This window comes from Streptomyces sp. NPDC051555, assembly GCF_044454405.1.
In the GTDB taxonomy this organism is placed as follows: Bacteria; Actinomycetota; Actinomycetes; order Streptomycetales; family Streptomycetaceae; genus Streptomyces.
In genome coordinates, this window is record NZ_JBITDP010000011.1 from 1 (window position 1) to 113,763 (window position 113,763).

The following is a 113,763-nucleotide window of genomic DNA, read 5'->3' on the forward strand; positions in this document are numbered from 1 at the left end:
ACAAACGCGACTACATCTTCAACGGAACCCTGGCCACAGCAGCCATCGTGATCTGGCTCCGCGACCTCATCAAAGAGCCATCAGACACGGCCTAGGTCGGCAGGCCCACCGCGCGTTCGCGGGCGCGGCGTTTCTGGATGACCACGGCGGCTACCAGGAGGGCGCCCTGGGCGACGTTCTGCCAGAAGGGGTTGACGCCCTCGACGGTCAGGCCGTTGTCCAGGGCGCCCAGCAGGGTGATCGCCAGCAGGGTGCCGCCGACATCGCCGCGGCCTCCGGTCAGCAGGCAGCCGCCCAGGGCGGCCGCCGTGATCGCCTTGAGCTCCAGGCCCTCGCTGCCCGAGACCGGGTGGCCGAAGCCGGTGCGGGCGGTCAGCAGCACGCCGGCGACCGCGGCCACCACGCCCGCCAGGCCGTAGACCGCGATCAGGTACTTGTTGATGTGGATCCCGGCCAGCCGGGCCGCGGTGTCGTTGCCGCCGATGGCGTAGACGTTGCGGCCGATGTCCGTGTATCCGAGCAGCAGGTGGATGCAGACGGTCACCAGGGCCAGCACCCACAGCAGCACGGGTACGCCGAGGACCGACCCGTTCGCGAGGAAGACGAAGACGTCGTCGTTGCTGACGTAGCCCTGCGCCGCGCCCTTCGACAGCAGTTGGGCGACCCCCTTGTACACGGCCAGGGTGGCCAGGGTGGCGATCACCGGGTTGATCCGCCCGTAGACGATCACGGCGCCGTTGACCAGACCGGCGAGCAGGCCGACGCCGAGCGCCGCGGCGATGCCGAGCAGGGCGTTGGAACCGGTCGAGGTGAACACCATGGCGGAGACGACGGAGGCGACGCCGACCTGGGACCCGACGGAGATGTCGAGGGCGCCGCAGATGATGACCACCGTCTGCACCAGGGCCAGCAGCCCCGAGATGGTGACCGCGTCGCCGATCACCTTGATGTTGGCCCAGGTGAGGTAGGCCGGGTTGAGGGACCCGAAGAGGGCCGTGACCAGCACCAGGCCGCCGATGAGGCCGACGTTCTGGCCGCCGACCGCGCGGAGCCAGGCCGCCGCGCGGGTCGGCGGCCTGGCAGCGGGCAGGTCCCGGTCCTCGTCGGTCCCGGAGCCGCCGGGTTCCTTCGGGGGCGCCGTCCTCGTCGTCATGTCCGTCCCTCGCTGTCGTCCGTACGGTCGTGCGCGGCGCCGTGCGCGCCGTGCCCCGCGGCCGCGGTCACGGCCGGGGTCAGGTCATCGGCCATGGCGAGCGCGAGGACCCGCTCCTCGGTGGCCTCGGCCCGGCTCAACTCACCCGTGATCCGGCCGTCCTGCATGACCACCACCCGGTCCGCCAGGCCCAGGACCTCCGGCAGTTCCGAGGAGATGACCAGGAGGGCGACACCCGCCCGCGCGAGGTCCGCGATGATCCGGTAGATCTCGGCCTTGGCACCGACGTCGATCCCGCGCGTCGGTTCGTCGAGGACCAGCACCTTCGGCCGGCGCGCCAGCCAGCGGGCGAGCACCACCTTCTGCTGGTTGCCGCCGGAAAGCTCGCGCACCGGGTGCTCGATGGAGGGCGCGCGCACCCGCAGCCGATCGGTGAACTCGCGGGCGAGCCGCCGCTCCGCACGCCGACGGACGAACCGCAGGCGGCTGAGCGGGCCCAACACCACCAGCGTGGTGTTGTCCCGCACCGACCGGTCCATGAACAGCGCTTGCGCCTTGCGTTCCTCGGGCGCGAGCCCGATCCCGGCACGCACCGCGTCGGAGGGGCGTCGTAGTCGCAGGGCGCGGCCGTCGACGCTGACCGAGCCGCCGCGCAGGGGGAGGTCGCCGACGAGGGCCCGGGCCAGTTCGGAGCGTCCGGCGCCGACGAGCCCCGCGAGCGCCACCACCTCCCCGGCCCGGACCTGTAGGTCGATCCCGTGCACGTCGTCGGTGTGCACGCCCCGGACGTCGAGGACGACCCGGTCGGTGGCCGCGTGCGTGCGGGCGAAGAGGGCGGACAGCTTCCGGCCGACCATCATCCGTACGATCTCGCCCTCGTCGGTGTCCGCCGCATCCCTTACGCCGACCAGCGCACCGTCGCGCAACACGGCGACCCGATCCGCGAGTTGGAAGATCTCCCGCATCCGGTGGGATACGTACACCACCGCCAGGCCGTCCGCGCGCAGCCGTCGGATGAGCGTGAACAGGGCGGCCACCTCGTGCTCCGACAGGGAGGAGGTCGGTTCGTCGAAGGCGATGACCTTCGCCTCGCCGGTCAGGGCCCGCAGGATCTCCACCAACTGGCGTTGGGCCGCCGTGAGATCGGTGCCCAGGGCGTCGGCGTCGAGCACCTCGGCGAAGCCGATCCGCAGCAGGTCGGCTTCGAGCCGTCGGCGCAAGCCGGGTCGGTCGAAGCGGCGCCCGGCGCGGGTCGGCAGGGCGCCGAGGTAGACGTTCTCCGCGACGCTGAGGTGCGGGACGATCTCCGGCTCCTGCGGGATGAACCGGATCCCGGCCGCCCGGGCGTCGGCGGGGGAGTGCAGGCGCAAGGGGACGCCGTCGAGCCGCACCGCGCCCGAGTCGGCGCCCTGGTCGCCGCAGATGATCTTGAGCAGGGTCGACTTGCCCGCTCCGTTCTCGCCCATGAGCGCGGTCACGGTGCCCGCCGGGAAGTCCAGGCTCACCCCGACCAGGGCCCGGACCCCGCCGTAGCTCTTGACGATGTCGCGCACGCCCGGTCCGCCCGCCGGGTCGGGCCCGTTCGCGTCCTCATCCATCCGCGTCACCCGCACCCACCACCGCTCTCCCCGTGCCCGTGCCCCGTGCCCCGTGCCCCGTGGCCCGTGTCGCGTGCCCCGTGCCCCGTGCCCCGTGCCCCGTGCGCTGCGTCCCGCGACCGATCCGCTCACTTGCATCCGAAGCCGGCGTCCTTCCAATTGGTCGCGTCCACCATCCGGGTCGGGGCGAAGGACTCCGGGGCGAACTCCTTGCCGTTCTTGAGCTTGTCGTACATCGCCTGGACGGCCAGCTTCCCGACCTCGTCGCCGGGGATGTAGAGCGCGGCCTTCATGCCGTTGTCGGCGCCCGCCTGCCAGTCCTTGCAGGCCAGGTAGGCGCCGAGGCCGATGCCGATGACGTCCGCGCCCTTGACCCCGGCGTTGGCCAGGCCCTTGACCCCGCCCGCGACGTTCTCGTCGTTGCACCCCATGACCACCCAGTGCCGGACGCTCTGGTTGGCGGTCACCGTGGCCTCGACCTTCGCCTGCGCACCGGCCGGGGTGTTGTCCGTACCGACCTCGACGGCCTGGACCTCGGGGCCGCCGGCCTCCTTCCACGCGGCCTTGGCGCCCTTCACCCGGTCGGTGCAGACGGTGGTGTCCTGCTTCCAGGCGTAGATGATCCGGGAGTCGGCGGGGCTCCAGCCCGCTTTGCGGAACTCGGCGGCGGCGCGCTTGCCGACCTCGTTGCCCATCTGCAGGCCGGAGAAGCCCACCCGGGGCACCAGGTCCGCCGCGGCGCAGTCGGCGGGCTTCGGACCGTTCGCGCAGACCTGGTCGTCCGAAGTGAGCAGTGCGATACCGGCGTTCTTCGCCTCCGCGACGACCTGCGGTCCGACGGCCGACTCCGGGACCACGATGATGATGCCCCGGTTCTTCTGCGCGGCCGCCGACTTCACCTCCGTGATGGTCTTGGACGCGTCGTTGCCGAGATTGACCACCCTGAGTGCGATGCCCAGTTCGTCGGCCTTGCGCCGCGCGCCCGCGGCCTCGGAGACGAAGTACTCCTGGTCGCCCTGCTTCTGGAGGTAGGCGATGGATAGGGGGCCGTCGGCCGGGGCCTTGCCGCCCGCCCCGCCGGAGGGTTTCCCGGAGGAACAGGCCCCCAGGGCGAGGACGAGCGCGAGGACGCCGGTGAGGGCCGCGGAGCGGTGGACCGTACGGAGCGGGCGGGACGGCTGCATGGTCGGTGACTCCCGTGTCGAGTGGGTCAGTTGCAGGTGAGCCGGGGCGCGGCCCAGTCCGCGTGGTCCGAGTTGATGCCGTTGCCGCCGTCGGTCACGACGAGCTTCAACGTCCGGCCGCCGGTGAGATCGGCGGTCAGCTTGCGGGCGCTGTCCGCGGTGGTGAGCAGACCGCTGTCGGCCACCTCGACGGCGTCCCGGTAGATCTGGAAGACCACCGAGCCGTTGCTGCCCTTCTCGTCGTCGACGCCCACGTCCACCGTGAGCGCGCTGCACCGGCCGCCCAGGTGGTAGGTCACCGTGCTGGCCGCGTGGACGCCCAGGCCCTTGGGGTACGTCACTCCGCCCACGGTGAGCGTGCGACCGTCACCGGCGGCCTGCTCCCCGTTGCTGCGGTCCGCTTCCACCGGGCCCCAACCGTTGGAAGCGCCGGTCCAGTGCAGGTCGGAGAGCGAGGAGGTGCCCGCGGGCGGGAGCGGGAGCGCGCCGGGGGAGATCCGGTGGACCGTGGTGGCGTGCGGGGGGACCGAGGCGCTCAGGCCGGGACCGTCGGTGGTCGAAGTGGCCTTGGTCCACAGGTCCTTGAGGGAGTACGGCGCGCGGCCCCCGATGCCCAGGGCGTCCATGGTGGTGGACACCGTGGCGGTGGACCCGGTCTCGTTGGTCAAGGACACGGCCCGGTCGCCGTTCTGCAGCTCCTTGACCATGACCACCAGACCTCCGGTGGCCGAGACCACGGTGCCCTGACGGCCGAGCGGGTCCTGGTCCAGCGCGATGACGTCGGCGTTGGACAGCGTCGCGAAGGTCTCGGCGCTCGCCTTGCGCAGGTCGCTGCCGATCAGGAGCGGTGCGGCCATCATCGACCAGAGGCTGAAGTGGGTCCGGTACTCGACGGCGGTCATCCCGCCGTTGCCGACCTCCAGCATGTCGGGGTCGTTCCAATGGCCGGGCCCGGCGTATTGCGCGAGCCCCTGGTCGGCGTGCGCGATGTTGATCATCGAGGACCAGCTGTCGCCGATGTCACCCGTGGTGCGCCACAGGTGGCCGACGTCGGCCGCCCAGTTCCACGGTTGGTTCTCGCCCCATTCGCAGAGGGAGAACACGATGGGCCGCCCGGTGTTGCGGAGCGCGTCGCGCATGGCGGTGTACCGCTTCTTGGCGTCCACGCCCTGGTTGTTGCAGTTGTCGTACTTGAGGTAGTCGACCCCGAAGGAGGCGAAGAGGTTCGCGTCCTGCTGTTCGTGCCCCAGACCGCCCGGGAAGCCCGCCGTGTTGCAGGTCTTGGTCCCGGCGCTGGTGTAGACGCCGAACTTGAGCCCTTTGCCGTGGACGTAGTCGGCGACGGCCTTGATGCCGTTCGGGAAGCGGACCGGATCGGCGACCAGGTCGCCCTGGGCGTTGCGGGTCGCCAGTGCCCAGCAGTCGTCGAGGTTGACGTACTGGTAGCCGGCGGCCTTCAACCCCTTGGCGACGAACAGGTCGGCGATGCCCTTGACCATGCTCTCGTTGAATTCGGCCCGGCAGTGGGTGGAGTTCCAGTTGTTGAACCCCATGGGCGGCGTGAGCGCCTGGCCGTCGGGGAGGGCGGCGGCCGGCGGGGCGGTGGTGACCACCACGGCCCCGGCCAGTGCGACGGTGCCCGCCGCGGGGACCAGGAGCGGCAGCGCCGACAGGGCGGCGGCGGCGCGGCGCAATCGGGCGAGCGGGCGGCGTAATCGGGGTGGCGGGGGCGACGAGTGCACGGACGGCTCCTGGGGGGCGAGAGGTCGTGTGCGCGGACGCGTCCCGGCGGCCTACGGGCGATCGAGGTGGTCCCTGTGCCTTCGGTGGGGAGAAATCACCAGGATCGAACGGAACCCAACGGGACGGCCCACATCACACTGCCGTTTCGTGAGCATGTCAATACGGCGTGCACCGGAGACCAACGCCCGGCCCGCGTGGTTCTGTTGGAATGTGTTGACGTCCGGGCGGGTCGTCAGGATGCTCTCCGTGACCGGGGCGCACGTCCCGAGGAAGGGAGTCGCAGCATGGCCGATCCCGGCAGTCTGCTGGCCCATCAGCGTCGCGCGCACATCCTGGAGGAGGTGCGCCGCCGGGGCGGGGTCCGGGTGAACGAGCTGACCCGCTCCCTGAACGTCTCCGACATGACCGTACGTCGCGACCTGGACGCCCTCGCCCGCGACGGCCTGCTCCAGAAGGTGCACGGCGGGGCCGTTCTCGGTGGTGAACCCAGCAGCCACGAACCCGGCTTCGACGCGAAGTCCGGGTGGGAACGGGCCGCGAAGGGCTCGATCGCACGGGCCGCGGCCGCCCTGGTGGCACCGGGGTCGGCCGTCGCCCTGTCCGCGGGGACCACCACCCACGCGCTGGCCCGGGAGCTCACCGAGATCCCGGGCCTGACCGTGGTCACCAATTCGATCCGGACCGCGGAGGTCTTCGAGGCGGCGCGGCTCGGCGGCGGTGCGAGCGGCGCCACGGTGCTGCTGACCGGTGGCATCCGCACGCCCTCCGACGCGCTCGTCGGGCCGGTGGCCGACCGGGCCATCCGTTCCTTGCACGTGGACGTGCTCTTCCTCGGCTGCCACGGGCTGGGCACCTCGACCGGTCTGACCACCCCCAACCTCGCCGAGGCCGAGACCAACCGGACCTTCCTGCGCGCGGCCCGCCGGACCGTGGTGCTCGCCGACCGCACCAAGTGGACGACGGTCGGGCTCACCACCTTCGCCACCCTCGACCAGATCGACGTGCTGGTCACCGACGTCCTGCCGCCCGACGAGGCGGCCGCCGTCGCCGAGCGGGTCGGCGAGGTCCTCGTGGTCGGGGGGCCGGCCGGAGCCGCCCCGCGGTGACCTCCCGCCCGCCGGCGCGGCGCCCGGTCAGGACCGCCGGACCCGGCGCAGACCGTGGCGACGCGCCGGCCGCACGGTGGTCCGTTCCTCCTCCTGCTCCTGCTCACGCTCTTGCGCTTCGACCTCCGCCGCCGCGTTCGCCTTCGCCTCCGCCCTCGCACCGGCCCCGGTCCCGGCCGCCCCGTCCGTCGCCCGCTCCGGTCGCGGGTACCACCGGTGCCACCAGTGCCGCCGCCGCGGATGGACCGCCCGACCGAGCCGCCGCCCGAGCAGCAGGTAGCCGAGCAGCGCGCCGGACGTGTTGAGGATCACGTCGTCGATGTCGAAGGTCCGCCCGGTGACGAGGGCGCCCTGGACCAGCTCCACCAGGGTCATCACGGTCGCGGTGGCCACCACCACGCGCACCGCCCCCCTGGCCCGGGGCAGCAGCACCGGCAGCAGCACGCCGAAGGGGACGCCGAGGAGGAGGTTCCCGCCGAGCTGGCGGGCCGCCTCGCGCACGGTGCCCCGGTCGACGTACGCGCGGATCGAGCTGCCGGGCCGCAGATTGCTGTGGATGAGGCCCTCCGACGCGGCCGAGGGCTCCAAGGTGAGGCGGGCCAGCAGCACGCTGAACGCGACCATCGCGCCGAAGGCCAGGAGCATCAGGGCTGTCCGCATGATGAGATGCGGGAACGATCGTACTTTCGGCCCCCCGAGGGGACCGCCCGAGGGCTGCGCGCCCCAACTCCACTTCCTGGTCCGTGTCATGGCGCGCGTGTACCCGGCGCCCGGCTCCTGACGCGGGACGGGCCCCGTGCGCCGCAAACGTGAACTGGATCACCTTTGCGTTTGTTCATTCATCGATGGGGCATTTGCGCCTCTTGAGCGAACCCCGGTCCGGTGCCGTCTGCCGACCGGGACGACGCGGGCGGATCCCGCATCGCTCCACGGCCGCCGGCCTTAGGACCGGCACGCCGTGCCCACTACGACCCGCGAGGTACATGTGTCCAGGCTCCAGACCGAGCACGTCTACAAAGTGTTCGGAAGACGACCCGAGGAAGCGGTGCGCTCCCTGGAGGGCGGCGCCGACCGCGACGACCTGCGCGCCGACGGTACGACGGCAGCGGTGATCGACGCCTCCTTCAGTGTCGAGCCGGGCCAGATCTTCGTCGTCATGGGCCTCTCCGGTTCCGGAAAGTCCACGCTGCTGCGCATGCTGAACGGGCTGCTCGAACCGACCGCCGGGCGCGTCCTCTACGACGGCCAGGACCTCACGGCGCTCAGCCCGGGTGAGCTGCGCCACGTACGCTCCACGAAGATCAGCATGGTCTTCCAGCACTTCGCGCTGTTCCCGCACCGCGACGTGCTGGAGAACGCCGCTTACGGCCTCGAAGTCCAGGGCGTGCCCCGGGCCGAGCGCGAGCGCCGGGCCACCGAGGCCCTGGAGCTGTGCGGCCTGGCCGGCTGGGAGCGCTCCTGGCCCGACGAACTCTCCGGCGGCATGCAGCAGCGCGTCGGCCTCGCCCGCGCCCTGGCCACCGACGCGGACCTGCTGCTGATGGACGAGTCCTTCAGCGCGCTCGACCCGCTGATCCGGCGCGACATGCAGGACCAGCTCCTGGAGATCCAGCACCGGCTGAAGAAGACCATCGTCTTCATCACCCACGACCTGAACGAAGCGATGCGCCTCGGCGACTCCATCGCCGTGATGCGCAACGGGCGGATCGTCCAGCTCGGCACCGCGGAGGACATCCTGATGCGGCCCGCCGACGACTACGTCGCCTCCTTCATCCAGGACGTGGACCGCTCCCGCGTGCTCACGGCCGACGCCGTGATGATCGACCCAGGCCGCTCGGACGGTGCCGAGGGCGGCGCCGAGGACCGCGCCTGCGACTGCCCCACCGTCAGCGCCGACACCCCGCTCGCCGAGCTGTGCGCGGTCAGTGCCCGGGTGCCGCACCCCGTCGCCGTCACGGACGCCGACGGCGTCGTGCTGGGCCGCGTACCGCAGTCCCGGCTGGTCGCCTTCATCGGCGACGAGCAGCGCGCGCCGCTGCGCTGCGACCGCGCCGCCGTGCCCCGCCAGCACCCGGAGCGCAAGAAGGAGGTGTCCGTCTGATGCCCCGCCTCCACCTCGGCGTGTGGGTCGACCACGCGGTCGACTTCCTCCAGAGCCACCTGTCCTGGCTGTTCGACGCGATCAGCGCCGTCGTCACGGGCCTGTACGACGGCTTCGACGCCGTGCTGTCCTTCCCGCACCCGCTGCTCTTCGCGGGCATCCTCGCCGTCGCCGCCTGGTGGCTGCGCGGCCTGCTCGCCGCACTGCTCGCCTTCGCGGGCCTCGCCCTCATCGACTCCGTGCAGCTGTGGGACGAAGCGATGTCCACACTGTCCCTGGTGCTCGTAGCGACCCTGGTGACCCTCGTCATCGCGGTCCCGCTGGGCATCTGGGCCTCCCGCTCCACGCGCGTGAGCGGCGTCCTGCGCCCGGTGCTGGACTTCATGCAGACCATGCCCGCCATGGTCTACCTGATCCCCGGCATCATCTTCTTCGGCGTGGGCGTGGTCCCCGGCATCATCGCCACCATCGTCTTCTCGCTGCCGCCCGGCGTACGGATGACCGAACTCGGCATCCGCCAGGTCGACGGGGAGCTCGTGGAGGCCGCCGACGCCTTCGGCACCACCCCCCGCAACACGCTGGTCAAGGTCCAGCTCCCGCTCGCCCTGCCCACGATCATGGCGGGCATCAACCAGGTGATCATGCTGAGCCTGTCGATGGTCGTGATCGCGGGCATGGTCGGTGGCGGCGGCCTGGGCGGCGCGGTCTACCGCGCCATCGGCAACATCGACATCGGCCTCGGCTTCGAGGCGGGCATCTCCATCGTCATCCTCGCCATGTACCTGGACCGGATGACCGGCGCGCTCGGTCGGCAGGTCTCGCCCCTCGGCCGCCGCACCCTCGCGAAGGCCCTCGCCCTGGCGAGCGGCCCGAAGAAGGTGTGGAACCACCGTCCGCAGCCCGTCCACGCCCTGACCGGCGCGGTGGTGCTGGCCCTGGTCGCGGGCGGCCTGAACGCTTTCGGCGGAACGGGCCACACGACCGTCGACGCGGCCGACGACATCGGCAAGGGCCGCAAGATCAGCATCGGGTACATCCCGTGGGACGAGGGCATCGCCTCCACCTTCCTGTGGAAGGAGCTCCTGGAGCGCCGCGGCTTCCAGGTGGAGGCCCGCCAGCTCGAACTGGGCGCGCTCTTCACCGGCCTCGCGGGCGGCCAGGTCGACTTCCAGACCGACGGCTGGCTGCCGGTCACCCAGGCCGAGTACTGGGCGAAGTACGGGAACAAGCTCGACGACCTGGGCTCCTGGTACGGGCCGACCTCCCTGGAGCTGTCGGTCCCCTCCTACGTGAAGGACGTCAAGTCCCTCGCCGACCTCAAGGGCAAGTCGGCCGAGTTCAAGGGCCGCATCATCGGCATCGAGCCGAGCGCGGGCGCGATGGGACTGCTCAAGAGCAAGGTGCTCAAGGAGTACGGCCTCGACGGCGAGTACAAGGTCGTCGACGGTTCCACCCCGGGCATGCTCGCGGAACTCAAGCGGGCCTACGACAAGAAGGAACCCGTCGCGGTCATGCTCTGGTCGCCGCACTGGGCCTACGCCTCCTACGACCTGACCAAGCTCGCCGACCCCAAGGGCATCTGGGGCAAGGGCGACGGCATCCACAGCCTCGCCCGCAAGGGCTTCGCCACGGACGAGCCCGAGGTGACCTCCTGGCTGCGCGACTTCAAGCTGACGGAGAAGCAGCTCACCGGCCTGGAGGCGAAGATCCAGGAGACGGGCAAGGGCAAGGAGCAGGAAGCCGTGCGCGCCTGGCTCAAGGAGAACCCGCAGGTCGGCGGCAAGGCTGCGGTCGCCGCGCACTAGCGGCGGCGCCCAGCTGTACCGCCCCGAGCACCCCACGGCCCGAACGGCCCCGTTCGACCGGCACGCGTCCCACGACGTGGCGCGCCGGTCGGCCGGGGCCGTTCGGGCGTTCCCGGGCGAACCCAGGGGAGGCTCGCGTCAGTCGTCGATGCGGTGGAGCACCGCTTCCCGGGCGGTGCGTGCCAGGTCGCTCACCCGGTCCCGGTCCAGGGCGGGACCACGGAGGAGCACGTAGCCGAAGCTGCCCTTGTCGGCCCACGCGCAGTTGTGCATGACCGCGCCCCCGGCCTCGGCGGAGAGGCACTGCACCCAGCCGCCGAGGGCGCCGGGGTCGGGGCGCCAGACCTCCGTGACGCGGACGTCCGGCGATCCGGCGACGGCGATCCGGGGGAGGTCGACCATCTCGGCCCGCGCGTCGTGCAGATCGCCGACGCTCCCGACGACGGCAATCCCCTCGACACCGTCGCCCACCGGGTCGTACGCGAGGTGGAACGATTCCTCGGGCATGGTGGTCGCGCCGGTGCGGGCGAGCTCGGCGAGCGGTCCGTCGGAGGTCAACGGCATGCCGGCCAGCGTGGCCGGCGCCGACACCTCGTAGCGCGGATACTGCCGGGCGAGGGCCCACGACCACGCCGTCGTCGCCACCACGGTGACCAGGACCAACGCAAGAGGGGCCAGCAGGCCCCTGAGTTCGCGCGCCGTGTAGGCGGGCACGGGCGGCAACCCGCTCTCGGAAACCCCGTCCGTCGCCAGGCCCGGGGCGAAGTCGCCCCCGGGCCACGGGCCCGCCGCGCATCGTGCCTTGCGCAGCACCCGCTGCACTGCGAGCCGGGGGAGGCTGACGGCGAGGATGCCCACCAGCACCAGGCCCAGGGCCCCTGCGGAGTTGCCCCACCGGACCCGGCCGACGAGCAGCGCGATCAGGCAGGCCGCGTGCACGAGGCCGTACGCGCGGGGGTGCACCACGATCGGCAGGAGCCGCGCCACCACGGGACGCTCGAAGGCCGCGAGCGTGTGCGCCAGTACCTGTCGGCGCACGTCGGCCGGGTGCGCCGCGGCGGCGGCCCGGTACGCCTCGATCGCCACGGCCCGGTCGGGCACGCGCTTCAGCGCCCACCTCAGGTCGTGGGTCTGCACGCGGTACGACGACGGTCCCTTCGGCGGCCGGTTCCGTCCCGGCCCGCGCTGCACCGAGGTCAGTGACCGTACGTGGGCCGAATCCGGCGCCAGTTCCCGCACGCGCGCGGCGAGCGCTGGTCCTCGGTCGAAGCGCCGGGGCCGCTCGTTGACATCGCTGGTCAGACAGAGCCGCGCGTAGGCGGTCAGGAGCCCGACGTCGTCCGGGAAGGCCGCCAGGCCCCGTTGGTACGCCCGCTCCGCGAGGTCGTCGTGTTCGTCGTCGTCCTCGGCGGCGTGCGCCTCGCCCAGGGCCAGGAACACCCCCGCGTCCGCCCCCTCCGCCTCGATGAACGCACTCGCAACCCCGCGGGCTTCCTCCAGCCGTCCGAGCCGTATGAACTCCCGGGCACGGCCGCGCACGTCCTCGGCCGATTCCTCATTGACCTGCATGTCCCCACCCCTGATGTACTCAGCCGATCATGTCGGCCGAGTCATTATTTCCTCCTTACACGGAGCGTCAAGGGTTGCGCGGGCAAAGGTTCAGACCACGGTCACGGGGTGTCGGACGACCGCGTCGAAGAGGTACCCCTGCGTGTTGTGCGCGGTGGTCTCCGGCTGCGTGCGACCGGTCGCGTCGGTGGCCCGGGCGAGCAGCGCGGTCGTACCCGTGGCCCGCGGGGTCCACGGCAGCGACCAGCGGACCCAGTTGCCCCGGCGCGGCGCATCGTGCAGCCGGGCCCGCTGCCAGTGCCGACCGCCGTCGGTGCTGACCTCCACCCGTCGCACGGGCGCCGCGCCCGACCACGAGCGGCCGGTCAGCAACCGCGTCCGGTGCACGGGCACCGTGGCGCCCAGCTCCAGCTCGAAGGCGCTCTTGAGGGTCTGCCGGGTGAGCGGGGCGCTGCCCTGCGGCGGCTGGTCGGGGCCGAAGAGGCGGTACAGGTCGGTGTTCCAGGGCGTGTAGAGGGGAGTGGAACTGACCTCGATGTCCCCGACCCACTTGATCGAGGAGATGCCGATCCAGTCCGGCACCACGACCCGCACGGGGTGGCCGTGATCGGGCGGGAGCGGGCGCCCGTTCATCTCGTACGCGAGGATGACGTCGTCCAGCGCCTTCGAGACGGGCAGCGGCCGCCGCACCCGTCCCAGGTTCACCCCGTTCGTGACGACCTCGTCGTCCAGCCCGCGCGGCAGGACGTCGACGGCGTCCGCGCGCACGCCCGCGTGGCGCAGTACGTCCGACAGGCGCGCCCCGCGCCAGTGCGCCACGCCGACCGCGCCGAGCGTCCACGCGGTGCCGGTGACCTGCTGGCCCTGCTGGGTGGTGTAGAAGCTGCGGCCGTTGCCCGCGCACTCGATGAACAGGGTCCGCTCGACGGCGGGCAGGGCACGCAGCCGGTCGTAGGAGAATTCCACGGCCGCGCCGCGCAGCCCGCTGCCCCAGACCTTCAACCTCCACGAGTCGGCGTCGACGCGCGGGGTCGCGGTGTGGTTGCGGACGAAGAAGCGGTCGACCGGGGTCAGCTGCCCGGTGCCGCGCAGGGCGGCGAACCTCGTCTCGGCATTGGTGCCGCGCAGCGTGAACAGCTCGGGCGGCAGCGGCTTGACCACGCCCGGGAGCCCCGCGACCGGCGCGGGTGTGGTGGGTACGGTGGGCGCGCCGGTGGCGCCCGTGGTCGCGGCGGCGGCGGGGCCGCCCGACAGGGCCGGCAGGCCGGCAGCGCCGACCCCGGCGGCGAAGAGCTTCAGCAGGTCGCGGCGGTCCACTCCGGCGGACCGGGCCCGCCCGCGGGCCCACTGGCGCAGCCGGGTGCGGTCGTAGCGGCTCTCGGCCGAGAGGTCGTGGGGCATGCGCGGAACTCTCCTTCGTCAGGGCGTTCCGACGGACGGTAGGGCCACGGACCCGGGCCCGGGAACGCCCAGGCCGGCTTGGCCACGAACCTGCAATACGGCCGCAACGAGGGGAAACGAGGGGAGCCGAGCGGGCGCCGATTACCCCTGGCCGGCGAGGTTCGGCAGGATGAGGGGCATGACCGAGATCCGCACCCCCCGACTCCTCCTCCGCCGCTGGAACGACGACGACCTCGTTCCGCTGTCGGAGATCAACGCCGACCCGGAGGTGATGCGCTGGATCGGCGAGGGATCCGCCCGCGACCTGGACGAGACCGCCGGGGACATCGAGCGCTGGGAGGAGGAGTGGGACGACGAGGGCTTCGGCCTCTTCGCCGTCGAGCTGCTCGCCTCGGGAGAGCTGATCGGGGCCGTGGGGCTGACCGTGCCGGACGCCCTGCCGGACTTCGCGCACGAGGTGGAGATCACCTGGCGGCTCGGCCGCCCCTTCTGGGGCCAGGGCTACGCCTCCGAAGCCGCGCACGCGACGTTGGAGTTCGCGCTCCAGGACCGGGGCCTCGACCGGGTCATCGCCATCAACCGGGTGGGCAACGACGAGTCGGAGAACGTGATCCGCAAGCTGGGCATGGAGACGCACCGCGACGTGGCCCAACCCGACCACGGCCACCTGCTGCGTGTGTACACCATCGACCTGACCGAGTACGAGGCCTGACGGGCCGACGCGCGCGGCCGTGCGCCCGGTGCCGGCCCGGCGACACGGCCTCATCGACCGGTGCGGCCGTGACCTGCAACTAAGGTGGGCCCATGAGTGTCGACGGCGTCAGCCCCGCAACCCAGTGGCCGCCGACCCCGGCCTGGATGTCCGACTGCGCGGAATGCGTCCGGCTGTACGCGCTGGTGCAGAACGTCCACGCGGGGGCCGACGGGCCGAAGGACGCGGCCGGGGCCGCGCGCACCCGGCTGGCCCGGCACCTGGCGAACATGCACCTGGAGCACATCCCGCACTGGACCCCCGGCTGCGAGCCGTGCTCGGAACACCGTCAGGCCCTCGCCCGTGCCACGGCGTCGGGCCTGTTGGGAGCGGGTGCGTCCTGGCTGGCGGCGGAACACAGGGCCGCGCACCTCTTCGTACCGCGGCTCGGTACGGGCCTGTTGTAGGGCGTACGCGCGCCGCTGGACGCAATGCGGATATTTATGGCCGTTTTCCCGGAACCAATGGGTGCCTCCGGGGTCTCTACATGATCGAGTGGCACCCCCGCGGGGGCGTCACCGACACCACGAGACAGAGGGCGGGCTGGTGTCCCGGCCGGTAGAAGCTAGGTGGCACGAGGGATGAAGGCGGTACCAGTGGCGGGCGAATCGTCCGACACGTCGAAGAGCGCGCAGGGTTCGACCGCGGACGCGGTGGAGACGTCCACTCCCGAACCGGCGCCCCCCGAAGCCGCCCCGGCCCCCGCCGATCAGGCCGCGGTCCCCGCCCCAGCGAGCGAAGGGGAGCCGGATTCCGCTCCCCGGGCCGAGGCGGAGCCGGATTCCGACTCCCGCATCGAGGCGGAGCCCGCCGCATCCGTTCGCGAGCCCGCGGACGAGCCGGCACGACCCGAAGCCGGGGCGGCCGTTGATACCGCGACCAAGGCACAGCCCGAGGCACCCGCCAAGGCGCCCGCCGAGGCATCGGCCGACGCGTCGAGCGAGGCACCTGCCGAGGTGTCGGCCGAGCGGTCGACCAAGCCGTCGAGCGAGGCATCCGCCAAGGCCCCGACCAAGGCATCAGCCGCGGCACAGCCTCAGGCACCCGCCAAGGCCCCGACCAAGCCGCAGCCTCAGGCACCCGCCAAGGCCCCGACCGAGGCATCGGCCGGAGCCCGGGGCGAGGCTTCGTCGAAGGCCGGGACCGAGGACTCGTCCCGGACCGGTGGCGGGGAGTCGACCGGAGCCGGGGCCGGCCGTTCGGCGGTGCCGGAGTCCGACAACGAGCGGACCAGCACCTTCGTCGCACTCAAGCCGCTGGAGTCGACGGGCGCACCGGCCAAGGCGCCGGCCGCCCCCGCCCCGACCACCCCCTCCTGGGCCAAGGGCGCGGCCCCGGCCAAGGCCCCCGCCCCGGACGAGCGCGCCGCACCCCCGGCCCGCACCCAGGCCCCCGCCGCAGCGGCATCCGCACCCCCGGCCCGCACCCAGGCCCCGGCCCCCGTCGCAGCGGCATCCGCACCCCCGGCGGCAGCACCCGCCCCCACCGCCAGGCCCACCGCCCCGGAACCCCCGCAGCCCGTACCGGCCCTCGACCTGCTGGCGCAGCTCACCAACACGCCCCCGCCGCCGGAGACCACGGCCCGCACCCTCGGGCGCCGGGTCAAGATCTGGACGCCCGTGCTGCTCGGGCTGGTCGGCGCGGCCGTGGTGGCCCAGATGGTGCGGCCGCTGCCCGAGCCGACCGTGACCACCGGGGCCGCCCCGGCGTCCTTCACCTTCGACGGGACCTACACCGCGCCGTGGCCGAGCGCGGGCCAGGGCGCGATGCGCGTCGTCGGCAGCGGGGACGCCGGCAGTTTCGGCGAGCAGAAGCCCGTACCGATCGCGAGCGTCGCCAAGGTGATGACGGCGTACGTCATCCTCACGGATCACCCGCTGAAGAAGGGCGAGGCCGGCCCCCAGATCGAGATCGACGCCCAGACGGTCGCGGACGGCAAGTCCGAGGACGAGTCGCGGGTCGAAGGGCTGACCGCCGGCACCAAGTTCAGTCAGCAGGACGTGCTGAAGATGCTGATGGTCCCGTCGGGCAACAACGCCGCCCGGCTGCTGGCCCGCTGGGACAGCGGCAGTGACGCGGAGGCCGGGTTCGTCGCGAAGATGAACGCCGCCGCCAAGGAGCTCGGCATGACGAACACCACCTACACCGACCCCAGCGGACTCGACGCGGGGACGAAGAGCACGGCCGAGGACCAGCTCAAACTGGCCGAGGCGGTCATGCGGTTCGACGCCTTCCGGGCGATCGTGAACCTGCCGAGTGCCCCGATCCAGGGCCTCCAGAAGCCGCTGATCAACAACAACGGCAACCTGCTGCTGGCCAACCTCAGCGTCGCGGGCATCAAGACCGGCTCCAGCTCGGCGGCGGGCGGGGCCCTGATGTGGGCGGCGTACAGGTCGGTCGGCGGCAAGGACCAGCTGATCGTCGGAGCCACCTTGGAGCAGCGCGCTCCCGCACCCGACAAGGACGCGCTGGACAGCCTGGAGCTCGTCAAGACGAACAGCAGGAAGATCATCGAGTCGGTACGGGGCGCCCTGACGGCTGCCGGCGCCGTGAAGAAGGGCCAGGTCGTCGGGTACGTGGACGACAAGCTCGGCAAGCGCACCCCGCTCGTGGCCACCCGCGACGGCCAGTTGGTCGGCGTACCGGGCCAGAAGGTGAAGCTGCGGCTCGCCGACGGCGGCAAGGGGCTGCCGCACGCGGCGAAGGCGGGCACCCAGGTCGGTGAGCTGGTGCTGGGCGACGGGCCCGGGGCGGCCACGATCCCGCTGGCGCTGAAGGAGGACCTGGTCGAGCCGTCGTTCGGGGCCAAGGTGCTGCGCCTCGGGTAGGGGATCCGGGCGCGGGGGTGCGTACACCCGCCGTTCGCCGTACGACAACCCGCTCGTCATGGAGCGCCACGAGTGCTACCTCGTCTACGCACCCGGGCGGACGACCGCGCCGCCCATCGGACAACTCCTGACGGACCCCGGTCCGTCGGGCTGTTCGGTGGGCGGCGCGACTGTATCCGGCGCCGTCGCCGCGCTCCGCCGTGCCCGCGCCGCGGTGGTGACCTGCGCCACGGACCCCGGTCGCCGGGGGCGCGCGGCGAGGGCGTCCCGAGCCCGCGGTGACGGCGGGGCGGGAGGCGCGTGCGGGGCCCCTGGGAGCAAGAGGAACGACTAAATCCGGACAGCGCAGGGGCCGACGGTTCCCGGTGTCGTCCGGTGGCCGGTAACGGGTGACGGTGTGCCAGGTCCGCCGTGGTCCCGCTGCCCGCGGGTGATCCACGTCCGTTTGCAACCGTTCCGGTCCGGGGCGGGCGCGGTGCGCACCGTTCGTCACTCCCTTCACCGCCCCCGCAGGTCGGCGGGAGAAGGGCGGCCCGGGCCGTGGAAGAGCGCCGTCGATGCGCGGTATCTGACATTCCGATCGCCGTTATCCGGACAGTCCCGTATACCGTCCCGACTGTCCGAAGTGGACCAACCGCAGGCTGCGGGGCTGGTGGTGGCCGTCCCGGTTGCAGGGGGCGGCGGTGACCCATCTCACTTTTCGAAACATTGCCAGGTCTGCCGCGCTGCTCGAATATCAAGCCGGGATGCAGTCCGGCGCGATCGTGATCCGATCGCCAGGCACCTCAAAGCCACAGATTCTCGGGGGAGTTCGTCATGACCACAGCCCTTGATCTTCACGCATGGGAACTTGCGGAACAGGGTTGTACTCTGCTCACAGACATCGAAACGGACGAGCAGGCCGCCGAGGTGCTCAGCGCCTTCGGCGAACTCGTCCCGCAGTACGACGGATCGCTGCGCTACCAGGTCAAGGCGGCTCCGGGCTTCGAGGAGCGCCGCTACTCGAAGAGCGTCAACACCATCCTGGTGCACACCGAGGCGCCGGGCTGGAACCCGACGCCCAGCTACCTCGCCCTGCACTGCCGGGTCCAGGCGACCTGCGGCAGCGGCCACACCGAACTGGCCGATATGCGCCGGTTCGTGGAGTCCCTTCCGGCCCAGGACCGCGCGGCCCTCTACGAGCGCGACATCGACTGGCTCGGCCACAACACCGGTGGTGTCGGGGCCGAAGGCGTACGCCGTCCCGTGGTCGAACGCACCGCGGGCGGTCGGGAGATCGTCCGCTTCAGCTACAACCTGCTGACCACCGGCCAGTACGACCCGCCGGTCGACGCTTCCGTCGATCCGGCGGATCTGCCCCTCGGCAGCTTCGGCATCCACCTCGCCGAGCAGGCCGAGGCGTTCTTCCGGGAGCAGAAGCGGTCCGTGCTGATCCCGGAGGGCGCGGTCCTCGTCTGGGACAACCAGCGCATGGTGCACGCCCGTTCCGCCTACCGTGACGCCAAGCGGCACCTGACCCGTTACTGGATCGCCGCCCAGCACTGACCTGCCCGCACCGGCCGCCCGGCTCCGACCCTTCGGCGCCGGTCCACCGGCGCCGACCGACCACCGCGACGCCGCGCCCGCGCCGGTACACGGAGCCGGTGCAGAACCGCTGACGCCGTACCACTGACGCCGTACCGCAAAGGCCGCACCGCGTCGGCCCTCGCGGTCGGCCCGCCGCCGCTCCACCGGGACCGCTCGCCCCGGTGGCGCGGCCGGGCCTCGCCGGCCGCGCCCGGGCGCCGTACTCCGGCGCGCCGCAAGGGGCCGTCGCCGCACCGGCCGGTCACCGCACCGGACGGCCGCCGCGCGGCGCCCCGCACCGCGCACCCAGGAACACCGATCCCCAGAGGCTGGACCATGACCACCATCGCCCAGAACGTCGTGCACTCGGAGAAGGAAGAGGAGTTCCCCACCGGCCTGCCGGAGGAGCTGCGGGGGCTGCCCGAGGGCGTGCCCCGCTACGACCCGAACGACCAGGTCGAGACCGCGGTGATCCGGCGCCTCGTCGGCAACTGGCACCGCAGGGCCACCGTCAAGCGCGACGAGCCGGACCTCGACGAGCTGTTCGAGGTGGACCGGCCCGACTACCCCGAGGGCATCCTGCCCTTCCACGACCACCCCACCTACCAGGCGCTGGACCCGGCGAAGAAGTCGGAACTGATGAGCTGGGCGTGGATCGCGTACAACCGGCACACGATCATGGCCGAACAGAAGGTGGCCAACCCGGCGTTCGCCCTCGTCATGGAGGGGGAGTACCCCATGCTCCAGGACGAGGCGCTCAACATCTCGCTGGCGCAGGCCATGGTCGACGAGCAGTACCACACGCTCATGCACCTCAACGCGAGCGCGCTCACCCGCCGTCGGCGCGGTCGCGCCATGCCCGACAACGACCTGCCCATCTCGCACACGGCCCGGGAACACCTGCGGCTGCGCGAGGGCGCTTCGCACCGCTGGCAGAAGTCGCTGACCACGCTCGCCTTCGCGACCGTGTCCGAGATCTCCATCAACGCCTACCTCGACCTGCTGGCCGACGACCCGCACATCCAGCCGGTCAACAGCAGCACCGCCAAGCTGCACAACCGCGACGAGTACTGCCACGCCTCGATCTCCGCCGTCCTGGCCGAGATGGTCCACGACAAGCTCGACGCCGAACAGGGGCAGTTCTTCCGCGACATGCTCTTCGAGGGGCTGGAGGCGTTCGTCGCCACCGACTACACCACCTGGCACCGGATCATGGACCTCGCCGAGGTCGAGGGCGGCCACGCGATGTTGGCCGACTGTCAGGCGGAGACGAGCCGAAAGCGCCTCGTCCGCGACTACACGGGACTGCACACCCTCATCGAGCGCATGGGCGTGCAGGAACTCGTCGAGTTCGACTGGTCGAAGTCCCACGTCGCGCGCTGACGCGCCGCCGATGTCGTCGCAGCAGAAGAGGAATTGAGACTTCCGGTGAAACACTACGCCAACGAGCGGCTCGCTCAGCTCGCACTGGACCGCGGCATGCCCGCGGAGTACGTGCGTGACCTGCGCGTGGTCGGCAGCGTCCTCCCGTTCAAGGTCAACGAGTACGTGGCCGACGAGCTGATCGACTGGTCGGCCGCGCCGGACGACCCGATCTTCCGACTGACCTTCCCGCACCGCGACATGCTCCCCGCGCACGTCTTCGAGCGGATGGCCGCGCTGCTCGACAGCGGCGCCCCGCGCGGGGAGCTGCGCCTGGCCGCCGCGGCCGCGCAGCTCGAACTCAACCCGCACCCCGGCGGCCAGTTGGAGGCCAACGTCCCCGAGCTGGACGGCCGTCGGCTGGACGGGCTCCAACACAAGTACGCCGAAACGGTGTTGGTCTTCCCCTCCCAGGGGCAGACCTGTCACTCGTACTGCGGGTACTGCTTCCGCTGGGCCCAGTTCGTCAGCCAGGCGGAGCTGCGCCAGGCGCTGCGCGACCCGGCCGACCTGACCGGCTACCTCGCCGGGCACCCCGAGGTCACCGACGTGCTCTTCACCGGCGGCGACCCGATGATCATGCGCACCGACGTGATCCGCCGCTGGGTGGAGCCGCTGCTGGAACCGGACGCCGACTCCATCCGTACCTTGCGGTTCGGCACCAAGGCCCTGTCGTACTGGCCGGCCCGCTTCACCACCGGCGAGGACGCCGACGACCTGCTGCGCCTCTTCGAGCAGGCCGTCGCCGCGGGCCGCCACGTGGCCGTCATGGCGCACTTCTCCCACCCCCGGGAGCTGGAGACCGAGGCGGTACGGGACGCCATCGCCCGGATCCGGTCCACGGGCGCGGTGATCCGCGCCCAGGCGCCCCTGGTGGCGCACGTCAACGACGACGCGGCCGCCTGGGCCCGCATGTGGCAGATGCAGGTCGACCTCGGCATCGTCCCCTACTACATGTTCGTGGAGCGGGACACCGGGGCGCGCAACTACTTCGGGCTGCCCCTGGTGCGCGCCCTGGACATCTACACCGAGGCGCTGCGCGGGGTCTCCGGCCTCGCCCGCACCGCGCGCGGCCCGGTCATGTCGGCCGGACCGGGCAAGGTGATGATCCACGGCACCGCAGAGGTCGGCGGCGAACGCGCCTTCGTCCTCAGCTTCCTGCAGGCCCGCCGCCCCGAGTGGGTCGGCCGCCCCTTCTTCGCCGCCTACGACGAGCACGCCCAGTGGTACGACGACCTCAAGCCGCTGTCCGCCTCCGGGGCCGCCTTCCCGCCCTTCCCGGAGCTGACCGCATGAGGCTCGCCGTCCACGAGATCCGGCTCACCGACCACGACGTCTGGCGCAGCGCCCGCGAGGCCATCCCGGTGCAACCGGGACTCCTCGTCGAGCTCTCCGCCGGCGGCCGCTCCGGCTTCGGCGAGGCCTCGGCCTTCATGACCGACCGCTACAACTCCTCCCTCGCGGCCCTGCACGACGACCTGCGCCGGGTCGCGGCCACCCTGCGCGCACTGCCCGCCGACGACCCCGAGGGCAGCTGGGCCGTGCTGGCCCCGCTGCTCGCGGGCTCGCCCTTCCTGCTGGCCGCGCTCGACGTCGCCGCGCACGACCTCGCCGCCCGGCTGGCGGGCGTACCGCTCTGGCGCCACCTGGGCGGGGAGGAGCCCGGCGCCCTGCACTCCAGCTACAGCATCGGGCTCGACGAGCCCGACGTGATGGTGCGCAAGCTCCGCGAACAGCCGGGCTGGCCCGCCTACAAGGTCAAGCTCGCGGCCCCCGGCGACCTGCACATCCTGCGGGCGCTGCGCGAGCACACCGACGCCCCGTTCTTCGTGGACGGCAACTGCGGCTGGGAGCCGGCCGCGACGCTCGACGCGCTGGAGGACATGCGCGCCCTCGGCGTGGAACTCCTGGAGCAGCCGTTCCCGCGCGAGCGCTGGGAGGACGCCGCCGCGCTCAAGGCGGTCTCACCGATCCCGGTGTACGCCGACGAGAGCATCACCGGGCCCGACGACCTCGACGCCTGCGTCGGGGCGTTCCACGGGGTCAACCTCAAGCTGATGAAGGCCGGGGGCATCACCCCCGCGCTGCGGATGCTGCGCCGCGCACGCGCCGCGGGCCTGGGCACGATGCTCGGCTGCATGCCGGAGTCCAGCGCGGGCGTCTCCGCCACCGCCCACCTCGGACCGTACGTCGATCACCTCGACGCGGACTCCATCGCCCTGCTCGCCGTGGACACCGGCGTCGGAGTGCTGCTCGACGACCGGGGCCGGATCACCCTGCCGCAGGCTTCCGGCACCGGCTTCGTCCCCGACTTCGCGGGACCCGCCTTCACCGTGCGGCCCACCCTGGGCGGGCGCCCCGGCTGGGACGGCGGCGCTCTGGCCGTCTACCGCGAGGCGGTGCCCGTCGCCGCACTCGTCGAACGCCGTCGGCCGCTGCCCGGGAACGGGCCGAGCGACTCGGTGCGTCGGCTGATGGACTTCTCCGTGGAGGACGGGACGGGCACGGAGGAGATCGCGGCCCTGCTCCGCACGGCCGTCACCCGCGCCGTCGCCGACGGCGCCGACACGGTGTGGATGCGCCCCGAGCGCGCCGCCGGCTTCGCCGAAGCGGCCCGCACCACCGGCTTCGCCGCGGCGACGCCGGCCGCCGAATCCCTCTTGGTCTGGAAGGCACCCGCATGACCAGCGCCCCCGCATCCCCGACCACCACCACCGTGCCCGCCGCCGGGGCGGGCCCGGTGACGGCGGCCGTCGCCACCGCCACCGCGGTCGCCGCGCTGCGCGCCGCGGGCGTCCCGGAGGACGACGCCCGTGACGTGGCCGCAGCCCTCACCGAGACCTCGCTGCGCGGCATCGACACGCACGGCCTGCGACTGCTCCCGCAGTACCTCGGCGAACTCGAACAGGGCATCGCCACCGCGCGCCCCGACATCAGCGTCGTGCGGGACTCCGGCGCCGCCGTGATGCTCGACGCCGACGGCGCCCTCGGCGTGGTCGCGGGCCTGGCGGCCGCCCGGATCGCCGCCGAGCGCGCCCGTACCCACGGCGTCGCCGCCGTGGGCGTCCGCAACTCCAACCACTTCGGCGCCGCCTCCGTCTACAGCCGCCACCTCGCGGCCCAGGGCCTCGTCGGCATCGTCACCACGTCCGCGGCGTCCCGCGTCGCACCCTTCTCCGGCACCACCCCGCTGTACGGGACCAACCCGCTCAGCTTCGCCGCCGCCGACGACGGCGACGAGTTCGCCCTCGACATGGCCACCAGCCAGGTCTGCTTCGGCGAGATCAAGGAGCGGCGCAAGCACGGCCGCGCCCTCGACGCGGGCTGGGCCACCGACGCCGACGGCCGCCCCGCCACCGACCCCGAGGAGGCGTACGCGCTCTCCCCGCTCGGCGGCTACAAGGGCCAGGGCCTCGCCATGGTCGCGACCCTCCTCGGCGCCGTCCTCACCGGCTCGCCGGCGGACTGGCACCTGGAGCACATCGGCGAATCCGCCCCCGGCCGCAGCCGCCAGGTCGGCCACTTCCTGATCTGCCTGGACCCGGCCGCGTTCGGCGGCGCCGAGAGCTTCGCCGCCGGTTTCGCCGACCTGGTGGGCACCACGCGCGCCACCCGGCCCGCAGTCGTGGCCACCCAGCCCGTACAGGTCCCCGGTGACCCGCAGCGCCGCTGTGCCGAGCAGCGCGCCGCCGACGGCATCCCGCTCGACCCGCACACCGCGGGCGCCTTCGCAGAGCTCGCCGCACTCCACGGAACGGGAGCGGGCGCATGATCCTGGTCCTGCTCAGCCCGCGCAACGCCGGACTGCCCTTCGCCGAATGGCTCGGCGAGGAGGCGGGCCGGCTGCTCGCCGTGACCGCGCGGGGCGTCGACCCCGGTCCCGGCTTCCAGGCCGTGGAGACCGTCGCCGACTACTTCGACGACACGGCGGTACGGGAGGCCGCGCGCCGCCTGTGCGAGCGGTACGGGGTCACCCGCGTCCTGGCCCTCGCCGAGGTCGACGTGGAGCGCGCCGCCGCCCTGCGCGAGGAGTTCGCGCTGCCCGGCCAGCGTCCCGAGAGCGCCCGCGCCTACCGGGACAAGGTCCGGATGAAGGAGCTCGCCGCCGCGGGCGGGATCCGCGTCCCCGCCTTCGCCCCGGCCGACTCCCCGGCCGACGTCCTCGCCTTCATGGCCGCCCACCCCGGCCCGGTCGTCGTCAAGCCGCGCGGCGGCTCCGGCTCCACCGGCGTGGCCGTCTTGGCCACCCCCGACGACCTGCCCGCCGTCGCCGACCGGATCCGTTCCGGCGACCACGAGGTCGAGGAGTTCGTCGCCGGCCGGTTCTTCCACGTCGACGCCCTGCACGCGGGCGGCGGACCGGTCGTCTCCGTCCCCTCCCTCTACACGGACGGCGGCTGCCTCTCCCACTGGACCGATTCCGGCAACGGCAGTTGGACCCTGGAGCGCGAAGACCCGCTGCACCGACGGTTGGTGGACGAGACGTGGCGGCTCGTGGCCGCCCTGCCCGCCGCGCCGGCACTCTTCGTGCACGCCGAGTTCTTCGTGACCGACGCCGACGAGATCGTGCTGTGCGAGATCGCCGGCCGGGTCGGCGGCACCCCGATCCCCGCCATGCTGGAGGCCGTACTCGGCCAGGACCCACGGCACGTGTGGTCCAGGATCGAATGCGGGCTGCCGGTGGACCTCGACGCCGTGCGCGCGCACGCCCACGGCGCCCCGCTCGTCGCCAACTTCGGCCTCCCGCCGCGCAACGGCCGCATCACCCGGGTGCCCACCGAAGCCCCGCACGGCACCCGCGACTTCGCGGTCCTCGCCGAGCCGGGGGAGGACTGGGGCGGCGCCCGCTACGCGGGCCGCAAGTCCGGCGACTTCATCGCCACCTGGCTGGTCACCGCCGCCCATGAAGGGGAGCTGCTCGCCCTCCTGGCCAAGACCGAGGCCGACACCGAAGCCGCCTTCGGCTGGGACCTGCTTCCCCCAGCGGTCGAGGAGGAGCGGTGACATACTCCGCCAAGGTCCTCGACGCCGCGAACCGCCCCACCGCCCGGGAGTTCCCGGCGCTGGAACGGCCCCCGGTCATCTGGGACGACGACCGCTGGTGGCGGTTCACCGAACGCACCGACCTGCACGAGACCCACTACCTCGCCGTCCACGCCGCGGACGGCGCCCTGGTGGCCCTCGCCCCGCTGCTGCTCACCCGGGACGGCGGCGGCCTGCTCTTCTACGACGTGCCCAAGATGACCGGGAACCTCGGTGCCTTCGGCGACCCCGCACACCTCACCGAGGCCGGACGCACCCGCTGGGAGGAGCTGACCGCCGCCCTGGCGCAGGCCCGCCCCGCCCAGTACCCCTCCGTCGCGCTGTCCGTCTTCGGCTCCCACCACGGCATCGTGCACGCCACCGGACGCACCGCGGACGAGCGCCGCGAGGTCCTCGCCGAACTGCCGCGGCTACTGGAGGACGCGGCCCGGTTCCTGGGGTGCGCCAGCCACGCCCTGCTGTACGCCACCGAGGAACAGGCCGAGACCCTCGGCCCGGCGGCCGCGGACCTCGGCCACGTCCCGGCCGTCCTCGGCGCCGAATCCGTCCTCCACCTCGACGCCCCGGACTGGGACACCTACCTGGCCACCCTCGTCAGCCGCAAGCGCAAGCGCGCCAACCGCGAACTGCGCGAGTACGCCGAGGCCGGGTTCACCACGGTGATCCGCGAAGGCGCGGACGCCCTCACCGGCCCCGTCGTCGACCTCCAGGTCGCCCTGCGCGCCAAGTACGGTCTGCCCGGCGGGCGTCCGCGCGTCGAGCGGGACTTCGCGGCGATCCGCGAGACCGTCGGCGACAGCGCCCTGGTCCTCAGCGCCGAACGCGACGGGGAGACCCTCGGCTTCGTCCTCTACCTCCGCTCCGGCGACGCCCTCTTCGGGCGCACGGCCGGCTTCGACGACGACCGGGCCAAAGGCGTCTACTTCGCCCTCACCTACCACGAGACCATCCGCTGGTCCCTGGCCAACGGAGTCCGGGACATCTGGTACGGCCTCGCCGCCTACGACGCCAAGAAGCTGCGCGGCTGCGACCTCGAACCGCGCCACGGCTGGTTCCACTTCACCGGCGAGGGCCACCAGGTCCTCACCGAGACCGTCCGCCTCCAAGGAGACGGCGAAAACGGCCGACTGCGCGGCCTCGGCCCGAACAGCACCACCCCACAAGGAGACTGAGCCGACATGCCACTGACCCCGACCCCCTTCATCTGGATGGACGGCGAACTGGTCCCCTGGGACGAGGCCCAGGTGCACGTGCTCACGCCGAGCCTGCACTACGGCTGGGGCGTCTACGAAGGCATCCGCGCCTACGAGACCGAGACCGGCCCGGCCGTCTTCCGGCTGCGCGAGCACATCGCCCGGCTGCGCGACTCCGCCCGCGTCTACCTGATGGAACTGCCCTGGACCGACGAGGAGTTGGTCCGGGCCGTCCTCGACCTGGTCCGCGTCAACGGCCAGCCCTCCTGCTACATCCGGCCCATCGCCTACCTCGGCTACGGCGAGATGGGCGTGGCGCCCAACCTCGACGCCGTCCGCATGTCCATCGCGGTCTGGCCCTGGGGCTCGTACCTCGGCGACAAGGCGGAGAGCGAGGGCTGCCGCCTCATCGTCAGCAACTGGCAGCGCAACTCCAACCAGACCGTCCCGCCGCTGGCCAAGGCCACCGGCGCGTACGTCAACAGCGCCCTCGCCAAGGTCGGCGCGCAGCGCGCCGGTTACGACGACGCGCTGATGCTGACCGCGAACGGGCACATCGCCGAGGCCTCGGCCGCCAACCTGTTCATGCTGCGGGGCGGCGAGCTGGTCACCCCGCCCGTCAGCGACGGCATCCTGCCCGGCATCACCCGCCACACGGCCATCACCTTCGCCCGAGACCTCGGACTGACCGTCGTCGAGCGCAGTATTCCGCGCAGCGAGGTGTACATCGCGGACGAGGCGTTCTTGACCGGGACCGCCGCCGAGATCGTCCCGGTGGCCTCCGTCGACGAGCGCCCGGTCGGCGACGGCCGCGTCGGCGCCGTCACCAAGGAGCTCCGCGGTCTCTTCCAGGACGTCGTGCGCGGCCGCAACCAGGCGTACGAGCACTGGCTGGAGCGCGTGTGAGCGGCGAGCGCCACCAGGACCGCCAGGGATACGGCCGCGCCCGCGCCGGGGTCGGCGAGGCGGTGGCCCGTCTGGAGGTCGCCGCCGGCGCCCTGCCCGACACGGCGCCGGACGCCGCCCCGCGCACCGGGCACACCTCGTGGGGCGAGGAGGTGTGCGACCGGCTGATCGACCTGGGAGCCGCCCGCGCGTGGCTGCGCGTCGCCGCGTCCGCCCCGGTGCTCGACGACGTCGACGAGATGATGCACGCCTGCGTGCGCTGGGTGGTGGGCGAGGACGTCGTGCGCACCCGCTCGCGCATCGACACCTACGTCGCCGACACGGTGCCCGTGCGCGAGGGGCAGAGCGCCGACGCCGCGCACGGCCTGGTCACCTCGGTGGTCACCTTCGCCGCCCGGCCCGAGTACTACGACGGCGCGGTCGAACGGCTGCGCGCGGCCCTCGGTCCGCGCCCCGCCGGCCGGGCCGCCGCCGCGTGGGACATCGCCGAGGAGGCCCTGGGCGGCCTCGGCGTCACCCGCGACGAATGGGTGGGCGCGGACCCCGCGGTCACCGCCGCGGGCGGCTGGGTCCTGGTCGAGCGGATCGGCCGGATCCAACTGGCCGCCGCCCTCCTGGCCGAAGCTGACGCACACCCGGAGGCGGCGCGGGGGTCGGGGCCGCAGTACGTGAACGCGGCCCGCCGCTACACCTGGAACTGGCTGCGCCAGCCCCCGCCCGAGGCGGCCACCGAGGTCCACGTCCGGCGCACCGGCGAACTCACCGCGTGGCTGCGGGGCGCGGGCACCGCGGGCGACACCGCGGCGGGGCGTGGCGCATGACGGACCGGCACACCCCGCCGACGGCGCGGACCTCGTCGAACGGGCGCCTGGCCCGCTTCCTGGTCGCGATCCTGCCCAGGACCCCCGCCGGGCGCAAGCTCGCCGCGGGCGCCGCCGTGGACTCGGTCGGCTCCGGCATGTTCCTCGCCGCGTCGACCCTGTACTTCGTCACGGTGGTCGGCTTCCCGGCCGAGCGGGTCGGCCTGGTGCTCGCCGTCGCGAGCGTCGTCGGCCTGCTCAGCCCGGTCCCGCTGGGCCGGCTCGCCGACCGGATCGGCCCCGCCACGGTGTACGTCGGCCTGCTCGCGGCCCGCGGCGTCGGTTACGCGGGCTTCGCACTGGTCCACGATTTTTGGCCGTACGCGCTGCTGACCTGCGTGTTGACCGCCCTTGACCGGGGCTGCTCGCCGCTCCAGCAGGTCGTGGTCGGGCTGATCGAGGGCGGCGAGAACCAGACCCGCACCATGGCCTCGATCCGCTCGGTGCGCAACATCGGGCTGACGGCCGGCTTCCTGCTGGCCGGCGCGGTCCTCGCGGTCGAGAGCCGGGCCGCGTTCGTCGCGCTCTTCCTCGGCAACGCGCTGACCTTCTTCGTGATCGCCACGGTCGTGGAGCGACTGCGGCGCCGGGCTCCCGGCACGGCCCCGGCCACGGCGTCCACCCGGGCGTCCACCACCGAGCCCGTCGCGGCGGCCGGTGCCAAGGACGTCCCGCGGCAGGACGCCGCACCCGAGGAGCCCGTCCGCAGTCCCTTCCGGGACCTGCGGTTCATGCTCTTCACCCTCTCCAACGGCGTGCTGTCCCTGCACGACTCGGTGCTCTTCGTGCTGCTGCCGCTGTGGCTCACCACCGCCACCAGCGCACCCACCTCGGCCGTCTCGGTGCTCCTGGCCGTGAACACCGTCCTCACCGTGCTCCTCCAGGTCTACGTGTCCAGGTTCGCGGAGACCACGGCCCGCGCCCTGAAGCTCGTCTGGGTCGCGCTGCTGCCGCTGCTGCTGTCCTGCGGATTCTTCGCGGGCGCCGAGCACGTGTCCGTCTGGCCCGCCGCGGCCTGCGCCGTGCTCGCCGTGGTGCTCCTCACGGTCGGCGAGAACCTGCACTCCGTGGCCGTCTGGAACCTGTCGTACGAGATGTCCCCGGCCCCGGCCCGCTCCCGCTACCTGGCCACCTTCAGCCTCGGCGTGACCGGCCAGCAGATCATCGGGCCGGTTCTGATGACCTCGGTCATGCTGCCGCTCGGCAGCATAGGCTGGGCGCTGCTCGCCGGGATCTTCGCGGTGGCCGCGCTCGTCGTACGGGCCACCGGCGGCCCCCGGGCGACGCTGCCCGCCGCCCCGTCCACCCCCGTAACCACCGAGGTGACCACATGACCGAGCACGTACTCATCGTCGGCGGCGGCCGCGAGGTCCCCGGACTGATCCGTGACGTCGGCGGTCCGGAGGTGGCCACCACCATCCTGTGCCGGATGGACTTCGTCCCCAAGATCCGCGAGGCCAGGCAGCACGACCGGGTGCTCGCGCTGCGCAGCGAGGCCCCCGACGAGGAGTGGATCGCCCTGGCCGCCGCCGTCCACGCCCGGCACCCCTTCACCCGGGTCGGCACCTTCGGTGAACGCGACCAGGACCGCGCCGCCGCCGTGGCCGAGGCCCTGGGCCTGCCCTGCCACAGCCCGCGGACCATCGCCTACGTGCACGACAAGCACGCGATGCGCCGCCGGCTCGCCGAGACCGGGGTCGACGAGACCCCGGTCGCCCGGGTCGCCGACGCGGCCGAGCTGCGCGCCTTCCTCGTCGAACACGGCACCCCCTGCGTGGTCAAACCCACCCAGGGAGCGGGCAGTTTCGGGGTGTCCGTCGTCCGTGACATCGACGAGGCCGAGCAGGCCTTCGCCCGCGCCGCACGCGACTTCGAGGTGATCCCCGACGCGGGCGTCCTGGTCGAACGCTTCCACGTGGGACCGCAGTTCAGCGTCGAGGCCTTCTCGGAGGACGGCGAGCACGAGATCCTCGCGATCACCCGCAAATACTCCGACCCGGTCGGCTTCGTCGAGGTCGGCCACGTCGTCCCCGCCGAACTCGACCCCGAACAGAGCGAGTCGGTGCACGCCTACGTACGCCGCCTGCTCGACGCCCTCGACATCGGCTACGGGGTCACCCACACCGAGGTCGTGCTCACCGATGCCGGTCCGCGGGTCATCGAGACCCACGTGCGGCTCGCCGGGGACGAGATCCCCTACCTCGTCCAGGACGTCACCGGGGTCGACCTCGTCGACTGCGTGGTCCGCCAGACCCTCGGCCAGTCGGTGCTCGCCGACATCCGCAAGACCCTCGCGGACCCGTCCGTGGACCGGCGGCCCGAGGCCATCTGGTTCGCGGTGCCCCGGGCGCGCGGCACCCTCACCGCGATCAACGGCCTGGCCGAGGCCGCCCGATTGCCCGACGTCGTCGTCGCCGAGGCGCTCCTCGACGCGGGGGACACGGTCGGCGACCTGGACAGCTCCGAGTCCCGCGCCGCCTTCGTGCGGGTCCGTGGCGCGGACGCCGCCGAGGCGATCGCCCGCGCCCAACAGGCCGTGGCCGGCCTGGAGTTCGCCGTCCGGGTCGTCGGCGGCGACCGGGCCGGCGCCGGCGAGTGGGTCTGAGGGGGCAGCGGTGAAGGACGACATCACGGCCGGTCCCGAACTGGCCGAGCGCGCCCGGGCGCTGCTCCCCGCCGCGGCCTACGACTTCTACGCCGCCGGCTCCGACGAGCAGATCAGCACCGGCGAGGCCGCGGCGGCCTGGCGGGCCCGGCGGCTCGCCCCGCGCGTCCTGCGGGACGTCTCCGCGGTGGACACCTCCCTGGAGCTGCTCGGCAGCACGCTCGCCTCGCCCGTCCTGGCCGCACCGACCGCCTTCCACCGGATGGCGCACGACGAGGGCGAGGTGGCCACCGCCGCGGGCGTGCGCGCCGCGGGCTCCCTGATGGTGCTCTCCTCCCGGGCCACCCGGTACCCGGAGGACGTCGCGGCGGCCGCCGGGCCCTGGTGGTTCCAGGTCTACTGCCTGCGGGACCGCGACATCACCCGCCGCCAGGTCGAACGGGCCACCGCGGCCGGAGCCCGGGCGCTGGTCCTCACGGTCGACGCGCCCTACGTCCCCCCGAAGGCCACCGCGGGCCTGCCGCTCCCGCTGCCCCAGGACGACGAGCTGTGCCGCTCGGTCGGACTGGCCACCCGCACGCCCGGCTGGGAGCAGGACCCCTCCATCGGCCCCGAGGTGATCGGCGAGCTGAAGCGGATCTCCGGGCTGCCCGTGCTGGTCAAGGGAGTGCTGCGGGCCGATGACGCCGAGGCGTGCGTGTCCGCCGGAGCGGCCGGCGTGATCGTCTCCAACCACGGGGGCCGCCAGCTCGACCGCGCCGCGGCGACCGCCGAGGCGCTGCCCCCGGTGGTCCGGGCCGTGGGGGACACCGTGCCGGTGCTGGTCGACGGGGGCGTCCTGACGGGCACGGACGTCCTGGTCGCCCTCGCCCTGGGCGCCCGCGCGGTCCTCGTGGGGCGCCCGGTCCTGTGGGCCCTGGCCCTGGGCGGCGCCGACGGCGTGGCCGCCCTGCTCGATTCGTACCGGGAGCAGCTCTCGCTGCGGATGGCGCTGGCGGGCGCCGCCACCCTCGGCGAGATCGGACCGGACCTGCTGCACGGATGACGTAGCCGGGTAGCCGGGTAGCCGGATAGCGGGATCGGATGACGGCGTCGGATGCCGCACGGCGGCCCGGATACCGGTTCCGCTTCCGTTTCGGGTTTCGTTTCCCGTTTCGGACCCGCAACGCGCAGAGGCCCCCTCGACACGAATGTCGAGGGGGCCTCTGCGTATGAGTAGCGGGGACAGGATTTGAACCTGCGACCTCTGGATTATGAGCCCAGCGAGCTACCGAACTGCTCCACCCCGCGTCGTTGAACCCAACTGTACGCGAGATTCTGGGCACCGTTCACCAGGTTTTCCTCCAGCCGCCCTCGACCGGATCCGGATGCGCTCCGGACGGCTTCCGGACGTGGTCCGTGGCGGCCCCCTACCGGTCCTCCCAGGTGGGCGCCGTCCGGTCGATGGGGCGCCGCTGCCACCGAGGTGGTCCGGAGCGGTCCTCGAAGCGGTTTCGAGGGGAATCGGAGCCATCGTCAAGTGATCGCCGTCATGGTCTGACCACCGAACGTGACGCACGGCCCGGTCCCTCCGCGACGAGCGCGGGGCCCGGGCCCGGCGGATGGAGGACGACCTCGTGACCATGAACGCCGCCCGATCGCCCGCGCACGCCCCGCCCCTGCCCGGACCCGAGGAGTTCGCCGCGCTCGGCCCGGACCGGCGCGAGGAAGCGGTGCGCACCACCCCCGGCACCGCGGGCTGGGGCGAGACCGTCCGGATCACCCTGATGCTCGGGCGGCCGCGGACCTGCGTCCCCGGCATGCTGACCTTCGCGCTCGGCTGGACGGTGGCGGGCGGCGGGGTCAGCGGTCTCCTCTTCGCCGGACTGGCGATCTCCCTGGTCTACGGACTGTTGGCCAACACCTACAACGCCTACACCGACCTCGCGGAGGACAGCCGCAACCTTCCCGGCCGGGTCTGGCAGGTCCTGCGCATCGGACACCGCCGACTGCTGTGGATCAGCCACGCGATGTCCGCCGCGCTCATCGGCGCCTCGCTGTTCTACAGCGTCGCGTACGTGGTCCCGATGACCTTGGCGCTCGTCGGCGCCCACCAGTACTCCTTCCTTCCCGGACGGCTCAAGGCCCGGCCCGTGACCGGGCTGTTCGCCTTCAGCCTGGCCGTTTTCGGTCCGTACCTCCTCGGCTACTTCGCGGCGCCCACCGGGGTGCGGCGACCCACCTCCGACGCCTGGGCGATCCTCGCCTTCCTGATCATCTGGTTCGTGGCCAAGGGCATGGTCAAGAACCTCCCGGACTACGACGGCGACCGCGATGCCGGGCTGCGGACCTCCGCGACGGTCTTCCCCGACCGGCTCTCCGCCGCCCGGGCAGCCACCGTGGTCACCTTGATCGGATACCTGTCCCTGACCGGCTTCGTCCTGGTCGGCAGCCTGCCGCTGCGCACCCTGGTGGCGCTGCCCTGGGCCGTCGCGGCCTTCCAGCAGTGCCGGGCGATGGCCCGGGCCGTCGACAACGGGGCCGCCAACGCCGTCCTGAAGGCCGACATGCTGCTGTCGACCGCGTTCCTCGCCTCCGTGCTCGTGCTGCGCACCCCGGGCTGGGCGACCGGCCTGTCCGTGGTGATCGGCGCCGCGATCCTCTTCGGCAGCGACTTCCTGGCCCTGGACTCCCGGCGCAAGAACGACGCCGCCACCGCGGCGAAGGCCGCCTGAGCCGCCGCTGCGCCCTCTCTCTTCCCCTCCCCTTCCCCTTCCCCCCCCCGCCCGCCCCGAAGGAGTTCCCGCATGGCCGCTGTCCCCGGACCGCGCACACCGGCTCAAGTGGTGCGCACCGTCAGAGCGTTCCAGCGCTCGCTGCCGGAAGGGCTGGAGCACCTCAAGGACGAGTACGGTGAGGTCAGCGCCTTCGGCCTGGGCCCCACCCGCACCTACTTCCTCTTCGGGCCGCAGGCCAACGCCCTGGTGATGCGCAACCCCGAGAACTTCCGCTTCGCCGGCGCCTACGACATGCTCCGCCCCATCGCCGGAGAGACCGCCCTGGTCGTCACCGACGGCGAGCCGCACGCCCGCCGCAAGCGCAAGGCACTGCCCTCCTTCCAGCGGCCCGGTGTCGAACAGGCCACCCGAGTGATCGTCGAGGCCGTCGACCGGACCATCGACGACTGGCGCCCCGGGCAACGCCTGGACATCCACGCCGCACTGCGCGAGGCGATCCGCGGTGCGATGCTCCGGCTCTTCTGCGGCGACCGGATCGCCGCGCAAGCGCCGTACATGATCGGTCAGTTGGACCAGATCCACGAGCTCATGGACAATCCGCTGCCCCAACAGATGGTTGCCTGGAGCCTGCCGACCCGGGCCCGCCGGCGCGCCCTCGACGGCATCGCCGCCGTCGAGGAGCGCATCTACGAGGAGATAGCCCGCAGGCGGCACACCGGCGAGGCCGGAGCGCGCGGCGGCGAGGACCTCATCTCGGTCATGCTGGCCGACGGCGGAGCCGTGATGACGGACCAGGAGATCCGCGACATGGTCGTCAGCGCGCTGATCGCGGGCTACGACCCGGTCGGCTCCGGCATCGGCTGGGCCGTCTACAACTCCCTCGCCCACCCCGGCGTCTGGCAGCGGCTGCGGGCCGAGGCCGACGAGGTCCTCGGCGACGCGCGCGCCACACCGTCCGCCGTCCGCAAACTCCGCTACACCGGCCGCGTGGTCCAGGAGAGCCTGCGACTGCACCCGCCCGTCGTCATGAGCCCGCGCCGCGTGGTCAAGGCGTTCCGACACCGCGGTCACCTGATCCCCGCCGGCGCCACCGTGGCGGTCAGCGAGTACATCACCCACCGGTTGCCGGCCGTCTGGGACGCCCCGGGCGCCTTTCGCCCCGAGCGCTGGGACACCGACCAGGAGGGCTACCAGTCCCCGTCGCCCTTCGAGTACCTGCCCTACGGGTACGGCGCCCGCCGCTGCATCGGTGCCGGGATCGCCGGGGCCGTCCTGCCCGCCGTGCTCTCCCGGCTGGCCCAGCGCACCGAACTCGACCTGCTCACGCTGCGGCCCCAGTACGGCGGCATCCCGGCCCTCATCCCGCGCGGTGGACTCCACGTCCAGGTCGCCGAGATGCCGCTGCGGGAACGCCCCCGCGACCGGGCCATCGACACCGACCACGACGTACTGGTGGAGGAATCCCGATGACGAGCCAGACCGTCCGCCCGACCGGGAGGGTGGCCGTCCCCGACGCCGGCCGGGCCCGGCACGCCTGGCGGATGCGCGAAATGATCTACGGACAGCTCCGCTCCCGTGCGATCGGCGCCATGGCCGAACTCGGCCTCGCCGACGTGCTGGGCAGCGGCGCCCTGACCGCGGCCGAACTCGCCGAGAGGGTCGGCGCCGACCGTGCCCTGCTGTCCCGACTGCTGCGCGCCCTCGCCTCCTTCGAGATCCTGTACCTCGAACGCCGGGAAGGACGCGAGGAGTTCTCGCTGACCCCGCTCGGCGAGACGCTGCGATCGGACGTCCCCGGCTCGGCGCTGCCGACGGCCCTGCTGGTCGCCGCCACCGTGGCGCCCGCCTGGGAACGGCTCACCCAGGTGGTCCGCACCGGACGCGCCTCCTTCCCCGAGGTCTTCGGCCAGGACTTCTTCTCCCACCTCGGCGACGACACCCGGCTGCGCCGCATCTTCGACCGCTCCCAGGAGACCGGCCTGGCCCTGGAACTGGAGGGTCTGTTGGGCGCGGTGGACTTCACCGGCCCGCTCCGGGTGGTCGACATCGGTGGCGGGGACGGAGCGCTGATCACCGGCCTGCTCGCCGACCGCCCCGAACTGCGCGGCACGCTCGTAGACCTCGCCGCCGCGCTGCCGCCGGCCGCCCTGCGGCTGACCGGCGCGGGGCTCGCGGACCGCTGCGAGCTGCGCGAGGGCAACTTCTTCGAAGCCCTGCCGGCCGGCGCGGACCGCTATGTCCTGCGCCACGTCCTGCACGACTGGGACGACGACTCCTGCGTCGCGATCCTGCGCAACTGCCGGGCCGCCATGGGACCCGACGCCCGACTGGTGCTCATCGACCACCTGAGCGCCGCCGATCCGACCGACGACGCGGGGGAGGGTTCGAGCGGCCAGTGGGGCGGCCTGATGGACCTCTACATGATGTCCCTCTTCGACGGCGGGCGGGAACGCACCCGGGAGGAGACCGAGGCGCTGCTGCGCGAGGCGGGCCTGACGGCGCTGCGGGTCACCCGACTGCCGGGTGGCACCGGGGTGATAGAGGCGCGCGGCACGCTGGGAGGCGGTCCCCGATGACACTCCCGCTCCACGTCGAGGCGGCGCCCGTCGCGGTGCTGTCCCCCGCTTCCCCGGCGTCCGTCACGGAAGCCGCCGAGGCCGTCGTCCAGGAGTGGTTGCGCGACTACGTGAGCCGCCCCCACGAGGAGCTCGGCCGCGACGGTGACGTCTGTCCCTTCGTCGAACCCGCCGCGCGGGCCGGCACCCTGATGATGCACACCCGTACCGGGCTCACGGGCGCCGACGGCGGTGAACTGCGTGCCTTGGTAAGGGAGATGGCGCGGACCTTCCGCACCACCCACTGGCCGCGCTCCAACCCCACGATGTACGCCTACGTCCTGATCCTGCCCGATCTGCCGCAGCACCGGTGGACCGAACTCGACCGGACGCAGGCGCTCGTGAAGGCGGAGCTGGCCGAGGGCGGCCTGATGCTCGGCCAGTTCCATCCCGAATGCCCCGAGCCCGCCGCCCGCAATCCGCGGTTCCCCGTCTCGCGGAGCCCCGTACCGCTCCTCGCCATGCGGAACATGGCGCTGCACGACGTCCTGTTCCTGCACAACGACAACCGGCTGTTCGCGGAGTACCAGCACCGCTTCGGCAGCCGCTACGAGCGGGGAGCGGTCGCCGACCCGCTGCTGCGCTCGTCGTACGAGGCGGGCTCTGCCGTCAACTGACGGCATGGGCGCGCACGCAAGGCCATCCACCCACCGCTAGCGAGGAGTTCCGTGATGAGGGAGTTCGACCAGCGCTTCGAGGAGTACATGCGCGGGCACACGAGCGAGGCGAGCCGCTGGATGCACGTCGTGGGCATGTCCGCCGCCGCGGCGGCCGCGGTGGTCACCGTGCGCCGCCGCAGGCCCGGACGGCTGTGGACGGTACCGGCCGCCTTCTTCGCCTTCGCGTGGAGCGGCCACTTCGTCTTCGAGCGCAACCTGCCGGTCGGGTTCACCGACCCCGGCGCGGCCTTCTCCGGCGACCTGAAGATGATCTACATGATGGCCACGGGCCGGGGCGGCCAATTGAAGGAGCTACTGGCGCGCCTCGCGGAGCAGGACGCCGCCGCGGAGTTCGTCGAGGACACCTCCGGCGCCGTCGCCGAAGGCGTCACCGAGTGCCCCCGCTCCCTGGACCACGCGGCCTGACGGAACCCGTGGGGTCCGCGGACCCCACGGAACCGCCGCCCGGGTGACGGCGCGGTCCGCCGCCCGCGCATAATGCGCACTGCGGGGCGCGATCCCGCAGGTCCAGGGCGAGCGTGCGAGGAAAGGGAACCCCATGGAAGCGGCCGACGGCCCGGAGTTCGTGCAGGACGGCCCCACCTCGGTGGAGCGCGAGGCGTGCGACGAGGTGCGGCGGCTGGCCGCGGGGATGTCCCACCACGAGAGCGCCGAGGCGCTCGAAGCGGCGGAGCAGGCCGCCGGGGACCTGGAGGAGGCCGACGTGCGGACCCGCGCCACGGTGGCCGAGTGGGAGCGGATCACCGACGTGCTCTCCGCCCACGGCGGCCCGTACGCCCAGGAGGTGGACCCCTACGTCCAGGGTCAGCTCGCCGGACGCAAGAACCGGCGGGACGCCACCTCCTGAGCGGTGGAGGTGGCGTGGGCCGCGCCGGGCGGCCGCCCGCTCGCCGTCAGGCGATGGGCTGACCGGTCATCCGGCCCAGCAGCTCGTCCATCTCGGCGCGCCACAGGCGGTGGACGTTCATCCGCGTCGGCTTCGGCTGACCGGGCAGCTGGAGGCGGAACGAGCTCCAGATGGTGTTGCGGTCGACGCCGGAGATGATGCCGACGGCCTCGTGCGCGGGGATCGCGAAGGCGATCTCCTGGGGGCGGTTGCTCATCCGGCCGGCCTTGTGTATCACCACGGCCTGCTCGGTGACGGTGATGAAGTAGTAGGTGAGGAACGCCTGCCCGATCAGCCCGAGCATGCTCATGAGCCACACGCTGGGGCCCGCGATCGCCTGGATCGTGACGAGCGGTCTGTCGGCCGGGTTCACCTGGGCGATGGCCTGTGCCACCTGCTGCTGAATGGTGGCCTTCTTGACGGCCATGGTTCCTCCTGAGCGGGGACGGTACGCCCCCGGTCTTCGAGGGCACCGCAGAGTACCCACACTTTCCGGCCACCCCGAATCCAGCCCCCGATTCAGGGCTGTCCGGCGTTCGAGGACCCGCCGGAGGTCACACGCGCACGGCGGACCCCTCGGTAGCCGGCGCCCGGCGCAGCGCCCACAGGCTCGGGGCGGCGAAGAGCGCCACGGTGGCCAGGGTCATCGCCACCGCGGCGGCCCGCAGTACGGGCGCCGCTCCCCAAGAGGCCGCGGCGGCCCCGACGAGGAGATAGCCCAGCGGCACGGCCAGCTGTTCGCCGATCGAGCTGAACGAGCCGAGCCGCCCCAGCAGTTCGACCGGCAACTGCTGCTGCATCACGGTGTTCCAGCACACGATCGAGATGTCCACCCCCACCCCCGCCAGGGCCGCCGAGACCGCGAGGACGGGCAGGGGAGCGCCCGCGGCCAGGGCCAACAGGGGGAGCGCCAGCGGGAGGTTGGCGGCCACGCAGGCGATCATGATGCGGGAGGGCCGCCAGCGCAGCGAGAGCACCCCGCCGAGCACCAGCCCCACCGCGAACGACCCCTGTACGGTGCCCCACCCGGCCGCGCCGAGATCGGTGTCGTGGGCGACCACCGGACCGAGCAGCCCGTACCCGCCCAGCCAGAAGGCCACCACGAAGGTGCCGGACAGCGTGTAGGACCACAGCCAGAACCGCCCGCGGAACTCGTTCCAGCCGGTGCGGAAGTCGCGGAGCACGGACCCCCGCGCCGCGACGGGCCCGGCGATCGAGAGCCTGCTGTAGAGCAGCGCGGCGATCGCGAAACTGGCCGCGTCCCATGCGAGGGTCAGCTGCGGACCGACGAGCGCGACGAGGACGCCGCCGATCGCGGGAGCGAGGATGCGGACGAGGTTGGTCGGCAGGCGCAGCAGCGCGTTCGCCTCCTGGAGCCGCGGGGCCTCGACGAACTGGGGCAACAGGCTGTTCATGGCGGGCGAGGCCAGCGCGGAGGCGCCGCTGGCGACAGCCGCGAACACGGCGACGCGGGCGGTGCTCGCGGCTCCCCACAGGACGAGCAGGGCGACCGTCGCCTGGGTCAGCGCCGGCACCACGTTGCCGATCACGATCAGCCGCCGTCGGGAGAAACGGTCCGCGGCGACCCCGCCGACGAGCAACAGGATCAGCTGGGGCGCCGTACTGCCGGCCAGGACGAGGGCCAGCGAGCCCGGACGGCTGTCGAACCCGAGCACCGTGAAGGCCAGGGCGACCGGCGCCATCGCCGAGCCGCTCGCCGAAACGAGGCTCGCGAGCAGCAGCGTGCGGAACCGCTTGTTCCGCAACAGGGCGGGTGGCGTGGGGATATCCATCCGCCGGACCCTACCGGGAGCCACGCGCGGCGCCCCGGAGGGGGATCAGAGGTCGCCCGCCACCAGCGCGTGCAGGTGCATGTCGTGCCACCCGTCCGCGTGCAGGACCGCGCTGCGCAGCGTGCCCTCGGGGGTGAACCCGGCCCTGTCGGCCACCCGGCAGGACGCCGGGTTCTCCACCGAGTGCAACAACTGGAGCCGGTGCAGGCCGAGTTCCTCCAGGGCCCAGCGGCACACGCGCCGTGCGGCCGTCACGGCCAGGCCGCCCCCGCGCGCCTCGGGCAGGACCCAGTACAGGATCTCGGCGGTGCCGGCGGCGAGGTCGATGTCGTTCCACCCGGCCAGGCCGACGACCGCGCCGTCGGGACGGGCGATCGCCCACAGGGCGCCCGACTCGGCGCGCCAGCGCCGCCGCATGCCCTCGATCCGCCCGCGCGCCTCGTCCGGCGTCCAGGTCCGGAGCATGTTCCACAACCGGATCGAGGGATCGAGGCCGGCGGCCACCAGCGCGGGCGCGTCGTCAGAGCGCCAGGGCCGCAGCTCCATGCCGTCCGCCAGGTCGAGCACGGGCTGATCGGCGGCGGCCATGCGACCTTCGGGAACGACCGGCGGTACCGGCTCGGGGGAGATCATGGCGGCATCCTGCCAAACCGATCATGTACGTGCCACCATTTCTGCCTCTGCCTCTGCCTCTGCCTCCCTCCCCACCTGCATCCCCGCCCCGGCGCGGGTGCGGTGCGGCCGCAGCCGCTCCACGGCGACGATCGTGAGCGCCGACAGCAGGACCAAGGCGCCCGACCACACGAAACAGCCGGCCACGGGCAGCCGCCCGACCAGCAGGCCGATGGCCGCGGCGCCGCCCGCCGTCCCCGCATTGAGCGCCGTGTTGATCCAGGCACCCGCCCGGATGCGGTGGGCCGCACCGACCGACTCGTCCGCGATCAGATAGGCCGTGGTGATGGCGGGTGCGATGAACACGCCCGCGAGGGCCGCCAGTACGGCCAGCACGTACGTGTTCGGAGCCCATCCCGCCGCGGCCAGGGACACCGCCAGTCCGGTCGCGATCAGCACCAGCCGCTGCCGCCCGGGCAGCCGCCAGCCCACCGCGCCGTACGCCAGCCCCCCGAGCGCACTGCCCGTGGACAGGGCGGCCAGCACCCAGGGAGCCGCGCCCGGCTGGTGGCGCTGGTCCGCGAAGGCGACCACGAGCAGGTCCAGGCCGCCCAACCCGGCGCCCACCCCCATCGCGACCACGACCACGCCGCCCAGCCCGGAAGACCACGACCGGCGCCGCTCGGGAGCCGGCGGTCCGGCCGGGGCGTCGGACCGCCCGTCGCCCGCCCGGGCTCCGGCGGACCCGGGCAGCGACCGGGCGACGGGTGAGGAGACGAGCGCGAGCGTGCCCACCAGGACCAGCGCCGCGCTGGCCGCCACGCCCGCCGCCGGTACGGCGCCGCGGACCAGCAGGCCGACGAGCAACGGGCCGCTGACGAAGAGCAGTTCCTCGGCCACCCCGTCCAGACTGTAGGCACGTTGCAGCATCAGGCGGTCCGGCAACAGGGTGCTCCACAGCGCCCGCATCACGGGCCCGAGGGGCGGGGTGCAGCATCCGGCGACGGCGGCCAGTGCCACCAGGGCGCTCCCGGAGACGCCCGGGCGCCAGGTCAGCGCCGTCAGCAGGAGCGCGTACGCACCCGCCATCGGCACCAGGGCCCGCCGCGGACCGAACCGGTCGACCAGTCGGGCCCGGACGGGGGAGAGGGAGACGCTCGCCAGACCGAAGACGGCCATGACGGTCCCCGCCGTCCGGTACGAGCCGGTGGCGTCCTTGACGGCGAGGAGCAGGGAGAGGGACACCATGCCGTACGAGAGCCGCCCGAGCAGGGCGGCGCCGAAGGTACGGCAGGCGTGAGGGGCGCGCAGGACAGCGCGATAGGAAGAGAACAACACGACGGGTTTCCTCTGGAGGGCGGCGCGCGCAGGGGCGCCGCGAATGTGCGGGGACGCCTGATGACCGCCCGGACAGCGGGCGGTCGGTGCGGGGTCCTACGCACAGAGGAGGGACATGCCGGTCAGGCTAGCAGCGTGGCGGAAGCCCGAGCAGCCCCCGGAGCCGGTGCAGTCGATCAAGTCGACCGGGGCCCTTGACCTGGAGCGCGCTCCAACTCCTACAGTGCACCGGCATGACCATGAACTACCGCAGCCTCGGCCGTACCGGCATCGAAGTGAGCGTGCACTGCCTCGGCACCATGATGTTCGGCGCCGTGGGGAACAAGGACCACGGCGACTGCGTGCGGATCGTGCACGCCGCACTCGACGCGGGCATCAACTTCGTCGACACCGCCGACATGTACTCCGCGGGGGAGTCCGAGGAGATCGTCGGCAAGGCCCTGGCGGGCGGGCGCCGCGACGAGGTGGTCCTCGCCACCAAGGTGCACTTCCCGATGGGCGAGGGGCGCAACCGGAGCGGAAACTCCCGGCGTTGGATCGTCCGGGCCGTGGAGGACAGCCTGCGCCGGCTGGGCACCGACTGGATCGACCTCTACCAGGTGCACCGCCCCGACCACACCACCGACATCGAGGAGACCTTGGGTGCCCTGGGCGACCTCGTCCGGGAAGGGAAGATCCGGGCCTTCGGCTGCTCCACCTTCCCCGCGGAGGAGATAGCGGAGGCCCACCACGTCTCCGAGCGGCGCGCACTGCCGCGCATGCGGACCGAGCAACCCCCCTACTCGATCCTCGCGCGCGGCATCGAGCGCGACGTGCTCCCGGTCGCCCGGCGCCACGGTATGGGCGTGCTGACCTGGAGCCCGCTGGCCTCCGGCTTCCTGAGCGGCAAGTACCGCCCCGGCGCACCCGTCGACCTGACCTCGGGCCGGGCCGCGCTGACCCCCGCCCGCTTCGACCAGGCCGTCCCCGGGAACGCGGCGAAGCTGGCGGCGGCGGGACAGCTGATCGAGCTCGCGGACTCCATCGGGTGCACCCTGCCCGAACTGGCCGTGGCCTTCCCCACCGTCCACCCGGCGGTCACCTCGGTGATCATCGGCCCGCGCACGATGGACCAGCTCCGGTCCCTGCTGGGGGGCGCCGCGCTCACGCTCGACGACGCCACCCTCGACCGCATCGACGAGATCGTGCCGCCCGGCACCGACCTGTACCGCCCGGACGGCGTCTGGAACCCGCCCGCGGTGACCGAACTCGCCCAGCGCCGCCGTCCGGTCACGGAGCGGGCCGCCGGCTGACCCGGTGGGTGGACGCTCGCGCGGGCGCCGGGGATCATGGGGCACGCCGGCCCGCCGGGGCCCGCGCCCACCGCCCCGCCCTGGAGGAACGTGTGTCCGTCACGTCGAGCTATGCGTCCGGAGCCAGCGCACTACCCCTGCTCGGCGACACCATCGGGGAGAACCTCGACCGCACCGTGCGCCGGTTCCCCGACCGGGACGCCCTCGTCGACATGGCTGCGGGGCGCCGGTGGACGTACGCGGAGCTGGCCGCCGACGTCGACGCCCTCGCCCTCGGCCTGCTCGACCTCGGCATCGCCAAGGGCGATCGCGTCGGCATCTGGGCCCCCAACCGCGCCGAGTGGACCCTGGTGCAGTACGCCACCGCGAAGATCGGCGCGGTCCTGGTCACCGTGAACCCCGCCTACCGCGCGCACGAGTTGGAGTACGTCCTCCAGCAGTCCGGGATCCGCCTGCTGGTCGCGGCCGAGCGGTTCAAGACCTCCGACTACGCGGGCATGATCGAGGAGGTCCGGCCGCGCTGTCCCGAGCTGGAGTTCGTGGTTCTGCTGGAAGGGCCGCTGTGGTCCTCCCTGTCGGAGCGCGGCCGCTCGGGCGACCGGGGCGAACTGGCCCGCGCCCAGGCGGCACTGAGTCCGGACGACCCCATCAACATCCAGTACACGTCCGGCACCACCGGCTTCCCCAAGGGAGCCACCCTCTCGCACCACAACATCCTCAACAACGGCTTCTTCGTGGGGGAGTTGTGTCACTACACGGAAGAGGACCGGGTGTGCATCCCGGTCCCCTTCTACCACTGTTTCGGCATGGTCATGGGCAACCTCGCCTGCACCAGCCACGGTGCCACCATGGTGATCCCCGCGCCCTCCTTCGACCCGGGGGCCACGCTGGCCGCCGTCCAGGCCGAGGCGTGCACCTCGCTCTACGGCGTCCCCACGATGTTCATCGCCGAGCTGGCCCATCCCGCCTTCGACGACTACGACCTGTCGAGCCTGCGCACCGGCATCATGGCGGGCTCGCCGTGCCCGGTCGAGGTCATGCGCGAGGTCATCGAGCGCATGGGGATGACCGAGGTGTCCATCTGCTACGGGATGACGGAGACCTCGCCGGTGTCCACCCAGACCCGCGCCGACGACTCGGTGGAGCGCAGGGTCGCCACCGTCGGCCGGGTCGGCCCGCACCTGGAGGTCAAGGTGGTGGACCCGCACTCCGGCCGGACCCTGCCCCGGGGCGAACCGGGGGAGCTGTGCACCCGCGGGTATTCCGTCATGCTCGGCTACTGGGCCGAGCCGGAGCGGACGGCGGAGGCCGTGGACGCGGCCCGTTGGATGCACACGGGCGACCTCGCGGTCATGGACGACGAGGGCTACCTGAGCATCACCGGCCGGATCAAGGACATGGTGATCCGGGGCGGGGAGAACGTCTATCCGCGGGAGATCGAGGAGTTCCTGCACGCACACCCGGACGTCCTGGACGTGCAGGTCATCGGCGTACCCGACGCGAAGTACGGGGAGGAGCTGATGGCGTGGGTCCGGATGCGCGAGGGGGCCGAGCCGCTGACCCCGGAGGCCGTGCGCGCGTACTGCGCGGGTCGGCTGGCCCACTTCAAGATCCCGCGCTACGTCCATGTGGTGGAGGAGTTCCCGATGACCGTCACCGGGAAGATCCGGAAGATCGAGATGCGCGCGCAGGCGGTCCGACTCCTGAGCGCGACCGCCTGACCGCGACCGCCTGACCGCGACCGCCTGACCGCGACCGCCTGAGCGGCCGCGGCCGGGGGGATCCCGCCCGGTGCGGCGGGTGGGGATCCCGGAAGCGGCGGCGAGGGGCCGTCAGAACGCCGAGTGGGCGGACCAGAGGTCGAGCAGTTCCTGGTCGCCCCGCTGCTGGAACGCCTCGTCCGTGCGGTCGAGACGGCCGTAGAGGAACAGGAGCAGGTCGCCGGAGGTCCCCAGGACCGTCGCGTCGGGCTCCGGCGCGTCGCTGGCGTCGGTGACCAGCCCGAAGCCGTCGGGGCGCAGCCGGACCAGCCGGCTGTCGCCGCCGTCCGTGCAGTGGAAGCCGATGGTGCGGTCCGGGCCGCGCAGTGCCGCCGTGCCGGGCGCGAAGAACGCGGCGAACGGCAGGTTCGTGAGGAACTCGTCGATGCCGTCCACCGCCACCGCGCGGTCGATCTGCGGTGCGATCCCCAGGGCGAGTTCGGCGTCGGCGCGGTGCACGACGGTCTCGAAGAGCATCCGGCGGACCCAGAAGCGGGCGTGCTGGTCGAGACCCCAGGCCCACATGGGCGCGTCCAGGTCGGTGGTGGCGAACACCTCCGCGGATTGTGCGGCGCTCTCGGCCAACCACTCGGGGTAGTCGGCGTCCTGCTCCGGCAGCCGCAGGTCCACGTCGCGGCTGGTCGGGGGCTGCTGGACGCGCTGGCGCAGCAGAACACAGAACCAGCGCTGCACGCTCCCGGCGTGCCGCGTCAGATCGGCGAGCGTCCAGCCGGGGCAGGACGGCACCGGGGTGGCGGGGTCGGCACCCTTGACCGCGGCGACGAAGCGCGCGCTCTGCGCCGCGACGGCCGCGACGTGCTGGGCGGGATTCATGTCTGGTCCTTCCTGGTCGTGTCGTCGTCGACGCTAACCCACGGGAGGACCTGCCCGGGACGCACCGGGCGCGGGGCGGGAGCGGGGGAGCGGAGGCAGCGGGGGAGGGCCGGTGGGGCGTTCGTATGATGCCGGGATGATCAAGCCGATAGAACTCGTGATATTCGACTGCGACGGGGTGCTCGTCGACAGCGAGCGCATCGCCCTTCGCCTCCAGGTCGCCCTCGGGGCGGAGCTCGGCTGGCCGCTGACCGCCGCCGACGTCGTCGACCGCTTCATCGGGCGTTCCAAGGAGTCCATCTGCGAGCAGATCGCGGAGCGGCTCGGCGAGGAGACGGCCGCCGTGTGGTGGGAGCGGCTCATGCGGCGCCACCGGGAGGCGGTGGACGCCGGACTGGAGGCGGTCGACGGCCTGCCCGAGGCGCTGGCCGCGATCACGCTGCCGGTCTGCGTCGCCTCCAGCGGCTCGCACGAGAAGATGCGGCACACGCTCGGTGTCACGGGGCTCCACGAGCGCTTCGAGGGGCACATCTTCAGCGCCGGCGAGGTGCCCCGGGGCAAGCCCGCCCCCGACCTCTTCCTGCACGCGGCGCGGCGGATGGGCGTGGACCCGGCCGCCTGCGTCGTCGTCGAGGACAGCCGACCGGGGGTCCAGGCGGCCCGCGCCGCCGGGATGCGCTCCTTCGGCTATGCGGGCGGACTCACCCCGGCCGAACGGCTCGCGGGCCCCGGCACCGTCGTCTTCGACGACATGCGCAAGCTGCCCGTCCTCATCGCGGAGCAGGGGGTGTGACGGGGCGGGGGAACGGGTGTGCGGTCGTGTTAATGTCGCGCCATGTCCAAGGCCGAGATCGATCAGGTGACCGCGGAATTCTTCGGTGCGTTCGACAACCGGGGTGGCAGGACTGCTGACTTGGAGTGTCTTCGACGGCTGGTCCTACCGGGTGGCGTGATCGTCATGACCGGACCCGACTTCACCGTCTACAGCGTGGACGAGTTCATCGAGCCCCGCCGGCGCCTGCTCACCGAGGGTCGGCTCGTCGAGTTCACCGAGTGGGAGACCTCCGAACGGACCGAGATCGCCGGTGACATCGCATCGAGGTTCGGTGAATACCGCAAGTCCGGGATCCTGGACGGCGAGCCCATCGAGGGCGGCGGGACGAAGACGATCCAGTTCGTCCGCACCGCCGACGGCTGGCGCATCGCCGCCTTCTCCTGGTACGACCGCCCCGCCGCGTAACCGCGCCGCGGTCGGCGCCGGAGTCCAGGAGCCGGCCGCCCTCCGCCTCAGAGCAGGCCGTGGTCCCGGGCGTACAGCGCGGCCTGGGTGCGGTCGCGCAGGCCCAGACGGCCGAGGATGCGCGAGATGTGGTTCTTGACGGTCCCCTCGCTGAGGTAGAGGCGGGAGGCGATCTCGCGGTTGGTCGACCCACCGGCGATCAGTCGCAGCACGTCCACCTCGCGCCCGGTCAGGTTCTGCGACGGCTCCGGTGGGACGGGTCCGACGGCCGTCGGCACGGCGGCTGCCACCACCGGCGTGCTCGGCGCGGCCGGGTCGGGAGCGGCCAGGGAGGCGGCGAGGCGGGTCATGACCGAGGCGTCGAGCTGGGCCACCCCGGCGTGCACGAGGCGCACCGAACGGGCGAGTTCGGCCGACGGCAGGTTCTTGAGCAGGTAGCCGACGGCGCCGGCCCGCAGCGCCCGGGCCACGTAGTCCTGGTCGTCGAAGGTGGTCAGCATGACGACCCGGCAGGACGGCACCCGGGCCGTGAGCACCGCCGTGGTCTCGATGCCGTCCATGCCGGGCATCCGTACGTCGACCAGCGCCACGTCCGGGCGGTGCGCGACGGCCGCTTCGACGGCCCGGCGTCCGTCGGACGCGGTCCCCACGACGCTCACGCCGGGCTGGATGCCGAGCAGGGAGGCGATGCCCTCCCGGACGAGTTCCTGGTCGTCGACGACCAGGACCCGCACGGGCGCCGCCGCGCCGGTGTCCACCGCAGGGCCGCTCAGGTCCGGGCCGCTCAGGTCCGGGCCGCTCGTGCCCGGGGTGCCGGTTTCTCCCGCCGGGGCGCTCATGCGGGGCTCCCGGCGAGCGCGGGGGTGCGCGGGACCGTCATGGTGACGACGGCTCCGGACGAGCGGCCGACCGTCGGCCGGTCCTCGATGTCGACGCGCCCGCCGAGGAGTTCGACGCGCTCGCGCATGCCGCGGATCCCGTAGCCGGTCCGGCTCGGGCGGGTGGCGTTCGGGGATGCGGGGAACCCCCGCCCGTTGTCCGCGACGACCAGCCGGGCCGAGGACTCGCCGTAGGCGGCGCTCACCTCGATCCGGGTGGCCCGACCGTGCCGGTGGGCGTTGGTCAGCGCCTCCTGGGCCGCCCGGTAGAGGGCCGTGAGCGACGCGGCGTCGTAGCCGCTCTCGTCCCCGGTCACCTCCAGCGTCACCGTCAGCCGCTCGTCCCCCAGGTGGCGGACCAGATCGGCGAGCGCCCGGGTGAGGGAGAAGGGCCGGGCGTCGCGCAGGGCGCCGACCGACTCCCGTACCTCGCTCAGCGCGCGCCCGGCCGACCAACGCGCGTCGGAGACCGCCTTGGCGGCGGCCGGCGGATCGAGGGTGCGGAACGCCTCGGCCTTCTCCAACTGGATCGCGACGGCGGTGAGGTGGTGGCCGAGACTGTCGTGGATCTCCCGGGCGACCCGGTTGCGCTCGCTCGCCGTCGACAGCTCGGCCACCTGCAACGCGAAGTCGGACAACAGCTCGTGGGACTGCTCCAACTCGGCCAGGACGCCTTCGAGTCGGGCCCGGCCCGCCTGTTCCCGCACGGCGACGGCCGCCATCGACAGCGCCAGGGCCAGCGCGAGCACGAACATCAACAGGTCGGAGACGTAGGCCGCCCGGACCCACCAGTCGGGCACCCACACCGTGTAGCCGGTGACCAGGAGCGCGACGCATCCCGCGCCCGAGAACAGGCCCGCGCGCCGACCGAAGGCCAGGTGGGCCGTGAAGGGCACCAGCACGAACAGGGCCCGCGACACCCCCGACCCGTCCAGGAGGGCCACCACCGAGAACAGGACGACCCGGACCGCCGACAGGGCCGCCGCCGCACCCCTCGGCGTGCCGTGCCGGAACCGGCGGTGCTCGGCCAGTTCGAGGAGCAGCAAGAGGACCAGCCCGGCCGCGAAACCGGCCGCGCGCGCCGTGTGCACGGGGCCGTCCGACACCGCCGCGTGGTAGCCACCGCCGAGCAGGACGGCCGCGTACAGCACGGGCGGTATCCACGGTACGGCGATGGGGGGCGAGGTCATCGGGAATCCTCTCGACGGGGTGGCGCACGGGTCGCCGGCGCTCGCCGCGAGCGGGCACCGGCACCCGGATCCGCGCAGCACCCGGCTGTTCACCAGGAACGATACGTCAGCACCGGCGGACGCGGCCGTGCGCGGCGGGCCACCTCCCAGGTGTGGCCGGAGGTCATGTGTCCTTCGGCAGGGGGGTGTTCGCGGCGGTCACGGGGGCCGGGCCGCGGGGTGCCGGGGGACTGGCCGGTCGGCACTGCCGGGCGCCCCGCGGCGCGGCCTACGGTCGCCTCGTTCGATCACCGCACGGCCATCCCAAGGAGCGTCCATCCCATGTCCCCACACCGGCGATCACTGGCAGCCCTCGCAACCGCCCTGTTGGCGGTCGCCCTCCTCCCGGCCGTCGACGCGAGCGCCGCCGATCCGTCGTACGCCGCGAACTCCGCGTGCCAGGGCCGGCGGCTGCGGGTTCCCGGGGCGGAGCGCCTGGTCTCCCACTGCCTGGACGACCTCACCACGGCCGCGCTCCTGCCGCGCGGTCTCACCGACCCGATCGACTACGGCGGCCTCCAGGCGGCCGGCACCGTCAACCCCTCGCACGTACCGGGCGTCCAACTCGACGGATACTTCCCGGACACCTCGACCACCAACACCCTCCACGGCTGGAACCACGACAGCCAGTTCGTGATCCGGCTGCCCGAGCACTGGAACGGCGGCCTCGTCGTCGCGGGCCCGCCCGGCACCCGGAGGCAGTACGCCAACGACCAGATCATCAGCGACCAGGTGCTGGCCAAGGGCTTCGCGTACGCGGCCACCGACAAGGGCAACACCGGCCCCGAGCTGTACAAGGACGGTGACAAGCCGGGCGACGCGATCATGGAGTGGCATCTGCGGGTCGCCCAACTGGCCGTCGCGGCCAAGCTGGTGACCGCGCAGCACTACGGTCGCCCGCCCACGCAGACCTACGCCGCCGGGCTGTCCGCGGCGGGCTACCTGGTGCGCTGGCAGTTGGAGCACTTCCCGCAGCTGTACACGGGCGGAATCGACTGGAACGGCCTCCTGCTCACCCGGGACGCCCCGAACCTGCTGACCAACCTGCCTCCGGCGCTGCGCGCCTATCCCCGCTTCGAGCGGCACGAGCCCGGCGCGGCGGAGGCGATGTACGCCGAGGGGTACCCGAAGGGGTCCGAGGACCTGTGGAGGGCGCACAAGGGCCTGTGGGATTCCCTCCAGCGCACGATCCGCGAGGAACTCGACCCCGAGTACGACGGTCCCGTCCAGGGCGGCACCCCCTTCTGCCCCGAAGGGACGGGCGCCGGGTGCGACACCGACTACGACTACGCCTCCCGTCCCGCGGCAGTGCACGACGCCGTCGGGCGGGTCTCCCTGACCGGCCGCATCTCCCGGCCGCTGATCACGCTCCAGGGGACCTACGACGTCCTGCTGCCGATCACCCGGACCGGGGACGTCTACGACAAGCTGGTCGCCGACTCCGGCCGCGCGGACCTGCACCGGTACTACCGGATCGAGAACGGAACCCACACCGACGGCTTCCGGGACGTCGCACCGAAGGCGGTCCGCTCGATGCAGTCCTGCTTCACCGAGGCGTTCGACGACCTGGTGAACTGGACGCGGAGCGGCGTCGCTCCGCCCCCCAGCCACACCGTGCCGCTGCCCGGCGAGCGCACCGCGAACGGCGAGATCCCCGCGGGCTGCACCCTCTGAACCCCCCTTTCCGTCCCCTCTGACCCCTCGACCCGGTGATCGCGGGCGTCGGCCTCCCACGGGTCGACGCCCGCTCCGCACCTCCGCCGCCCGGTTCCGGCGAAGGCCGGGACGCGCCCCGCTCGGGCGGATACCGTGAGTGCTCCGCCGAATCGGGGGAGGAGCGACCGGGTGTCGATGCGTCGGCTGGGCGTGGTCCTGGTGCACGGGTTCCGGTCGGGACCGGGGGCGTGGGACCCGCTGCGCGCGCTGATCGCCGCCGACGAGGACCTCGCCTTCGCCGACACCCTGCCCTTCGCGTACGCGACGGGATGGAAGCGGCTGCACCCCCTGCGCGTCCTCCCGGGCATCGACACCGCCGCGGACAGCCTCAAGGAGTACCTGGCCACCGAAGCCGGCGACTTCGAGGAGCTGGTGCTCGTCACCCACAGCCAGGGCGGCCTGGTCGCGCAGCGCATGCTGGCCCGGATGCTCGGCGACGGGCGCGGGCGGGAGCTGGCCCGGATCCGCGCCGTGGTCATGCTGGCCTGCCCCAACAACGGATCCGAACTCTTCCTGTCGCTGCGCCGGGGGCTGTTCGGGTCCCGCCACCCCCAGGAGAGCCAGCTGCGGCCGCTGAACGAGCAGGTCACGCGCACCCTGCGGACCGTACTGCGGGACGTCGTGGGGGCGACGGCGGTCACGGAGCGGACCTGCCCGATCCCCTTCTCGGTCTATGCGGGGGAGAGCGACGCGGTGGTCCCGCCCGCCTCCGCGCAGAGCGTCTTCCCTGACGCGGCCGCCCTGCCCGGGGACCACTCGGGCATCCTCAGGGCGACCACGGCAGACCACCGGACGTTCACCACCCTGCGCCGCCACATCCTGCGCGCCCACGGCAGCTCCGGCCCCCCGCCCGTCCCCTCTTCCGGTGAGCCGTCCGCGCCGCCGGAGCACCCGCTCCCCACGGCCGGTCCCGCGGCCACGAGCGCGACCGGGGCGGGGACTAAGGGCGCGGCCACCACCGGGAGCACGGCGCGGGTCCTGGCCGGGCTGCCCGCCCGGTCGAGGACCTTCACCGGCCGCGAGGAGGACGTCCGGGCGCTCCTCGCGCTCCTCGCCCCCGGCGGCGGCGCACCGGGAACGTCGCCGGTGCGTGCGGTGGTCGGCATGGCCGGGGTCGGCAAGACCGAGTTGGTCCTGCAGGCCGCCGAGTGCGCCCTGCGCGAGCCGGGCTGGTTCCCCGGCGGTTTCCTCTTCGCCGACCTCGCCGGCCACGACCCGGAGCCCGCGCGCCGCGCCACCGCCTCGGACGTCCTCGGCGACTTCCTGCGCACCCTCGACGTCCCGGCCGGGGACGTGCCGTCCGGTACGGACGCCCGCGCCGCGCTGCTGCGCACCACCCTGGCCGCCCGCGCGGGCCGCGGCCTGCGGACCCTGGTCCTCATCGACAACGCGGGCAGCGAGGAACAGGTGCGCCCGCTGCTCCCCGGCGACCCCGACACCGCCGCCCTGGTCACCTCCCGCACCAAACTGGCCATCGGCGGTCGCCCGCACGACCTCAAGGTCCTGGACGCGGCCGCCTCGGTCGACTTCCTCGACGAGGCCCTGCGGTACGCCGGTCCCGATGACACCCGGATCGAGGACGCCCCCGCGGCGGCCCTGAGCATCGCGGAGCTGTGCGCGGGCCTGCCCCTCGCGCTGCACATCGTGGCGGCGCTGCTGGTGGACTTCCCCACCCGCCCACCGGCCGACCTGAGCCGGGCCCTCCAGGCCGAACACACCCGCCTGGACCGCCTCGCACGCGACGACCGGGCCGTGCGGGCGGCCTTCGACCTGTCCTACCGGCGCCTCACCGACGGGCAGGCGCGGCTCTTCCGGCTGCTGCCCGTCAACCCGGGACCCGACCTCTCCACCGAGGCCGCCGCCAGGCTCGGCGCACTCGACGAGGACACGGCGGCGGGCGTCCTGGAGGACCTGGCCCGCGCCCATCTGATCGAGCCCTCGCGGTCCTGGGGCCGCTGGCGCCTGCACGACCTGCTGCGCCTGTACGCCGGCGAGGTGGGGGCCCGCGAAGCCGACGCGGACGAGCGGGACTCCGTACGCCGACGGCTCTTCGACCACTACTGGACGCTCGCGCTGACCGCGGTCACCCTGCTGCGCCCCGATCCGGACGGCCCGCTCACGCAGCGCTTCGACACGCCGCGGGAGGCGCAGGCGTGGCTGGAGGACGAACGGCACAACCTCACGCCGGCGGCCACCTCGCCCGGGTCGTTCGGTCCGGCCGACCTCACCCTGGTGCTCGGGCTGAACCTGGGGCAGTGGTTCGAGCGGCGCCGCCACTTCGACGACTGGTCCGCCGTCGCCGCGAGCGCGCTGAGCACCGCGCGCAGCACCGGCCAACGCCGCTCCGAGGCCCGCGCCCTGGACCAGCTGGGCAACTGCCGGCGGCTGACCCGCAGGTTCCCCGAGGCGATCACCCACCACCGGGAGGCTGTCGCGGTCTTCCGCTCCCTGGACGACCCGCGCGGCGAGGGCGGCGCCCTGTCGAGCCTCGGTGTCGCCCTGCGCCGCGTGCATCGCTTCGACGAGGCCATCGAGGCCTTCTCGCGCGCCGCGCGCCTGGCCCAGGAGCAGGGTGACGAGCAGCTCCTCGGCAGGGTCCTGGGCAACCTGGGCATCACCCTGCGCCAGGTCGGCCGCTACGAGGAGGCGATCGAGACCCTGCGCGAGAGCGTGGCCCTCCATCGGAAGTGGGGGGAACGACGGGAGGAGGGCCAGGGGCTCTGCAATCTGGCCAACGCCCTCGCTCAAACAGGCGGGCACGCGGAAGCCGTCCGGCTCGCCCGCGAAGCGGTGGCGATCTTCACCGGTGGGGACGACCGGCACGGCCGGGCCGGCGCGCTGAGCGTGCTGGGCACGGTCCTGAGCGCGGCCGGGCACTTCGACGACGCCGTCGCGCCGCTGCGCGAAGCCGCCGAGTCCTTCGAGGACCTGGATGACGCCCACGCGAGGGCGATCGCCCTCGCCAACCTCGGCGTCGCGCTGGCCGGGGCGGGCACCCCGGCCAGCGCCGTGGCGCCGTTGACGGAGGCCGTGGCCGCCCTGCGCCAGCTGGACGACGTGGCGAGCGAGGCCACGGCGCGCCGCGCGCTGGAGGCGGCCGCGCGCAGCGGGCGCGCGGAGCCGGAGGGCACCGGCCCGACCGTGTGAACCGTTGTCGACGCACCTGACGTCGACCGCTCTCCCAACGCCCCGCCGTGCGCGCAGCGTTGACAAAATCGCCATCTGCTAGAAACCTGTGGCGCCATGGCCGCATATCTGCGATCAGATCACTCAAAAATCGTGGAATGAAGCGCAAGTTCCCGGCAGATACCCGTCGAGCCGGTCCCCCCCCATGGATGCAGAGGACAGCATGAGATGGATACAAGGCGGTCGGCGCCTGCTGGCCGGCCTGGTCGTCGGCGGGCTCATGGCCCTCGGACTCCTGCCCGCCGGATCCGCCGCCGCCGCGGGCGGGCCCGACATCGCCCGGGGCAAGGCGGTCACCGCGAGCGGGTCCCTCAGCGGCTACCCGGCCGCCGGGGTCACCGACGGCAACCAGGCTTCGTACTGGGAGAGCCCCTCCGGCAGCTTCCCGCAATGGATACAGGTGGACCTCGGGAGCAGTGCCACCGTCGACCAGGTGGTGCTGAAGCTCCCCGCCGCGTGGGAGGCGCGCACCGAGACCCTCTCCGTCCAGGGCAGCACCGACGGGAACACCTTCAGCACCCTGTCCGGCTCGGCGGGTCGGGTGTTCGATCCCGCCCGCTCCAACACCGTGACCATCGGCTTCACCGCCGCGACGGTGCGCCAGGTCCGTGTCGTCGTCAGCGCCAACACCGGCTGGCCGGCGGCCCAGCTGTCGGAATTCGAGATCTACGCCGCCGACGGCAGCGGTGACCCCGGCGACCCCGGCACCCCGCCCCCCACCGGGGTGAACCTGGCCAGGAACAAGCCGATCGAGGCGTCCTCCACCACCCAGTCCTTCGTCGCCACGAACGCCGTCGACGACAGCGTCACCAGCTACTGGGAGGCGGCCGGCCAGCAGTCCACGCTGACCGTGAAGCTCGGGGCCGACGCCGACGTCACCGCACTGGTCCTCAAGCTGAACCCCGACCCTGCCTGGTCCAGCCGCACGCAGAGCATCGAGGTGCTGGGCCGGGAGCAGTCGGCGAGCGGCTTCAGCTCCCTGCGGGCCCGCGCCGACTACGCGTTCAGCCCGTCCGGCAACCAGAACACCGTGACCCTCCCGGTCACCGGGCGCCTCGCCGACGTCCAGTTGAAGTTCTCCGGCAACACCGGGGCGGGCGGCGGACAGGTGGCGGAGTTCCAGGTCATCGGCGCCGCCGCGGCCAACCCCGACCTGACCGTCACCGCCCTGAGCTGGTCACCGTCGGCCCCGTCCGAGAGCGACCCCGTCACGGTCGACGTCACCGTGCGCAACGCAGGCACGCTCGCCGCCGCCGCGACCACCGTGAACGTCGGCGTGGAAGGCGCGGTCGCGGGCAGCGCCCCGGTAGGCGCCCTCGCCGCCGGTGCCTCGATGACCGTCCCGGTCGCCGTGGGCAAGCGCCCGGTGGGCAGCTACGGCGTCTCGGCCGTCGTCGACCCCGCCGGCACCGTCCCCGAGCAGGACGAATCCAACAACAGCCGTACGGCCGTGACGAAGCTCGTCGTCGGCCAGGCCCCCGGACCCGACCTGGAAGTCCTCTCCATCACGACGAACCCGGCGAACCCCGCCGTCGGCGCGCCGGTCTCCTTCACGGTGGCCGTGCGCAACCGCGGCACCACGGGCGTGGCCGCCGGCACGGTGACCCGACTGGTCGCGGGAACGACCACGCTGAACGGCGCCACCCCGGCGATCGCCGCCGGTGGGACGGCGAGCGTGGCCATCACCGGCACCTGGACGGCGGTCGGCGGCGGGGCCACCCTCACCGCCACCGCCGACGCCACCGGCACGGTCGCCGAGACCGACGAGACCAACAACGCCTTCGCCCGGGCGGTCGTCGTCGGGCGCGGCGCCGCACTCCCTTACACCGAGTACGAGGCGGAGGCGGGGAGTTACACCGGCGCGCTGCTCCAGGCCGACGCCGAGCGCACCTTCGGCCACACCAACTTCGCCACCGAGTCCTCGGGCCGTGAATCGGTCCGGCTGACCGCGACCGGCCAGTACGTGCAGTTCACCTCGACCGCCGCGGCCAACTCCATCGTCGTGCGCAACTCCCTCCCGGACGCCCCGACCGGCGGCGGCGCCGACGCCACCATCAGCCTCTACGTCAACGGCAGCTTCGCGCAGAAGCTGAACCTTTCCTCCAAGTACAGCTGGCTGTACGGGAGCACGGACAGCCCGGAGGGCCTGACCAACACCCCCGGCGGCGATGCCCGCAGGCTCTTCGACGAGTCCCACGCGCTGCTCGCCCAGAGCTATCCGCAGGGGACCACCTTCCGCCTCCAGCGGGACGCGGGCGACACCGCCGCGTACTACGTCATCGACCTGATCGATCTGGAACAGGTGGCCCCGCCGGCCGCCAAGCCCGCCGAGTGCACCTCGATCACCGACTACGGAGCGGTCCCTGACGACGGGAACGACGACACGGCGGCCATCCAGAAGGCGGTGACGGCGGACCAGAACGGATCGATCGCCTGCGTCTGGATCCCGCGGGGCCAGTGGCGCCAGGAGCAGAAGATCCTCACCGACGACCCGCTGAACCGGGGCCAGTTCAACCAGGTGGGCATCAGCAACGTCTCCATCCGGGGCGCGGGGATGTGGTACTCCCAGCTCTACACCCTGACCCCGCCGCAGAACGCGGGCGGTATCAACCACCCGCACGAGGGCAACTTCGGCTTCGACATCGACGACAACACGCAGATCTCCGACATCGCCATCTTCGGCTCGGGCACCATCCGCGGCGGCGACGGCAACGCCGAGGGCGGCGTTGGCCTCAACGGCCGGTTCGGCAAGAACACGAAGATCACCAACGTGTGGATCGAGCACGCCAACGTCGGAGTCTGGGTCGGCCGCGACTACGACAACATCCCGGCCCTGTGGGGTCCGGGCGACGGCGTGGAATTCACCGGAATGCGCATCCGCGACATCTACGCCGACGGCATCAACTTCGCCAACGGCACCCGCAACTCGACCGTCTTCAACTCGTCCTTCCGCACCACCGGCGACGACTCGCTCGCGGTCTGGTCCAGCAAGTACGTGAAGGACCAGTCGGTGGACGTCGGCCACGACAATCACTTCCGCAACAACACGATCCAGCTGCCGTGGCGGGCCAACGGCATCGCGATCTACGGAGGTTACGGCAACACCATCGAGAACAACCTGATCTACGACACGATGAACTACCCGGGCATCATGCTGGCCACCGACCACGACCCGCTGCCCTTCTCCGGGCAGACCCTGATCGCGGGCAACGGTCTCTTCCGCACGGGCGGCGCCTTCTGGGGCGAGGCCCAGGAGTTCGGCGCGATCACCCTCTTCGCGGCCAACCAGCCCATCCCGGGCGTCACGATCCGCGACACCGACATCCGAGACTCGACCTACGACGGGATCCAGTTCAAGACGGGCGGCGGCGCCGTACCCGAGGCGAAGATCAGCAACGTGACCATCGACAAGTCCAACAACGGCGCCGGAATACGGGCCCACGGCGGGGCGCGCGGCAGTGCCACCCTGTCGAACGTCACCATCACGGGCTCGGCCGACGGGAACGTCGTGGTCGAACCCGGATCGCAGTTCGTCATCAACGGCGGATAGCCCGGCCCGTAGATACGGGAGCGGCCCGGGGCGGTCCTGTCCTCTGGGGGGACGGGACCGACCCGGGCCAGGTCCGGCCAGGCCGGGCCGGACCGGTCAGTCGGGGTCGGGCATGCGGTGCCAGCCGCTCCACCCGCCCCCGTGGTCGCGGAGGTTGACCCACTGGTAGCCGTCGTCGCCCCGGACGCTCAGCGCGAACCTCCAGGGATCGCCGGCGCTCCAGCGGTCGATGACGTAGATCTTGTCGGTGAAGACGCCCCCCATGGACTGCCAGCCGGACCACGTGCCCCTGGTGTCGGTCCAGCGGGTCCACAGGGCCCGGTCGGTGCCGATCAGGAACTCCTGCTTGGCGCCGTTCGGCAGCGCGTGCGTGGTGACGCCGTACTCGCAGATGTAGACGGCGCCACCACCCCCGTTGCAGTGGCTCAGGGCCTGGGCCGGGGTGACCGCCACGGCGAGACCCGCCAGGAGGGTGGCCGCGAGAACGGCGGCCCTGATCCTGATCCTCTTCATGTTGCCGTCGCTCCTCGCTGCGCTTGGCGGGCGCCCTTGCCGGTACCCACGACGACGACCCTGCCGTGCGTCGCTGACGCTTCGCTAACGTTCCACTGTCGTCGCCGCCGTGCCCCCGCAGAGCGCGCGAACGCCGCCCACGGAATCCGAGGGCGGCGTTCGCGTCCGGGCACTGCGTCAGATCACTCCGTCTGGTTCGGCGAGAACCCGTAGGACAGGTCGCTCGCGAACGGAACGCTCCGGCCGTGGCGCAGGGCGGGGCCGGGAGTCTGCAACACCCATCCGGTCATCACGTCGGGGATGAAGTTCGCCCCGTTGACGGCGACGTGGAGCTGATACACCCGCCCGGTGGTGGTCAGGACTTTGACGTAGGCGTCGTTGCCCTGGGCCTCGATCGAGATGCTGCAGGCGGTTCCGGCCGCACCACCCCTGGGGTAGCCGGTGATGCCCGACAGGTCCTGCCAGACGACAGCGGCGCCCGTGTTCGGCGCCCGCCCGGCGGAGGCGATGCCGTTGCGGACCGCAGCGCTGAACGACTCGCTGTTGGAGGGGGAGTAGCTGTCGATGTCGACGCAGGGGCCGGTGGCGCCCGTTGCTCCGGTGGCTCCGGTCGCACCTGTGGCGCCCGTGGCACCGGTCGCGCCCGTGGCACCCGTAGCTCCCGTGGCACCAGTTGCGCCCGTGGCTCCGGTTGCTCCGGTCGCGCCCGTGGCTCCGGTCGCTCCCGTCGCGCCCGTGGCTCCCGTTGCTCCGGTGTTGCCCCTCGGTCCGGTCGCGCCGGTCGCGCCGGTGGCACCCGTGGCGCCCGTCGCTCCGGTCGTGCCCTTCGGGCCGGTGGCTCCCGTCGCGCCGGTGGCTCCGGTCGCACCCTTCGGGCCCGGCGGGCCCTTCGGTCCGCGGGGTCCGGGGGGACCCTCCGGGCCCCGGCAGCGCTCGTGCCGGTCCGCCTCCGTCGTCTTCGGCCACGACGACTCGTCGTCGCATTCGTCCCCGCCACCGCCACCGCCCCGCGGATCTGCGGCCACGGCTTCGGCAGCCTTCGCCTGGGTCACCGGCACCGCCGCGACGGCGGGCGAGGCGATGCCCGCCAGCACCAGCGCGAGCGAGGCGAAGGTTCCACCCGTCAGCCAGCCGGACCGCCTGGGCAGCGGGCCCAGCATGGATCGGGGTCTGTCCTCAGGACGCATGCACTGCTCCTCTGATGAAGTCGATCAGATGATCACCGGATTTCCGGTGGCGGGGGTCATCCTGGGCAACCGACCACGCGGAAACCGGCTGCCGCGCCCCCACGTCAGCGGTTCGGCCCAGCCCGTGCGCCCACCTGGGTGCCGTACGGCCGCCCAGTCGGGTCAGCCACCCGGCGCGCTGTGTCCCGTACGCGGCGGCGGCTCCATAGGGTCCCGCCGTGAAGCCGACCATCTGCCTCTGCATGATCGTGAAGAACGAGTCCGCCGTCATCGCGCGCTGCCTGGCCTCGGTCAGGGACCACATCGACACCTGGGTCATCTCCGACACCGGCTCCGACGACGGCACCCAAGAGCTCATCCGCACGGCCCTGGACGGGATCCCCGGCGAACTCCACGAGGAGCCCTGGGTCGATTTCGGGCACAACCGGAGCCTCAACATCGCCCACGCCCGCGGCAAGGCCGACTACCTGCTGCTGCTCGACGCGGACCTGGTGCTGCGCGAGGACGCGCCCGTGCCGCCGCTCACGGCGGACGCCTACATGCTCCGGCACCTGGGCGACACCGAGTACCGCATCAAGCGCCTGGTGCGCGGCGACCTGCCGTGGCGGTACGAGGGGGTCACCCACGAGTACATCACCTGCGACTCCACCGAGAGCGTGGCCCACCTGGACGCCCTGGTGATCGAGGACCACGGCGACGGCGGTTCCAAGCACGACAAGTTCGAGCGGGACGCCCGGCTGCTGCGCGCCGAGATGCAACGGGACGCGTCCGTCGGCCGCACCGTCTTCTACCTCGCCCAGACCATGCGCGACATGGGCGAACGCGCCGAGGCCATCCGGCTCTACGAGCGGCGCGCGGCCATGGGCGGCTGGCCGGAGGAGGTGTACCAGTCCCTCCTCCAGGTCGGCGTGCTGCACGGCGACAGCGGAGACCCGGCGGACTGGCCCGCCGCGATGGACGCGCTCGACCGCGCCTGGGAGTCCCGGCCCGAGCGGATGGAGGCCGGCTACGAACTGGTCTCCCGGTTGCGGCTGCTCGGCCGGTACCAGGCGGCCCACGCGCTGGTGCGGGCCTGCCTGGACCGGCCGGCCCCGGACGACGTCCTGTTCACCCAGCCCTGGGTCTACCGGTGGGGGCTGCTCTTCGAGTACTCCATCACCGCGTACTGGGTGGGCGACCTGGCGGCCTCGGTACGGGCCTGCGACCGGCTCCTCGCCCTGCCCGACCTACCGGACTCCTACCGGTGCCAGACCGTGCTCAACCGAGGCTTCGCCCTGCAGGGTCTCTCGGTGCCCGCGCAGTGAAGCGCAGCGGCGCGGGGCGTCGTACCGGCGGGGTCGGCACGGCCGGCGCGAAGGGCTTGGAGAAGAGGGCCAGCAGCCCCGGGTGCACCGCGCACAGCGGCATCAGGCCCGTCTCCGCCGCGGCCCCGCGCAGCCGCTCGTCGGCAGCGAGGCGGTCGGCGCTCACGTAGAGGAAGGCGTTCTGCGCGTACCAGGGTTCGATCTCCGGGTCGTCCCACAGGCGCGTCCGCAGGCAGTCGACGAGCTGGTAGTCCCAGCGGTCGAAGTGGTCGCGCCAGTAGGTGGGCCACTGCTCGTTGCGGTGGTCGCTGCCGGTCTGGCCGGGGATCGCGGCCGAGAACAGCACCACGTCGGACAGCGCGCAGAGGTCGGCCACGAGGGAGTCGGCGCGGGCCGGGTCCAGGTGCTCGGCCGCCTCCAGGGACATGGCCAGGTCGAACCGTCGCCCCTCCAGCCGGAGCGGGTGGGACAGGTCCCACCGGAGGAAGGAGTCGGGCGGGATCCGCAGGGCGCTCTCGGGGACCCAGTCCCCGTCGATCCCGAGGACCGTCTCCGCCCCGATCCGCCGGGCCTCGGCCAGCCACGAGCCCGTGCCGCACCCCAGGTCGACCACGCTGGACGGACGGACCAGGTCGAAGACCAGGGGCAGCACCCGCGCGGCCGACCGGGCCGAGCCGTCCTGCTGACTTTCGTAGAACCACGCGCCGTACGCGTCGTCCTGTGGCATCGACATGCGCATCACCTCGATGGGGATCACTGCGGCCAATCTGGCGGAAGAGACCATTCCACAAGCGGGCCACGGGCCGGAACGTGCCACGCCCGGACGCGTCCCCGGTCGTCCGCGCGGGATCCGCCCCCGGCCTACGGGCGGCGCCCGAGGGGCAGCAGGTACTGGAGGGGCTGGCCGAGGTCGTCCAGGCCGAGGAGTTCGTGCGCCAGGTCGTCGTGGAAGCCGCCGAGCGGGGTACCGGCCAGACCCAGCGCCGCCGCGGTGAGGAGCAGGGTCTGGGTCAGGTGGCCGGTCTCCAGCAGGGCCAGGCGCAGCGCGCGCAGCCCGTACCGGCGCCGCAGCAGGCCGACGTCCGCGTACACCCCGAGCACCACCGGCGCGGCGTCGATGCCGATCGCGTCGGGGTCGCCCGACGGCCGCGAGAGGTACGTCGACAGCGCCTTGACCTCCTCGATCGGGGGCACGGGCCCGACGGGGCGCAGCGTCCGCGAGGCGGGCACGCACTCGTACGTGCCCGACGGCACGCCGGCCGTGTCGAGCACCAGCAGCCGCACCCGGGCCGTGTAGAGCGCGCCCGCGCTCGGATGGGGGCGATGGACGAGCCCGCGGGTCGAGCCGTCCGGCAGGAGCTGGTCGGAGCGTCCGCTCTCGGCGAGGGAGTGCCACAGCAGCGAGCCCAGGGTGGCGGCGTCGAGCGGTCCGCCGAGCGGGCCGCGCGCCGACGCCCGGGCCGCGAGGACGCTGGCGAACGACACGTCGGGCAGGGGGCCCGTCGGCAGCGGGACGTCGGGTCCGGCGGGCCGCAGGGCGGACGGCGGCAGCGGCGCGGCGGGCCGCAGCGCCGTGTCCTCGCCGCGGCCGACATGGAACTTGCTGCGCTCCAGGTACTGCAGGTCGGGCGCGGTGTGCGCGGAAGGGAAGTACGAGGGCGTCCCCTCCACCCCGTCCGCACCCGTCTCCAACAGGGTCCGCGCCGCCAGCCGGCACACCGCCCGCTCCTCGTCCGGGATCACCCCCAGCCGGTTGAACAGCATGTGCAGCTGAGAGGCCCAGACCCAGGACCAGGGGGCCGGTGCCTCGGGCGGCGCCTCCTCGGCCGCGCCGGCGGCCCGCAGCGCGGCGTCGGCCTCGCGGACCCGGTCCGTCCAGCGGTTCAACCAGGGCGCCGCGGAGCCGTCGCCGAGCCGGCGGCGCAGCTCCCGCGCACGCCGCAGCAGGGTCGAACGCTGCCCCGCGTAGACCGAGTTGACCCGCGCGTGCACCGACGCCCCCGGCAGCAGCGGCACTTCGCTCACCCACCGCCACCCCGCCGCGTGCCCGCGCAGCCAGCGCGCCGCGCCGAGCCGGTCCATGCCGAGGGCGTGCGCCGTCGAGTGCGCCAGGTCGGCCGCGACCGCCAACCGCGCGGAACCACCCCCGCCCTTCAGCTCCCGCAGGGCTTCGAGCACCACCTCCGTGGAGGCGAGGAACACCTCCTCGGCGACCGGCAACGCGTTCTGCCCGCCGTAGCGTTCGACCTCGGGCAGGTACGGCACGCCGCGGACCTCCCCGTGGGCGGACGGCCAGGGGCCCGGCACCGCGGGGACCTCCCGCGCGGCGCGCCCGAGCCGGTCCGCCAGCCGGGCAGCACCCCCCGCGTCCAGACCACGCACCCGGATCCGCAGGTGGGGGCCGTCCTCCCCGTATCGGATGAAGAACCACCCGGTCGCCGCCCCGGCCGCCACGAGGCCGTCGAGGTAGGGCGCCGCGTCGCGCAGCAGGAACGCGTCGGTGTCCTCGGCGCTGGAGTGCAGGAATACGTGAGCGCTGTACCAGGTACCGGTACCGGTCGTCGTCATCTGGGGTCCTCGTCGTGGGGCCGGATCAAGGGAAGGGGTGGGGGTGGACCGAGAGGTCCTCCAGACGCAGCGGCCGGTCCGACCGCCCCAGCCGGTACGGCACTTCCAGCAGCCGGGGCAGGCCCCGGACGCGGTGGTTGACGTGCCCGAAGGTCATCGGCAGCGAGCCCGGGACGACGACCTTCACGCAGTGCAGCCCGAGCCGCTCGCGCAGCCCCGGCTCGCTCTGGTCCACGGCGATGACCTCCAACCCGGCCCGGGACAGCCGCTCCACGGTCGCCCCGAGCAGGACGGAGAGGTCGCGCACCGGCGCGGGCGCCCCCGGCCAGGCCTCCTCGACGCTCACGAGGGGCGTGTCCGCGTGGAGGAACGCCGACCGGGAGGCCGCTTCCGGCAGGGTGCCCAGCCCGACGTGGTCGTCCAGGGTCGTCACCAGCTCCGGCCGGTCCAGCATCGGCCGCAGCCGTCGGGGGTCGCGCGGGCCGCCCTCGGCGAGCGAGCGGGGCCCCGACTCCACGACGTTGGTGACGACTTCGGCGACCGCGGAGCGGATGGCGGCACGTGGATCGTGGTGGGCGCCCGCGGCCAGGAACATCCTGGGTGCCTCCGGGTGGGAGCCCTCGTACCGGCAGACCGCGACGACGGCGGGGACGCCGAGGTCGTTCGTCGCGTCGAGCAGGACGAGCCGGTACCCGGCCAGGGCCGCCCGGTCCGCGAGCAGCGCGGTGTCCGGGTCGTCCGGTGGCGGGGAGATCCGGCGCAGGGGCGTCGCCGCGTACCACGCCATCAGGAACGCGTCGCGCTCGGCCACCTCGAACAGGCCGTAGAGCACGGCCTCTTCGGGGCTGTTGCCGAGGCCGCAGCCGTTGGAGGACTCGTACACCACGCGCGGTCCGCGGCTCCCGGGCACGTCCCAGTACGCGACGTGCTCGGGGACGGCCCGCACGCGCCGCCGGGTGAGCGACCAGCCGTGCACCCAGTCCATCTCCAGCTCCGGCGCGTAGGGGACGGTCGCCGACGCGGGGTGCCCGTGGTAGCGGGGGTCGGGCAGGCCGAGCCGCCGTGGGTCCACGGCCCGCTCGGGCCCGAGCTGCGCGAACGAGGCCCGCAGCACGGTCCGTCTGTCGGTGGGGCGCATGCCCGCGTACCGCTCGACGCCCTCGAACAGGGCGATCCGCTCGCTGCCACCGAAGTCGAGGGACCGACCGTACCCGCCGTCGTCCACGGCGCGTCCGTCGCTCACGAAGGCGCTGGTGAGGCAGAACGCCGAGTCCTCCGACCGGAAGAGCCGGCGCACCGGGCCGAACCGCTCGTCGAAGAGCGCCCCGCGCAGCCGGTCCGGCGTGGTCAGCGGATTGGGAGCGCGCAGGACGTACGGGTCCGGCAGCGGGCGCGGCGCGGACGGCAGCGGGGTGACGGCGTCCGCGGAGTCCGTCGGCAGCGGCCGGCACACCGGGCAGCCGCCGACCGGCCGGACGCGATGGGTGGACCAGGTGCCCCGGCCCTGGTGCACGAGGTGCACCACGGCCGCCCCGGGGTCCGGATCCGGCGCGCCCGCGCCGGGCTCCAACAGGCCGACCGCGAGGGCGCCCAGCGCCTCCGACAGGGCCGGGGAGGGGACGCCGCCCAGCGCCAACTCCGGGCTGCGCCACGGCACCCGGCCGCCCGCCGTGGCGAGCCGTTGGTACTCCGTACAGCTCAGGCAGGCCGGCGCGCCCGGCCGCAGCACCGGCCCGACGACGGCCAGGGCGCCGTCGAAGCGCACCGGAACGAGTGCCACCGGATGCCCGAGCGCATGACGGCTCAGCTCCTCGGCGAGCCCGAGCGTCCAGCGCGTCAGCAGGACCACGGCCGGGCCGGACCTGAGCGCCGTCGCGGAGGCCGCGTCGAGGACGGGCACCGGCGGCGCCCCGGAGGGCCCTACGGTCCGGAGCGGTGCCGGTGCCGGTGTGAGGGTGCTCATCGGTCCCCCTGCGGAGCGGGCAGCACGGTGAACCCGAACGCCGCCAGCAACGAGGCGAGTTCCGGCCGCGACGGGGGCGCTCCGGGCGCTGCGGCGGTGCCCGTGATCCGGCGCAGGGCTCCCTGGTGTGCCTCCTCGCGTGCGGCCAGGTCGGCCAGCCACCGGCCGGTACCGCCCGCGTCCTCCCAGTCGGCCGTCCGTACTCCGGCGGCGGCCAGTGGCGCGAGCGCGCCGTCCGGGGCGAAGACGCGCGCGCCGGGCCGCCCTGCGGCGGCGGCGCAGGTACGGACGACGGCGCCGAGCGCGGCGAAGGCGGCCGCGTCACCGGGGGTCGCCTCGACGGCGTCACCGAGCGGCGGGGGCGGCGGCGCCGACCGGCCGCCGGGTGCGCAGGGACGTACGACGGCGCGGTAGGCCTCCAGGCCCGGGGCGAGCCGGACCACCTCCAGCCGCGCGGCCACCCCGAGACGGCCGGTCAGCGTGGCCCACCAGTGGCGCAGCTGGGGGTGGTCCGCCCACCGGTCGGCGGCCACGGCGTACGGCTGCCCGGGCGCGGGCGCGGGGCGGCGACGGGCGGCGCCGCGCAGGGCCCGGCCCCGGGCGTGCCCGGGAGTGGCGCCGACGGTGAAGAGGCCCTCGCCCAGGTGGAGTTCGGCGGCCCGGCAGAAGAGGTCGAGGCGGGCCAGGTCCAGCCGTGCCGCACCGCCGAGCAGCCCGGCCCCGGACGACCCGGCGTCGGCCCCGGGCAGCGTGCAGCCGGCCAGGGGTACGGGCAGTTGCCGCAGGTCGGCCGGGAGCGGCTCGGGCAGCGCACCGCACCGCTCGTCGGTGAGGGCCGCCATCCGCCGCAGCGCCTCGCCCAGGGTCCCGGCCGGCGCGAGCCGCACCCGCCGGTCGGCGTCGATGCGGACGGGACCCGGCCAACTGCGGTAGTCGGCCCGCAAGGGGTGGGCGTCCGCCAGCAGTACGGAAGGCAGTACGGAAGGCAGCACGGAGGCCGGGACGGCGGAGGGGTCGGCAGCGGGGTCGGATGGTGGCGCGTCCGGTGGCCGTTCGTCCTCGCCCTCGCGGGACGGGTCGGGCTGCCCGGCCGCCGCGTACAGCAGCCGGTGCGCCGCGGCGCCCGCGAGCAGGGGCAGGAACGCGGCGGGCGCGGTCGCGGATGCGGCCGGCCCCCGCGGCGGGTCGGCGCGGCCCAACCGGGCCTCCAGGGCCGCGGCGTCGGCGGCGACCTGCGCGGGGCTGCCCGGCGCGGTGGCGTAGCCGGTCCCGCCGAGGTGCCCGACCGCGACGCACCGCTCGGGTCCGGCGCCGTGCAGGCGGAGCAGGGCCCGGTCGGCGGGCAGTTCCGGATCGGCGGTGTGGTCGACGGGCAGCCCGCCGGCCGCCAGCGCGCGTCCGGCGGCCCCGGCCAGCGGACCGTCCGGCGCGGCGGACACGACCTCGGCCCGGGCCCGGGCGAGCGCCGCGGCCGCGGCTCCCGGACGTCCGGCGCTCGCCCCGGTCCAGTCGGCGACCGGACCACCGGGCGGAGCGGGGGCCGGCTCGGCCACGAGGAGCCCGTGCGCGTCCAGTTGCCCGAGCAGGGTGTGCACGGAGGCGCGCAGGGCCGGACGGGCCGCCATCGAGTCCAGGAGCTCCGCCACCCTCCCCTCGCGCAGCGGCTCGGCGAGCAGCCGCCAGAGCGCGGGCAGCGCCCCGCTGCCCTCCAGGGTGAGGGTCCCGCGACGCCCGCGCAGGTGGAGGCCCGCGCGCAGCGGGGTGACGGCGACCCCGGGACGCAGCCGCCGGTCGGTGAGGGCCGCGCCGCTCACGACCGGCCTTCCACCGCGTCGACGGCCGCGCCGATCTCCGTCCGCCAGTCGCAGCCGGTCAGGGCGGGCACCGAGCGGATCACGAGGTGCGCCGCCAGGTACCGCTCCAGCGGGCGGACGTCACAGATCGCGAGGAGGCGGTAGACGGCGTTCGTACAGGCGCGGTGCACGAGGTAGTCGGGCCGGTTCCACATCCTCCCGTCGGGGTCGGAGCGCCGCAGCAGGTGGTGGAAGTCGCTGAAACCGGTCCGTTCCTCGTGGTTCCAGCGCAGGGCCGCGGCGGCGTCCCCGGTGGCGGCGGCCCGCGCCCGGTAGGCGTCGGGGTCGCCGTGCAGGTCGGCGCCCGCGTCGTAGCGGCTCCGCGTCAGCTGCCAGGCACCCGCCGAGTAGGCGGTCCAGGCCCGTTCCCACCCACGGGCGCCGCCGTCGTGGATCCTGCCGACGAGGCGGGTGACGGCGTCGCCCGCGCGCTCGGCATGGCGCTCGAAGCGCTCCCGCAGTCGGCCACCGGGATCCTCGTGGAAGAGGAAGTCCTCCAGGTGGGAGACGTACGAGTAGTGGCCGCCGGCCAGGCCCCCGGGGTGGGCACCGGCGTGCGCGGCCAGGGCGACCACGGCGAGCTGGACCCGGGCGTCGGCGGTGTCGCCGTGGTCGGCCAGGAAGCGGGCGCCCGCGCGGAGCGGGTCCAGGCCGGCCCGCAGGAGGGCGCCCCGCAGGTCGGCGCCGGCGGCGCCGAGGAGGCCGCGCAGCGGGGCGTCGTCGACGGGTGCGAGACGGACGGTGTTGTCGGGCACGATCGGTCCGTAGGGCGGGGCGAGGAGTTCGGCGCGGCCGGCGGCGGAGGCGTGCTCCAGCAGTTGGGCGTCGGTGAGTTCGCCGTGCGAGGGGTGGGTCCGCAGCCAGTCGCGGACCCGGCGCGCGGCGGCCGCCGCGGCGGCGTCGACCCGGGCGGCCGGGCCCTCCAGGCGGAGCCTGAGATGGGGGCCGTGCAACCAGTGCCGTTCGACGTGGGCGGCCAGCCCGTCCGCCGCGCAGGACGCGGCGAGCGGCAGCAGCACGTCGCGCAGCAGCGGCGCCTTGACGGGGTGGTGGTAGTAGACGATCACATCGAGGAGGGCGCCGGAGGGGGCGGCCCCCTTGGAGGGGGCACTGTCGCGGGAGCCGCTCTCGGAGGGTCGCACCGCTCGTACGCTCGCTTCCACTGTCGTCGGGAGTCGCTTCATCGGAGCCGTCCGGACCGGTAGACCTCCAGGACGAGCTCCACCGCGCGGGCCGGTACGGTCCGGCCGCCCGGTGCGGGCAGGGCCTCTTCCAGCACCGCGCCGGCGTCGACGTGCCGGGACAACCACTTGGCCAGGCACCTCAGGTGCAGCGGGTTGCCGAGGTCGACGAGGTGCGGCTTGGGGCGGCTCAGCCGGTGCAGGAACGCGTCCGCGGCCCCCGCGCCGTCCGTCCCTCCCGTGCCCCCCGCTTCCCCCGTGCCCGGCGCGACGGCGGCCGGGTGCAGGAAGAGCTGCTCCGGCAGGTCCAGCAGGGCGCGCCAACGGGCCGTGGCCGCGGCCGGCACCGGTTCGGTCCCGAGGTCGGAGCGCAGGGCGCGGACCACGTCGGGCGGCAGCAGCCAGCGGCGGCGGCGGAGCACCACGTGGCGGTGGCGCAGCCGGGGGGTGCGGGTCACCGGGCCGCCCGGTGCGGCGACGGAGTGTCGGGGCACCAGCGACCCGAAGTCGACGGCGCCGTGGGGGTGGTCGGCCAGGTGGGCCCCGATGCGACGCGGCAGCAGGACGGGGGCCAGGAAGCCCGGGTAGAGGACGTCGAGGTGTTCACCCGTGCTCCGCAGTCGGAAGCGGACCTGGTCGGTGGCCTCGTCGTGGACGAGGTCCAGGTCGGCCTCGCCGATCGACGCCCAGCGGCGGTCCGGTCCGATCTCTTGCGGGACGAGCATCGGGTGGAGGTTGGCGTTGAAGCCGCCGACGGGCCGGATCTGCGCGGCCCGCGCACCGGGCCCGAGCCCGCGGTGGATCTGCCGCGAGACCTCGGCCCGGGCGCCCGGGTCCAGGGCGTCCAGGAACCGGCTGGTGAACCGGCCCCACCCGCCGTACACGTGGTTCACGCAGAGCAGGCCGGGCTCGGGACCCGGGGCGCGCTGGACGAAGTACGCGTAGCTGAGCGGACGTTCGACCGCCCAGGTGGGCAGGCGCTCGCCGAGGCCCTTGACGAAGTCGGGCGAGAGGACGACCTCGTGGACGCGCGCCCGATCGTCCCCCGGGTCGCTCCCGCGGTCGCCCGGGGCGTCGCCGACCGCGCGGACGGCCTGCGCCCGCAGGGCGGCGAGTTCTGCCACCCCGGTGGGGAAGGCGGCAGGGCCCTCGGGGGCGGGCGTCGCGGACCGCCCGGCGGCCTCCCAGGCCGCGGCGACCTCGCCGCCGAACTCCCACGGGTGCTGGCAGGTGCCGCCGGAGCCGTAGCGCTCCACGAAGCGGTCCCGCAGGAGGCGGCGGACGACGTGTCCGAGGTCGAACAGCTCGGCGAGGGCGGTGACTTCGCCGAGCGCCTCGTGGTCGGCGCCGTCGAGGAAGCCGTCGACGACCAGCGGGCGGGGGGCGACGACGTCCTCGGTGAGCACGCTGAGCGGGGCCGATGCGGGCGGGACGGGACTGCCGGCGTCGGCGAGCACCCCCGCCCAGCTCCGGGACAGCCCGGCGAGGAGGGCGGGACGCTCGCCGGCGGGCGCGGCCCCGAACCCAGCGGTCATCCGGCCGAGTTCGAGGATCCGATCGGCGAGCGCGGGGTCTGCCGGGTCTCCGGGATGGGCCGGGTATCCGGCGTCGGCCGGGGCCACGGGGTGCGCGGGGATCTCGGGGTGCGCCGGGTCGACGGTGCGCAACCAGGACGCGATCCGGTCCAGCGGGTCGGTGTCCTGCGGGGCGAACGGCTCGCCGGGCACCAGCAGTCGGGCCTCGACGAGCCGGCCGAGGAAGGCCGCGGCGGCGTCGGATCCGGCGCCGCCCGCCCCCTTCAGCGCGGCGGCCAGGAGGGCGGCCAACTCGGCCGGCCGGGAGGGGCTTTCGGCCCACTCGGTGACCAGGCGCAGGGGGACCCCGCGGATCAGCTCCACCTCGTCCTCCTCGGCCACCAGGAACCGGCCCCCGGCGAAGGAGGTCCGCTCCCGCGCGTACGCGGCCCGCAGGCCGGTGATCCGCGCGGTGCTGGTGATGCGGTGGGGGAGTGCGGCCCGCCGGTGCGGGGCGGCCAGGAGTGCGTGGGTGAGGGCGCTGGTGAGGGTGCGGTTGACCTTCACGACCGCGTGCAGGGGGTCCTCGAAGAGCGGCGCGGTGCCCCAGTCGCGGGCGGCCCCGGGCCGCGTCGCCGCGCCGAAGGCGTCCTCGGGCGTGGCCAGTGGGCCCCAGCCCACCGCGGTGAACCATGACAGGGGGCTGGTCTTGGTACTGGCCCGCAGGGCGTAGCGCAGGGCGGTGGGCTCTTCCTTGCGCGCCCTGCGGTCGGTCGCTCCGGTGCCCGCCCGCTCGACCGCGCGCAAGAGGTCCGCGCTGGTGAGGGCGACGGCCCGGCCGAGGGCCGGTTCCCGGCACAGGGCGGCCAAGGACGCGCGCTCGCCGGCCAGGGCTTCTTCGGTGACGGCCCCCAGCCCCGTGAGCAGCTCGGCCCGCCGGGTCCGCAGCGCGAGCCAGGTGGCGAGCAGCGGCACCCGGGCCGGCAGGTCACCGAGGCGCTCCAGTAGGGCGGGTCGGGGCTCGCGGCCGTTGTGCAGGGCGCGGCGCAGCGGGAGGACGACGTCGCGGTGGAAGGCGGGCGGATGGCCGTCCCGACTGTCGTGGAGGGCGTCGGTCAGGGGCCCGGTGATCCGCAGCAGCCGGGCGTCCGTCCGGTGCAGGCGGTCGAGCGAGGTGCGGAAGGCCGCCGCGGGCGGGAGCTGGGCGGGATGGGCGAGCACGGTGGCGCGGACCAGTGCGTACGACGCGGTGCGCACCCGGTACGCGCCCGCTTCCTCAGGCTGTGACCCACCCTGTGGTCGTCCCATGGTGCTCCCTCCCCGTCCTACCGGTCGTCGTGCGCGGTGGGCCCGCCCGGTCGGTGCGGGCCGCCCCGGGCCGCGCGCCTCCCGCCGTACGCGACGTACGGCGGGAGGACGCGCGGCCGCGATGTGCGGCCGTGATGCACGGCCGTGACGCGCGGTGTCGGTGCCCGGGATCTCGGCCCCGGCTACACCGTGGGGGTGTCGGTCTGCGGTTGGGCGCAGGAGGAGGAGCCCTGGCAGGAGGAGGAGCCCCAGGAGGCTCCGCCTTCGGGCAGCGCGACCGTGTCGCTCATCGAGGTGACGGTGAGGCCGTCGAGGTCGAGTGCCAGGTCCTGGAGTTCGAACTCGGTGGTGTGCGCGTTCGGCGTGGTGTCGGACATACGCGTCTCCCAGTGTGAGTGGCGGGGGTTCGTGTTTCCGTGTGCCGTTTGTGCGGCGGTCACCACATTGGTCCACCGCGCTCGCGAAGTACTGGAGGTGCGGTCCACGCGCGGTCGAGACGTACTGGGGGACATACCGGTCGGGTGATCGAACGCCACAAGTCTTCGGTCTCTGTTCACCCGCCTGTGACCTGCGGCTTTCCCGACGGGCCGGACGGGCCGTTCGAATGGGACCGTAAACAGGTCTGGACCATTTCATTCGCGCCAAATCCATGTGTCGATCGCCGCGTTGGGCCCGCTTCGGGCGTGTGGTCTATACCTTTGACGGTAGAGTGGGTCACCTGAAACCGGCACATATACAGCCGTGGGGGGCTATATGACCGTGCATCATCTTCCGCAGCCACCATCCGACGACGAGTTGTACTGGTACTTCGGCCCGCAGCGTCGCTGGGTCCTGATCAGCACCTCTCTCGCCTTCAGCTTCACCGCGGTGACGATGTTCACCTTCTCGCTGCGAACGCCCGCACTGTGGGCCTTCCTCGCGGTCCTCGGCCTCAACGTCGTGGCTCTGGTCCTCTCCTCCGTCAACAGCCTGCGCGCGCGCCGCCTGACCCGGCAGTCGCACGAGATCCTCGTCCAGGCCTGGCGACCCGCCGAACTGCCGAGCGTCGACCTCTACTTGCCGACCTGCGGCGAACCCCTGCCCGTCCTCGCCAACGCCTACCGCGCGGTCGCCGAGGTCGACTGGCCGGGCGCGCTCACCGTGTGGGTCCTGGACGACGGGGATCGGCCCGAGGTCGCCTCCCTGGCCGCCGCGCACGGCTACGAGTACGTCGTGCGCCCCGACCGGGGCCACCTGAAGAAGGCGGGCAACCTCAACCACGCCCTCACCCTGAGCAGCGGCGAGTTCATCGCGATCCTGGACGCCGACTTCGCGCCCCGGCCCGACTTCCTGCGCCACCTCGTCCCCTACCTGGCCGACCCCGCCGTCGGCATCGTCCAGAGCCCGCAGTGCTTCGACACCGACGAGGGCATGGGCTGGATCCAACGGGCCGCGGGCAGTGCCCAGGAGTGGTTCTTCCGCTGGATCCAGCCGTCCCGGGACGCCAGCGACGCCGCGATCTGCTGCGGCAGCAACGCCGTCTACCGACGCCGGGCGATCGATCTGGCCGGGGGGTTCGCCCGGCTCGACCACAGCGAGGACCTCTACACCGGACTCGCCCTGTACGAACAGGGTTTCCGCACCCTGTACGTGCCCGTCCTGGTCGCCAAGGGCACGTCGCCCGACGAGGCCACCGCCTTCATCAACCAGCAGTACCGGTGGGCGATGGGCAACCTGCACCTGATCGGCACCCCGGTGCTGGGACGGATGCGCGCGCCCTGGCGGATGCGGCTGTGCTTCTACGAGGGCGTCGTCGGCTACCTCACCACGGTGGTGAACACCTTCGCCGCGCCGCTGCCGCCGCTGGTGATGATGTTCTGGTACCCGGACCACATCCGGCCCTGGCACGTCCTGCCGCTGCTCGCCCCGCTGTGGCTCTGGCACGTACTGCTGCCGCGCATCAGCCGGACCCGCTGGCGGGTGGAGGTGATCCGCGCGAACGTCCTGACGAGCGTGGCCGCCGCGGTGGCGTTCCTGCACACCCTGCGCGGCCGTAGCGCCGCGTGGGTGCCCACCGGTGTGCGCGGCCCGAAGGCCTCGGGCGGGATGGCCCGGCGCGTGGTGGCCGTCTCGCTGGTGTGGCTGGTGCTCTCCAACGGCGCGGCCGCCACCGGCCTGGCCCTCGCCGTCGCCCGCAACGGCTGGGAGCCCAACTGGGGCCTGCTGCTCTACCTGTTGGTGCAGTGCCAGATCAACGTCCCCCTGATCCGGGACCTGATGACCGAATTGCGCGGGGCAACGGAGCCCCGGAGCACGGCCGGTGACACCGGTTGGCTGCGCGCCCGACTGCGGACCGCCCTGCGGTCCGGCACCGGCATGCGGCCCCGTCGCTGGCCCGAGACCCTGGCCGCCTCCGCGGCCCTCCTGCTCATCGGCCTGCTGGCATCCGGGTGGGTCAACCCGATGCTTCCCTGGCTGAGTTGAAAGGCCTCGTCACCATGCCCTTCCCCGTGACTCCCGGCTTCCGCCGGAAGCACAGCACCACCCCGGCCCCGCGGCCGTCCGCCGCGGCGTCCGGGCCGCCGGCCGAGGCGGGCGGCGCACCCGCGCGGGCCGGCTCCGGCGGCGAATCCGGACCCAGTCCGCACCGGTCCGCGTTCCGGCCCGACATCGAGGGCCTGCGCGCGGTGGCCGTCCTCGCCGTCCTCGCCTTCCACGCCGGGATCCCCGGGCTGGCGGGCGGGTTCGTCGGGGTCGACGTCTTCTTCGTCATCTCCGGCTACCTGATCACCGGCCTGCTGGTCCGCGAGGCGATCACCACCGGCCGGATCCGGCTCGGGGACTTCTTCTCCCGGCGGGCCCGGCGACTGCTGCCGTCGGCCGCCGTCGTGCTCGGCGCGGTGGCGGTGGCCGGCGCCTGGCTGACCGTACCGCTGCGGCGCGCCGTGCTGGAGTACGACGTCGTCGCGGCGGCCGTGTCCGTCGCCAACTGGCGGTTCGTCTCGCAGCAGACGGACTACCTCGCCGCGAGCCACGACCAGAGCCCGCTCCTGCACTTCTGGTCCCTGGCCGTCGAGGAGCAGTTCTACCTCCTCTGGGCCCCGCTGATGGCCGTGATCGCCCTCTGCACGGCCCGCGCGGTCCGCCGCGGTCGGGTCGTGCGCGCCGTCGTGGCGCTCGCCACCCTGCTGCTGGCCCTCGGTTCCTTCGCGCTGTCCCTGCGCTGGACGGACCACTCGGTCTCGCTCGCGTACCTCGGCACCCCCTCGCGGGTCTGGCAGTTCGCCACCGGTGCGCTGCTGGCGCTGCTGCCCTGGCACCTGCTGCGCGGTCCGCGTCCGTTGCGGTTGCTGTGCGGCTGGGCCGGCGCCGTGGCGATCGGCTGGTGCGTGGTGTCGTACGACGCGACGACCCCGTACCCCGGATTCGCGGCGCTCGTCCCGACCCTGGGCGCCGCCGCCGTCATCCTCGCCGCCATCCCCGGCCGGGGCGAGCGCAACGTCGAGGGTGCCTACGGCGTCGGGCGGCTGCTCGCGGGCCGCGCGCCCCGCGCGGTCGGGCGGCTCTCCTACAACCTCTACCTGTGGCACTGGCCCGTGCTCGTGTTCGCCGAAGCCGCCCTGGGCACCCTCGGCTGGCCCGCCAGGACGGCGCTGACCCTCGCCGCCGTACTGCCCGCCCTCGCCACCATGCGCTGGGTGGAGCGTCCGCTGCGCCGCAGTCGCACCGTCTCCGAACTCCCGCGCCGCGGACTGTCGGTGGGCGTCACGGCCATCGTCATGCCGGTCGTCCTCGCGCTGGTGGTCGGCACCACCACGCTGCGCCTGCTGGGCCCGGCCACCCCCGTCGACCTCCAGGGCCTGCCGCCGGGCGCGGCCACCGGCCCCACGCTGCTCGCCCGCGGCCCGGCGGCGCCTCCGCTGGACGGCCCGGTGGTGCCCGGTCCCGTCCAGGCGGGCAAGGACTTCCCGCCGGACGGCAACTGCGAGGTGGACCCGGAGGTCACCCGCAGTCCGGACTGCCTGTTCGGCGCGGTCGACAGCCCGGACCGGATCGTGCTGCTCGGCGATTCGCACGCCGGTCAGTGGTTCTCGCCGATGCTCGCGCTGGCCTCGCAACGCGGCTGGGCGCTCCAGGAGTTGGTCAAGCAGGGCTGCCCGCTGGCGAAGCTCGCCGTGGACAACCCCCAGCTCGGCCGCGCCTACCGCGAGTGCGACACCTGGCGGGCGGACGCGCTGGACCGGTTGGGCAAGCAGCCCAAACCCCGCCTCGTCGTGATCTCCTCGCTGGCCCGCTACACCACCGATCCCGCCCTCCTGGTCGGGGCGTGGGAGGAGACGCTGAAGCCGCTGCGGGCCCTCGGCGTGCCGATCGTCTACATCGAGGACACGCCCGTACCCGGCAAGGACGTCCCGGCCTGCCTCTCGGGCGCCGGCTCCTCCCCGGAGTCCTGCGCCTTCAGTCGGGCGGCAGCCCAGCAGCCCGACGTGCTGGCCCGGCGGATCGCCTCGGGCGCGCTGCCCGGCGTACGGAGCATCAGCGTGAACCCGGTCCTGTGCCCCGGCACCGGTGCGACCTGCCCGGCGGTGCTGGACCGGATCCTGCTCTACCGGGACGACTCCCACCTCACCAACGTCGCGGCCGTCGTCCTGACGGCCCGCCTGGAACGCCTGTTGACCGACTCCGGTGCGCTGGCGGCCGCCGGGGCCGCCGCCGGTGCCGGGAAGCCGAGCGCCGCCGCGCCGCCTGGCGCCGACGGCTGGCGGGAGCTGCTGCGCGACGACTTCGACGGGCCGGTGGGCAGCCGCCCCTCCGCTGCCGACTGGCAGTACGACCTGGGCACCTGCTACCCGGGCTGCCCGGCCCCGCAGTGGGGCACCGGTGAGGTCGAGACGATGACCGACTCGACCGACAACGTCCGCCTCGACGGGAAGGGCGCGCTGGAGATCGTCCCCACCCGCAAGGACGGACAGTGGAGTTCGGGCCGCATCGAGACCAAGCGCGCCGACTTCGCTCCGCCGCCCGGCGGGGTGTTGCGGATCGAGGCGTCGATCGCCCTGCCGGACGTGACGGGCGCGAAGGCGGCGGGCTACTGGCCGGCCTTCTGGACCCTCGGCGCACCGCTCCGCAACGGATACACCGGCTGGCCGTCCGTCGGTGAGCTGGACGTCATGGAGAACGTCAACGGACGGGACGACGTCTTCGCCACCCTGCACTGCGGGGTCCTCGGCGGCGGACCGTGCCAGGAGCCCGCGGGCCTGACGTCCGGACCGCAACCGTGCCCGGACTGCCGTACGGCGTTCCACTCCTACGCCGTCGAGGTCGACCTCACGCCCGGTGCGCAGGAGGTGCGTTGGTCGCTCGACGGCCGGGTGCACCACCGGGTGCGCGCGGACCGGATGGACCCGGCGACCTGGAAGCAGGCCGTGGACCACGGGGTGTTCCTCATCCTGAACGTGGCGATCGGCGGCAACCTCCCCCTCGCGGACGGTGCGACGGTGGGTCCGGCCACCGAACCGGGCCATCCGATGCGGGTCGACCGCGTCACCGTCTCCACCAAGGACGGGGCGGCGAAGCACTCCTGACGCCGCGGCGCAGGGGCCGGTCAGGCGTGTCCCCCGGGGGGGGGCCGGGCACGTCTGCCCGGCCCCCCGACGGGTGCTCGGGGAAGGGGTGTCGAAAGACTGGTAGGAAACTTTCCTGTTCGATAGCATTCCCGGCGGCGGCTCGGCGCGGTGCCTTGTGACAGGGGCGTGACGCGCTCAGTGAGAGTTCTGACCCGGCCGCCGTTGCGCCGCCCCCTGCCCGCGGCCGGGCCGGTGGGTGGCGCTTCGCAACGGTGCCCAGCTCTCACTCCCCCCCCCAGTGCAGGAGTTCCCAAGGATGCGCCTGAACGCTTCAGCACCCGCGCCCGCCCGGCGCGGCACGGTGACCCTGGTCGCCGTCGTACTCCTCCTCGTCGGTGGCCTGTTGCTCGCCCTGCCCGAACGGGCCGGGGCCGCCGCCGATTCCCTCATCTCGCGTGGCAAGCCCGCCACCGCTTCCTCCTCCGAAACCTCCGCCTTCGGCCCCGAGAAGGCCTTCGACGGCGATCCGGCGACCCGCTGGGCGAGCGCCGAGGGCAAGGACCCCCAGTGGATCCGCGTCGACCTCGGCGCCAACGCCACCGTGACGCGCGTGTCCGTGACGTGGGAGGCCGCCTACGCCAAGGTCTACCGGGTGGAGATATCCGCCGACGGCAGCACCTGGACCCGCCTCGCCAACGAGACCGCGGGCAACGGCGGTACCGACGACTGGACCGGCCTCGCCGGCAAGGGCCGCTACCTGCGCGTCTACGGAACCGCGCGCGGCACCGCGTACGGCTACTCGCTCCACGAGGTCGAGGTGTACGGCACCGTCGACGGCGGCACCCCGCCCACCGGCGCCTTCACCGTGGTCGCGGCCGGTGACATCGCCGCCCAGTGCACCGCCTCCGACAGCTCCTGCGCCCACCCCAAGACGGCCGCCCTGGCCCGCCAGATCGACCCGAAGTTCTACCTGACGATGGGCGACAACCAGTACGACGACGCCCGGCTCCAGGACTACAAGGCCTACTACGACAAGAGCTGGGGCGCCTTCAAGGACAAGACCCACCCGATCCCCGGCAACCACGAGACCTACGACCCGGCCGGATCCCTCGCCGGCTACAAGGCGTACTTCGGGTCCATCGCCTACCCCCAGGGCAAGACCTACTACAGCTTCGACGAGGGCAACTGGCACTTCGTCGCCCTCGATTCCAACGCCTTCGACCAGAAGGCCCAGATCGACTGGCTGAAGGCCGACCTCGCCAAGAACGGCAAGCAGTGCGTCGCCGCCTACTTCCACCACCCGCTGTACTCCTCGGGCGGCCACGGCAACGACCCCGTCAGCAAGCCGGTCTGGAACATCCTCTACGGTGCCAAGGCCGACCTGATCCTCAACGGGCACGACCACCACTACGAGCGCTTCGCCCCGCAGGACCCGAACGGCAAGGCCACGGCCGACGGCATCGTCGAGATCGTCGGCGGCATGGGCGGCGCCGAGCCGTACCCCATCGAGAACGTCCAGCCCAACAGCCAGAAGCGGATCAGCGGCCAGTACGGCGTGCTGAAGCTCGACTTCACCGACAACGGCTACAGCTTCAGCTACGTCGGGACCGACGGCAAGGCCAAGGACACCAGCCCGAAGTACACCTGCCACTGATGTACCTGGCGACCACAGGCCGCCCGGACACGTCGGCCCGACCCCGCACCGGCGGGGCGGGTCGGCGGGTCCCGGGCACCGTCCTGGCACTCGGCGCGGTCAGCCTCGTCACCGACATCTCCTCCGAGATGGTCACGGCGGTGCTCCCGCTCTACCTGGTCCTCGGACTGGGTCTCTCCCCCCTCCAATTCGGCTTCCTGGACGGCCTCTTCAACGGAGCCACCGCCTTCGTACGGCTCCTCGGCGGTCACGCCGCCGACCGCGGCCACCGGCACAAACGCGTCGCCGGCATCGGCTACGCGCTCTCCGCCTGCTCCCGCCTCGGCCTGCTGCTCGCCGGCGGCGCAACCGCCGGGATCGCGGCCGCCCTCGCGACCGACCGCGTCGGTAAGGGCATCCGGACGGCGCCCCGCGACGCGCTCATCACCCTGAGCAGCCCGCCCGACGCGCTCGGCCGCTCCTTCGGCGTCCACCGGGCCATGGACACCACCGGCGCCCTGCTCGGCCCGCTCGCCGCCTTCGCCCTGCTGTGGGCGACGGCCGGCGCCTACGACGCCGTGTTCGTGGTCAGCTTCTGCGTCGGCCTGTTGGGGGTGCTGCTCCTCGTCCTGTACGTGCCCGGACACCACCCGGCGCCCAGGCCGAGCGCGCCACCGGCACCCCGCAAGGGAGGGACCTTCGCGGCGCTGCGCGACCCCGCCTTCCGGCGCATCCTCGCGGCCACCGCGCTGCTGGGCACCGCCACCGTCGGCGACGCCTTCGTCTACCTCCTGCTCCAGCAGCGCCTGGACCTGCCCGTGGGCTGGTTTCCGCTGCTCCCGCTCGGCGGGGCCGCCGCCTATCTCCTGCTCGCCGTCCCGGCGGGCCGGATCGCGGACCGGGTCGGCCGCCGGCTCCCCTTCCTGTACGGCCACCTCGCACTGCTCTGCGTCTACGCCGCCCTGCTCCTGCCCACCGGCGACGCCCCGGCGCTGCTCCTGCTGCTGCCCGTCCTCGCGCTGCTCGGCGCCTTCTACGCCACCACCGACGGCGTGCTGATGGCCCTCACCGGACCCGTCCTGCCCGCCGACGGCACGGCGCGGGGACTCGCCCTGCTCCAGAGCGGCCAGGCCCTCGCCCGGATGCTGGCCGGAGTGGGCTTCGGCGCCCTGTGGACGGTATGGGGCCAGGGCCCCGCGCTGTGGGCCGCGCTCTCGCTCCTGTGCGTCGCGCTCGCCGGCGGCTGGCTGCTGCTGCCGCGCGCCACCCCGTCCCACCCCGAGAGGCGAACCGCATGACCGACCGCACCGGGTCCGGCCGACCCCCGAAGTCGCTGGGCCCCCGGGCCCGCATCGCCGTCGTGGTGAGCGCCGCGCTGCTGCTCGCGGGCGGCGCCACCGGATACGTCCTGCACGCCGGGGCCCGCCCGACGGCCCGGGCGGCCGCCGCGGACGCCTCCTTCACCCTGGCGGGCCCCGCCCTGTACTTCCGCGACCCCACCACCGGCCGCGTCGCCCACCGTCCGCTCTCCGGGGACGCCGACGCGCGCGTCGCAGGAGGGCCCTCCTGCGACCGGTTCTACGCCGCCGCGGACACCGCGCTGTGCCTGCGCGCCGAACCGGGGGTCCTGCCCAAGACGTACGCGATCGTCCTCGACCGACAGCTACGCGAGGTCCGCCGGGTCACCGTGCCGGGCGTCCCCAACCGGGCCCGGGTCTCGGCCTCGGGGCGGATGCTGTCCTGGACGGTCTTCGCGAGCGGGGACTCGTACGCCACCAGTGCCTTCTCCACCCGGACCGCCATCCTCGACCTGCGCACCGGATACCTGGTGACCTCCATGGAGCAGATCCCCCTCACCCTCGACGGCGCCCGCTACCACGCGCCCGACGTGAACTACTGGGGGGTGACCTTCGCCCGCGACGACAACCGCTTCTACGCGACCGTCTCCAGCAAGGGCCGGACCCACCTGGTCGAGGGGAACATGGGGGAGTGGTCCGCGCGGGTACTGCGGGAGAACGCCGAATGCCCCTCGCTCTCGCCCGACAACACCAGGATCGCCTTCAAGAAGAAGGTCTCCGACGATCCGGCCGCACCCTGGCGGTTGTACGTCCTCGACCTGAAGTCCATGCAGGAGACCCCGCTCGCCGAGACGCGCAGCGTCGACGACCAGGCGGCCTGGCTGGACGACGGCACGCTCGCCTATGCCCTACCGGGGGCGGACGGCAGGGCGAGCGACATCTGGACCGTGCCCGCGGACGGCACCGGAACCCCTCGGCTCACCACGCCCAACGGTTCGTCACCGGCGGCGCTGCGCTGATCGGCCCCCCTCCGGGGGCTCGTGAGGGGCGCAGCACTAGATTGGGCCGGTCCGCTCCGCCCTCGCAGGAGGGTCCGCCCGACCGAGGAACGAGCCCTGGCCTTGCACCCCGATGACGAGCCGGTCTTCAAGCGCAGCAAGTGGGGCACGAACCACTACTACTTCAACCCCCGCAACCCCGTCGGGATGGCCCTGATCGTCATCGGCCTGCTCTTCACCGCGATGATGCTGATCCTCATGGCCGACCACGCGGGCCCGTGGGCGCCGGATCCCGTACCGGCGTCCACGACCTCGCCGACCTACGACGACATCGCGCCGTTCGCCCCCAGCACGACCGGGCCGTTCCCCTCGCCCTCCGGCAGTCCGTCGGCGAGCTGAGCCCGGACCGTCAGCTGGCGGAACCCGCCGCCGAACCCGTCGCGAGGTCCGCGCCCCAGCGCGCGATCGCGGCGGGCAGGTCGAGTGCGCCGGAGCGCAGGTCGGAGTCGGCGCCGGGCCAGTCCTCGCGCGGGACGCGCCACATCAGCTCGAACTCGTTGCCGTCCGGGTCCTTGGCGTAGAAGGACTTCGAGACCAGGTGGTCGGTCGCGCCGACGAGCGCTCCGAGCGCGCCGAGCTTCTCGCCCAGCTCCCGCAGCTCGCCGAGGGTGCCGACCTCCCAGGCCAGGTGGTAGAGCCCGACCCGGCCCTGCTCGGGTCCCGGTGCGTCGGCGCCGATCGCGAACAGCCCGAGATCGTGGTCGTTGAGGCTGCCCGGCGCACTCAGGAAGGCGGCGCGGCCGGGGATCAGGTGGTCGACCTGGAAGCCGAAGACGTCGCGGTAGAACGCGACGGACCGCTCGACCTCGCGGATCCAGAGCACGGCGTGGTTCAGACGGCGGACAGACATGGCGACGGACTCCCGGATGACTCGAAGGACCTGACTCGAAGGGCCTGGCTCGAAAGGTTCGGCTCGATGTGTACGGTCACCAGCATACAGTTCAAATTCGAACTATCGAGTCGTCTATCGAGTCGTCTATCGAGTCGGCTACCGGGTCGGCTACCGGGTCGGGTCGTGCGTCACCCCTTGCCCCCGGGGGCGAGGCCGGGGGCGACGGTGAAGGAGATCCGCTCCATGAGCGGCCGGCGCTTGGTGTTCTGGAAGGCCGCGATCAGCCACTCGCCGCCTTCGTGGACGAGGGTGTACGTCTGGACCTTGCCGAGCTTGGTCGGGCGTCCGCCCTTGTAGGTGTCGCCCCTGCTGTTCACCACGGCCGCGTCGGGCCCGTAGAAGCGGACGTCGAGGATCTCGTCCGCCAGGCGGGTGCCCTTGAGGAAACCCGCGAAGAGCGTGCGGTGGCTCTCGGTGATGTCGCGCCGCCCCCGGTAGGAGGTGCCCACGTAGGTGGTGTAGGTGGCGTCCTCGGTGAAGAGCGCGCCGTAGGCGTCGGCGTCGTGGCGCGCCCAGGCGTCGACTAGGCGGGTGAGCAGGGCACGGACGGCGATCGTGGGCTCACTGGTGGACTGCATGACGGATCACTCCCCATTGGTTAGGGTGGCATAGATACTGCATCGGTGCAGTATCTGCATGCGTGCAGATATAAAGGTAGGAGGCGACCCCGAAGATGGCAACACCCAGCGGCGGCGAACCGCACGTGGTCTTCCGGCAGTACCTGGACGCGGTGGGCCTCCAGGGGCTGGCGAGCGCCGAGGCGGCCGGCCTGCACACCTCGGAGTGGTACGCCCTGAGCCTCATCACCCTGGAGGGGAGCCTGTCCTCCGGTGAACTCTCCGCGCGCACCGGGCTGACCACCGGGGCGACGACCCGCCTCATCGACCGGCTCGAACGGGCCGGCTACGCCCGTCGCGCCGCCGACCCGGCCGACCGGCGCCGGGTCATCGTGGAAGCCGTACCCGACGCGCTCGACCGCATCGAAGACGCTGTCGGTCCGGCCCGTCGACGCATCGCCGAGGTGATCGACAGCTATTCACCCGAACAACAGGCCCTGCTCTTCGACTACTTCGCGCGCGCCGCTCCCGCGTTCCGCGCGGCCACCGAGGAGATCCGCGCCGCCACCGCACCGCGGCGCGCCAAGTCCCGTCCGGCAAAGGGGGAGTGACGATGACTCCCACGGATGGGCCTTGACCCCAAGGCCGCTTGAGGTCCTACGGTCGGATCCACACGACCAGTGCCGCGTCGGACAACGCTTGCCCGTTCCGCGACGGGGCGAACGTTGCCTGACGCGGCACCGGCACTGCCGACAGGAGACGCGCCATGACCCCCGCCACCCCGGTGACCCCGCCCGCCCCGGAGACACCCGCGGCCCCCGACCGCGCGCTCGTGCTCGGCCCCGGCGGCCTGGTCGGCACGGCGTGGACGGCAGGACTGGCCGCCGGGCTGCGCCGGGCGGGCGTGGAGTTCGGCGAGGCCGACCTGATCGTCGGCACGTCGGCGGGGGCGATCGTCGGAGCGCTCCTCGCCACCGACCAGGACCTCGACCGGCTCGCCGTGCCGGTGCGTCCGCCGGGCACCCCCGCCCAGCGGCCCGTGGTGGATCCCGCCGTGCTCGGGCGGTGTTCGCCGTCCTCGGTGAACCCGGCCTGGAGCCCGAGGAGGCCCGCCGCCGCGTCGGTCGGATCGCCTTGGCGCACGGCGACGTGGAGGCCGAACGGGCGCTGATCGCGTCGCGGCGCGCCCTGATCGGGGCGGACGCGTGGCCCGCGCGCCGACTGCTGATCACCGCGGTGCACGCGGGCTCGGGAGAGCCCGTGGTGTGGGACCGGACCAGCGGCGTGCCCCTGGTCCACGCGGTGGCCGCGAGCAGCTCCTTCCCCGGAGCGGAGCCGCCGGTGACCGTGTCGGGGCGGCGGTACATGGACGGCGCGCTGCGGTCGGGGGCCAACGTCGACCTCGCGGTCGGCGCCCGCATGCTGATAGTGGTCGACCCGATGGCACACCGCTCCCCGGGCGAGCCGCCGGAGCACCGAACGGCCGCCGGGGGCGCGCGGACCGTCGTCACCATCGGCCCGGACCCCGACGCGGCGCGCGCCTTCGGCACCGATCTGGGCGAACGGACGAAGTGGATCCCGGCATACCGCGCCGGCCTCGCCCAGGCGGCCGCCGAGGCCGACCGGCTGCGCACCGCGTGGCGCCCGGCGGCGGCCGAACGGTGACGCGGTGGCCACGGTGAGCGCCGGGCCGGAGCCGTCAGAGACGGGTCGCGGTCCGGACGAGGTCGGCCACGGCTCTGGAGCGGCTGTGCGGTGGCCAGGCGATCACGGTGGTGACGTTCGGCGCGTCCAGCACGGGCACGGCGGCGAGGTCGCCGGGGAGTTGGGCTCGGCACGACTCCGGTGAGACCGCGCACGCCCGGCCGAGGGCGACGAGCTGCAGCAACTGTGCGTGGTCGCGGACCTGCGGGCCGGGGCCGGGCGGGTAGGTGCCGTCGGGGTCGGGCCAGCGGGGCAGCGGCAAGTCGGGCAGCCCGGTGATGTCGGCCATGTGGACATGGGGCCGGACCGTGAGCGGATGTCCCGCCGGCAGGACCGCCACCTGGCCCTCCGTGCCGAGCTCCTCGGTGTGGAACCCGGCCGTCGAGTCGAACGGCCGGTGCAGCAGCGCCACGTCGGCCCGGCCCTCGCGCAGGAGTCTCGCCTGCTCGGCCGGGCCGCACAGGATGACGTCGACGGGGACCGCGCCGGGTTCGGCGGCGTACGCGTCGAGCAGTTCCGCCAGCAGCTCGCGGGACGCGCTGGCCTTCGTCACCAGAACCAGGCCGGGACGGCCGGTCGTGGAAAGGGCGGCGCGGCGAGTCCTGCGCTCGGCGGCGTCGACCGCGTCGAGGGCCGCCCGGCCCTCGACCAACAGCACCGAGCCGGCCACGGTCAGCGTGACGGTGCGGCTGGTGCGATCCAGCAGCGCTGCCCCGAGCCGACGTTCGAGCTGCTGGATGGCCCGTGACAAGGGCGGCTGCGCGATCCCGAGTCGCTGCGCTGCGCGCCCGAAGTGCAGCTCTTCGGCGACGGCGACGAAATACCGCAGTTCCCGGGTCTCCATGGGGCCACGCTACCCCGGATCAATACCCTGTCGGTATCGTTGCCCACCGGATCGGTCTTGGACCCCCGGCGGGGTCCAGGGGCAGCATGATCCCCATGAGTGAACGAACGATTGCGCTGGTCACCGGTGCGAACAAGGGAATTGGCCATGAGATCGCCGTGGGTCTGGGCGCCCTCGGCTGGAGCATCGGCGTCGGCGCCCGAGACGATCGGCGCCGTGAGGCGGCGGTGGAGCGACTGCGCGCGGTGGGCGTCGACGCCTTCGGCGTACCGCTGGACGTGACCGACGACGCGAGCGTGAGCGCCGCCGCGCGGCTCATCGAGGAACGGGCGGGGCGCCTCGACGTGCTCGTCAACAACGCCGGAATCAGCGGCGAGATGCCGCAGGAGCCCACTCGGGTCGACCCCGCCACCATCCGGACGGTCGTGGAGACCAACGTGATCGGCGTCGTCCGCGTCACCAACGCGATGCTGCCCTTGCTGCGCCGCTCCGCCTCGCCGCGGATCGTCAACATGTCCAGCAGCCTCGGCTCCCTCACGCGGCAGTCAGGAACCGCCGCCGAGTCGAACACGGGTCCGGTGGTCGCGGCGTACGCGCCGTCGAAGACGTTCCTGAACGCCGTCACCCTGCAGTACGCCCGGGAGCTGAGCGGCACGAACATCCTGATCAACATGGGCTGCCCCGGCTACGTCGCGACCGACCTCAACGGCTTCCACGGCGTGCGCACCCCCGAACAGGGCGCGGCGATCGCCATCAAGCTGGCGACCCTGCCCGACGACGGCCCGACCGGCACGTTCTTCGAGGACGCCGGCGTAGTGCCCTGGTGATGTGCCCGGCCCGGGCCGCACGGGACGCGGCGGCATCCACAGGTGGTGCTTCCTACACGAGCGGGGGGTTGAGGCGGGCGAAGCCCTCCTGGCGCTGGTACGGGAAGTACGGGTAGGGGGCCGTGCGGCTGCTCGCCGCGTCGAGCTTCGCCATCTGCTCGGTGGTGAGGGTCCAGCCCACCGCGCCGAGGTTCTGGCGCAGCTGCTCCTCGTTGCGGGCGCCGATGATGACGGAGGACACCGTCGGGCGCTGGAGCAGCCACCGCAGGGCTATCTGCGGTACCGCCCTGCCGGTCTCCTGGGCGATCTCGTCCAGGGCGTCGACCACGCGGTAGAGGTGTTCGTCCTCGACCGGCGGGCCGTAGTCGGCGGTGTCGTGCAGCCTGCTGCCCGCGGGCAGCGGCCGGCCCCGGCGGATCTTCCCGGTCAGCCTGCCCCAGCCGAGCGGGCTCCAGACGATGCCGCCCAGCCCCTGGTCCATGCCGAGCGGCATCAGCTCCCACTCGTAGTCACGGCCGAGGAGGGAGTAGTAGACCTGGTGGGCGACGTAGCGCTGCCGGCCGAGCCGGTCGGCGGCGGCGAGGGACTTCATCGCCTGCCAGCCGGAGAAGTTGGAGATGCCGAGGTAGCGGATCTTTCCGGCCCGCACCAGGTCGTCCAGGGTGGACAGCACCTCCTCGACCGGTGTCCCGGCATCGAAGGCGTGCAGCTGGAAGAGGTCGATGTGGTCGGTGTCGAGACGCCGCAGGGCGTTCTCCACGGCCGTGATCAGGCGGGAGCGGGAGGTGCCGGCGTCGTGCGGGCCGTCGCCCATGGGCAGTCCGGCCTTGGTCGAGACGAGCACCTGGTCCCGGCGGCCCTTGAGCGCGGCCCCGAGCACCTCCTCCGAGGCGCCGCCGGAGTACACGTCGGCGGTGTCGAACATCGTGATCCCGGCGTCGATGCAGATGTCGACGAGGCGGCGTGCCTCCGCCACTCCCGTGGTGCCCCAGGATCCGAAGAGCGGTCCCTGTCCGCCGAAGGTGCCCGCGCCGAAACTCAGCGCCGGAACCCGAAGGCCGGACGTGCCCAGTCGCCTGTACTCCATGACGTGTCTCCCCTCGTCCGCGAATCCAGCTAATGGGTCCGCAGTTCCGTTAATATGGCGCCAGCGTAGCAAGTCGCTGCGGCTAATGGAACGGGAGTCCCGTTATGGAGTCTGAGGAGTCAGAGGCGACACCGGAGCCCGGCGCCGGGGGGATCCGGCCCGGGGGCCGCACGGCACGGGTGCGGGCGGCCGTGCTCCTGGCCGCCGGGGACGTACTGGCCGAACAGGGGTTCGCCCACCTGGACCTCACCGACGTCGCACGTCGCGCGGAGGTCGGGAAGACGACCGTCTACCGCCGCTGGGGTACGGTCACCGGCCTCGTCGCCGACCTCCTGCTGGACATGGCGCAGCAGTCCGTGCCCCGCACGGAGACGGGCACCCTGCTCGGCGACCTGACGGCCAACGCCCGGCTGGTGCAGCGCACGTTGGCGGATCCCCGACAGGGCGCCCTGTTCAAGGCGGTGATCGCGGCCGCCACCTGCGACTCCAACGCGGCCCGCGCCCTGCACGAGTTCTACGCCGTCCGCGTCGCGGAGTGGGCGCCGTGCGTCGAAGCGGCCGCCGCCCGCGGCGAGGTGCCCGACGGCACCGACCCCCACGAGGTGATCCGTGCCGCGTCCGCCCCGTTGTACTACCGGCTGCTGACCACGGCCCTGCCCCTCGACGAGGCCGCCGCCGACCGCGCGGCGACGGCCGCGACGGTGGCCGCCCGCGCGGGGGCGTACGTACGGCCCGCGTGACGGCCGGGCCGGCCAGGGGGTGTCCGGGGCGACATCATGAAGACGCGCTCCGCCCGCGCATTCCGCACGGGCGTCGACCTTGGCCGGAAACCGTGTGCCGAGGGCCGGGCGGACACCGCCACCGGCGCGCCGTCCAGCGGCCATGTGGGGGAACGCCCCGGACCCCGGTGGCCGCGCACCGCGCGGTCCTGGCCGGATCCGGCCGGGCGCCCCGGAACGCATCGCGCAAGATCCCTCGGCGCGCGTCACCCGTGGCTTACGATCTCGGCGGACATCGCCCCGGCGGCGCGGGTCCCGTCCCGCGCCCACCGCCCGCCCCGCATCCGTGGAGGTCAACCGTGTTCCGGACGGCCAGAGGAAACCGCAGTCGCCCCAGCAGCCGCCGCCTGCGGGCAGCGGCCGCAGCCACCGCGACGGGCGCGTTCCTGCTCGCCGGGTGCTCCTCCAGCGGCGACGGCCCGGGGGAGGCGGCCGGCGGGGTGCCCGTCGTCGAGAAGGGCAAGCTGACCACCTGTACGCACCTGCCCTACCCGCCGTTCCAGTTCGAGAAGGACGGCAAGGTCGTCGGCTTCGACGTGGCCCTGGTCGACCTGGTGGCGAGCCGGCTGAAGGTCGAGCAGAAGATCCTCGACACGCCCTTCGAGAACTTCAAGACCGGCGCCTTCCTCAACTCCGGCGAGTGCGACCTCGCGGCCGCCGGCATGACGATCACCGACGAGCGCAAGAAGAACGTCGACTTCTCCGTCCCCTACTTCGACGCCACCCAGGCGCTGCTCGCCACCAAGAAGAGCGGTGTCACCTCGCTCGCCGACCTGAAGGCGAAGGGGAAGAAGCTGGGCGCACAGGCCGAGACCACCGGCGAGAGCTACGCCAAGGCCCAGGGCTTCGACCCCGTCGCCTTCGAGAGCTCGGACGCCGTGCTGAACGGACTGCGCACCGGGCAGGTCGACGCGGTCGTCATCGACTACCCCGTGGTCCAGGGCTGGCTCAAGGACCCCAAGAACGCCGCCGAGTTCGTCCTCGGGCAGAACATCCAGACCGGTGAGCAGTACGGCTTCTCGGTGAAGAAGGGCAACTCCGCCCTCGTGGCCGCGATCGACAAGGCGATCACCGACGCCAAGGCCGACGGCACCTACAAGAAGATCTACGAACAGTGGATCGGCCCGTTGCCCCAGGCCACGCAGTGACCTCTCGGCTGACCCGCCGACAGCGCCGCCGGGTGTGGCAGGGCGTCCAGTACGCGCTGTTCGTGGCGGTGCTGGCCCTCATCGCCTCCTACGCGGACTGGGGCCGGTTGCAGAACCAGTTCGCGCAGAAGGACCTGGCCCTGCGGCTCTTCCCGGAGATCATCACCACGGCGCTGCGCAACACCGTGGTGTACACCCTCTCCGGGTTCCTGCTGGGCCTGGTGCTCGGCCTGGTCATCGCCATGATGCGGCTGTCCTCCGTGGCTCCGTACCGGTGGGTGGCGAGCGTCTACATCGAGCTGTTCCGCGGCCTGCCCGCACTGCTGATCTTCATTTTCGTGGGGGTGGCGGTCCCCCTCGCCTTCCCCGGCACGGAGATCCCCGGCGGTACCTACGGCAAGGTCGCCCTCGGCCTCGGGCTGGTGGCCGCCGCCTACATGGCGGAAACGATTCGCGCCGGCATCCAGGCGGTGCCCAAGGGCCAGATGGAAGCGGCCCGTTCGCTGGGCTTCTCGCACGCCCGGGCCATGGTCTCGGTGATCATCCCGCAGGCCTTCCGGATCGTCATCCCGCCGCTCACCAACGAGTTGGTCCTGCTGTTCAAGGACTCCTCGCTCGTGCTGTTCCTCGGCGTGACGCTCCAGGAGCGTGAACTGACCAAGTTCGGCCGGGACCTCGCCAGTCAGACCGCCAACTCCACCCCGATCCTCGTCGCGGGCCTGTGCTACCTCCTGGTGACCGTACCGCTGAGTTTCGTGGTGCGGCGCCTGGAGGCCCGTGCGGACAAGGCCACGTGAGGGCGACATGGACGACATTGACGACATGGACGACATGCCACAGAAGAACCGAACGGCGCCGACGGGCACGAGCGGCACGGACCGCCCGGAGATCGAGGTCCGGGGGCTGCACAAGTCCTTCGGCGACAACCACGTCCTGCGCGGCATCGACCTGGAGGTCGCCCGCGGCGAGGTGGTGTGCGTCATCGGGCCGTCCGGCTCGGGCAAGTCCACGCTGCTGCGCTGCGTGAACCTGCTGGAGGAGCCCAGCGACGGCCGGATCTTCGTCGGCGGTACGGAGGTCACCGACCCGGACGTCGACATCGACGCCGTCCGCCGCCGCATCGGCATGGTCTTCCAGCAGTTCAACCTCTTCCCGCACGTGAACGTGACCGAGAACCTCACGCTGCCCCAACGCAGGGTCCTCGGCACCGACCGGGCCCGGGCGGAGACCGTCGCCCGCGAGAACCTCCGACGAGTCGGTCTCGCCGACAAGTCCACGGCCTACCCGGCCCAGTTGTCGGGCGGTCAGCAGCAGCGGGTGGCGATCGCCCGGGCGCTGTCGATGGGCCCCGAGGTGATGCTCTTCGACGAACCGACCTCGGCGCTCGACCCCGAACTCGTCGGCGAAGTGCTGTCGGTGATGCGGGTGTTGGCGGGCGAGGGCATGACCATGATGGTGGTCACCCACGAGATGAGCTTCGCCCGCGAGGTCGCGGACCGGGTCGTCTTCATGGACGGCGGCGTCATCGTCGAACAGGGCCCGGCGGCCCAGGTGGTGGGCGCCCCGGCGCACGAACGGACCAGGAACTTCCTCAACCGCGTGCTCGACCCCGCGGCGGTCGCACCCCCGACCCCCGCCCCCTCCGACGACACGCCGTAGCGGTGTCTCAGGAGATCAGCGGCAGGGCGGCGAAGTCGTGGTCCCGCCACAGCAGTCGGGAGGCCTCCTCCGGGTAGGGGACGACGGCCGGGCTCGTGTCGAAGCACATGGTCGGGCGCCGTGCGGCGTCGTACGCCGGCCAGCCCGGGTCGCCGTGCGCGGCGAAGGCCGTCCACGCGTCCCGGACGTACGCCGACACCGCCTCCGCCTCGGCCCGCGCGTCAGCGGCTTCGCCGATCAGCGCGGCGGGTTGGCCGCGGTCGAGGTTGCCGAAGACCAGCGGGACGTCGAGGCCGTGGCAGGCGCCGAAGACGCCGCCCATGCCCGGCGCCGACCAGGTCAGCTCGTAGACGTGGGCCCGCCCGCCCGCCAGGGTCTGCGCCTCGGCGAGGTGCAGCGACGGCATGCGGAACAGCCAGTCCGAGTGCACCAGCTCGTACAGCTCCTCCGGACCCGCCGCCGGGAACGCGTCGCGGTAGCGGCGCGCCCCGTCCGGGCCGGGGGCGAAGAGCCGCAGGGCGTCCGCCGCCCGTTCTTCGCCCACGGAGCCCAGCAGCCCCTCGATCACGGTGAAGAGCCGTTGCTCGGCGCGCGTGTGGCCGACGAGCAGCTCGACGTCGCGCCCGGAGCCCTCGCTGAGCGCCCGCCACGGTGTGACGGGCAGCACCTCGCCGTCCACCACGGGCGCGAACGCCATGGCGCGGTGGGCCGGCAGGCCCCAGCGCCGCACCCGCCGGTCGAGCGACGCGCTGACGGCGTCCCCCGCGGCGGACAGCCGGAGCGGATCGACGTCGGCCAGATCGGCCACCGTGGGCCGCAGCGCCAGCTCGTCCGCGCAGGCGGCCGCGATGTCGGCCGCGAGCTCCGGCGCGAAGAAGGGGCCCGGCACGCTCTGCGCCACGGCCCGGTGGAAGAGCCCCCGCGCACGCCCCGTGGCGAGCAGCGCGGCGATCGACCCGGCCCCCGCGGACTGGCCGAAGACGGTGACCCGGGCGGGGTCCCCGCCGAATGCCCGGATGCCGTCGCGCACCCACTCCAGCGCGGCGATCTGGTCGAGCAGACCACGGTTGGCGGGCGCCCCGTCGATCTGCGCGAAGCCCTCGATGCCCACGCGGTAGTTGAAGGTCACCACGACCACACCACCCTCGCGCGCCAGGCGGGCGCCGTCGTACTCGGGCAGCCCGGAGGCGCCGATCACGTAGGCGCCGCCCTGGATCCAGACCATCACCGGCAGTCCCGCGCCGGCACCGGGATCGGGCGACCAGACGTTGACCGTCAGCCAGTCGTCGTCGCCCGCCGCCTTGCGCGACAACGCGTCCATCCCGAACACCCCCGCCTGCGGGGGCGGCGGCCCGAAGGCGCGGGCCTCCCGCACCCCGTCCCAGCCACGCACCGGACGCGGCGCGGCGAAGCGCAGCGCGCCGACGGGCGGTTCGGCGAAGGGGATCCCGCGAAAGACCGCCAGGCCCCCTTCCCGGCTGCCGCGCAGCAGCCCGGCCGCGGTCCTGACCACCGGATCGGCGGGGGACCCGGCGGACCCGGAGAATGCGGCGGATCCAAAGGGCCCGGAGGGCTCGGGTGCGGCAAGGGACATCACGGCCACCTCTCGGAGACGATCCCGTCGACCGGATCCTCCCACCGCGCCCGGCCGCGGACGACCCATTTAGCGCCGGCCCCAAGGGGATCAGCGCCCGCCGTCGAAGTCCCACGCCTCGATGTCGCGGTAGTGGATCGGCCCCGGGCCGCGGCCGATGTTGCTGCCCACCAGGTGCAGGCGCCGGGACCGCCACGGGCGTCCGACGAACCCGGAGAGCCCGGCGGCCGCCTCCACGACGCTGGACGGATCGTCGCGCCGGGCCCGCGCCAGCGTCAGGTGGGGACGCAGCGGCCGCTCCGGGAAGACCACCCCGGCCTCCTTGACCACCCCGCGGACCTCGGAGGCGAGCAGGTGGAGCCCTTCGAGATCGCCCTCGATCCCGCTCCACAGCACCCGCTCGTCGAAGTGCCCGCCGCCGCGCATGGCCAGTTCCACCGGCCGCCGCGCCGCCGCCAGCTCGGCGAGCGGCGGCCGCAGCAGCCCGGCGGCGGACACCGGCAGCTCGCCGAGGAACGCCAGGGTGATGTGCCAGTCCTCGATCCGGTTCCACCGCATGCGGGGGTACGCGGCGTAGGCGGGGGCCAGGGCCCGGGCGAGCTCGTCCTTCGCGTCGTCGGGCGGGGCGAGCGCTATGAAGACGCGGATGGTCGAGGGCTGGATCTGTTCGTTCACGAAGAACTTCGTACACCACCGCGCGGGACCGGGTACGCACGCCCCACCCTCGCGCCGCCCCGGGCGGTCCCGCCCGGCCCGCGGCCGGCGCTCACCTCGCCGCCGCCCGGCGCGGGCAGGGGCTGCCGGCCGCGGGCGGGACCCCCCCCGGACAGCCCGTAGGGTCGTCGCATGACACACATGGGCCCCCGGGACCTCGACCGCGGCGTCTCGGACGCCGTACGGGCGCTGCGGGCCGTCGCGCACCTCGACTGGTCCGTGCCCGCGGCGGGGCTGGAGTGGAGCTGCCGCGACACGGCCGTCCACCTGGCCGGTGACCTCACCGGCTTCGCCGCGCAGCTGGCCGGGCGCGCCACCGGTGCCTACCTGCCGCTGGTCGTCGGCGCGGCTCCCGGCACCCCGCCCGGCGGCCTGGTCGACCTGGTCGAGGCGAGCGGGCGGCTGCTGTCCGCCGCCGTCCTCGCGGCCGGCGAGGACGCGCGGGCCTGGCACCCCGCCGGTCCGGCGGGCCCCGACGGGTTTGCCGCGATGGGGGCGGCCGAGCTCCTCCTGCACACCCACGACATCGTGCACGGCCTGGGCGACGCCGACTGGCAGGGGTCCGCGGACACGGCCGGGAAGGTCCTCGACCGGCTCTTCCCGCACGCGCCGCGCTCCGTCGACGGCGGCCCGTGGGGGTCGCTGCTGGTGGCCACCGGCCGGGCCGACCTGCCGGGCCTGCCCCGACGGCGGGGCTGGCGCTGGTACAACGACCCGGTCCCCGGCGTCGGGGTCGTGCTCTGCGAGATCTCTCCGTCCGCCGCGGCCGACCTGTACGAGGGCGGCGACGGCGGATTCCACTGGCCCGAGGAGGGCCCCGGCGAAGGCACCCGCATCGCCTGCGGGATGGTGGGACTGGCCCGTGAGGTGGGGGAGTACCACCCGGGCTGGGGCCCGTACGCGATCGTCAGGCTGAGCGACCGCCGCGCGATCGGCGGCATGGGCTTCCACGGCGCCCCCGACCCCGAGGGCCACGCGGAGGTCGGTTACGACCTCGTCCCCTCGGCCCGCGGCCACGGCCACGCGACCGAGGCGCTGCGCGCGCTCGCCGCCCTCGCGTTCGCCCGGCCCGGGCTCACCGAGCTGCACGCCGTGGTGGAGGAGGGGAACCTCCCCTCCCACGGGGTGGTGGCCCGGGCGGGATTCGAGCGGGCGGGGTCCGGGGAGGACGGCGTCCGCTACCTCCTGCGCGGCCCGCAGGCGGCGGCGTAGACCCGCGGGCGCCTCGGGAACGCGTCCCGCGCGCTCAGGAGATCGCGTACCACTGGCTGGCCCAGCCGGTGTTGATGGTGCTGGTGGACTGTTCGGCGAGGTTCACCGTGGCCGGCAGGGACGTCTGGCCCGTCAGCACGGTGCTGTAGCGGAGGTTCGGCGGGGCCAGGCCCGCGTTGACCGAGATGCCGGCGCCCGTGGACTTGAGGGTGAGGCCGTTGGTGGCCCAATTGCCGTTGAGCAGCAGGGCGATGAAATACGTGCCGGGGGCGGCGGTGAGCGGTGTGGTCAGGGGCAGCGGTTTGGCCACGGCGTCGGTCATCAGCTGCGGCGAGACGTCCGCGGTGGCGGCAACCAGCGCGCCCTTCGCGTCGTAGACGCCGAGTTGGCAGTTGGCGAGCTGTGCCTTCGGGTCGATGCCGGCCAGCCCCAGCCAGATGTGGGACCAGGTGATCTGCTCCCGCAGCACGATCCGCACCAAGGTGACGCGGCCGCCCACCCCCGCTGCCGACTGGGCGGTGACGTGCCCCGCGTCATTGGGGTCGCCGGTCCAGGCGAGCAGGTTCTGGTCCTGGGGGCGCGGTCCCTCGAACCCGGGGCCGCCGCCCGTGGCGGGCGCGGGGGGCGCCGCCGGCGCGGAGGCGGCGGCGCCGCTGCCACCCGCGTGCGGGCTGCCGCCGGACGCGGAGCAGCCGGACAGGACCAGAGCGGCCGCGAGCGCGGTGGCCAGGCCGGTCGAGGCGAGGGTGGTACGGGTGCGCATGGTCCCCCCATGACGTTCGAATGTGCCGGAGCAGCCATGCTCACACACGGTTCCCGCAGGTCGGCGCGGGCCCCGGCGCAGCGATCCCGCGCCATCCCGCTCGCTGCTGCGCCACCGCGCGCGCCCACCCCGCTCGCTACTTCGTGCGCAGCGCCTCGACCCGGGTCTCGATCGCGGTGATCAGGGCCTCCACCCTGGCGTGGAAGATCTGTTCGTCCGTCACCTCGGGCAGCACGGCGAGCAGTCGGGTGATGTGCGGGAAGCCCTGCGGGTCGACCAGACGGTACTCGCGGCTCCAGGAGGACTCGTCGGCGGCCCGCACGTCCGGGTCGAACAGCAGGTACGCGGCCCGCTGGCCGACGTACGCGAGGAGCGAGTCGCCGACCATCCGGTAGTGGACGGCCGCCTCGGCGCCGTCGAGTCCGGCCTCCGTCACCGCGCCGATGATCAGTTCGACGACGCGGAACTCGTTGGGCCTGCGGGTGGTCCGGCTCGCCATCGTCGAGCCGACCACGGGGTACTTGAGGGCGACCTCCAAGGAGCCCTCGGCCAAGGCTCGCAGGCGGTCCTTCCAGTCGAGGCCCTCGGGAATGCTGTCGAGCACCTCGCCGAGGGTGCGGTCGGCGACGGACAGCAACAGCTCGTCCTTGTCGCGGAAGTGCCGGTAGATCGCGGTCGGGTCGGCGCCGAGCTCCTCGCCGAGGCGTCGGACGGTGAAGGCGTCCGCGCTGCCGCGGGCGGCGATGCGCAGGCTCGCTTCGATGATCGCGTCGGGTGTGAGCTGGCTGCCCGCGCGCTTGGACCGGGCGGGGGACTCGGATGACTTCGGCATGGTGCGGTCAGTGTAACGATGTGGATCGGAGGCAGCGCAACACCGTTGACAACAATGTTGCGCTCCCGTTCACTCCTCCTCAACACAAGCCGTGCGGGTCCGTCCCGCCGAGCCGGAGGACGCGTCGATGGCCACCAACAGCCAACGGACCCACCAGCGGAGCAGTCAGCCGACCAACCAGCCGACCAACCAGCCGACCGATCAGCCGACCGATCAGCCTGTCGATCAGCGGAGCGGCCGGCGGACCCCACAGCGGGCCGACACCGTCTTCGTGGGCGGCAAGGTCTTCACCGGGACCGGGCCCGCCCCGATCGAGGCGGCGGTGGCCGTCGCCGACGGCCGGATCCTGGCCGTCGCCGATGCGGCCACGGTGCGCTCGCTCGTGGACGCCGACACCGAGGTCGTCGACCTCGCGGGCGGTCTGCTCGTCCCCGGCTTCCAGGACGCCCACGTCCACCCGGCCGTGGCCGGGGTCCAGATGCTCGGCTGCGACCTGAGCGAGGGGCACAGCATCGAGGAGTACCTCGCCGTGGTCGCCGCGTATGCAGAGGCGCACCCCGGGACGGGCTGGATCCGCGGCGGAGGCTGGTCCATGGACGTCTTCCCCGGCGGCACGCCGACCCGCTCGATGCTCGACGCGGTGCTCCGGGACCGGCCCGTCCTGCTCACCAATCGGGACGGCCACGGGGCCTGGGTCAACACCCGCGCGCTCCAGCTCGCCGGGGTCGACGCCACCACCACCGACCCGGTCGACGGCCGGATCGAGCGCGAGGCCGACGGCACTCCGGCCGGCACCCTCCAGGAGGGCGCCGTGGAGCTGGTGGCGCGCCACGTCCCCCTCGCGACACCGGACGAGGCCCACGCCGGACTGCTCGCCGCGCAGGAGCATCTGTTCTCCCTCGGCGTCACCAGCTGGCAGGACGCCATGATCGGCGCCTTCCCCGGCAACCCGGACAACTACGACGTCTACCTGCGCGCCGCCCGCGAGGGCTCCCTGCGCGCCCGCGTCGTCGGCGCCCTCTGGTGGGACCGCGAGCGCGGCCTGGAACAGATCCCCGACCTGGAGGAGCGCCGTCGCACCGGCCGGGTCGGCCGCTTCGACGCCACCAGCGTGAAGATCATGCAGGACGGCATCGCGGAGAACTTCACCGCCGGACTGCTGGAGCCGTACCTCGATGCCTGCGGCTGCGCCACCGGGAACTCCGGGCTGAGCTTCATCGATCCGCAGGTCCTGACCGAGGCGGTGTCCCGGCTCGACCGTGCGGGCTTCCAGCTCCACTTCCACGCCCTCGGGGACCGCGCCGTGCGCGAGGTCCTGGACGCCCTCGCCGAGGCCCGCGAGGCCAACGGCGCCAACGACAACCGGCACCACCTCGCGCACCTCCAGCTCGTCCACCCCGACGACGTCGAGCGCTTCGCGGAGCTGGGCGCGGCCGCCAACATCCAGGCGCTGTGGGCCGCGCACGAGCCGCAGATGGACGAGCTCACCATCCCCTTCCTGGGGCCCGAACGGGCCGCGCTCCAATACCCGTTCGGTGACCTCCAGCGCGCCGGGACCCGGCTCGTCGCGGGCAGCGACTGGTCGGTGAGCAGCCCGAACCCGCTGTGGGGCATCCACGTGGCCGTCAACCGCTCCGTGCCCGACGAGGCCCCCGACTCGCCCGAGCCGTTCGAGCCGATGCCGCCCTTCTTCCCCGAGCAGGCCCTCACGCTGGCCCAGGCCCTCACCGCCTATACCGCCGGGAGCGCCTGGGTGAACCACCTCGACGAGGTCACCGGCACGGTGGAGGTCGGCAAGTACGCGGACCTCGTGGTCCTGGACCGCGACCCCTTCGCGCACCCCCCTCTGGAGATCGCCGACACCCGCGTGCTGCGCACGTACATCGACGGCGAGCCGGTCTTCACCGCCTCCGACCGCCCCGCCTCCGACTGACCCGCCTCCGACTGACCCACAGGAGTGCTCGACGGCCGGGCCGCCCACCGGCCGTGCTCCACCCACCCCACCACGTTCCCTCCCTCAGGAGCCAGACGATGTCATCAGCCCGATCGGGATCACCGCTCCACCGCACCGGCCGTCCGCGCGGCCGCAGCCGGATCCGCCACGCCGTGGCGGCCGCCCTCGCCGCGGCCGCCGTGCTCGTCACGAGCGCGTGCAGCGGCGCCGCGCACCCGGCCGAGGAGCAGGGCGCCGCCCCCTACCGGCTCACGGACAGGACCCCGGCCGCCGCCCGGAACGTGGACTCCTTCACCTGGTCGACCTACGCCGAGCCGACCACCATCGACTACGCCTACTCCTTCGACTTCCCGCCCAACCAGATCCTCGCCAACGTCTGCGAGAGCCTGTTGCGCTGGAACCCCGACCTGACGACCTCGCCGAACCTCGCCGCCGCGTACACCAACCCCACCCCCACCACCTGGGTCTACCAGATCCGCCCCGGGGTGACCTTCCACGACGGGACGCCGCTGACCGCCGACGACGTCGTCGCCTCGCTGCGCCGCAACATCGACCCCGGGACCGCCAGCGTCTGGGCGAACCAGTACAAGAACGTGAAGTCCGTCGACCGGACCGGGGCGATGGAGGTCACCGTCACGCTGACCAGGCCCGACTCCACCTTCAACCAGTACCTCGCCGCCGGCCCCGGCACCGTCGAGTCCGCCGCCACCCTCGCCAAGTCCGGCAAGGACTACGGGAATCCGCAGACCGGCGTGAACTGCACCGGCCCGTTCTCCTTCGGTTCCTGGACCTCCGGCCAATCCCTCACGCTCAAACGCTTCGACGGTTACTGGAACAAGGAGTTGAAGGCGAAGTCGGGCGAGGTGAAGTTCGTCTTCCTCGCCGATGCCACGACCCGCGTCAACGCCTTCCAGAGCGGCGAGGTCGACGGCGGCTGGATGGTCCCGCCGAACGCCTATGCCCAACTGGGCTCCACCCAGGCGGGAACGCTCTACTTCGGCCGCAACACCACCGTCGCCGACGAGGTGGTGGCCGACCTCAAGGGCCCCCTCGGCGACGCCCGGGTCCGCCGGGCCCTGCTCATGGCCATCGACCGCAAGGGCATCGTCAAGGCCGGCGCCGGCGGGGTCGGCGAGGTCTCCGACTCGCTCACCACCGACAACCTCTGGGCCGACGCGCCCACCGCGTCCCGCGAAGCGCTCCTGAAGGACCTGCCGAAGTACCCGTACGACCCGGCCAAGGCCAAGGCGCTCGCCGCGGAGGCCGGAGTGAGCGGCCAGAAGGTCGTGATCGCGACCAGCCCGCTCGACTCCCAGACCACGATCATCACCCAGGCCGTCGCGCAGGCGGCCACGGCCATCGGCCTCAAGCCGCAGATCGACTCGCTCTCGGCGGAGAAGTACACCACCCTCTTCACCGATCCGGCGGCCCGCGAGGGCATCGACCTGTTCCTCACCTTCTGGTACACCTCCATCACCGACCCGCTGGACATGTACGGCTCCCTCCAGACCGGCGCGTTCAGCAACTACGGCGGCTGGTCCGACCCCGCCTTCGACCGGGCGGTCGACCGGGCCGTGGGGGCCTACGACCCCGCCGAACACGCCGCCGCCAACGCCGAGGCGCAGCGGATCGCCCTGAAGGAACTGCCCTGGCTGCCCCTGTACACCCAGCCCGTCAGCGTCTTCCTCGGCAAGCGGATCACCGGCGTCCAGCCCTCCATCGCCTACCTGTACTACCCCTGGGCGGCCGAGATCGGAGCCAAGGGATGACGCCCGCGCTCGCCCGGGCCGGCCGGGTGCTGCGCCGGCTGGCCGGGATGGCGGGCACCCTGCTCGTCACCTCCTTCCTGGTCTTCTCCTCCCTGTTCCTGGCCCCCGGGGACCCCGCGAGCTTCCTGATCAAGGGGCGGAGCCCCGGGCCGGAGGAGCTGGCCGCCATCCGCCGCCAGTACGGCTTCGACGAACCGTTCCTGCTGCGCTACTGGCACTGGCTCGAAGGGGTCGTCCAAGGTGACCTCGGCCGCTCCCACCTCTTCCACCAGGACGTCTCCTCCGTCATCTGGTCGCGGTTGCCCTCGTCCCTGCTGCTCATCGGCGTGTCCGCGCTGATGATCGCCGTGTTCGGCATCGGATCGGGGATCGTCGGCGCACTGCGCAGCGGGTCCCGCACCGACCGTTCGCTGATGCTCCTGGTCACGGTGGGCGCCGCCGCGCCCGCCTTCGTCGCGGCCCTGCTGCTGCGCTCGGTCCTCGGCGTACGGCTGGGCTGGTTCCCGACGATCGGGAACGGCTCGGGCGCCCTGGACCGGTTGCACCACGTGGTCCTCCCGGCGGTGGCCCTGTCCGTCACCTTCACCGCGCTGGTGACCCGCGTGACCCGCTCGGCCATGCTCGACGAACTGCGCCGCGACCACGTGGAGGTCGCACTGAGCCGGGGGACACCGCGCCGGACCGTCATCCGACGGCACGTCCTGCGCAACGCGCTCGGCCCGATCGTGACCGTCTCCGCGCTCCTCGTCTCCGGCATGCTGGTCAGCACCGCGATCGTGGAGACCGCCTTCGGCATGTCCGGCGTGGGCTCGTTGCTGGTGCAGTCCGTCGACCAGCTCGACTTCCAGGTCGTGCAGGCGATCGTGCTCCTGGTGGTGGCCGCCTTCGTCGTCGTCAACGCCCTGGTGGACCTCCTCCAACCACTCATCGATCCGCGCACGGCGGCGGCGGGGAGCGCCCGATGAACCTCCTTCCCGACCCGGGCCGCGCAACAGCCCCTGGAGCGGCCCCCGACACAGGCCCCGAAGCCGGCCCCCGGACCCGCACCGCGGCCCGACCGGCGCCACCGTCCGTCCCGCGCACCCGCCCCGACCGCTTCGCCCGGCTCCGCCGGCTCGGCGGCGGCCCGCTCCAGCGCGTCTCGCTCGCGCTCCTCGTCGCGTTCGTCCTGGTCGCGCTGCTGGCCCCCTGGATCGCCCCGCAGGACCCGACCTTCGGCCAGCTCGGCGACACCCTGCTGGGGCCGGGCGCCGCGCACTGGCTGGGCACCGACCAGGGCGGCCACGACACCTTCTCGGCGCTCCTGGTCGCCGCCCGGACCAGCCTCGCGGGCCCGCTCGCCGTCGTGCTCTTCTCCACCGTCCTGGGCACCGCCGTCGGTCTGTTCACCGCCTGGTGCGGCGGCTGGATCGACACCGCCGTGGGCCGCGTCCTCGACGTCGTCTTCGCCTTCCCCGCACTGCTGCTGGCGATCTTGGCGGTGGCCCTCTTCGGCAAGGGGATGACGGCGCCGGTGCTCGCCATGGCGATCGCCTACATGCCGTACACGGCGCGCCTCGTGCGCGCCCTGGCCGTCCAGGAGAAGAGCCGTCCCTACATCGCCGCCTACCGGGTGCAGGGCCACTCGCCCCTGCACGTCGCCGTGCGCGGGCTGCTGCCCAACATCGCCCCGACACTGCTCTCCCAGTCGACGGTGAACTTCGGATACGCGCTGCTCGACCTCGCCGCGCTCTCCTTCCTGGGGCTCGGCATACAGCCTCCCACCCCCGACTGGGGCGCCATGATCAACCAGGGGCAGGCGGCCGTGCTGCAAGGGCAGCCGCTGTCCGCGATCGTGCCGGCCGTGGCCGTCGTCCTGGTCGTCGTCGCCTTCAACATCGTCGGGGAAGACCTCGGCGACCGGCTCGCGGGGCGGGACTCCTCATGACACTGCTCGCGTACGACGCCCTGCGCGTCACCCTCCCCGGCACGGCCCGCCCGGTGCTCGACGGGATCGGCCTGACCGTCGCCGCGGGAGAGGTCGTCGCCCTCGTCGGCGAATCCGGCTCGGGCAAGTCGGTCACCGCCCGCGCCGCCCTCGGCCTCTTCCCGCGCGGCGCGCAGATCGACGGCCGGGTCCGCGTCGACGGCACCGACCTGGTCGGCGCGGACCCGGCCGCCCTCCGCGAGGTGCGGACGAACAAGGCGGCGATGATCTACCAGGACCCCCGGGCCGCCATCAACCCCGTCCGCCGGGTGGGGGACTTCCTCACCGAGCCGCTGCGCCGCGTGCACGGCTGGTCCGCGGCCCGGGCGGGCGCCCGCGCCACGGAACTGCTGGGCGCGGTCGGCCTGCCCGATCCCGCACGCCACCTGCGCCAGTTCCCGCACGAACTCTCCGGCGGAATGCTCCAACGCGTGGTCATCGCGGCCGCCCTGACCACCGAACCCCGTCTGCTGCTCTGCGACGAACCGACCACCGCGCTGGACGTGAGCACCCAGGCCGAGATCCTCGCCGTCCTGGGACGCCTCCAACGGGAACGCGGCCTCGGGCTCCTCCTCATCACCCACGACATCGAGCTCGCGGCCGCCGTCAGCGACCGGATCTACGTCATGTACGCGGGCCGCATCGTCGAGACCGCGCCCGTCGCGGAACTCTTCGCCGCCCCCCGGCACCCCTACACAGCGGGCCTGCTCGGTTCCTCCCCGCCGCTCGACGGCCCGCCGGTCCGCCTCGTACCCATCCCCGGAGCCCCCATGGGACTCCTGGAGTCCGCACCCGGCTGCGCCTTCGCCCCGCGCTGCCGGTTCGCCGAACCGGGCCGCTGTGACCAGTCCCCACCGGCGCTCGAACGCCACGGCCCGGGCGAGGTGGCCTGCCACCGCGCGGCCGAACTGGTCGCTGCCATGGGCGCATTGACCGGGGCGGCCACCGCCGCACCCGCCCGCCCGCTCGCCCCCACGGAGGACAGTTGAGCACCCGGACCGTCCCCCCGAAGACGGACGCCGCACCCGCCCCGGAACTCCTCCGGGTGACCGGCCTGCGCAAGACCTACCGCACCGGCGGGACCGAGGTCGTCGCCGTCGACGACCTGTCCTTCTCCGTGCGGGTGGGCGGCGCGCTCGGCATCGTGGGGGAGTCCGGCTCCGGGAAGACCACCACCGCCCGCATGCTGATCGGCCTCGAACGCCCCGACGCGGGCGAGATCCTCGTACAGGGCGAGCCGCTGGCCGCGTCCGTCCGCGGGAGGGCCGCCCGACTGGCCCGCGCCAAGGCCGTCCAGATCGTCTTCCAGGACCCCTACCTCTCGCTCGACCCCCGGATCGGCGTCGGCGCGACGATCGACGGGGTGCTCCGGCTGCACGGCGGCCTCGACCGGGCGGCGCGCGCGGCCCGGGTCGAGGAACTGCTGGCGCAGGTCGGGCTCGGCCCCCGCGAGGCGGCGGCGCTGCCCCGCAAGCTCTCGGGCGGCCAGCGTCAACGCGCGGCGATCGCGCGGGCGTTGGCGGTCAGGCCGAGGGTCCTGGTGCTCGACGAAGCGGTGTCCGCCCTCGATGTGTCCGTACAGGCGCAGGTGCTGAACCTGCTGTCCGACATCCGCCGTGACACCGGCATCGGCCTGGTCTTCGTCAGCCACGACCTGGCCGTCGTCCGCTACGTGTGCGACGAGGCCCTCGTCATGCACCGGGGCCGGATGAGGGAACACCGGCCGGTGTCCGAGCTGCTCACCGACCCGCGACACCCCTACACCCGGCTGCTGTTGGCGTCCGTACCCCGCCCAGGCTGGGATCCGGAATCGATCGGCCGCCGACGCCGCGAGCTGAACCCGCCGCGGGCGGGGGAGCGTACGGGCCCCGGGGCGGGGGCGGTCTCCCCGCCGCGTTGACGAGGACCGACCCGCGCACCACCCCCGCCGATCGCCCCGCCGGTGTGGCAACGGCCGGGCTGACGGGCTCCGCTTCGGGTGGGGAGGCCCCGGGAGATGGTTCCCGGGGCCTCCCCGTGGCGCGCCGCCGCAGGGGAGCGGAGTGTGCATCCGGCGCGCTACAAGGAGAAACGATCCGGCAGCCCTGGGGTCACGCCCTTTCCGGGTAGAGATTCGCCGGCCCGCGCGCCGCACCCGGCCGGTCGCCGCATTACGGGGTCCGCCCGGCGCGGCCGAGCCACCGGCCTCCGCCGTGTTCGCCTGGCGACCGACCGCGCCCAGGTCAAGGAACGTCTCACCCTCCATGGCGGGCTGAGCGTCGCCGACGTGCTGGAGACGCAGGACGGCCCGCCGCGGCTGATCGTGCACGGGCGCCTGGACGCCGAGGGTGAGGTGAAGGCCGACCGGACGGTCACGGTCGCCGCGGACCTCACCACCCTCGGCATGCTGCGCGTCCAGGGCGAATCGCGCTTGCAGGGGAAGGTGAACGCCGGCGGGCACCTGTCGGTCCCTAGCGGAGGCGCCTGGATCATGCACACGAACGACGGAAAGGTGGCGATCAACGGCGACCTGCGCGTCCACGGGACGTTCCGCTCCCATTCCTGATCGGTTCGGGCGGGCCGGTCCATGTGATGTCAGGCCCGGCCCGGCCGTCCACCCTAGAGGTCGAGTTGGTACTGGTGCGTCGTGTGCGTGGGCGTGTAGCCGAGGCCGTCGTTGATCTGCCTCATGGACATGTTGCCGTCGGCGGTGTCGGTCAGGAGGCCGCCGAGGTCCGGGTGGCGCTCGTGGGCGTGTCGGATCGACTCGGCCTTCATCCATCGGCCGAGGCCGTGTCCACGGTGCTCGGGCAACACACCGGTGCCGTAGTGCTGGCCGTCACCTCTGCCGTCGCCGGGGACGACCAGCTCGGTGAACCCGGCGATCGAGCCGTCGGAGGCGTCGACGGCGACGACGGTGTGCAGGTGGTCACCACGCTGTTCGACAGCCTTCGCCGCGGCGCGGACGCTGTCCACGTCCCAGCTCACCGTGCCGTAGTCGGTGTCGTCCATGGGCATGTCGTCCATGGCACGACGCGAGGCGGCGAACGTCTCGGCGAGGCCGTCGGGCACGGATCCGTGCCATGACATCAGCCGATAGCCGGGATGCGGACGCTCGATGATGCGGGTGAGGGCGGTGGTGTCCGTGTCGGCCAGCGGCAAGCGGGTGTACCTCATGGTGAGGACCTTCCTGAAACCGCGCGCCGGCAGGAAGTGGTCGCCCGGCGATCCGGCCTCGGCCTGCGCGATGACGCAGCGGCGGGAATCGGTTCGGGCAGCGGCCACGGCCGCGTCCAGGAGTTGCGAGCCGACGCGCAGGCGGCGCTCCGCCGGATGGACCTGGAGGGTCAGCTCGGCCAGGTGCTCCTGTCCGGGACTGTTGAACAGGCGCAGGAAGGCGCTTCCGACGGGGCTGGAATCGGCGTCGGACGCCAGCCAGGCAAGACGGCGGCTGTTCGCGCCGTGAGCGGGGTCGGTCAGTGCGGTGATGCGAGACGACAAGGTGTCTCCGTCGTGAGGAAGGGGCAAAGGGCAGTACGCGGGCTCAACTGCTGGGCACTCCTGCGCATGTGCTCCACACCTCCTCGTCGACAGCGCCGCTTCCGAACAGGATCGGCCGGCGGGGAGAACCTAGCCGGACCGTCGGCTCTTCGGCAAAGGGTTAACGAAGGACCGGTGCGAGCCGGGAGAATGGAGACCATGCAGATGGTTTCCTTCGCGGCTTGGCGGGACGGCGGTGGCCCGCACCCGGGCCGCCGTCCGGCCGGGCGTCACTACGTCACCCTGGCCGAGCTGCTGGTCCGGCTGGGGAGCTACGGGCTCGGGCTGAGGTGGAAGGCCCGGATGGTGGACGAGCGGCACCCGGCCTTCGCCCGGATGGTGCAGGCATCGGCGGACACGGACACCGGGATCCCCACCCTGGAGCTGCTGGCCATGGAGGCGCCGCACCTACAGGCCGTCGACGGGGACTTCGAGGGGTACGCGGGTGGGGAACTCGTGCTGACCTTCCGGGAGTTCGACAGCTCCAGCTGGGACGTCCGTACGGCCGACGCGTGGGTGCTGGGCGAGATCCAGCGGCACTACCCGGACGCCAGGCCCATGACCGCGGACGAATGGGACGGCACGAACTGATCCCGGGGACGGCGTCAGGCGACGGCTTGGTGGAGAGTGGTCCAGAAGTCGTTCATGACGCGCGGTGAATCCGGGGTGGACAGCCCGACCTGGGTGAGCAGGACGCCGGTGATCCGGTGGGTCCTGTCCGCGTGGGCGGCGGTGCCCGTACCGCCGAACCAGCCGAACTGGCCGACGGGCGCGTAGTCGTCGCGTCGGGTGCGCACCGCCATCCCGAAGCCCCAGCCGCCGGCCGAGCCCTGGCCGCAGGACAGGTGGGCGACGTTGCCGAACATGGCTTCCCGAGAGGCGAGTTGATCGGGTGAGAGGCGGTTGGTGGTCATCAGCTCCACGGCCGCCCGGGACAGGATCCGTTCACTGCCGTGCATCCCGTGGTTGAGCAACATCCGGAAGTAGGCGTGGTAGTCGTCGGCGGTGGAGACCAACCCGCCGCCGGCGCCCTGGAACGCGGGTGGCGTGCTGGACCGTCCCCCCACCGCCTCGTCCCACACGGTGAACTCGCCGGTCCGCGGATCGGGCCCGTAGAGGGGCGGCAACCGGTCGATCTTGTCGGCGGGCACGTGGAAGGCGGTGTCCACCATTCCCAGCGGATCGAGGACGCGTTCGCGCAGGAACGCCTCCAACGACCGTCCCGCGACCCGGGAGACGAGCACGCCGACCACCTCGTTGCTCAGGTCGTACTGCCAGCGCACCCCGGGCTGGTACTGCAGCGGCAGTTCGCCGAGGCGCCGCATCCACTCGTCCGGCTCGGGCGCCGGCCCGGAGGCCACGCTGTAGTCGAGGCGCTCGAAGGTCGCCGCCCGGATCGGCGAGGCCATCGACTCGAAGTCCACGCCGAGCCCGAACGTCGAGGACAACAGGTCCCGTACGGTGATCGGCCGCCGCGCCGGCACGGTGTCGTCCAGCGGTCCGTCGGGCCGCCTGAGCACCTGCCGGTCGGCGAGCTCCGGCAGCCACGGGTCCACCGGATCGTCCAGCCGCAGCCGGCACTCGTCGAGGAGCACCATCGCCGCGGCCATCGTGACCGGTTTGGAGGTGGACGCCATCCGGAAGATCGTGTCCCGGCGCATCGGCGCGCCGCCGTCATGACGCATCGTCCCGATCGCTTCGACGTGCGTCCGGCCGCCGCGGCCGACCAGGGCGACGAGTCCCGGAATCCGCCGGGACTCGACGTGCCGTGCCAGCACTTCGCGCAGTCGGCGCAGCCCGTCCTCCGTGAAGCCGTTGTCGTTGGCGTTGTTGGTTGCGGTGCTGTTGCGCGTTCCCATGACGGGTCTCCTCTGGGTGGTGTGTGGTGTGTGGGTGTGCGGGTGTGCCGTGCCGGTTCTCGTGGCGGCCTACGGAGAAACCTGCACCCTTGACCCAGGGTCAAGGTCAATCCCGGAAGCGCAGCGCGCGCGTTATGCTCGCCGGCGACGGCAGTCCCCGACGGGTCGGCGGCCGCCCATGATCTGGAGGTGCGTCGAACCGATGGCGGACGGGCTCACGATCGGCCAGGCGGCCTCGTACGTCGGTGTCACGATCAAGACCGTGCGCCACTATCACCGGCTGGGCCTGGTTGCCGAGCCGGAGCGCGACGGTTCCGGCTACCGCCGTTACCGATCGGGCGAGTTGTTCCGGCTGGTCCAGGTCCGGACCCTGGCCGCGGTCGGCGTGCCGCTGGCCGAGATCGCCGACCTCCTCGACGCCGACCCCGAGGCGTTCGCGGCCACCTTGGGCGACGTCCACCGCCGGCTCACCGAACGGATCGAAGAGCTGACCGAGCGCCGCGACCGGCTGCACCGTCTCGACCACGGGGACCGGGCCCTGCTGCCCGACCGGGCCTGCGCGGTCCTGGATCGGCTCGCCGCACTCGGCTTCGGTCCCGACTACGTGTCCGGGCAACGGGAGGCCCTCGTGCTGGCCCGGGCACTGGTACCGGAGATCTTCGACAACTTCCTCACCCGGCTGGAACGTTCGCTCGATGATCCCGAGTCCGTCGAGCTGACCAAGCGCGGCCTGGACGCCCGGTCCTGGGACCCGGACGACCCGCGGATCGAGGAGCTGGCGTCCGCACTGGCCGACAAGCTGCTCGCCGACCGCACACTGCTGGCGATGCCGACCGGGTTCCGGGACCACCCCGAGACCGCCTCCCGGTACGGGATGGTCAACCACCACCGGGAAGACGGATCACGCTCCATCGCCAGGTTGAACGCGCTGGTCGAGACGGAGCTGCGCGCAGCGGGCATCGCCGTTCCACGTCAGTGACGGCCGCTGCCGGGGCGCGGCCGATCAGCGGCTGCCGTCCGGGGCGTACACGCTGATTTCGCCGTATGCCGACAAGGCGCCGGCCAGGTCACCGGGCTCGTGCCGCAAGGTCGCGTCCAGGAAGGCGAGCGTGGTGGCGGCGACGACCCGGGGGCTCCGGGTACGTCCCAGGGATCCGACGACGGAGGGTACGGGAGGCAGGTACAGGGGGCCGTCCATGAAGGTGAGGTGTGCGGCGCCGGTGACGGTGAGCCGGTAGCTCGTCGCGGTGTTGAGCCTCAGTGCCACCGTGAGGCGGGGGAGGTAACGCGGGTCGGTCCCCGAGGTGATGGCCTGGGTGAGCGCGAGCGTCGGCTGGGCGAGGGCGGGCGAGTCGGGGCCGTGCGGGTAGCCGTCGAGATCGATGACGGCGCCGAACCGGCGGTCCTGCCGCGCCGCCTGTAGCGCGGCGGCGCCACCTATGGAGTGGCCCGCGACCGCGACCCGACCGGTGTCCAGGCGTCCGGTCAGCGGGTCCGCGCTCTCGCCCTGGTCCGGACGGTCCAGCCGCTCCAACCGGGTGCGGACGAAGCCGAGGTCGGCGGCCCGCACGGCCGTCCACCGGGCGGCCAGCTCGGCGTCCTCGTCCCGGTCTCCGCTGGATTCGGTCACGGCCTCGATCGTCCGGCCGTCGGCGAGGACGACGGCGGCGGAGTCGTAGGGGTGGTCGAGGGCGGCGACCACGTAGCCGTGGCTGGCCAGTTCCTCCGCCCAGGCGGTGTTCTGGGTACGCACGCCACCCGACCCGGGGGAGAACAGTACGACCGGGAACCGTCCGCCTCCACCGGCCACGGGGGCGTCGAAGACCGAACGGGTGCGGGCCCGCGGGACGCCGTCGACCAGGAAGTCGGGCAGGCCGACCCCGCGGGCGAGGGCGCGCGAGACGGTGCGCGCCTCGTGCTCCGTGCGTCCGAGGTACTGGGCCGGCCGCGCGCCCGCGGGGCTCTCCCGGGCGGGGTACCAGAACTGGACCACGACGGTGCGCAGGTCGTGCGGGTCGGCGGTGAAGGTCTCGGGGCGGCGCGGGTCGGTCCACTGCACCACCCGGGTGCCCACCGCGTACTCCCCCGACGGCTCGGGGAACTCGGGGACGGGGAAGGCCCAGGCGGCCACCGGCCCCGTGGCGATGAGGCCGAGGCAGGCCGCCGATCCCGGCAACGCCAGCCACCAGCGGGCCCGCCGGGCGGGCCGGGCGGTGTGGCCGGTACGGCCGGCGTGGCGGTGCCGGGACAGGCGCGGCAGTCCTGTCGATCGGAGGAGGGGCGAGAGGGCGAACGGCAACGCGACGGCGCCGCCCGCCAGTACCGGCACCATCTGCCAGCGGATCCCCGACGTCACGCCCAGCACGATCGCGGACGGCACGAGCACCACCCCCGCCGCGAGCACGACGGGTGGGCGGGCGGCAGTGGGGAGCCAGCGCGCCATCACCAGCGCGGCGGCGCCCAGCAGGGCAAGGACTTCCAGGGGCGACAGGTACAGCCCCGCGACGGTCTCGTTCACCCGGCCATGTTCGGCGCCGGGCGTGCGCCGACGCATCGGTCCCGGGTCGCCCCAGAAGGTGACCGGGGTCGCAAACCGACGCGGTCCCCGTGCGACCGGAAGGGCAATCGATCGGGTCGGGTCAGCGGCCTCCTTGCAACCGCAGGAGGTACCGCGACTCCTCCTGTGGTCGTAGCCCGCCGCCGCGCCGTCAGACGCTGGACTCATGTGCTGCGCGCTCCGGCGGCCTACGGTGACGGAGCCGCCGGAGCGTCGGAGCGCCGGAGTTCCGCAGGTCCGGAGTTTCCGCAGGTCCGGAGCGCTGGAGCGCCGCGGCCGAATCGACGGGACGTGTGATGACCGAGGTCGTGGGGCGCCGGTACCGGGGTTTGCGGCTGCCGCCGGTGGTGGGGGACGCGCTGCTGCCGGCGCTCCTCCTCCTCAACGTCGTGACCACCCGGGCGCCGCGCGAGCTGCCGGTGGCCGCGGCCCTCACGACCGCCCTCGTGCTGCCCCTGGTGTGGCGGCGCCGGGCTCCCCGCACGGTGTTCGGCGCCGTGGCGGCCGCGGCCTTCGTCCAGTGGCTGATGGACGTCCCGCTGCCGGCGGACATCGCCCTGCTGGTGGCCCTCTACACGGTGGCCGCGCGCGCGGACCGGCGCGGCACGCTGATCGCCGCCGCCGTCGCGGAGGGCGGGGCCCTGTTCGCCTGCCTGAGCTGGGCGACGGACGGCGCGTTCCTGACCCCCTTCGTCGCGGTGACCGCGATGGTCGTCGCCGCCGCGGTCCTGGGGGTGAACGTACGGACCACGCGCGCCTATCTCGCAGCCGTGGAGGAACGGGCGGCACGCCTGGAGCGGGAACGGGACCAGCAGGCGCGACTGGCCGCCGCCGAGGAGAGGGCCCGCATCACCCGGGAGATGCACGACATCGTCACCCACAACCTGTCCGTCATGGTCGCGCTCACCGACGCCGCCGTGTACGCGCAGCACCGCTCGCCCGACAGGTCCACCGCCGCGATGCGCCAGGCTTCCGAGACGGGCCGGCAGGCCCTGACCGACATGCGGCGCTCGCTGGGGATCCTGCGGGCCGACGAGCCGGACGGCGAACCGGGCGCGGAGCGCCACCCGTTGCCGGGCATCGCACAACTGGAAGCGCTCGCCGGCCAGATGTGCGCCGCCGGGCTACCGACCCGCGTCGAGGTCCACGGCGAGCACGGCCACGTACCGGCCACCGCACAACTCACCGTCTACCGCCTGGTACAGGAAGCCTTGACCAACAGCCTCAGACACACACCCCCCGGCACGCACGCGAGGGTCCGGATACGGTGCTCGACCGGCGCGGGAGCGGGGGCCGGGACGGGAGCGGGGGCCGGGACGGGCGCCGTGACCGCGGTCGGAGCCGGGAACATCACCGTGGACGTCACCGACGGCGGCCCCGGCCTGCCCGGCACCGTCCCGGCCGGCCACGGCATCCCCGGCATGCGCGAGCGCGCGGCCGCCTACGGGGGGACGCTGGAGGTCGGACCGCTTCCGGGCGGCGGCTGGGGAGTCCGTACGTGCCTCTTCCTCGGCAGCGGCGCAGGGGCGTCCGCATGACGATCCGCATCCTGATCGCCGACGACGAAGCACTGCTGCGCATGGCATTCGGCACGGTCCTGGAGGCCCAGCCCGACATGGCGCCGGTCGGCGAAGCCGCCGACGGGGCCCAGGCCGTACGCCTCGCCCGGGAGCTGCGCCCCGATGTCGTCCTCATGGACGTCCGGATGCCCGGGACCGACGGGATCGAGGCGACCCGGCAGGTCGTCCGGGTCTCGCCGCGGAGCAGGGTGCTGATCCTCACCACCTTCGACCTGGACGAGTACGCCTTCGCCGGACTCAGGGCCGGAGCGTCCGGCTTCCTGGTGAAGAACACCAGGCCCGAGGAGCTGCTCGCGGCGATACGCAACGTGGCCGCGGGCGACGCGGTGGTCTCCCCGCGGATCACCCGCCGCCTGTTGGAGGACCTGCGCCCGCACATCCCCGACGGCAGCGCCGCGGAGCGCACCCAGCGACTGAACCGGCTCAGCGCCCGTGAGCGCGAGGTGCTCGTCCAGGTCGGCGCCGGCCGGTCCAACACCGAGATCGCCGCCGCGCTCGACCTCGCGGAGGCGACTGTGAAGTCCCATCTGGGGCGCATCCTGCACAAGTTGGAGCTCCGCGACCGGATACAGGCCGTGGTCTTCGCCTACGAGAGCCGCCTCGTCCACCCGGCATGACGCACCCGCCGCCCGCCGCGACGACCTCTGCCCCTGGCGGGAACATCGCGGGAGGATCACTGCGGCGCGAACAGCGGCCGGACGGTGCGCACGGCCAGTTCGCGCAGCCAGGCGTGGGCGCGGTCGTCGTCGTAGCGCTGGTGCCAGAGCAGGTACAGGGGGACGTCGGGCATCTGGAGCGGCGCCGGCAGCGGCAGCGTGACCAGGCCGAGTCGCTCCCGGGCGGTGCGGGTGACCGCGTCCGGCAGGGTGACGACCAGGTCGGTGCCGAGTACGAGTCGCAGGGCGAAGGCGGAGGTGGGCCCGGAGGCCACGACGCTGCGTTCGAGGCCGCCCGTCGCCGCGAGGGCGTCGTCGATCGGGTCGCGCAGGTTCCCGCGCCGCGAGACGGTGAGGTGCTCGGCGGCCGCGTAGCGCTCGGGGGTCAGCGCACCCGCGGTGAGCGGGTGGCCCGGGCGGAAGACGACGACCAGCCGGTCCCTGCCGACCAGGCGGCGGCGGACGTCCGGGAGCGACGGAGCACCGGCACTCGATTGGAGGTCGACCTCGCCCCGGCGCAGCTCCGGGGTGTCGGTGCCCGGCTCGGCGGACATCCGCAGCTGGACGCCGGGGGCTTCGCGACGGACGGCGCTGATCAGGGCCGTGCCGCACGCGGCGGTCAGGGCGTCGTGCCAGCGCACGGTGAAGACCCGCTTCAGGCCCGCCAGGTCGAGCTCCTGCTGCGCGGCGAGGAGTTGGTGCGCCTGCTGCACGAGGGTGTGGACCTGGGCGCGCATGGCGAGCGCGCGAGTGGTGGGGACCATGGTGCGACCGGTGCGTACGAGGATCTGGTCGCCGGTGGCCTTGCGGATGCGCCCCAGCGAGCGGCTCATCGCGGGGGCGGTGACGTGCAGACGGGCAGCGGCGCCGGCGACGCTGCCCTCTTCGAGGAGGGCGTCCAGGGCGGTGAGCAGGTTCAAGTCCAATTGCATGGCAGTAACTCTATAAGTGCAGAGCATGCACTTGTCGTTAATCGTCCGGGGCCATAACTTTCGGAGTGCGGCAAGGGGAACAGCGCAAGTCGCCCCCGGCGCCGCCCGATTGACCGACGTACGGACCGAACTCAGGGAGCCCGCCATGAGCACTGCCACTGCCACTGCCACAGCCACTGCCACTGCCACTGCCGCAGTCACCGCCACCGCCGCAGTCACCGCCACGTTCCTGTCCGAGGTGACCGCCGTGGTGAGGACCGCCGGCCTGATCCTGCTGGACCGCTTCACCCCGCATGCCCGGGGAGTGAGCCTGGAGGAGGTCGTGGCGGAGATCCACGCCAATGACGACGCGGTGCTGGACGTGCTCCGGGAGCCGCTTCTCCAGGCCCGGCCGGGGTCGCAGTGGGCGGAGGACGAGTTGGCCGGTGGCGCGCTGCCGGCGGGGGAGTGGTGGGTGGTCGACCCCGCCGAGGGCAACATCAACCACGTCCACGGCATGTCGGACTGGGCCGTGACCGCCACCCTGGTCCGGGACAACCACCCGGTGCTGACGGTCGTCCACCTGCCGCTGACCGGTGACACCTACACCGCTGTCGCCGGCGGCGGCGCCCACCTCAACGGTCACCCGCTGAAGGTGTCCGCCAAGGCCGACCTGGGTGCGGCCCTCATCGGTACCGGCCAGGCCAAGCCCGGCGAGGACGAGGCGACCTTCCGGCGGATCGGTGACTCGGTCACCGCCATGCTCGTCAACGGCCTGGTGGTACGGGTGTCCGTGCCGGCGACGATGCAGCTCATCCACGTCGCCGCCGGGCGGATGGACGCGTTCTGGCAGTTCTCCGACGTCCGCTCCGGCCTGGTCGCCGGCGCCCTGTTGGTCGCCGAGGCCGGCGGCACCGTCACCGACCTGGCGGGCGAAGCCTGGAGCACCGCCAGCCGCGACTTCCTGGCCGCCGCCCCCGGCCTCCACCAGGCCACCCTCGACATCCTCCAGCCGATCGCCTGACGCAGCCCCCTCCTCCTCACCCTCCCCTCCCCCCTCAACAGCACAAGGAGCACCACCCCATGACCACCATCGGCATCCTCGGCACCGGCCGAGTGGGCACCAACCTCGCCACCAAGCTCGCCGCGGCCGGACACCACGTCACGCTCGGCGGCCGCACCCCGGAGGAGAACGCCGCCCGCGCCACCGGGCTCTCCGAGCGGATCTCCTTCGCCGACCAGCGCACCACCGCCCGCACCACGGACATCGTGATCAATGCGACCCCCGGCGACAGCGCCCTCGACCGCCTGGCCGACCTGCGCACCGAACTCGCCGGCAAGATACTCATCGACGTCTCCAACGCCACCCACGACGCCGAGGACGGGCTCCCGGGCGACCTCCTCTACCCCGGCAGCAGCCTCGCCGAAAGACTCCAAGCCGCACTCCCCGACACCCGGGTCGTCAAGACCCTCAACACCATGCTGTTCATGGTCATGACCGCTCCCGAGACCCTGACCACCCCACCGACCGCCTACCTCTCGGGCAACGACGACGAGGCGAAGAAGACCGTTACCGACCTCCTCGCGGACCTGGGCTGGCAGCCCGCCCGGATCGAGGACCTCGGCGACATCACCACGGCCCGCGCCACCGAAGCCATGGTCCTCCTCGTCCCCCACATCCTGCGCCGCAACGGCTTCGCCCCCTTCGCCATCTCCCTGGCCCGCTGACCCGCCCACCGGCTCATGCCTGCTCAGGGGGCGGCTTGAGCCGGGGGAGCGGTGTCGGCGAGGATCGCGTGACGGGCGGCGAGCGCGGCGGCGAGCAGGCCTTCGTCGAGCATCATCTCGCCGTCCCGGGTGGAGTCGTTGACCGGGATCCGGGTACGTCGATCGATCAGTGCCGTCAGCGCGGGCAGCGCGGGCAGCGCATGGCGGCCCATGCGCGCAAGTCCCTCCGCGTAGTACTCGCCGATGCCGTAGGCATCGAGGTGCGGTGTCATGAGGGCGAGGACACGGGGCGCGGCGGTGGGGCCGGCGTGCCGCAGCCACAGCGGGGCGCACACCCCCTGCATGCGCCCGGGCCGTTTGAACGTGAGGTTGTACAGCTGGGCAGCCTGGCGGAAGGTCAGCGGGCCTGCGTCCAGCAAGGCTCCGAAGAGCTCGGGGGCGTGGTGGAGCCGACCGGTGTCCACGGGCTTGGCCCGCAGGACCGCGCCGGCGGTGGCGCTGTCGTACGTCGGCCTCTGCGTCGGGCTCGAACTGCCGAAAAGGTGACGGGGTCGGGGATACGGGGT

Annotated in this window: 96 protein-coding genes and 1 tRNA gene (1 of these 97 only partly in view); 60 read left to right on the forward strand and 37 right to left on the reverse strand. The window is 73.3% G+C overall.

Annotated elements, in window-relative coordinates; genetic code table 11:
- Positions 1-91: 91 nt before the first annotated feature.
- The 4 genes from ACIBEA_RS22235 to ACIBEA_RS22250 all read right to left on the reverse strand — a co-directional run bounded on the left by ACIBEA_RS22235 (position 92) and on the right by ACIBEA_RS22250 (position 5,488).
- A complete protein-coding gene (locus tag ACIBEA_RS22235; RefSeq protein WP_399263468.1) occupies positions 92-1,153 on the reverse strand; it encodes an ABC transporter permease in 1,062 nt (353 codons plus the stop codon).
- On the reverse strand, positions 1,150-2,751 hold the full coding sequence (locus ACIBEA_RS22240) for a sugar ABC transporter ATP-binding protein (RefSeq protein ID WP_399263470.1): 1,602 nt from the start codon (positions 2,749-2,751) through the stop codon (positions 1,150-1,152). The genes ACIBEA_RS22235 and ACIBEA_RS22240 overlap by 4 nt, the downstream gene beginning before the upstream one ends.
- 128 nt (positions 2,752-2,879) lie before the next feature.
- The gene (locus ACIBEA_RS22245; RefSeq protein WP_399263472.1) at positions 2,880-3,935 is read right to left on the reverse strand and encodes a substrate-binding domain-containing protein; all 1,056 of its coding nucleotides are present in this window, start codon (positions 3,933-3,935) and stop codon (positions 2,880-2,882) included.
- A gap of 26 nt (positions 3,936-3,961) precedes the next feature.
- Positions 3,962-5,488 (reverse strand): NPCBM/NEW2 domain-containing protein, encoded by a 1,527-nt coding sequence (locus ACIBEA_RS22250; RefSeq protein WP_399263940.1) that lies wholly within the window; start codon positions 5,486-5,488, stop codon positions 3,962-3,964.
- Between the two features lie 474 nt (positions 5,489-5,962).
- Here ACIBEA_RS22250 and ACIBEA_RS22255 point away from each other — a divergent pair, with 474 nt between their 5' ends.
- Positions 5,963-6,784, forward strand: a complete 822-nt coding sequence (locus ACIBEA_RS22255; RefSeq protein ID WP_399263474.1) for a DeoR/GlpR family DNA-binding transcription regulator — start codon at positions 5,963-5,965, stop codon at positions 6,782-6,784.
- 27 nt (positions 6,785-6,811) lie between these two features.
- Here the strand turns inward: ACIBEA_RS22255 and ACIBEA_RS22260 are convergent, their stop codons facing one another.
- Positions 6,812-7,444 (reverse strand): VanZ family protein, encoded by a 633-nt coding sequence (locus ACIBEA_RS22260; RefSeq protein WP_399263476.1) that lies wholly within the window; start codon positions 7,442-7,444, stop codon positions 6,812-6,814.
- Between the two features lie 325 nt (positions 7,445-7,769).
- Here ACIBEA_RS22260 and ACIBEA_RS22265 point away from each other — a divergent pair, with 325 nt between their 5' ends.
- Both ACIBEA_RS22265 and ACIBEA_RS22270 read left to right on the forward strand, forming a co-directional pair.
- Entirely contained in the window at positions 7,770-8,885 is a 1,116-nt protein-coding gene (locus ACIBEA_RS22265; RefSeq protein WP_399263942.1) for a glycine betaine/L-proline ABC transporter ATP-binding protein, read from the forward strand.
- Complete coding sequence (locus ACIBEA_RS22270; protein WP_399263478.1) at positions 8,885-10,690, forward strand: ABC transporter permease/substrate binding protein; 1,806 nt, start codon at positions 8,885-8,887, stop codon at positions 10,688-10,690. The genes ACIBEA_RS22265 and ACIBEA_RS22270 overlap by 1 nt, the downstream gene beginning before the upstream one ends.
- A gap of 138 nt (positions 10,691-10,828) precedes the next feature.
- Here ACIBEA_RS22270 and ACIBEA_RS22275 read toward each other — a convergent pair whose 3' ends face one another.
- Complete coding sequence (locus ACIBEA_RS22275) at positions 10,829-12,259, reverse strand: hypothetical protein (protein ID WP_399263480.1); 1,431 nt, start codon at positions 12,257-12,259, stop codon at positions 10,829-10,831.
- Positions 12,260-12,349: 90 nt separating this feature from the next.
- A complete protein-coding gene (locus tag ACIBEA_RS22280) occupies positions 12,350-13,660 on the reverse strand; it encodes a sulfite oxidase (RefSeq protein WP_399263482.1) in 1,311 nt (436 codons plus the stop codon).
- 178 nt (positions 13,661-13,838) lie between these two features.
- On the opposite strand from ACIBEA_RS22280, the gene ACIBEA_RS22285 reads away from it, so the two are divergent.
- From ACIBEA_RS22285 to ACIBEA_RS22355, 15 genes are all read left to right on the forward strand, one after another.
- Complete coding sequence (locus tag ACIBEA_RS22285; RefSeq protein WP_399263484.1) at positions 13,839-14,372, forward strand: GNAT family N-acetyltransferase; 534 nt, start codon at positions 13,839-13,841, stop codon at positions 14,370-14,372.
- Positions 14,373-14,464: 92 nt separating this feature from the next.
- The gene (locus ACIBEA_RS22290) at positions 14,465-14,818 is read left to right on the forward strand and encodes a hypothetical protein (protein WP_399263486.1); all 354 of its coding nucleotides are present in this window, start codon (positions 14,465-14,467) and stop codon (positions 14,816-14,818) included.
- 174 nt (positions 14,819-14,992) lie between these two features.
- A complete protein-coding gene (locus ACIBEA_RS22295; RefSeq protein WP_399263488.1) occupies positions 14,993-17,239 on the forward strand; it encodes a serine hydrolase in 2,247 nt (748 codons plus the stop codon).
- 816 nt (positions 17,240-18,055) lie between these two features.
- Positions 18,056-18,784: a TauD/TfdA family dioxygenase gene (locus ACIBEA_RS22300; protein ID WP_399263490.1), complete on the forward strand. Its 729-nt coding sequence runs from the start codon at positions 18,056-18,058 to the stop codon at positions 18,782-18,784.
- Between the two features lie 357 nt (positions 18,785-19,141).
- Entirely contained in the window at positions 19,142-20,188 is a 1,047-nt protein-coding gene (locus ACIBEA_RS22305) for a diiron oxygenase (protein WP_399263494.1), read from the forward strand.
- Between the two features lie 45 nt (positions 20,189-20,233).
- The gene (locus tag ACIBEA_RS22310; protein WP_399263495.1) at positions 20,234-21,523 is read left to right on the forward strand and encodes a KamA family radical SAM protein; all 1,290 of its coding nucleotides are present in this window, start codon (positions 20,234-20,236) and stop codon (positions 21,521-21,523) included.
- Positions 21,520-22,911, forward strand: coding sequence for a dipeptide epimerase (locus ACIBEA_RS22315; RefSeq protein ID WP_399263497.1), 1,392 nt, complete (start codon positions 21,520-21,522; stop codon positions 22,909-22,911). The genes ACIBEA_RS22310 and ACIBEA_RS22315 overlap by 4 nt, the downstream gene beginning before the upstream one ends.
- Entirely contained in the window at positions 22,908-23,999 is a 1,092-nt protein-coding gene (locus ACIBEA_RS22320; RefSeq protein WP_399263499.1) for an Ldh family oxidoreductase, read from the forward strand. The genes ACIBEA_RS22315 and ACIBEA_RS22320 overlap by 4 nt, the downstream gene beginning before the upstream one ends.
- Positions 23,996-25,231: an acetyl-CoA carboxylase biotin carboxylase subunit family protein gene (locus ACIBEA_RS22325; RefSeq protein WP_399263501.1), complete on the forward strand. Its 1,236-nt coding sequence runs from the start codon at positions 23,996-23,998 to the stop codon at positions 25,229-25,231. The genes ACIBEA_RS22320 and ACIBEA_RS22325 overlap by 4 nt, the downstream gene beginning before the upstream one ends.
- Positions 25,228-26,442, forward strand: coding sequence for a GNAT family N-acetyltransferase (locus tag ACIBEA_RS22330; RefSeq protein ID WP_399263503.1), 1,215 nt, complete (start codon positions 25,228-25,230; stop codon positions 26,440-26,442). Before ACIBEA_RS22325 ends, ACIBEA_RS22330 begins: the two co-directional genes overlap by 4 nt.
- A 6-nt stretch (positions 26,443-26,448) precedes the next feature.
- Positions 26,449-27,369, forward strand: a complete 921-nt coding sequence (locus ACIBEA_RS22335; protein ID WP_399263505.1) for a branched-chain amino acid transaminase — start codon at positions 26,449-26,451, stop codon at positions 27,367-27,369.
- Entirely contained in the window at positions 27,366-28,190 is an 825-nt protein-coding gene (locus tag ACIBEA_RS22340; protein WP_399263507.1) for a hypothetical protein, read from the forward strand. Before ACIBEA_RS22335 ends, ACIBEA_RS22340 begins: the two co-directional genes overlap by 4 nt.
- Complete coding sequence (locus ACIBEA_RS22345; protein WP_399263509.1) at positions 28,187-29,563, forward strand: MFS transporter; 1,377 nt, start codon at positions 28,187-28,189, stop codon at positions 29,561-29,563. Before ACIBEA_RS22340 ends, ACIBEA_RS22345 begins: the two co-directional genes overlap by 4 nt.
- Positions 29,560-30,834, forward strand: coding sequence for an ATP-grasp domain-containing protein (locus ACIBEA_RS22350; RefSeq protein WP_399263511.1), 1,275 nt, complete (start codon positions 29,560-29,562; stop codon positions 30,832-30,834). Before ACIBEA_RS22345 ends, ACIBEA_RS22350 begins: the two co-directional genes overlap by 4 nt.
- 10 nt (positions 30,835-30,844) lie before the next feature.
- Entirely contained in the window at positions 30,845-31,879 is a 1,035-nt protein-coding gene (locus ACIBEA_RS22355) for an alpha-hydroxy acid oxidase (protein ID WP_399263513.1), read from the forward strand.
- A gap of 171 nt (positions 31,880-32,050) precedes the next feature.
- On the opposite strand, the gene ACIBEA_RS22360 is transcribed toward ACIBEA_RS22355, so the two are convergent.
- A tRNA-Met gene (locus ACIBEA_RS22360) sits at positions 32,051-32,124 on the reverse strand.
- A 332-nt stretch (positions 32,125-32,456) separates the two neighbouring features.
- On the opposite strand from ACIBEA_RS22360, the gene ACIBEA_RS22365 reads away from it, so the two are divergent.
- The 6 genes from ACIBEA_RS22365 (at position 32,457) to ACIBEA_RS22390 (ending at position 37,693) form a co-directional block, all read left to right on the forward strand.
- The gene (locus ACIBEA_RS22365) at positions 32,457-33,548 is read left to right on the forward strand and encodes a UbiA family prenyltransferase (protein WP_399263944.1); all 1,092 of its coding nucleotides are present in this window, start codon (positions 32,457-32,459) and stop codon (positions 33,546-33,548) included.
- 72 nt (positions 33,549-33,620) lie between these two features.
- Entirely contained in the window at positions 33,621-35,021 is a 1,401-nt protein-coding gene (locus ACIBEA_RS22370; protein WP_399263515.1) for a cytochrome P450, read from the forward strand.
- Complete coding sequence (locus tag ACIBEA_RS22375; protein WP_399263517.1) at positions 35,018-36,127, forward strand: methyltransferase; 1,110 nt, start codon at positions 35,018-35,020, stop codon at positions 36,125-36,127. Before ACIBEA_RS22370 ends, ACIBEA_RS22375 begins: the two co-directional genes overlap by 4 nt.
- Positions 36,124-36,783, forward strand: coding sequence for a DUF6875 domain-containing protein (locus tag ACIBEA_RS22380; protein WP_399263519.1), 660 nt, complete (start codon positions 36,124-36,126; stop codon positions 36,781-36,783). Before ACIBEA_RS22375 ends, ACIBEA_RS22380 begins: the two co-directional genes overlap by 4 nt.
- 54 nt (positions 36,784-36,837) lie before the next feature.
- Positions 36,838-37,251 carry an Mpo1-like protein gene (locus ACIBEA_RS22385; RefSeq protein WP_399263521.1) on the forward strand — a complete coding sequence of 138 codons (414 nt, stop codon included), beginning with the start codon at positions 36,838-36,840 and terminating at the stop codon, positions 37,249-37,251.
- A 133-nt stretch (positions 37,252-37,384) separates the two neighbouring features.
- Positions 37,385-37,693, forward strand: a complete 309-nt coding sequence (locus ACIBEA_RS22390; RefSeq protein WP_399263523.1) for a hypothetical protein — start codon at positions 37,385-37,387, stop codon at positions 37,691-37,693.
- A 46-nt stretch (positions 37,694-37,739) separates the two neighbouring features.
- Here the strand turns inward: ACIBEA_RS22390 and ACIBEA_RS22395 are convergent, their stop codons facing one another.
- The 4 genes from ACIBEA_RS22395 to ACIBEA_RS22410 all read right to left on the reverse strand — a co-directional run bounded on the left by ACIBEA_RS22395 (position 37,740) and on the right by ACIBEA_RS22410 (position 41,475).
- Positions 37,740-38,159 (reverse strand): hypothetical protein, encoded by a 420-nt coding sequence (locus ACIBEA_RS22395; RefSeq protein WP_399263525.1) that lies wholly within the window; start codon positions 38,157-38,159, stop codon positions 37,740-37,742.
- Positions 38,160-38,286: 127 nt separating this feature from the next.
- Complete coding sequence (locus ACIBEA_RS22400; protein ID WP_399263527.1) at positions 38,287-39,525, reverse strand: MFS transporter; 1,239 nt, start codon at positions 39,523-39,525, stop codon at positions 38,287-38,289.
- A gap of 45 nt (positions 39,526-39,570) precedes the next feature.
- Positions 39,571-40,158, reverse strand: a complete 588-nt coding sequence (locus ACIBEA_RS22405) for a GNAT family N-acetyltransferase (RefSeq protein WP_399263529.1) — start codon at positions 40,156-40,158, stop codon at positions 39,571-39,573.
- Positions 40,159-40,179: 21 nt separating this feature from the next.
- Positions 40,180-41,475: an MFS transporter gene (locus ACIBEA_RS22410; protein ID WP_399263531.1), complete on the reverse strand. Its 1,296-nt coding sequence runs from the start codon at positions 41,473-41,475 to the stop codon at positions 40,180-40,182.
- 239 nt (positions 41,476-41,714) lie between these two features.
- Here ACIBEA_RS22410 and ACIBEA_RS22415 point away from each other — a divergent pair, with 239 nt between their 5' ends.
- Entirely contained in the window at positions 41,715-42,767 is a 1,053-nt protein-coding gene (locus ACIBEA_RS22415; protein WP_399263946.1) for an aldo/keto reductase, read from the forward strand.
- Between the two features lie 92 nt (positions 42,768-42,859).
- Positions 42,860-44,488 carry an AMP-binding protein gene (locus ACIBEA_RS22420; RefSeq protein WP_399263533.1) on the forward strand — a complete coding sequence of 543 codons (1,629 nt, stop codon included), beginning with the start codon at positions 42,860-42,862 and terminating at the stop codon, positions 44,486-44,488.
- A gap of 111 nt (positions 44,489-44,599) precedes the next feature.
- On the opposite strand, the gene ACIBEA_RS22425 is transcribed toward ACIBEA_RS22420, so the two are convergent.
- Positions 44,600-45,361 carry a maleylpyruvate isomerase family mycothiol-dependent enzyme gene (locus tag ACIBEA_RS22425; RefSeq protein WP_399263535.1) on the reverse strand — a complete coding sequence of 254 codons (762 nt, stop codon included), beginning with the start codon at positions 45,359-45,361 and terminating at the stop codon, positions 44,600-44,602.
- 136 nt (positions 45,362-45,497) lie between these two features.
- Between ACIBEA_RS22425 and ACIBEA_RS22430 the strand changes: the two genes are divergently transcribed.
- Both ACIBEA_RS22430 and ACIBEA_RS22435 read left to right on the forward strand, forming a co-directional pair.
- Positions 45,498-46,154: an HAD family hydrolase gene (locus ACIBEA_RS22430; RefSeq protein WP_399263537.1), complete on the forward strand. Its 657-nt coding sequence runs from the start codon at positions 45,498-45,500 to the stop codon at positions 46,152-46,154.
- Between the two features lie 42 nt (positions 46,155-46,196).
- Positions 46,197-46,601 carry a DUF4440 domain-containing protein gene (locus ACIBEA_RS22435; RefSeq protein ID WP_399263539.1) on the forward strand — a complete coding sequence of 135 codons (405 nt, stop codon included), beginning with the start codon at positions 46,197-46,199 and terminating at the stop codon, positions 46,599-46,601.
- A 47-nt stretch (positions 46,602-46,648) separates the two neighbouring features.
- Here the strand turns inward: ACIBEA_RS22435 and ACIBEA_RS22440 are convergent, their stop codons facing one another.
- Both ACIBEA_RS22440 and ACIBEA_RS22445 read right to left on the reverse strand, forming a co-directional pair.
- Positions 46,649-47,440, reverse strand: coding sequence for a response regulator (locus ACIBEA_RS22440; RefSeq protein WP_399263540.1), 792 nt, complete (start codon positions 47,438-47,440; stop codon positions 46,649-46,651).
- The gene (locus ACIBEA_RS22445) at positions 47,437-48,669 is read right to left on the reverse strand and encodes a sensor histidine kinase (protein ID WP_399263543.1); all 1,233 of its coding nucleotides are present in this window, start codon (positions 48,667-48,669) and stop codon (positions 47,437-47,439) included. The genes ACIBEA_RS22440 and ACIBEA_RS22445 overlap by 4 nt, the downstream gene beginning before the upstream one ends.
- 321 nt (positions 48,670-48,990) lie before the next feature.
- Here ACIBEA_RS22445 and ACIBEA_RS22450 point away from each other — a divergent pair, with 321 nt between their 5' ends.
- The 3 genes from ACIBEA_RS22450 (at position 48,991) to ACIBEA_RS22460 (ending at position 57,160) form a co-directional block, all read left to right on the forward strand.
- A complete protein-coding gene (locus tag ACIBEA_RS22450; RefSeq protein ID WP_399263545.1) occupies positions 48,991-50,382 on the forward strand; it encodes a tannase/feruloyl esterase family alpha/beta hydrolase in 1,392 nt (463 codons plus the stop codon).
- Positions 50,383-50,559: 177 nt separating this feature from the next.
- Positions 50,560-53,571 carry a tetratricopeptide repeat protein gene (locus tag ACIBEA_RS22455; RefSeq protein ID WP_399263948.1) on the forward strand — a complete coding sequence of 1,004 codons (3,012 nt, stop codon included), beginning with the start codon at positions 50,560-50,562 and terminating at the stop codon, positions 53,569-53,571.
- A 202-nt stretch (positions 53,572-53,773) separates the two neighbouring features.
- The gene (locus tag ACIBEA_RS22460) at positions 53,774-57,160 is read left to right on the forward strand and encodes a CARDB domain-containing protein (RefSeq protein ID WP_399263547.1); all 3,387 of its coding nucleotides are present in this window, start codon (positions 53,774-53,776) and stop codon (positions 57,158-57,160) included.
- Between the two features lie 96 nt (positions 57,161-57,256).
- Here the strand turns inward: ACIBEA_RS22460 and ACIBEA_RS22465 are convergent, their stop codons facing one another.
- Together ACIBEA_RS22465 and ACIBEA_RS22470 are read right to left on the reverse strand one after the other, a co-directional pair.
- Positions 57,257-57,673 carry a hypothetical protein gene (locus tag ACIBEA_RS22465; protein ID WP_399263549.1) on the reverse strand — a complete coding sequence of 139 codons (417 nt, stop codon included), beginning with the start codon at positions 57,671-57,673 and terminating at the stop codon, positions 57,257-57,259.
- Positions 57,674-57,855: 182 nt separating this feature from the next.
- A complete protein-coding gene (locus ACIBEA_RS22470; protein ID WP_399263551.1) occupies positions 57,856-58,860 on the reverse strand; it encodes a hypothetical protein in 1,005 nt (334 codons plus the stop codon).
- A 218-nt stretch (positions 58,861-59,078) separates the two neighbouring features.
- Here ACIBEA_RS22470 and ACIBEA_RS22475 point away from each other — a divergent pair, with 218 nt between their 5' ends.
- Complete coding sequence (locus tag ACIBEA_RS22475; protein ID WP_399263553.1) at positions 59,079-60,164, forward strand: glycosyltransferase; 1,086 nt, start codon at positions 59,079-59,081, stop codon at positions 60,162-60,164.
- On the opposite strand, the gene ACIBEA_RS22480 is transcribed toward ACIBEA_RS22475, so the two are convergent.
- From ACIBEA_RS22480 to ACIBEA_RS22510, 7 genes are all read right to left on the reverse strand, one after another.
- On the reverse strand, positions 60,118-60,897 hold the full coding sequence (locus ACIBEA_RS22480; RefSeq protein WP_399263555.1) for a methyltransferase domain-containing protein: 780 nt from the start codon (positions 60,895-60,897) through the stop codon (positions 60,118-60,120). The genes ACIBEA_RS22475 and ACIBEA_RS22480 overlap by 47 nt on opposite strands.
- A gap of 128 nt (positions 60,898-61,025) precedes the next feature.
- Complete coding sequence (locus ACIBEA_RS22485; RefSeq protein ID WP_399263557.1) at positions 61,026-62,732, reverse strand: thiopeptide-type bacteriocin biosynthesis protein; 1,707 nt, start codon at positions 62,730-62,732, stop codon at positions 61,026-61,028.
- Between the two features lie 25 nt (positions 62,733-62,757).
- The gene (locus ACIBEA_RS22490; protein WP_399263559.1) at positions 62,758-64,695 is read right to left on the reverse strand and encodes a TOMM precursor leader peptide-binding protein; all 1,938 of its coding nucleotides are present in this window, start codon (positions 64,693-64,695) and stop codon (positions 62,758-62,760) included.
- Complete coding sequence (locus tag ACIBEA_RS22495) at positions 64,692-66,509, reverse strand: hypothetical protein (protein WP_399263561.1); 1,818 nt, start codon at positions 66,507-66,509, stop codon at positions 64,692-64,694. Before ACIBEA_RS22495 ends, ACIBEA_RS22490 begins: the two co-directional genes overlap by 4 nt.
- Positions 66,506-67,690, reverse strand: coding sequence for a lantibiotic dehydratase C-terminal domain-containing protein (locus tag ACIBEA_RS22500; RefSeq protein ID WP_399263563.1), 1,185 nt, complete (start codon positions 67,688-67,690; stop codon positions 66,506-66,508). Before ACIBEA_RS22500 ends, ACIBEA_RS22495 begins: the two co-directional genes overlap by 4 nt.
- 38 nt (positions 67,691-67,728) lie before the next feature.
- Positions 67,729-70,551 (reverse strand): lantibiotic dehydratase, encoded by a 2,823-nt coding sequence (locus tag ACIBEA_RS22505; RefSeq protein ID WP_399263565.1) that lies wholly within the window; start codon positions 70,549-70,551, stop codon positions 67,729-67,731.
- A 182-nt stretch (positions 70,552-70,733) separates the two neighbouring features.
- Positions 70,734-70,928, reverse strand: coding sequence for a thiazolylpeptide-type bacteriocin (locus tag ACIBEA_RS22510; RefSeq protein WP_399263567.1), 195 nt, complete (start codon positions 70,926-70,928; stop codon positions 70,734-70,736).
- A gap of 376 nt (positions 70,929-71,304) precedes the next feature.
- On the opposite strand from ACIBEA_RS22510, the gene ACIBEA_RS22515 reads away from it, so the two are divergent.
- From ACIBEA_RS22515 to ACIBEA_RS22540, 6 genes are all read left to right on the forward strand, one after another.
- Positions 71,305-73,014 carry a glycosyltransferase family 2 protein gene (locus tag ACIBEA_RS22515; RefSeq protein ID WP_399263569.1) on the forward strand — a complete coding sequence of 570 codons (1,710 nt, stop codon included), beginning with the start codon at positions 71,305-71,307 and terminating at the stop codon, positions 73,012-73,014.
- A 14-nt stretch (positions 73,015-73,028) separates the two neighbouring features.
- Positions 73,029-76,115, forward strand: coding sequence for an SGNH hydrolase domain-containing protein (locus ACIBEA_RS22520; protein ID WP_399263571.1), 3,087 nt, complete (start codon positions 73,029-73,031; stop codon positions 76,113-76,115).
- A 298-nt stretch (positions 76,116-76,413) separates the two neighbouring features.
- Positions 76,414-77,751 (forward strand): discoidin domain-containing protein, encoded by a 1,338-nt coding sequence (locus ACIBEA_RS22525; RefSeq protein WP_399263573.1) that lies wholly within the window; start codon positions 76,414-76,416, stop codon positions 77,749-77,751.
- Entirely contained in the window at positions 77,751-79,028 is a 1,278-nt protein-coding gene (locus ACIBEA_RS22530; protein WP_399263575.1) for an MFS transporter, read from the forward strand. The genes ACIBEA_RS22525 and ACIBEA_RS22530 overlap by 1 nt, the downstream gene beginning before the upstream one ends.
- Complete coding sequence (locus ACIBEA_RS22535) at positions 79,025-80,047, forward strand: TolB family protein (protein WP_399263577.1); 1,023 nt, start codon at positions 79,025-79,027, stop codon at positions 80,045-80,047. Before ACIBEA_RS22530 ends, ACIBEA_RS22535 begins: the two co-directional genes overlap by 4 nt.
- 102 nt (positions 80,048-80,149) lie before the next feature.
- On the forward strand, positions 80,150-80,425 hold the full coding sequence (locus tag ACIBEA_RS22540; protein WP_399263579.1) for a hypothetical protein: 276 nt from the start codon (positions 80,150-80,152) through the stop codon (positions 80,423-80,425).
- Between the two features lie 10 nt (positions 80,426-80,435).
- Here the strand turns inward: ACIBEA_RS22540 and ACIBEA_RS22545 are convergent, their stop codons facing one another.
- Complete coding sequence (locus ACIBEA_RS22545; RefSeq protein ID WP_354381702.1) at positions 80,436-80,936, reverse strand: VOC family protein; 501 nt, start codon at positions 80,934-80,936, stop codon at positions 80,436-80,438.
- Between the two features lie 170 nt (positions 80,937-81,106).
- Positions 81,107-81,556 (reverse strand): SgcJ/EcaC family oxidoreductase, encoded by a 450-nt coding sequence (locus tag ACIBEA_RS22550; protein ID WP_399263581.1) that lies wholly within the window; start codon positions 81,554-81,556, stop codon positions 81,107-81,109.
- A 95-nt stretch (positions 81,557-81,651) separates the two neighbouring features.
- Between ACIBEA_RS22550 and ACIBEA_RS22555 the strand changes: the two genes are divergently transcribed.
- From ACIBEA_RS22555 to ACIBEA_RS22565, 3 genes are all read left to right on the forward strand, one after another.
- Entirely contained in the window at positions 81,652-82,146 is a 495-nt protein-coding gene (locus ACIBEA_RS22555) for a MarR family winged helix-turn-helix transcriptional regulator (RefSeq protein WP_399263583.1), read from the forward strand.
- Between the two features lie 155 nt (positions 82,147-82,301).
- Entirely contained in the window at positions 82,302-82,706 is a 405-nt protein-coding gene (locus ACIBEA_RS22560; RefSeq protein WP_399263585.1) for a patatin-like phospholipase family protein, read from the forward strand.
- Entirely contained in the window at positions 82,601-83,200 is a 600-nt protein-coding gene (locus ACIBEA_RS22565) for a patatin-like phospholipase family protein (RefSeq protein WP_399263587.1), read from the forward strand. The genes ACIBEA_RS22560 and ACIBEA_RS22565 overlap by 106 nt, the downstream gene beginning before the upstream one ends.
- 34 nt (positions 83,201-83,234) lie before the next feature.
- On the opposite strand, the gene ACIBEA_RS22570 is transcribed toward ACIBEA_RS22565, so the two are convergent.
- Positions 83,235-84,083, reverse strand: a complete 849-nt coding sequence (locus ACIBEA_RS22570; RefSeq protein WP_399263589.1) for a LysR family transcriptional regulator — start codon at positions 84,081-84,083, stop codon at positions 83,235-83,237.
- Positions 84,084-84,178: 95 nt separating this feature from the next.
- Here ACIBEA_RS22570 and ACIBEA_RS22575 point away from each other — a divergent pair, with 95 nt between their 5' ends.
- Positions 84,179-84,910 (forward strand): SDR family oxidoreductase, encoded by a 732-nt coding sequence (locus ACIBEA_RS22575; RefSeq protein ID WP_399263590.1) that lies wholly within the window; start codon positions 84,179-84,181, stop codon positions 84,908-84,910.
- Positions 84,911-84,962: 52 nt separating this feature from the next.
- Here ACIBEA_RS22575 and ACIBEA_RS22580 read toward each other — a convergent pair whose 3' ends face one another.
- Positions 84,963-85,997: an aldo/keto reductase gene (locus ACIBEA_RS22580; protein WP_399263592.1), complete on the reverse strand. Its 1,035-nt coding sequence runs from the start codon at positions 85,995-85,997 to the stop codon at positions 84,963-84,965.
- Positions 85,998-86,101: 104 nt separating this feature from the next.
- On the opposite strand from ACIBEA_RS22580, the gene ACIBEA_RS22585 reads away from it, so the two are divergent.
- The 4 genes from ACIBEA_RS22585 to ACIBEA_RS22600 all read left to right on the forward strand — a co-directional run bounded on the left by ACIBEA_RS22585 (position 86,102) and on the right by ACIBEA_RS22600 (position 89,583).
- A complete protein-coding gene (locus ACIBEA_RS22585; protein WP_399263594.1) occupies positions 86,102-86,737 on the forward strand; it encodes a TetR/AcrR family transcriptional regulator C-terminal ligand-binding domain-containing protein in 636 nt (211 codons plus the stop codon).
- Positions 86,738-87,123: 386 nt separating this feature from the next.
- Positions 87,124-87,924, forward strand: coding sequence for an ABC transporter substrate-binding protein (locus tag ACIBEA_RS22590; protein ID WP_399263950.1), 801 nt, complete (start codon positions 87,124-87,126; stop codon positions 87,922-87,924).
- Positions 87,921-88,721 carry an amino acid ABC transporter permease gene (locus ACIBEA_RS22595; protein WP_399263596.1) on the forward strand — a complete coding sequence of 267 codons (801 nt, stop codon included), beginning with the start codon at positions 87,921-87,923 and terminating at the stop codon, positions 88,719-88,721. Before ACIBEA_RS22590 ends, ACIBEA_RS22595 begins: the two co-directional genes overlap by 4 nt.
- A 34-nt stretch (positions 88,722-88,755) precedes the next feature.
- Positions 88,756-89,583 carry an amino acid ABC transporter ATP-binding protein gene (locus tag ACIBEA_RS22600; protein WP_399263952.1) on the forward strand — a complete coding sequence of 276 codons (828 nt, stop codon included), beginning with the start codon at positions 88,756-88,758 and terminating at the stop codon, positions 89,581-89,583.
- Between the two features lie 7 nt (positions 89,584-89,590).
- Here ACIBEA_RS22600 and ACIBEA_RS22605 read toward each other — a convergent pair whose 3' ends face one another.
- The gene (locus ACIBEA_RS22605; protein ID WP_399263598.1) at positions 89,591-91,177 is read right to left on the reverse strand and encodes a carboxylesterase/lipase family protein; all 1,587 of its coding nucleotides are present in this window, start codon (positions 91,175-91,177) and stop codon (positions 89,591-89,593) included.
- 90 nt (positions 91,178-91,267) lie between these two features.
- Positions 91,268-91,852 carry an RNA 2',3'-cyclic phosphodiesterase gene (thpR, locus tag ACIBEA_RS22610; protein WP_399263600.1) on the reverse strand — a complete coding sequence of 195 codons (585 nt, stop codon included), beginning with the start codon at positions 91,850-91,852 and terminating at the stop codon, positions 91,268-91,270.
- Positions 91,853-92,023: 171 nt separating this feature from the next.
- Here thpR and ACIBEA_RS22615 point away from each other — a divergent pair, with 171 nt between their 5' ends.
- A complete protein-coding gene (locus ACIBEA_RS22615) occupies positions 92,024-93,103 on the forward strand; it encodes a GNAT family N-acetyltransferase (protein WP_399263602.1) in 1,080 nt (359 codons plus the stop codon).
- 34 nt (positions 93,104-93,137) lie between these two features.
- Here the strand turns inward: ACIBEA_RS22615 and ACIBEA_RS22620 are convergent, their stop codons facing one another.
- Together ACIBEA_RS22620 and ACIBEA_RS22625 are read right to left on the reverse strand one after the other, a co-directional pair.
- Positions 93,138-93,866: a hypothetical protein gene (locus tag ACIBEA_RS22620; RefSeq protein ID WP_399263604.1), complete on the reverse strand. Its 729-nt coding sequence runs from the start codon at positions 93,864-93,866 to the stop codon at positions 93,138-93,140.
- Between the two features lie 136 nt (positions 93,867-94,002).
- Positions 94,003-94,698 carry a TetR/AcrR family transcriptional regulator gene (locus tag ACIBEA_RS22625; protein ID WP_399263606.1) on the reverse strand — a complete coding sequence of 232 codons (696 nt, stop codon included), beginning with the start codon at positions 94,696-94,698 and terminating at the stop codon, positions 94,003-94,005.
- A gap of 127 nt (positions 94,699-94,825) precedes the next feature.
- Here ACIBEA_RS22625 and ACIBEA_RS22630 point away from each other — a divergent pair, with 127 nt between their 5' ends.
- The 7 genes from ACIBEA_RS22630 (at position 94,826) to ACIBEA_RS22660 (ending at position 102,932) form a co-directional block, all read left to right on the forward strand.
- Positions 94,826-96,631 (forward strand): amidohydrolase family protein, encoded by a 1,806-nt coding sequence (locus ACIBEA_RS22630; RefSeq protein ID WP_399263608.1) that lies wholly within the window; start codon positions 94,826-94,828, stop codon positions 96,629-96,631.
- Positions 96,632-96,729: 98 nt separating this feature from the next.
- Positions 96,730-98,421 (forward strand): ABC transporter substrate-binding protein, encoded by a 1,692-nt coding sequence (locus ACIBEA_RS22635; protein ID WP_399263610.1) that lies wholly within the window; start codon positions 96,730-96,732, stop codon positions 98,419-98,421.
- Positions 98,418-99,386 (forward strand): ABC transporter permease, encoded by a 969-nt coding sequence (locus tag ACIBEA_RS22640; RefSeq protein WP_399263612.1) that lies wholly within the window; start codon positions 98,418-98,420, stop codon positions 99,384-99,386. Before ACIBEA_RS22635 ends, ACIBEA_RS22640 begins: the two co-directional genes overlap by 4 nt.
- Entirely contained in the window at positions 99,383-100,348 is a 966-nt protein-coding gene (locus ACIBEA_RS22645; RefSeq protein ID WP_399263615.1) for an ABC transporter permease, read from the forward strand. Before ACIBEA_RS22640 ends, ACIBEA_RS22645 begins: the two co-directional genes overlap by 4 nt.
- Positions 100,345-101,376 carry an ABC transporter ATP-binding protein gene (locus tag ACIBEA_RS22650; RefSeq protein WP_399263617.1) on the forward strand — a complete coding sequence of 344 codons (1,032 nt, stop codon included), beginning with the start codon at positions 100,345-100,347 and terminating at the stop codon, positions 101,374-101,376. Before ACIBEA_RS22645 ends, ACIBEA_RS22650 begins: the two co-directional genes overlap by 4 nt.
- Entirely contained in the window at positions 101,373-102,287 is a 915-nt protein-coding gene (locus ACIBEA_RS22655; RefSeq protein WP_399263619.1) for an ABC transporter ATP-binding protein, read from the forward strand. Before ACIBEA_RS22650 ends, ACIBEA_RS22655 begins: the two co-directional genes overlap by 4 nt.
- A 366-nt stretch (positions 102,288-102,653) precedes the next feature.
- Positions 102,654-102,932, forward strand: a complete 279-nt coding sequence (locus ACIBEA_RS22660) for a hypothetical protein (protein ID WP_399263621.1) — start codon at positions 102,654-102,656, stop codon at positions 102,930-102,932.
- Positions 102,933-102,985: 53 nt separating this feature from the next.
- Here ACIBEA_RS22660 and ACIBEA_RS22665 read toward each other — a convergent pair whose 3' ends face one another.
- Complete coding sequence (locus ACIBEA_RS22665) at positions 102,986-103,867, reverse strand: GNAT family N-acetyltransferase (protein ID WP_399263623.1); 882 nt, start codon at positions 103,865-103,867, stop codon at positions 102,986-102,988.
- A gap of 198 nt (positions 103,868-104,065) precedes the next feature.
- Here ACIBEA_RS22665 and ACIBEA_RS22670 point away from each other — a divergent pair, with 198 nt between their 5' ends.
- Positions 104,066-104,497 (forward strand): hypothetical protein, encoded by a 432-nt coding sequence (locus tag ACIBEA_RS22670; protein WP_399263626.1) that lies wholly within the window; start codon positions 104,066-104,068, stop codon positions 104,495-104,497.
- Positions 104,498-104,511: 14 nt separating this feature from the next.
- On the opposite strand, the gene ACIBEA_RS22675 is transcribed toward ACIBEA_RS22670, so the two are convergent.
- Complete coding sequence (locus ACIBEA_RS22675) at positions 104,512-105,765, reverse strand: serine hydrolase domain-containing protein (RefSeq protein ID WP_399263628.1); 1,254 nt, start codon at positions 105,763-105,765, stop codon at positions 104,512-104,514.
- 202 nt (positions 105,766-105,967) lie between these two features.
- Here ACIBEA_RS22675 and ACIBEA_RS22680 point away from each other — a divergent pair, with 202 nt between their 5' ends.
- A complete protein-coding gene (locus ACIBEA_RS22680; RefSeq protein WP_399263630.1) occupies positions 105,968-106,744 on the forward strand; it encodes a MerR family transcriptional regulator in 777 nt (258 codons plus the stop codon).
- A gap of 24 nt (positions 106,745-106,768) precedes the next feature.
- Here ACIBEA_RS22680 and ACIBEA_RS22685 read toward each other — a convergent pair whose 3' ends face one another.
- Positions 106,769-108,319 (reverse strand): alpha/beta hydrolase family protein, encoded by a 1,551-nt coding sequence (locus ACIBEA_RS22685; protein WP_399263632.1) that lies wholly within the window; start codon positions 108,317-108,319, stop codon positions 106,769-106,771.
- Positions 108,320-108,618: 299 nt separating this feature from the next.
- Between ACIBEA_RS22685 and ACIBEA_RS22690 the strand changes: the two genes are divergently transcribed.
- The gene (locus ACIBEA_RS22690) at positions 108,619-109,860 is read left to right on the forward strand and encodes a sensor histidine kinase (protein ID WP_399263634.1); all 1,242 of its coding nucleotides are present in this window, start codon (positions 108,619-108,621) and stop codon (positions 109,858-109,860) included.
- Positions 109,857-110,519, forward strand: coding sequence for a response regulator (locus ACIBEA_RS22695; protein WP_399263636.1), 663 nt, complete (start codon positions 109,857-109,859; stop codon positions 110,517-110,519). The genes ACIBEA_RS22690 and ACIBEA_RS22695 overlap by 4 nt, the downstream gene beginning before the upstream one ends.
- Positions 110,520-110,575: 56 nt before the next feature.
- On the opposite strand, the gene ACIBEA_RS22700 is transcribed toward ACIBEA_RS22695, so the two are convergent.
- Positions 110,576-111,490, reverse strand: coding sequence for a LysR family transcriptional regulator (locus ACIBEA_RS22700; RefSeq protein ID WP_399263638.1), 915 nt, complete (start codon positions 111,488-111,490; stop codon positions 110,576-110,578).
- A gap of 145 nt (positions 111,491-111,635) precedes the next feature.
- On the opposite strand from ACIBEA_RS22700, the gene ACIBEA_RS22705 reads away from it, so the two are divergent.
- Positions 111,636-112,493, forward strand: a complete 858-nt coding sequence (locus ACIBEA_RS22705) for an inositol monophosphatase family protein (RefSeq protein ID WP_399263640.1) — start codon at positions 111,636-111,638, stop codon at positions 112,491-112,493.
- Positions 112,494-112,552: 59 nt separating this feature from the next.
- Positions 112,553-113,197 (forward strand): NADPH-dependent F420 reductase, encoded by a 645-nt coding sequence (locus ACIBEA_RS22710; RefSeq protein WP_399263642.1) that lies wholly within the window; start codon positions 112,553-112,555, stop codon positions 113,195-113,197.
- 23 nt (positions 113,198-113,220) lie between these two features.
- On the opposite strand, the gene ACIBEA_RS22715 is transcribed toward ACIBEA_RS22710, so the two are convergent.
- Positions 113,221-113,763 carry the final stretch of a hypothetical protein gene (locus tag ACIBEA_RS22715; protein ID WP_399263645.1) on the reverse strand. The gene runs 810 nt beyond the window's last position, so only the last 543 of its 1,353 coding nucleotides appear in the window; its start codon lies off the right edge, out of view; the stop codon is at positions 113,221-113,223.

Excerpts from the sequence above, each read along its gene's own strand:
- ACIBEA_RS22255 (WP_399263474.1), top strand. The coding sequence starts at position 5,963 with ATGGCCGATCCCGGCAGTCTGCTGGCCCATCAGCGTCGCGCGCACATC.
- ACIBEA_RS22325 (WP_399263501.1), top strand. The coding sequence starts at position 23,996 with ATGATCCTGGTCCTGCTCAGCCCGCGCAACGCCGGACTGCCCTTCGCC.
- ACIBEA_RS22625 (WP_399263606.1), bottom strand. The coding sequence starts at position 94,698 with ATGCCGAAGTCATCCGAGTCCCCCGCCCGGTCCAAGCGCGCGGGCAGC.
- ACIBEA_RS22250 (WP_399263940.1), bottom strand. The coding sequence starts at position 5,488 with ATGGGGTTCAACAACTGGAACTCCACCCACTGCCGGGCCGAATTCAAC.
- ACIBEA_RS22700 (WP_399263638.1), bottom strand. The coding sequence starts at position 111,490 with ATGCAATTGGACTTGAACCTGCTCACCGCCCTGGACGCCCTCCTCGAA.
- ACIBEA_RS22710 (WP_399263642.1), top strand. The coding sequence starts at position 112,553 with ATGACCACCATCGGCATCCTCGGCACCGGCCGAGTGGGCACCAACCTC.
- ACIBEA_RS22240 (WP_399263470.1), bottom strand. The coding sequence starts at position 2,751 with ATGGATGAGGACGCGAACGGGCCCGACCCGGCGGGCGGACCGGGCGTG.
- ACIBEA_RS22275 (WP_399263480.1), bottom strand. The coding sequence starts at position 12,259 with ATGCAGGTCAATGAGGAATCGGCCGAGGACGTGCGCGGCCGTGCCCGG.
- ACIBEA_RS22635 (WP_399263610.1), top strand. The coding sequence starts at position 96,730 with ATGTCATCAGCCCGATCGGGATCACCGCTCCACCGCACCGGCCGTCCG.
- ACIBEA_RS22650 (WP_399263617.1), top strand. The coding sequence starts at position 100,345 with ATGACACTGCTCGCGTACGACGCCCTGCGCGTCACCCTCCCCGGCACG.
- ACIBEA_RS22270 (WP_399263478.1), top strand. The coding sequence starts at position 8,885 with ATGCCCCGCCTCCACCTCGGCGTGTGGGTCGACCACGCGGTCGACTTC.
- ACIBEA_RS22675 (WP_399263628.1), bottom strand. The coding sequence starts at position 105,765 with ATGGGAACGCGCAACAGCACCGCAACCAACAACGCCAACGACAACGGC.
- ACIBEA_RS22535 (WP_399263577.1), top strand. The coding sequence starts at position 79,025 with ATGACCGACCGCACCGGGTCCGGCCGACCCCCGAAGTCGCTGGGCCCC.
- ACIBEA_RS22515 (WP_399263569.1), top strand. The coding sequence starts at position 71,305 with ATGACCGTGCATCATCTTCCGCAGCCACCATCCGACGACGAGTTGTAC.
- ACIBEA_RS22695 (WP_399263636.1), top strand. The coding sequence starts at position 109,857 with ATGACGATCCGCATCCTGATCGCCGACGACGAAGCACTGCTGCGCATG.
- ACIBEA_RS22445 (WP_399263543.1), bottom strand. The coding sequence starts at position 48,669 with ATGACCTCGCCCCCCATCGCCGTACCGTGGATACCGCCCGTGCTGTAC.
- ACIBEA_RS22370 (WP_399263515.1), top strand. The coding sequence starts at position 33,621 with ATGGCCGCTGTCCCCGGACCGCGCACACCGGCTCAAGTGGTGCGCACC.
- ACIBEA_RS22385 (WP_399263521.1), top strand. The coding sequence starts at position 36,838 with ATGAGGGAGTTCGACCAGCGCTTCGAGGAGTACATGCGCGGGCACACG.
- ACIBEA_RS22670 (WP_399263626.1), top strand. The coding sequence starts at position 104,066 with ATGCAGATGGTTTCCTTCGCGGCTTGGCGGGACGGCGGTGGCCCGCAC.
- ACIBEA_RS22680 (WP_399263630.1), top strand. The coding sequence starts at position 105,968 with ATGGCGGACGGGCTCACGATCGGCCAGGCGGCCTCGTACGTCGGTGTC.
- ACIBEA_RS22630 (WP_399263608.1), top strand. The coding sequence starts at position 94,826 with ATGGCCACCAACAGCCAACGGACCCACCAGCGGAGCAGTCAGCCGACC.
- ACIBEA_RS22295 (WP_399263488.1), top strand. The coding sequence starts at position 14,993 with ATGAAGGCGGTACCAGTGGCGGGCGAATCGTCCGACACGTCGAAGAGC.
- ACIBEA_RS22305 (WP_399263494.1), top strand. The coding sequence starts at position 19,142 with ATGACCACCATCGCCCAGAACGTCGTGCACTCGGAGAAGGAAGAGGAG.
- ACIBEA_RS22570 (WP_399263589.1), bottom strand. The coding sequence starts at position 84,083 with ATGGAGACCCGGGAACTGCGGTATTTCGTCGCCGTCGCCGAAGAGCTG.
- ACIBEA_RS22380 (WP_399263519.1), top strand. The coding sequence starts at position 36,124 with ATGACACTCCCGCTCCACGTCGAGGCGGCGCCCGTCGCGGTGCTGTCC.
- ACIBEA_RS22260 (WP_399263476.1), bottom strand. The coding sequence starts at position 7,444 with ATGCGGACAGCCCTGATGCTCCTGGCCTTCGGCGCGATGGTCGCGTTC.
- ACIBEA_RS22405 (WP_399263529.1), bottom strand. The coding sequence starts at position 40,158 with ATGATCTCCCCCGAGCCGGTACCGCCGGTCGTTCCCGAAGGTCGCATG.
- ACIBEA_RS22455 (WP_399263948.1), top strand. The coding sequence starts at position 50,560 with ATGCGTCGGCTGGGCGTGGTCCTGGTGCACGGGTTCCGGTCGGGACCG.
- ACIBEA_RS22580 (WP_399263592.1), bottom strand. The coding sequence starts at position 85,997 with ATGGAGTACAGGCGACTGGGCACGTCCGGCCTTCGGGTTCCGGCGCTG.
- ACIBEA_RS22280 (WP_399263482.1), bottom strand. The coding sequence starts at position 13,660 with ATGCCCCACGACCTCTCGGCCGAGAGCCGCTACGACCGCACCCGGCTG.
- ACIBEA_RS22395 (WP_399263525.1), bottom strand. The coding sequence starts at position 38,159 with ATGGCCGTCAAGAAGGCCACCATTCAGCAGCAGGTGGCACAGGCCATC.
- ACIBEA_RS22470 (WP_399263551.1), bottom strand. The coding sequence starts at position 58,860 with ATGCGTCCTGAGGACAGACCCCGATCCATGCTGGGCCCGCTGCCCAGG.
- ACIBEA_RS22685 (WP_399263632.1), bottom strand. The coding sequence starts at position 108,319 with ATGCGTCGGCGCACGCCCGGCGCCGAACATGGCCGGGTGAACGAGACC.
- ACIBEA_RS22480 (WP_399263555.1), bottom strand. The coding sequence starts at position 60,897 with ATGTCGATGCCACAGGACGACGCGTACGGCGCGTGGTTCTACGAAAGT.
- ACIBEA_RS22575 (WP_399263590.1), top strand. The coding sequence starts at position 84,179 with ATGAGTGAACGAACGATTGCGCTGGTCACCGGTGCGAACAAGGGAATT.
- ACIBEA_RS22460 (WP_399263547.1), top strand. The coding sequence starts at position 53,774 with ATGAGATGGATACAAGGCGGTCGGCGCCTGCTGGCCGGCCTGGTCGTC.
- ACIBEA_RS22490 (WP_399263559.1), bottom strand. The coding sequence starts at position 64,695 with ATGAGCACCCTCACACCGGCACCGGCACCGCTCCGGACCGTAGGGCCC.
- ACIBEA_RS22550 (WP_399263581.1), bottom strand. The coding sequence starts at position 81,556 with ATGCAGTCCACCAGTGAGCCCACGATCGCCGTCCGTGCCCTGCTCACC.
- ACIBEA_RS22440 (WP_399263540.1), bottom strand. The coding sequence starts at position 47,440 with ATGAGCGCCCCGGCGGGAGAAACCGGCACCCCGGGCACGAGCGGCCCG.
- ACIBEA_RS22465 (WP_399263549.1), bottom strand. The coding sequence starts at position 57,673 with ATGAAGAGGATCAGGATCAGGGCCGCCGTTCTCGCGGCCACCCTCCTG.
- ACIBEA_RS22585 (WP_399263594.1), top strand. The coding sequence starts at position 86,102 with ATGGAGTCTGAGGAGTCAGAGGCGACACCGGAGCCCGGCGCCGGGGGG.
- ACIBEA_RS22620 (WP_399263604.1), bottom strand. The coding sequence starts at position 93,866 with ATGCGCACCCGTACCACCCTCGCCTCGACCGGCCTGGCCACCGCGCTC.
- ACIBEA_RS22605 (WP_399263598.1), bottom strand. The coding sequence starts at position 91,177 with ATGTCCCTTGCCGCACCCGAGCCCTCCGGGCCCTTTGGATCCGCCGCA.
- ACIBEA_RS22245 (WP_399263472.1), bottom strand. The coding sequence starts at position 3,935 with ATGCAGCCGTCCCGCCCGCTCCGTACGGTCCACCGCTCCGCGGCCCTC.
- ACIBEA_RS22560 (WP_399263585.1), top strand. The coding sequence starts at position 82,302 with ATGACCCCCGCCACCCCGGTGACCCCGCCCGCCCCGGAGACACCCGCG.
- ACIBEA_RS22320 (WP_399263499.1), top strand. The coding sequence starts at position 22,908 with ATGACCAGCGCCCCCGCATCCCCGACCACCACCACCGTGCCCGCCGCC.
- ACIBEA_RS22375 (WP_399263517.1), top strand. The coding sequence starts at position 35,018 with ATGACGAGCCAGACCGTCCGCCCGACCGGGAGGGTGGCCGTCCCCGAC.
- ACIBEA_RS22290 (WP_399263486.1), top strand. The coding sequence starts at position 14,465 with ATGAGTGTCGACGGCGTCAGCCCCGCAACCCAGTGGCCGCCGACCCCG.
- ACIBEA_RS22615 (WP_399263602.1), top strand. The coding sequence starts at position 92,024 with ATGACACACATGGGCCCCCGGGACCTCGACCGCGGCGTCTCGGACGCC.
- ACIBEA_RS22705 (WP_399263640.1), top strand. The coding sequence starts at position 111,636 with ATGAGCACTGCCACTGCCACTGCCACAGCCACTGCCACTGCCACTGCC.
- ACIBEA_RS22235 (WP_399263468.1), bottom strand. The coding sequence starts at position 1,153 with ATGACGACGAGGACGGCGCCCCCGAAGGAACCCGGCGGCTCCGGGACC.
- ACIBEA_RS22545 (WP_354381702.1), bottom strand. The coding sequence starts at position 80,936 with ATGTCTGTCCGCCGTCTGAACCACGCCGTGCTCTGGATCCGCGAGGTC.
- ACIBEA_RS22600 (WP_399263952.1), top strand. The coding sequence starts at position 88,756 with ATGCCACAGAAGAACCGAACGGCGCCGACGGGCACGAGCGGCACGGAC.
- ACIBEA_RS22505 (WP_399263565.1), bottom strand. The coding sequence starts at position 70,551 with ATGGGACGACCACAGGGTGGGTCACAGCCTGAGGAAGCGGGCGCGTAC.
- ACIBEA_RS22640 (WP_399263612.1), top strand. The coding sequence starts at position 98,418 with ATGACGCCCGCGCTCGCCCGGGCCGGCCGGGTGCTGCGCCGGCTGGCC.
- ACIBEA_RS22415 (WP_399263946.1), top strand. The coding sequence starts at position 41,715 with ATGAACTACCGCAGCCTCGGCCGTACCGGCATCGAAGTGAGCGTGCAC.
- ACIBEA_RS22530 (WP_399263575.1), top strand. The coding sequence starts at position 77,751 with ATGTACCTGGCGACCACAGGCCGCCCGGACACGTCGGCCCGACCCCGC.
- ACIBEA_RS22315 (WP_399263497.1), top strand. The coding sequence starts at position 21,520 with ATGAGGCTCGCCGTCCACGAGATCCGGCTCACCGACCACGACGTCTGG.
- ACIBEA_RS22645 (WP_399263615.1), top strand. The coding sequence starts at position 99,383 with ATGAACCTCCTTCCCGACCCGGGCCGCGCAACAGCCCCTGGAGCGGCC.
- ACIBEA_RS22425 (WP_399263535.1), bottom strand. The coding sequence starts at position 45,361 with ATGAATCCCGCCCAGCACGTCGCGGCCGTCGCGGCGCAGAGCGCGCGC.
- ACIBEA_RS22400 (WP_399263527.1), bottom strand. The coding sequence starts at position 39,525 with ATGGATATCCCCACGCCACCCGCCCTGTTGCGGAACAAGCGGTTCCGC.
- ACIBEA_RS22345 (WP_399263509.1), top strand. The coding sequence starts at position 28,187 with ATGACGGACCGGCACACCCCGCCGACGGCGCGGACCTCGTCGAACGGG.
- ACIBEA_RS22450 (WP_399263545.1), top strand. The coding sequence starts at position 48,991 with ATGTCCCCACACCGGCGATCACTGGCAGCCCTCGCAACCGCCCTGTTG.
- ACIBEA_RS22430 (WP_399263537.1), top strand. The coding sequence starts at position 45,498 with ATGATCAAGCCGATAGAACTCGTGATATTCGACTGCGACGGGGTGCTC.
- ACIBEA_RS22690 (WP_399263634.1), top strand. The coding sequence starts at position 108,619 with ATGACCGAGGTCGTGGGGCGCCGGTACCGGGGTTTGCGGCTGCCGCCG.
- ACIBEA_RS22350 (WP_399263511.1), top strand. The coding sequence starts at position 29,560 with ATGACCGAGCACGTACTCATCGTCGGCGGCGGCCGCGAGGTCCCCGGA.
- ACIBEA_RS22555 (WP_399263583.1), top strand. The coding sequence starts at position 81,652 with ATGGCAACACCCAGCGGCGGCGAACCGCACGTGGTCTTCCGGCAGTAC.
- ACIBEA_RS22285 (WP_399263484.1), top strand. The coding sequence starts at position 13,839 with ATGACCGAGATCCGCACCCCCCGACTCCTCCTCCGCCGCTGGAACGAC.
- ACIBEA_RS22525 (WP_399263573.1), top strand. The coding sequence starts at position 76,414 with ATGCGCCTGAACGCTTCAGCACCCGCGCCCGCCCGGCGCGGCACGGTG.
- ACIBEA_RS22435 (WP_399263539.1), top strand. The coding sequence starts at position 46,197 with ATGTCCAAGGCCGAGATCGATCAGGTGACCGCGGAATTCTTCGGTGCG.
- ACIBEA_RS22335 (WP_399263505.1), top strand. The coding sequence starts at position 26,449 with ATGCCACTGACCCCGACCCCCTTCATCTGGATGGACGGCGAACTGGTC.
- ACIBEA_RS22365 (WP_399263944.1), top strand. The coding sequence starts at position 32,457 with ATGAACGCCGCCCGATCGCCCGCGCACGCCCCGCCCCTGCCCGGACCC.
- ACIBEA_RS22485 (WP_399263557.1), bottom strand. The coding sequence starts at position 62,732 with ATGACGACGACCGGTACCGGTACCTGGTACAGCGCTCACGTATTCCTG.
- ACIBEA_RS22510 (WP_399263567.1), bottom strand. The coding sequence starts at position 70,928 with ATGTCCGACACCACGCCGAACGCGCACACCACCGAGTTCGAACTCCAG.
- ACIBEA_RS22300 (WP_399263490.1), top strand. The coding sequence starts at position 18,056 with ATGACCACAGCCCTTGATCTTCACGCATGGGAACTTGCGGAACAGGGT.
- ACIBEA_RS22390 (WP_399263523.1), top strand. The coding sequence starts at position 37,385 with ATGGAAGCGGCCGACGGCCCGGAGTTCGTGCAGGACGGCCCCACCTCG.
- ACIBEA_RS22520 (WP_399263571.1), top strand. The coding sequence starts at position 73,029 with ATGCCCTTCCCCGTGACTCCCGGCTTCCGCCGGAAGCACAGCACCACC.